The organism is Corynebacterium gottingense, assembly GCF_007559235.1.
Lineage (GTDB): Bacteria > Actinomycetota > Actinomycetes > Mycobacteriales > Mycobacteriaceae > Corynebacterium > Corynebacterium gottingense.
The window spans coordinates 55,948-156,978 of sequence record NZ_VMHH01000006.1; the positions used below are offsets into that span (position 1 = coordinate 55,948).

Genomic DNA, 101,031 nt, shown 5'->3' on the forward strand with positions numbered 1-101,031 from the left:
GGTCGTGACAGAAATCCGCGAGCCATACGAAACGAAGATCTGCGAGCTTCTCAGTGATGCGGCCAAAAAGTACCCGCAGCTGAACCTGGTTGATCTCGACCAGTCATTCCAGGCAATCAGCAAGCTCATCTCCTAAGGGCCCCAGCGTTTCCGGGGTCGACCCACACACCTATACATGTATGTACATACATGCTCTGAACCGAAAGGCCTGATCCATGACCACGAAAATTGATGTTTTTGTCGACTACGTCTGCCCGTTCTGCTTCCTCGTGGAGGGAGCAATCGACGAGCTTAAGCGAGACCGTGACGTCGAGGTAACCATTCGCCCCTTCGAGCTACGCCCTCACCCTGTTCCTACTCTGCGGCCAGAAGATGACTATCTACCGCGGATCTGGAAGGACGCGGTTTACCCGATGGCCGAGCGCCTGAATGTGCCAATCAGCCTCCCAACGATCTCCCCGCAGCCACGCACCGAGAAGGCGTTCATGGTGCTCCAGCTGGCCCAAGAGCGCGGCAAAGCCGACGCGTACTCCGAGGCAATGTTTAAAGCGTTCTTCCAGGAAAACAGGAACATCGGCGATGATGACGTGATCGTTAACGTCGCCACTTCCGTAGGTCTTGATGCGGGCGAGGTTGAAGCCGCTCTGCATAGCGAGGACCGACGGGCCAGGCAGCAAGCCGACCAGGACTATGCAGTCAACACCGTCGGCATCACCTCTGTGCCGGGCTTCGTGGTCGACGGTTACCTTCTGTCCGGAGTCCCCAGCGCTACACGGCTAAAGAAGACCGTCGACGACTTGACCATCAACACTGCCCCCCGCGAGGCTCGCCCATGAACACGACTGCCCCGGAGGCCCTCGTCGAGGTCATGGACCAGGCCGTGGAAAGGTGTGTGGAGCACGTCGAGGCCGGGGGTTTGCCCTTCGTCGGTGTAGTCGTCGACGACTCGGGCGTCATCTCGGATTTCGGAGTCAACCGAGTCCGGGAGACTCGCGATCCAAGTGCTCACGCGGAGATCGTCGCCATGCGTGAAGTCCTCGACGACCGGGAGGATCTATCCGGAACCATACTGCTCGCCACCGGCGAACCTTGCGGGCTGTGTTATCGCTTTGCTCTCGACCACGGCATCGAAGCCGTCTACGTGGCTGTCGACCGTGATGCCGTCGCCAAATGGGGATTCGACTATCGCGCCAGTTATCCCTCGCTGGGCATCACCGATGAGCTCCGGTCTGCCGTCTTCCATAATCTGCCCGCCGAGCGCGGCAATGAGCCGTTCTCCCGATACCTCCAGACACAAAACAAACGTGGACGCTGATCAGCGCTCCTGCACCCCCTTGAAAGGACTCCTACCATGAGTTGGCTCTACCTCGGAATCGCTGTCATCTTCGAAGTCGCGGTCGGTATCTCCGCCGGGAAAGCACAAGGCTTCACCAATTTCTGGTGGAGCGTTGCCACCCTCGTCAGCGGCGGAATCGGCACCTTTTTCCTCAGTCTGGCCCTGCTGACCTTCGACGTCGGTGTCGGCTATGCGCTGTGGACCTCTCTGGCCGGCGTCGGAATTGTCATCCTCGGCGCGATATTCCTCTCCCAGAAGCTGACGTGGAAGAAGCTGCTGGGTATCGGAATCGTCATCACTGGCGTCGTCGGGCTCAACCTCGCCGGCACTGCCTAACACCCCCTCTCGCCCCATCTTCAGAAAGGACTGTATTCATGTCCACCAATGCAACCCGCGGCACTGCCGCCCCAGAAACCACCGAGAAAAACGCCAGACCCTGGCTGGCTCTACTACTCGCCGGAGGATTCGAAGTTGGATACGCTCTAAGCGTCAACGGTAGCGAAGGCTTCACCAACCTCACGTGGTCCCTCGTAGCGATCGTTTTCTTCCTCTTCACTCTGTTCTTCCTGAGCGTCGCTCTGAAGAAGATCGACGTGGGCATCGGCTACGCCGTTTGGGCCGGAATCGGCGCCGTCGGCGCCGCCCTGCTGGGCCCCGTCTTCTTCGATGAGACCCTCACCCTCGTGAAGGGATTCTGGCTGACTGTCATCATCGGCGGTGTCATCTGGCTCAAACTCGCCGACAGCCCGAAACTCGAGGCGAAAAAGAGTGATACCCGGACCGCCATGGCCTCGGAACAGCACCAATAACAACCCGTCGGCCTACCCTCGCCCACTCCGCCGCTGCTGTACTGGATGAAACCAACTTCCAGAACCGGCCCTACGGTTTGGGGAGAACACGAACGCCACAGCCTCAAGCGCTGCCAACGTCTCATCATCGAGTAATTCCCCCGCCGCCAGCACACGCGGCGGCATCGACAAGATCTCCTCGACCTCCTCACGCGACATCTTAGGCTTGATCTTTCGGGCAACCACCGGGGCTTCAACAGCCCCGGGCGACGTCAACGCCGACGGCACCAACTCAGGCAACTGTGAATCGGTCATGAACAAAACCTCCTACGGTTCGTTGTTCACAACCACCCTGGCATTAGGGGGCGCCGTTGGTTCGTACAAAAATGCGACTCGAAGGGGCGCGGACTCATCGGTGCACGGCGCGCCCGGATACCCTGGGGCCATGCCTCACCTCGCAGCCGACCCCATCCTCGTTGTCGCCGACATCCACTTGGGCCGAAAACAGCACGGCGACAAGAAGATCGGCCCGGGCATCGACTGGGCCCTGGGCGCGCTGCGCCGCGGCGCGCAGGAAGGGGCTGGGCACTTTGTGATGCTTGGCGACGTCATCGACCGCTCCCGCTTCACCAGCGCCACCTTCGGCGAGGTCACGCGCTTCTTCGCCCGCGCCCTCGAGCTGTTCGACACCGTCGTGTTTATCGCGGGCAACCACGACGTGCACCACGACCTCACTGGAGTCATTCCGGGTGGGGTGATCGTCGCAAGGCAAGAGCCCCAGACCATCCGAGCGGGCGGGTGGGCGCTGCACACCGCCGCCGTCGAAGTGGACCGCGACCCGCGCCGCTTGGTGCCGTCGTTCCCTTCGCGTATCAGCGGCGCGCCCAACCTCGGACTCCTCCACACCTCCGTCACCGGCGAATACTCCAACAACGCCTGCCTGCCCTGCGACGTCGCGGAGCTCGAGGCGCGCGGCTACGACGCCTGGGCGCTCGGACATGTGCACCAGCGGATCGCGCTGGACGCGGCCGTGCCCGTCGGCTGGGTGGGTATGGGGCGCGGGCTCATCGCCTCGCTTGACGACGCCCACGTGACCCTCCGCGACCTCTGAGCCCGGACCTAGATGTCGTAGTCGCCGCGGGCGGCCGCGATGTCGTGCGCGGACGGGGCCTCGCGGGTCAGCGCGATGAAGTTGCGCAGGACGCGGTCCATCTGGCGCGCCTCGACGAGGAACGCGTCGTGGCCGACGGGCGAGGACAGCTTCGACATCGCGAGCAGGTTGCCTAGGTTGCGGGAGAGGTGTTCCTGCTGGTGGTAGGGGTAGAGAATGTCGGTATCCACGCCCACGATCATGGTGGGCACGGTCGATGAGGCCAGCGCCTTGTTGAGACCGCCGCGCCCGCGGCCCACGTCGTGGCGGTTGAGGGCCTCGGTGAGCGTGACGTAGGACGCAGCGTCGAAACGCTCGGTGAGCTTGCGACCCTGGTGCTCCAGGTACGACTGGACGGCGAAGCGCTCGCCGTCCTCGCGGTAGGCGCCGAGCGGGTTTTCGCCGGGCTGGGCGGAGGTGCCGAAGCGTTCGTCGATCTCCAGCTCGCCCCGGTAGGTGAGGTGGGCCAGACGCCGCGCGGCGGCCAGGCCCGCGTCGGGCGCGCTGCCCGTGCCGTGGTAGTTGCCGCCCTGCCAGTGAGGGTCCTGCGTGATCGAGGTGATCTGTGCCGTCTGGATCCCAATCTGCCACGCGCTCGCGCGCGCGGAGACGGCGATGACCAGCGCGTAGTCCACCTGCTCCGGGTAAAGCAGCGTCCACTCCAGCGCGCGGGCGCCGCCCATCGAGCCGCCCAGGATCGCGTGCACGCGCGAGATACCCAGGGCTTCGAGGAAGCGGTGCTCGGCCAGCACCATGTCGCGGATGGAGACGGCGGGGAAGCGGGAGCCCCACACTCCGGTGCCGCCCGGGTAGGGGGACGCCGGACCCGTCGACCCGTAACAGGAGCCGAGGGCGTTGGTGCAGATCACGCACCACTCGTTGGTGTCCAGCGCCTTGCCGGGGCCGATCGCTTCGCACCACCAGTCGGAGGCGTCCGGGTCTCCGGTCAGCGCGTGCTCGACAAGCAGGATGTTGTTGGTGCCGTTGGGGTCACCGGCCGGCTCGCCCCATCGTCGGTAAGCAATTTGCACCTCGTCGATCTGGGCACCTGCCTCGGTGCGGAGGGTGCCGATGTCGACGGTGGCGAGCTGGCCCTCGGGGGCGAGTGTGAGCATGGGGTCCGCCTAGATCGCCGCGAATCCGCGCTTGAGGTCGTCGATGATGTCGTTGATGTCCTCGATGCCAACCGACAGGCGGACCGTGGCCTGGCTGATGCCGGCGCGCTTGAGCCCCTCCGCATTGGACTGTGAGTGGGTGGTGGAGGCAGGGTGGACCACCAGGGAGCGCACGTCGCCGATGTTGGCCAGATTGGAGTGCAGCTTCAGGGCGTCGATAAACGCCCAGGCCTTGGTGCGATCGTCCGGGTCGCCCGCGACCTCGAAGGAGAGCACGGAGCCGGTGTGGGCAAGGCCGAGCTTGTCCTTGACCGCCTTGTACGGCGAATCCGGCAGGCCCGCGTAGTTGACCTTCGCCACCTTGTCGTGGTTGGCCAGGAACTCGGCGACCGCAGCAGCGTTCTCGTTGTGCTTGTCCACGCGCAGCTGGAGGGTGTCCAGGCCCTGGAGCGCGACCCACGCGTTGAACGGGGAGATCGCCGCCCCGGTGTCGCGCAACAGACCGGCGCGGGCCTTGAGCGCGAAGGCGGGCGCGCCCAGGTCGGCGTACTTCAGGCCGTGGTAGGCCGGGTCCGGGGTGGTGAAGTAGGGGAAGACGTCCTCGCCGTCGCGCTGGACGGTCCAATCGAAGGAGCCGCCGTCGATGATCGCGCCGCCGATGGCCGCGCCGTTGCCCGTGTAGAACTTGGTGGTGGAGACCACGACGACGTCCGCGCCCAGCTCGATCGGGCGCACGAGCGCGGCGGTGGCCATGGTGTTGTCCACGATCAGCGGGACCTGGTTGGTGTGCGCGACCTCGGCGACGGCCGGGATGTCCAGCACGTCCGCGATCGGGTTGCCGAAAGTTTCCGCGTAAAGCGCCTTCGTGTTCGGCTGGATAGCGGATTGCCAGCTGGCCGGGTCGTCCGGGTCATCTACAAAGGTGAACTCGATGCCGAGGCGGGGCAGCGTGACCTCGAAGAGCGTCTCGGTGCCGCCGTAGAGGCGCGGGGAGGTGACGATGTGGTCGCCGGCCGAGGCGAGGTTGAGGATCGCGGCGGTCTCCGCAGCCATGCCGGAGGCGAAGGCGACAGCGGCGACGCCGCCCTCCAGGGAAGCGAGGCGATCCTCCAGCGCCTGCTGCGTTGGGTTGGTCAGGCGAGTGTAAATCGGGCCCGCGTCCGAGAGGTTGAAGCGGTTCTCCGCGTGCTGCGCGTCGTCGAAGACGTAGCTGGTGGTCATGTAAATCGGCTGGTTGCGCGCGCCGGTATCGGAATCGACGGGCTGGCCTGCGTGGATAGAGCGGGTGGCGAAGGCCCACTCGTTGGCGTTGGAGTTGTCGTAGTTGCTCATGGCTCCCGACCGTAACGTGCGGTCGGCCCATTGTGTACCAAGCTGTCTATTTTGCGTGTTAAATGGCTGAATAAAATTGAGGTAGTTTACCCAGCTCGTAGAAGTGTGATGTGCGTTGTAGTGAGCGGGGATGTGATCTGGTTTACATTAGATGGTGTGCCGGACACCGCCTAAGAATTCGATGCTGTAAGGAGACACCACGTGCCAACCCAACCCGCAGACCACGTCCGTGAAGACATCCGACTGCTCGGGCGGGTGCTCGGCCGGGTGATCGCGGAACAGGAGGGACAGGAAGTCTTCGACCTGGTTGAATCCACCCGCCGCACCGCCTTCGACATCGCGCACGGCGACGCCACCCCGGATGACCTGCTCGCCGTGCTCCGCGAGCTGGACATCACGAACGTGAACCTGGTCGCCCGCGCGTTTAGCCACTTCGCGCTGCTGACCAACCTCGTCGAGGACCTGGACGACGAGAAGGTCCCCGCCCCGGTGTCGCTGCGCAACACGTTCGCGCACCTGCACGACAGCGGGGTGGGTGCAGATCGGGTCGCCGAACTGGTCGCCGGCGCGCAGGTCTCGCCGGTGCTCACCGCGCACCCCACCGAGACGCGTCGGCGCACCGTCTTTGACACCCAGACACGCATCAAACGCCTGCTCAGCGAGCTTCACGCCGGTGCGGACCCCGAGGCGATCGAGCGCGAGATGGAGCTGCGCATGACCCTGCTGTGGCAGACCGCCCTCATCCGCATCGCGCGCCCGCGCCTCGAAGACGAGATCGACGTCGGCCTGCGCTACTACAAACTCTCGCTGCTCGAGCAGATCCCGGAGCTCAACCGCGCCATTCAGCAGTTGCTTGCCGACGCCACCGGGACCGTCCCTGCACTCACCCCGGTCCTTCGCCCGGGCTCCTGGATCGGCGGCGACCACGACGGCAACCCGTACGTCAACGCCGAAACGCTCACCTACGCCACCCGCCAGGCCGCCGACACAGCGCTGGCGCACTACCTGGACGAGCTGGCCGACCTGGAGCGCGAGCTTTCCCTGTCGGACCGCTATTCCACCTGCTCCGCAGAGCTTTCCCAGCTCGCCGACGCCGCCAACAACACCGCCGAGTCCCGCGTGGACGAGCCCTACCGCCGCGCCGTGTACGGGATCCGGCACCGCGTTGCGGCAACGCGCGCGGCGTTGGCGGGGGAGCAGGTGGGCGTCGACAAGCATGCGCCCTACGCTGACCCGAGCGAACTGCTCGCCGACCTGGACTGCATCGACGACTCGCTGCGCGCGCACGGCGGCGCGATTATCGCCGATGACCGGCTCGCGCGCCTGCGCTCGGCCGTGACCACCTTCGGCTTCCACCTGTACACGCTCGACTTGCGACAGAATTCCGAGTCCTTCGAGGCGGTCGTGGCGGAGGTGCTCGCGGCAGCCGGTGTCTGCGAAAACTACGTGGAGCTCGTGGAGGAGGACCGAGTGGAGGTGCTCGTCGAAGAGCTGCGCACACCGCGACCATTGCTGCGCGCCGAGGCGCAGCTTAGCGACGCCACGCGCAAGGAAATGGGCATCCTCACCGCAGCAGCACGCGCCGTCCGCGACCTGGGGCAAGGCACGATCGCGCAGTGCATCATCGCCATGACCGGGGCCGTCTCCGACATCCTCGAACCCATGGTGCTGCTCAAAGAGGTCGGGCTCGACGCGGTCAACGTTGTGCCGCTGTTTGAAACGATCGACGACCTCGCGCACGGCGCGCGCATCCTCGAAGACCTCTGGTCACTCCCGTTCTACCGCGACTACCTGCGCGCCCGCGGCGACGTCCAGGAAGTCATGCTCGGCTACTCCGACTCCAACAAGGACGGCGGCTACCTGCAAGCTAACTGGGCGCTGTACGACGCCGAACTCGCCCTCGTCGAACTTTGCAACCGCCACGGCATCCGCCTTCGGCTCGCACACGGCCGCGGCGGGGCAGTCGGCCGCGGCGGCGGGCCCACCTACGACGCCATCCTCGCCCAACCCAAGGGCGCCGTCGACGGCTCCATCCGCATCACCGAGCAGGGCGAGATCATCTCCGCCAAGTACGGCTCGCCCGAGACCGCCCGCCGCCACCTCGAGGCCTTCGTCGCCGGCGCCCTCGAGGCCTCCCTGCTGGACACGGAACTGATCGCCGACCCGACCCGCGCCTACGACATCATGCGCACGCTTGCCGCCTACTCCGGCGAAAAGTACAACGAACTCATCGGCGACCCCGGCTTCATCGACTACTTCACCCAGTCCACCCCGCTCCACGAGATCGGCGAGCTCAACCTCGGCTCCCGCCCCGCCTCGCGCAAACAAACCACTGCGATCTCCGATCTTCGCGCTATCCCGTGGGTCCTGTCCTGGGCGCAGTCGCGTACCAACGTGCCCGGCTGGTTCGGCGTCGGCACCGCGGTCGAACGCTGGGCAGGCGAAAGCGAAGAGCGTTGGGAGGACCTGCGCGAGCTCTACCGCGACTGGCCGTTCTTCCGCTCCGTGCTGGCAAACATGGCGCAGGTGATGGCGAAAGCGGAGATGTCGCTGGCTCGCCTCTACGCCGACCTGGTCGAAGACGCTGATGTCGCCGAGCGGATTTTCGGGCTCATCTCCGACGAATTCGAGCGCACTCGCCAGGTGTACTTCCGCATCACCGGGCACACGGACCTGGTTGCCGAGAACCAGCGGCAGGCCCGCTCGCTCAAGCGCCGCTACCCCTACCTACTGCCGCTCAACGCCGTCCAGCTCGAGCTGCTTCGCCGCTACCGCGCCGGCGACGAAACCTTCCTCGTCTCCAAGACCATCCAGGTCACCATGAACGGGCTCGCCACAGCGCTGCGCAACGCGGGGTAGGTTTCCGCGGAGTGAGGGAACCTGGACCTGGTTTTCTTCGTCAAACTAGGTATGGGGATTGACAGGGAAAACCAGGTCGAACTGCGGCGGTGGGAAGCACGGAAGGGGGAGCTGCGGCGGGGGATCGTCGATAAGCGCGCGCTGTCGCGGGAGGCACTCGTGTATCTCGCTGAGCACTATTTGGCGCTGAGCTCAGTGATCTACTACCCGCGTAGCGCGTGGGAGGAGTTGCGATACCATGAGCGGCAATGGCTGCGCGTCGAAGCCGCTGGCAGGACAAGTAACAGCGCGATCCTAGTTGGACGTTCGGCTGCGCGGATGCACGGTATGTGGGTCATTAGCACGTCAGCGGAACACATTGAGCTCGCCTTGCCATCCGGGGGTGTCTCTACCAACAGAGATCGTAGTCAGGGCCTGGTGTTTCGTCGATCGAAACTGCTCCCGATGGACATTGGCGACGTTGACGGGCACCGACTGACAACCGGTTTCCGCACTTTCGCTGACATCGCCCGCTACCACGGATTCGTCGAGGGACTCGTGGCGGCCGACTACCTACTCCGGAGAGGGTTCGATCTGGAGATGCTGCATACACATGCTGCCTTGCTCGGAAGAGCCAAGGGAATTGGCACGGTGAGAAAATGTTTGGACCACGCGGTAGCCAACTCCGATTCACCGTACGAATCCCTCGCGCGTGGGCTGCTCATCCAAGCAGGAATTGGTCCGGTGACAACGCAGTATGAGGTGGCTGGGCGGTATGCCGATCTGTGCATCGATGGCTGGCTGCTCATCGAGATCGATGGTGAGGTGAAATACCAAGGCCCAGACGCAGAACAGGTGAGGCAGAAGGAATTTCGCCGGCAAAAGCGGATAGCGAACCAGGGGTATGTGTTCCTGCGGTACTCGCCGGGCTTCCTGCGCAGAAATCCGGAGACGTTTGTGCAAGAAGTGCGCGACACTCTGGTGGGGCAGCAGAAAGCGGTGCGGCGGAGGCTACGTTGATGCGGCTGACACGAAAGCTAAAACGTAGCGGGAGAAGCGTAGCCCCTAAAACGTAGCCTTTCGAGTAAACGGAAAAACTTTGGCCAACTCAAACATGATTTACTCGAAAGGCTACGTTCTAGAGGCTACGCATTAGGGGCTACGCTTCTGAGGCTACGTAGTGCGACATCGACAGGCCAGGTCAAGAGCCACAAACCAAAACCCCGGCCGCCACGAAAACGCAGCAACCGGGGCCTAGACAGTGAAGACCTAACGCTTACTTCTTCAGCGCGTCGATGATCTTGTTAAACGTTTCGGACGGACGCATGACCGCAGTGGTCGTTGCCTCGTCCGGCCAGTAGTAGCCGCCGAGGTCAGCGGCGTTGCCCTGTGCGGCGAGCAGCTCGGAGTCGATCTGCTCGGCGTTGTCGCGCAGGTCCTTGGCGATCGGTTCGAACGCGGAGGCCAGCTCGGCGTCATCGGTCTGGGCTGCCAGTGCCTCGGCCCAGAACAGGGACAGCCAGAAGTGGGAACCGCGGTCGTCGATCTCGTTGACCTTGCGGGAGGGGGACTTGCCTTCGTCGAGAAGCTTTTCGGTGGCCTTGTCCAGCGCGGCGGCCAGGACGCCGGCGCGTTCGTTGCCGTTGGTGTTTTTCTCGTGGCGGAAGGACTCGGCCAGTGCGAGGTACTCGCCGAGAGAGTCCCAGCGCAGGTGGTTTTCTTCCTGGACCTGCTGGACGTGCTTCGGGGCGGAGCCGCCGGCACCGGTCTCGAACAGGCCGCCGCCTGCCATCAGCGGGACGACGGAGAGCATTTTCGCGGAGGTGCCCAGCTCCAGGATGGGGAAGAGGTCTGTGTTGTAGTCACGCAGTACGTTGCCGGTGACGGAGATGGTGTCCTCGCCGCGGCGGATGCGCTCGATGGAGGTCTTGGTGGCCTCGACCGGGGACTGGATGGAGATGTCCAGGCCTTCGGTGTCGTGGTCGGCCAGGTATTTGTTCACCAGGTCGATGAGGTTGCGGTCGTGTGCGCGCTCCTCGTCGAGCCAGAAGATGGTCTTCATGCCGGACAGGCGGGCGCGGTTGACGGCGAGCTTGACCCAGTCCTGGATTGGGGCGTCCTTGGTCTGGGTGGCGCGCCAGATGTCGCCGGCCTGGACGTCGTGCTCGATGAGTACGTCGCCTGCGGAGTTGACCACCTGGACGGTGCCGTCGGCCGGGATCTTGAAGGTCTTGTCGTGGGAGCCGTACTCCTCGGCCTTCTGTGCCATGAGTCCGACGTTCGGGACGGTACCCATGGTGGTCGGGTCGTAGGCGCCGTTGGCGCGGCAGTCCTCGATCACGGCCTGGTACACACCGGCATAGGAGGAGTCCGGGATGACGGCCAGGGTGTCCTGCTCCTGGTCGTCGGCGTTCCACATGTGGCCGGAGGTGCGGATCATGGCCGGCATGGAGGCGTCGATGATCACGTCAGACGGCACGTGCAGGTTGGTGATGCCCTTGTGGGAGTTCACCATGGCCAGCGACGGGCCGTCGACAAGCTGCTGCTCGAACGCCTTGCGGATCTCCTCGCCGTTCTCCAGCTCGGACAGGCCGTCGAGAATTGCGCCGAGGCCGTTCTCGCCGTTCAGGCCGGCCTCGAGCAGCTCGGCACCGTACTTGTCAAAGACGGGCTTGAAGTATGCGCGCACGACGTGGCCGAAGATGATCGGGTCGGAGACCTTCATCATGGTGGCCTTGAGGTGTGCGGAGAAGAGCACGCCCTCTTCCTTGGCGCGCTTGACGGCCTCGAGCAGGAATGCGTCGAGCGCAGCGGCGGACATGTAGGTCGCGTCGATGACCTCGCCTGCCTGGACCTTCAGGCCCTCCTTGAGCACGGTGCCGTCGGCCATCTTGATGGTGAGGGTGTCCTCGGCCGGGATAATGACGGACTTCTCGTTGTGGCGGAAGTCGCCGGCATCCATGGTGGCGACGTTGGTCTTGGAGTCCTTCGACCACTCGCCCATGGAGTGCGGGTGCTTCTTGGTGTAGTTCTTCACAGCTTCCGGCGCGCGGCGATCGGAGTTGCCTTCGCGCAGCACCGGGTTCACAGCGGAGCCCTTGACGGCGTCGTACTTCTCCTGCGCCTCCTCGTACTCCGGCAGGTCAAAGCCGGCGGCCTGCAGCTCGGCGATAGCCTTCTTCAGCTGCACCAGAGATGCGGAGATGTTCGGCAGCTTAATAATGTTCGCCTCGGGCGTCTTGGCCAGCTGGCCGAGCTGCGCCAATGCGTCGTCAAGCTTCTGCTCATCGGTGAGGCGCTCCGGGAACTGCGAGATAATGCGGCCGGCGAGCGAGATGTCGGCGGTATCCACATCGATCCCTGCCTGGGAAGCGAACGCCTCCACGATCGGCTTGAGCGAGTAGGTCGCCAGCAGGGGCGCCTCGTCGGTGCGGGTCCAGATGATCTTAGCCATTGTGCTCCTCATATTTCTGGTTGGCAGTGTTCAACCTCTCAGCGTACAGCGTTTACATACCGCTTGTCCTGTAAAAGGTAGTCTCGGGGGCATGAGTCTCACTATCGCTTCTGTGAATGTCAACGGGATTCGGGCCGCGACGAAGGTCCGCAACGAGGACAACCTGGGCATGCTCGAATGGCTGCAGCACACCAGCGCCGACGTGGTACTGATGCAGGAAGTCCGCGCGACGGAGGAGCAGGCGCACGCGGCGCTTGCCCCCGCCCTCGAAGAGGGTTGGCAGCTGGTAGTTGCGCCCGCTGAGGCGAAGGGGAGGGCCGGGGTTGGCATTTTGTCGAAGCACTCGCTTATCGACGTCCACACGGGCATCCCCGGATTCGAAACCGCCGGCAGGTTCCTGGCGGGGACCCTGCCGTGCGGGACGCGCGTCGCCTCCCTCTACCTGCCGTCGGGCGCGGCGGAGACCGCGAAGCAAGATGAGAAGTACGAGTTCCTCGACCAGTTCGAGCCTCTGCTTGCGCAGTGGGCCGCGCAGTACCCGCAGATGGTGATCGGCGGCGACTGGAACATCTGCCACCGCCGCGAGGACCTGAAAAATTGGAAGACGAACCGCAAGAAGTCCGGCTTCCTGCCGTCGGAGCGCGCGTTTATGGACTCAGTGTTCGGCGCATTCCCCGACGATGAGGCGCAGGATATAGAGGACAAGGCGAACGCGGGCTGGGCCGGCGCGGTCGACTACGGCCCCGAGGGTGCGGCGCCTCGCACGGCCACGGCGGAGCCAGCGTGGTTCGACGTGGCCCGTCGCCTGTCGCCGGAAGCTGCGCCGTATACGTGGTGGACCTACCGCGGCCAGGCGTTTAACAACGACGCCGGGTGGCGCATCGACTACCAAGCCGCTACCGCCGACATGCTCGCGCGGGCGCGGCGCAGTTGGGTGGAAAAGGCCGACGCGGTGGAGCTGCGCTGGTCGGACCACTCTCCGCTTCTGGTGGAGTACGCCGATGCGTCTGAGGTCGCGGAGGGCTGAGCATGATCGCTTCCTATGTTGCCAACTTCAGTACCGCGAACCTGGTCTCCATCCTCTACGTCATCGGCATCGTGGCCGAGGCGATGACGGCGGCGGTGGCGGCGGGCCGGATGCGCATGGACCTGTTCGGCGTGATCACGCTCGGCGCGCTGACCGCGCTGGGCGGCGGCACGGTGCGCGACGTGCTGCTCGGCACGTACCCGCTGACCTGGGTGGAGCAGCCGCTGTACCTGGTCACTGTGATCGTCGCGGCGGCGGTGACGGTGCGGGTGAGCTGGTTGCTCGTGCGGCTGCGGCGCAGCTTCCTCGTCGCCGATGCGATCGGCCTGGCGGCGTTCGCCGTGCTGGGTATCCAAACTGCGGTGGAGAACGGGCACGGCTTCATCATCGCGTGCGTTGCGGCGGTGACCACGGGCGTGTCGGGCGGTGTGCTTCGCGACGTCCTCTCCGACCGCGTCCCGCTCGTCTTCCACAAGGAGATGTACGCCTCGGCTGCCGTCATCGGTGTTGTGGTGTGGTGGGTCCTGTCCTGGCTGGGCGTCCACGAGTGGGCGGTCATCCTCGTGACGCTCGTCGCGGTGCTCGGGGTGCGCCTGTTCTCGCTCAAGCGGGGCTGGAGCCTGCCGGTCTACGAGTACGACGAGGAGGCCGCCGCGGCGTACGACCCGCGATACGCCCTGACCACCTTCATGTATCACCGCGCCCGCCACATTCCGGGTGCACGCACCGCGTACCGGGGGTTGAAGAAGATGAAGCTGCCGCCCAGGAGCGAACGGAAGCGCGCCGACGGCGAGCGATCCTGACATCGCGTACCCCCGCCCCCCGGATTCGGAGACGCGGGGGATTTTTGGGGCAACAACTGAACACTGTTCAGCGGATGCGGTAGCCTTTTGTCAGTCATTACATTGAGAACGGAGTTTAACCAATGTCACACGCACCTATTCTTGATATTGCACGCGAAAAGGCCCTGGAGAAGGGCGAGGGCCTGAACCAGGGGGAGATCCTGCAGGTCCTCCAGGTTCCTGACGAGGACCTCCAGGAGCTGCTGGAGATCGCGCACGAGACCCGCATCAAGCACTGCGGCGTCGACGTGTCGCTCGAGGGCATCATCTCCCTGAAAACCGGTGGCTGCCCCGAGGACTGCCATTTCTGCTCCCAGTCTGGCCTGTTCGAGTCCCCGGTCCGCGCCGTGACCCTGGACATCAACGAGCTCGTCGAGGCTGCCAAGCAGTCCGAGAAGATGGGCGCGGCCGAGTTCTGCATCGTCGCCGCCGTGAAGGGGCCGACCCAGCAGCTGCTTGATCAGGTTGCCGCCGCGGTCAAGGCCATCCAGGACGAGGTGGACATCTCCATCTCCGCATCCCTGGGCATCCTCACCCAGGACCAGGCGCGCCAGCTCAAGGAGATGGGCGTGTCGCGCTACAACCACAACTTTGAGACCGCGAAGTCCTACTTCCCCAACGTGGTGACCACCCACACTTGGGAGGAGCGCAAAAACACGCTCGAGTACGTGCTGGCCGAGGGCATGGAGACCTGCTGCGGCGGCATCATCGGCCTGGGCGAGTCCCTGGAGCAGCGCGCTGAGTTTGCCACCCAGCTCGCCGAGATCCAGCCGCACGAGGTCCCGATGAACTTCCTCGATCCGCGCCCGGGCACCCCGTTTGAGGACCGCCCGCTGGTTCCGCAGGGCGAGGCGCTGCGCGCCGTCGCGGCGTTCCGCCTGGCCATGCCGACTGCCCAGCTGCGCTTCGCCGGCGGCACCGAGCTCGCGCTCGGCGACGACGGCACCGAGGCCGGCCTCCTCGGCGGCGCCAACGCCATCATCGGCGGCAACTACCTGACCACCCTGGGCCGCCCGATCGAGCAGGACCGCGAGGCCGTCGACCGCGTGCTTGACCTGGGTATCACCCCGGTCGGCCAGAAGATGAAGTCCGGCCACGGCGCGGTCTACGACACCATCAAGGCCCTCTAATGCGCGTTCCCGACAGCACTGAGCTCGCCGACGCTGTCCTGTCCGGCGAGATTCAGCTGCCCGTGAACCCGAACCGCCCCTATGACGCGCCGCGCATCTGCCCGGTGTGCGAGCGCCGCATGGTGGTAAAGATCAGCCCGTTCGGCTGGGAGGCGTGCTGTTCCCGCCACGGCATCCTGCGCTCGGAGTGGCTAGAGCGGTAGCGGAGGTGCGAGTGGTTGCTAGGGCACGAAGCGCTTTGTGCTACGAAACGCTATCGCGCTGACGGCGAGTGTGACCAGGCATGCGGCACTCATGCCACTGACTGCGGCGGTGTACCACTCACCTATATGGGATTCAATAGTCCAGCACAGTGTCACCGCGATGAGGAAGGTGGAGAAAGCGGTGATGAGGCCGCGCCCGGTGCCGTAGGAGGCGTAGACCAAACCGAGCGCAACCCCCACGATGGCAGCCACGAAGAAGAACGCGATGTGGAGCAGCATCGTCAGGGTCATAGATGTGGTGTCTTGCCCGGCGTTCGCCAGGATGTAGGGGTCACCGTTAGTGTCCACCCAGGGCACGTCTGCGCCGTTGGTGAAGAGGAACAGGTCATAGGCCTGGTAGTACGGGCTCTTGAACTGGTTGTAGATCGAGGATGCCGCGGTGGACACTCCAAGTATCACCGCCGCAATGACGGCGGTGATTGTTGCAGAGTTCATCCACGCGGAAAAGCTCGCGCCGAGCTGGTTTAACGCGCTCCACTGCGTGCCAGCGTGGATAAATAGGGCGGTCAGGGCGAAGCCTCCGAAGATGGTCCAGAGGGAACCATCTCCCCCGTAGAAACGGCCCAGAGGGGCCAGGATCAGTAATACGGCCAACGCCACCAGGTAGGACAGCGGCTTGAAGGGGCTGAGGAAGAGTTTCATCGTGCGGGCCTTTCTGTCGCAAGGAGGTCGATGAGTTCGGCATCGTCCGGGTATTCGATGGGCAGGTGGACATTGTTCTCACTGATGGGTTCAGTGAAAGTGGCGCGTGTCGTCGGCCCGAGGCTCGCCGTCTCGGCGACGGGGAAGCGAGCGATAAGTTCTTTGATCTCGGCGGTGGGGCCGGTGACCGTCGGAAAACGCAGGCGGGCGTCGTCGAGTGGGACAGGGCGCGAGACCTCGTTTTCGAATGTCTGCATGACATGGGTGGCCAAACCGGCGAAGTCCTCGGCGCGATGCGACGCCATCACCACGCTGCGCTGCGGGTTCTCCGCGATGTAGTCAATCAGCCGCTGGCGGACCTGTTTGCGGGTGGTGGTGTCGATGCCGTCAAACGGCTCGTCGAGGAGTAGCAGGTCCTTGCCGATGGCTAGGGCTACCTCGATGGTGAGGAGGCGGCGCTGCCCAACGGAGAGGTCCCTGATGCGGGTGTTGGGGAAGTCGAGCTCTACATGTGGGTGGATGGCCGCGACCGCGCGCAGGTGGCCGTCCACGGTCGTGCCCGCAAACTTCGCGTCCGCACCAGCCGGGACAAACGCGGCGTGCGGGCCCATGAGCGTGTGTAGGAAGTGGGTTTTGCCGGCGGCGTTTGGGCCGACCAGCGCGTAGAAGCCGGGGTTCATTGGGTGCGCTCCTTTTCAATCATTGCGGCAAGCTCCTCGGTGGTGATGCCGAGCTGGTTGGCCTCATGGACAAGCGGTTGGACAAAGTCGCGGGCAAATGCCTCACGACGCGTACCTAATACCTGGTCACGCGCACTCTCTAGAACAAACATGCCGAGCCCGCGACGCTTTTCCAGCAGGCCCTCGTCGAATAGTTCGGTGAGCGCCTTGGCGGAGGTTGTTGGGTTGACGGAGTGATAGGCGGACAACTCGTTGGTGGACGGCACCCGGTCGCCGGGAGCGAGGGTGCCAGCGCCGATGAGGTCACGTAACTCATCGGCAATCTGTTGGTATATGGGTTTACCACTCATGTGGGTAACCATAGAACCGGCAAGGCTGGCGTGTCAACCCCCAAATTTTCCAACGCGCCGGGTATGGCAGGTTAGATCGCGAAAGCTGCTTGTCAGCGCTGATTTCTAGCAGTGCTGCATCCCTGTACTACTGGTCGGGTCGAGCAAGTGGTAGGCGAAATCTGAAATACCTACCGCAACTACCGCCACACCTGGGGGCATGGAAGGAGCCGGTGGCGAGGGTGTCGCCGGTATGGGTGAGGCGGTCGACGTGACGCGAGAGATCGTGGGCGACGGTGGTGGCGTCGTAACTGCTGCGTGCAGCCCATTGACCTGCGACATCAGGGGCGCATTCGGGGGAGAACTGCACCGAAACGATGGGGTCGAGCCACATTGCCTGGATAGGGCAGTGAGCACTCGAACCGAGTAGTTGCGCGCCGGGCGGGAGTGACACTACTGCGTCGTGGTGGGATTCGACGACAACCGGCTCGAGAATGAGGGGAGAGGAGAGGGTCTGTGCGACCGGCTTCGGTCAGCGACAGCCGTACGGTGCCCTTTTTGTTCTGGTTGGCCAGGCCAACGGAGACATCGCCGCCGAAGCAGTCGGCGATGATCTGGTGGCCGAAGCGCTGGAGCGGGCTGATCGGGACGAGCTGGAGGACAGTGATACGCACGTTGAGGAATCAAACGAGACGATGTGACGCATTTCAGCAGTGACGCGGATCTGCCGTTGCCCTCGCGTTCTCTTGAGGGTCAGCTTCTCGAATGAAGTCTAGCCGCGGTGCGGATGTTCTCCCTTGGTATCCTGAACTGTCTCAGGGCGGTTACTTACAGTCATCGCTGCTCTTTTCGTGGGCTTCATCGTAGCGATAAAGAACCCCGGGTTCCCTCGATTACGTATCGGGTTAATATGTGGTGTATGAAACGCGTCCTTTCCGGAATCCAGCCCACCGCCGACTCCTATCACTTGGGGAATTACCTCGGTGCGCTGAAGCAGTGGATTGATCTGCAGGATGACTATGAGGCCTTCTACTTCATCCCGGACCTGCATGCGATCACGGTGGAGCAGGATCCGGAGGAGCTGCGCCAGCGCACGATCGCCGGCTGTGCACAGCTGATCGCGCTGGGCATCGACCCGGAGAAGTCCACGCTGTTCGTGCAGTCGCACGTGCCGGAGCACGCGGAGCTGACCTGGGTGCTGCAGTGTCTGACCGGCTTTGGCGAGGCCAGCCGCATGACCCAGTTCAAGGACAAGAGCCAGAAGCAGGGGCAGGACCGCACCTCGGTGGGCCTGTTTACTTATCCCGTCTTGATGGCCGCGGACATCCTGCTGTACTCCCCGCAGCTCGTGCCAGTGGGTGAGGACCAGCGCCAGCACTTGGAGCTGACCCGCAACCTGGCGGAGCGCTTTAACGCGAAGCGCGGCGAGACCTTCGTGGTGCCGGAGGGCTTCATCCCGGAGGGTGCCGCGAAGATTTACGACCTGCAGGATCCTACGTCCAAGATGAGCAAGTCGGGCCAGAACCCGAAGGGCCTGATTAACCTGCTGGACGCGCCGAAGACGTCGGCAAAGCGCATCCGCTCGGCCGTGACCGACGCGGACGGCGTCATCGCCTACGACAAGGAGAACAAGCCGGGCGTGTCCAACCTGCTGGTGATCCAGTCGGCGCTGACGGGCAAGTCCATCGATGACCTGGTCGCCGGCTATGAGGGCCAGGGGTACGGCGCGCTGAAGGTGGATACGGCCGATGCGCTCGAGGCGTTCACCACGCCGCTGCGCGCTCGCTACGACGAGCTCATGTCGGATCAGGCGGAGCTCGAGGCCATCCTCGCCCGCGGTGCGGCCCGGGCCCGCGAGGTCGCCGCGCCGCTGCTCGCCGATGTCTACGAGAAGACGGGTTTTCTCAAGCGCGCCTAGCACCACACGGGGCATCAAGTATCGACGCCCCAACGCTTCCTCTACGATTGTGGTGCTGACAACAGTCCACTGAGTGAGGAAGGATTGCCGCATGGCAACATCGACGTCGCCGTCCAAGGCGTACACCGACGAGCACGGCATTGAGCGTGCCACGAAGCAGCAGCAGGACGGCGCCATGGACGAGGTGCAGAAGAAGGCCCCCGCCGTTGGCCACCTGATGCGCATGAACGAACGCTTCGGCGCCCAGGGCGGCAACCACTACGCTGCGGGCATCACGTACTTTTCCGTGCTCTCGCTCTTTCCGCTTTTGATGCTGGTTTTCGCCGGCCTCGGTTTCTTCCTCAACGCCCGCCCGGACCTCATGCAGGACATCCAGAACCAGGTCAGCGAGAGCCTGGAGGGCGACATGGGCAGCATGGTCAATGACCTCATCCAGTCCGCGATTGATCAGCGCGGCGCGGTCGCCGGCATCGGCCTGCTCACCACCCTGTGGTCCGGGCTCGGTTGGATGAACAACCTGCGCGTCGGTGTGTCCGCGATGTGGAACCTGGACGCCAACGAGGGCGGCGGCTTCGTGTCGAAGAAGCTTTGGGACCTCGTTGGCCTGATCGGCCTGATTGTGCTGTTCGTCGTCGCGTTCGCCGTCACCGCGCTCGGTGTCTCGGGCTGGACGGACCAACTGCTCGAGTACGTCGGCCTGGACCAGGTCCCGGGCGCGCGCGTGCTGGTGTGGGTCGTCGGGCTGCTCGTGGGCATCCTGGCGAACTTCCTCGTCATGCTGTGGGTCGTGATGTTCCTGCCGCGCACGAAGGTGCCGGTGAAGTCCGGCGTGCAGGGCGCGCTGCTCGGCGCGATCGTCTTCGAGGTGATCAAGCAGTTCGCCGGCCTCATCATCGGCGCGATGACCGGCAACCCGGCGGGCGCCATCTTCGGCCCGCTGATCTCCCTGATGGTTGTGCTCTACCTGATCTGGCGCGTCGTCCTGTACGTGTCCGCGTGGACCGCGACGACCCAGGAGAGCCTGAAGCGTGCGCCCGCGGAGGTGCCGGAGCCCGCCGTGATCAACGTCCGCTCCGGCGCCGCCCGCCAGAATTCCAACACCGGCAAGGCGCTCGGTGTCGGTGCGGCTATCGGCGCCGTCGGTGTCGGGGTGGTGTCCCTCTTGACCCGAGGCTAAGCACCAGCGCCACCAGCGCCAGCACGGCCACGCCGGCGACGATCCCGATGGACTTCCACGGGGTGGTCGCCGGCGCTTTTTGCGCATCAGTGCTTGTCGACGCCCCCTCGTCCGGACCCGGAGCGAGGGGAGTGGTGGAGGGGGCGGTGGCGTCGTCAAGCGATGCGACGCCCTGGCCCGCGGCGACGGGGTAGGCGGCGGCGAGGAGCTCCTGGGCCTGGCCCCACGCGCGGTGCTCGCCGACGGTGGTGTCCAGGAGCACCGCGACGAGGCGGCGGCCGTCGTGGTGCACGCCGCCGACGAAGGTGTGGTTGGCGTCGTCGGTGTAGCCGGTCTTGCCGCCGATGCCCTCGGGGTCGTTGAGGTAGAGCTGGTTGTCGTTCCAGAGCTGGAAGCCGGGCAGGTCGTCGAAGCCGGGGAACTCGTAGGAATCCGTGTCCACGATGCTGGCAAAGGTCTGGTTCTGGAACGCGGCGCGGTAGGCCAGCGACAGGTCCCAGGCGGAGGTGGACATGCCGGGGGCGTCGAGCCCGGAGTAGGACGCGACGTAGGTATCGCGCATGCCGAGGTCCTGGGCGAGCGCGTTGACCTTGCGCAGCGCCGCGTCGTCGCCGCCGATCGCCTGGGCGAGGGCGTGGGCGGTATCGTTGCCAGACGCCATGAGCAGGCCGTGCAGGAGGTCGTCGACGGTGTAGGTGCCGCCCGCCCCGATGCCGGCGCGCGAGCCCTCCTGGTTCGCGGACGCTTCCGAGACCGGGACCTGTTGGTCCAGCGGGAGCTCGTTGATCACCACGAGCGCGAGCAGGACCTTGATAATCGAGGCCGGCCGGTACCGCCCGTGCGGGTCCTTCATCGCGATGACCTCGCCGGAGTCGGCGTCGAACACGGCCCAGGCGGAGGCGTACACGTCGCGCGGCACCGCATAGCCGGGCGGGACGATCACGCCGCAGGGGCCGTCGTAGACCCGCGGCGGCGGCGTCGGCGTGGGCTGGCCCGGCGCGAGCCGCTCGGAAGTGGACATCGCTGCCGACGGCTGCTGCGCGTTCGGGCAGCTATCGGTGTCCGGGGCGCGGTCGCGCACCGGTGGGACCCAGTTGCCAAACTCGTCAAAGTGGCCGGGGCCTGGGGTGAGCGCAGTCGTGGACGTCTCCTGCGCGACCGCCAGGTTCGGGGCGGCAGGCACCGCGATGGCTATCGACGCCACCGCCACGGCAGCGACACTTCTCCGTTGCACAAACACATCGCATGATCGTACGCGCTGCCGGCTATAGGCCCGCGGAGGAACGCGCGTGGGCGGCGCTACTCGTCGTTCTGGGCGTAGCGGGCGGCGAGGCGCTCGATGAGCTCGTCGGTGAGCTTGTCATCAGCGAGGATCGTATCGAGCATGTCATTGTGCATTGCGATCGTGTCGGCGTCGGCGACGCGGCGGTCCTCGGGGGCTGGGTCGTCGTCGTACGAGTCGCCGGCGAGGTCCACGCCCAGGCCGTCGAGGAGGCTCTCGGGTTCGGCGGGCTCAGTGGCGTCGCGAGGCGATTGCTCGGCCTTGTCCAGCATCGTCGGGTCGATGGCGGAGAATTCGTGGGTGAACTCCTGCAGGAAATCGTCCGCCTCCGTCTGCGCGGTGGCGCGGCGCTTGCCCTTGCGCACCTCGCTTTCGATGCGGCGCTGCAGCGCCTTCTCCATCTGGCGGTGGCGCCACGAGCGCACGCGGGTCGGCTCCAGTTCGCGGGCGACGGCGCGCGAGCGGTGCTCCGCCTTCTTGGCCAGGTGCGCCACCTGTACCGCGGTCTCATTCACCGGGGCGTACTCCGGGTTGGTGGACACGCGCCAGTTCCCCCAGTAGCCGGCGAGGAACAGCGCGAAGCTGACGACCGGCCCCAGCACCATGCCCACGGCGAGGAACCCGGTCGCGTTGCCCAGCAGCATGATCAGCGCGCAGGCGACCGCCGGGATGACCGTCGGCTGGTTGTCGCCGAAAATGGACGGCTCGCGCCCGGTGACCACGTCGCGGATCATGCCGCCGCCCGTCGCCGTGAACACACCCATCATGATCGTGGGCAGGATGGGCAGGCCGTACGTGATCGCCTTGCCCACGCCCGTGGCGGCCCACAGCGCCGAGACGAACGCGTCGCCGTGGCTTTGTAAGAGCTCCCAGGCCTTGCCCTTGAAGTAGGTGAAGCGGGCGATGAGCGCGCCCGTGAACGCCAAGATGAGGTACTCAGGTTGGTTCATGGCGGCGACGGTGCCCTGGTTGATCAGGACGTCGCGAAGCATGCCCCCGCCGAGGGCAGACAGCATGGCGATGAAGAAGAAACCGATGATGTCGTAGCCGCGGTGGCGGGCCAGGGTTCCGCCGATGATGCCCATGAGCAGCACACCGGAGACGTCGAACCAACGGTAGATAGTGGTGATAAGGGGATCGACCTGATCGGGGGTCATGGCGTGGGATGCCTGAAGCTTTCTAGAACTTGGAGAAGCGCTTGATCAGCTGGTTTTCCATCTCGGTCCAGGATTCCGCCTTATCCGTAAACGGCGCGGACGGCACGTAGCCGGCGGCCTCGGTGGAACCGAGCATATAGGCCAGGTAGTCCTGGAAGCGCGGGTTGGCCAGCAGGAAGGAATTGAGGGAGTCGTCCTTGGCCCAGTCGGCGGCGTCGGCAAGCAGCTCGTATGCCTTCGCCATCTGCTGGGTGTCCACGGTGTCGACCCCCTTCGCGATGTCCTGCGCAAGCCCGTTGAACGAGTAGGAGTTGTCCGGGTGGACCTCCACCTTCAGGTCGCCAGCGTTGGCGGCGTTGACCAGGTCCGGCCAGGTGGACAGGGAGGCCAGGTCGTGCTCGTCGTTCTGTAGGATCCAGCGACCGAGGTGCTTCGTGGACGGGAACGTCATGATCTCGCCGTACTTACCCATGAACACCGGGGCCGAGCCGAGGTAGGTGCGCAGGGTGTACACGCTCTTGCCTTGGATGGAGATCTTGACCGGGTCGATGCCGGCGTTGGCCCACACCGTGGCGTCGTACGGGTCCGCCGCGGCCGCCTGCTCCTTCGCCGCCGCCTCCTCGCGCTCCTTGTTCGCGGCGCGCGTCGCCTGGGCGGACTCGATCGCTGCAGTCGCATTATCGACGGCCACAGCATCCAGCTCATCCGCCGACACCAAGCGCACAGCGCCATCGAGCGACTCCACGACCTCCTTCCAGTTCGCCAGGATGACGTGGCCGAGCCCGGTCCACTCGTCCATGCCGTTCTCGCCCGCGTAGTGGTCGGCGCCGCGCGCCACGTTGCCCAGCACCGAGTGCGAGGCGAAGAAGATCTGCGCGTGCTCCGCGCTGGCCACGTCCGCCAGCGAGCGCGCGATCTGCAGCACGCCGCCCAGCGACGAGACGTTGACGTGGCTCGGGCGCCCCGCCAAGTACTCGGGCGCGCCGATGATGTCGAACGTGTGCTTCTCGTCCGGCACGACGCGGTCGTCGCCCTGGCCGCTAAAGTGCGCCCACTTCGGGTGGTCCGTCAGGTCGTGCTGGGCGTGGGTATTGATGTACGCCAGCAGCTCGGCCGGTGAATTAAACACCAGGATGGACTGGTCGTCTCCGAGGAACGCCTGCCACTCGGAGCCGTGCTCCTTCCAGGTCGGGGCCCACAGGGTGTAGAAATCGCCCAGGGTCAGTGAAATCTTGACGGGGAGGATCGCGCGCGTGCTCATGAACGCAAACTTTACTAAAGGTCGCCGCGCGCGACGCACCCAACCCGCTACCCCTCCCGGCTACGCCGTCGGACGCCAGAAGCCGCGGAACGGCATGCCGATGTTCTCGGTGCGCACCGGATTGAGCTGGACGGGGTCGCCCGCCTCGATCATCATCCCGTCGCCGGCGTACATGGCGACGTGGCCGTCCCACACCACCAGGTCGCCCTCCTGCAGGTTCTCGTACGCCACTTGCTGGCCGACGGCCTGCTCCGCTGCGGTGCGCGGGATGTCCACGCCGGCCTGCCCGTATGCCCAGGAGGTGAGACCGGAGCAGTCGAAGCCGCCGGGCTGGCTGCCGCCCCAGGTGTAGGGGGTGCCGATCTGTGACTTCGCCGCCTGCACCGCAGCGGACCCGGCCGTACTCGCAGGGCTTGCAGGGCTCACCGGCTTGCCGAGCTCCGGCGGGGTCGCCTCGCCCGCAGGGCCGGGTTCGCCGCCGCCGACGCTCGCCGCCATCGGCTGCGCCGCCGGGCGGGTTTCCGGCACCGGGGCGGCGGTGGGACGGATCGTGGCCAGGGGAGAGCGATCGACCAGCTCGCCGAGCGTGCGCTGCGCTTCCTGCGCGACCGGCGACGCCACCAGCGCCTCGCGGGCGTGCATCGCCAGCGTCGTCTGGTTCAGCCGGTCGGCGAGGCCGTCGAGGTCGTTGCCCAAGGTTTCCAAAATTGCGCCAGCCTTGAGCAAACCGGTGATCACCACGGGCGCGGCGGCGGTAAGCTGCGCAAGCGGACCGCCGACGGAGGCCGCGGCGGCAGCGGCGGACGCGTTGCGGACCATAGAGACGGCGGTGTCCACGAGCTCGCTCACCGCCGTGGCAACGAGCGTGGTCCCGGTGACGACGATGTCGCTGATCTCGTCGCGCTGCTCGGTCAGCGCGGTGACGGCGTCGCGGTAGCGGCCCGCATCGGCGCCGACGACGCTGGCCAGCGGGTCGAACGCGGCGAACTGCGGGGTGGAAAACGGCGGGAGCGTAGGGAAGATCTCGGGACAGGACGCGAAGATCTTCGTGGCCGCATAAAGCGGGTCGATGCACGACCCCCTGGCGGTGTCCAGCACCGCGTTGAATGTGGGGTTCTGGGCGAACGTGTTCAGCGGCGATGGCATTGCAGCGCTCATAGCGCGCCCTCCAGGGTGAGCCCCGTGGCCTCGTCCACGCAGTGGGCTGCCTGCAGCGTGAGGTCCATGTTGCCCGCGATCCGGCGGGCGGCCTCCTGTAGCTCTTCGGCCTTGCCATTGGAGCAGCGGATGGCGCCAGCGGTGGCGCGGGCGAAGTTGGCGAGCGGGCCGGTGGCTGGGATGGGCAGTTCGGACAGGGGCGCAAGCGATGCTGCGTCATTGCGCAGCGCATCGGTGTGGGTGCGGACATGTGTGGCGTCGAGTTCAAATACGTTCATGCAGTATTAGACGCAGCGAAGGCGCCCCCGGTTCCATCGAGAGCCAAAAAAAGTGACAAATTTTTCGTCGCGCCCGCTGGACCTCGTAGTTTCGCGGTCGTTTCGCGCTGGTGGGTTAGCATGGGGAGTCATGGACATCACCGTTGTGAATCATCCCCTTGCCGCCTCCCGCCTGACCATTATGCGCGACGAGCGCAGCAACAACGCAGCCTTCCGCGCGGCGCTCGCGGACCTGGGCGCCATGCTGATCTACGAGGCCTCCCGCGACCTCGAGGTGGAAACCTTCGACACCGTCACCCCGGTGGATACTGCCCAGGGGTCCCGGCTGAAGACGCCGCCGATCATCGTCCCCATCATCCGCGCCGGCCTTGGCATGATCGATCCCGCGCTGTCCATGATCCCGGACGCGCAGGTCGGCTTCATCGGCATGGCCCGCAATGAGGAGACGCACGAGCCGGTGCCGTACCTGGAGGCGCTGCCGGACGACCTGTCCGGCCAGCCGGTCTTCCTCGTCGACCCGATGCTGGCCACGGGCGGCTCGCTTATCCACGCGATCGACCTGTTGGTTGACCGCGGGGCGGACGATATTACCTGCGTGTGCATGGTGAGTGCGCAGCCGGGCGTCGATAAGCTGCAAGCTCACGGCGGTCCGATCCGGCTCATCACTGCGGCGATCGACCCGGGCTTGAACGAGCAGGCGTACATCGTGCCCGGGCTTGGCGACGCCGGCGATCGCCTCTACGGGCCGCGCAATATTGACTTTTAGCTCTGCGCTGGGCGTGCGCGCGTAGACTGTCAGGCTAAGCACACGCCACATCGAGAGAGCCGGAGGGACAATGGCAGACACGGCATCAATCGCGGCAGCCGTGGACACATGGGTCACGCAGCACCACGACGAGGTCATCGAGTGGCGCCGACATCTGCACTCCCACCCCGAGCTTTCCAACGAAGAGGTCCAGACGACCAGGTTCATCCACGACGTCCTCGTGGCGCACGGGCTGCAGCCCGTCCCGTTCCCGGGCACCGGGCTGTACGTGGACATCGGGCCGGAGGGCGGGGAGCGCCTCGCATTCCGCGCAGACATTGATGCCCTGAAGGTCACCGAGCAGACCGGCCTCTCGTTCGCCTCCACTGAGCCGGGGGTCTCCCACGCGTGCGGCCACGATGTCCACACCACCGTTGCGCTGGCGCTCGCATGTGCGCTTGCCAAAGCCCCCTTGCCCAACGGCGTACGCGTCATCTTCCAACCGGCCGAAGAGGTCATGGGCGGCGGCGCGCTCGACGTGATCAAATGGGGCGCGCTCGAAGGCGTGAGCACGATTTACGCGCTGCACACCGAGCCGAAGCTGCGGGTGGGGCAGGTCGGCGTGCGCGCCGGGGCGATCACGTCTGCCTCAGACGTGCTGAGCGTGCGGGTGGAGGGGCCGGGCGGCCACACCTCGCGCCCGCAGCTGACCACGGACGTGGTCTACGCCCTCGGCGCGCTGGTGACGCAGCTGCCGGCGCTGCTGTCGCGCCGCGTGGACCCGCGCACCGGCACCGTGCTGGTGTTCGGCCACGTGGAGGCCGGCGACGCCCCGAACGCGATCCCAAAGGTCGGCGTGCTGGACGGGACGATCCGCACCGCGGACATCACCACCTGGCGCGGGCTGGAGGACTTGCTCACGGACCTGATCGACCTGGTCGTCGCGCCGACCGGCTGCACCTACCACCTGGACTACGTGCGCGGCGTGCCGCCGGTGCTGAACGACGACGCCGCCACCGCCCTCGCGGCCGCCGCCGGCCGCGCCGTGGACCCGCACGGGATCGTCACTGCCCCGCAGTCCTCGGGCGGGGAGGACTTCTCCTGGTACCTCGAGCACGTCCCCGGCGCGATGGTCCGCCTCGGCGCGTGGAGCGGGAGCGGGGAGCAGTACGACCTGCACCAGGGCAACCTGAACATTGACGAGCGCGCCATCGCTGTCGGCGTGCGCTTCTTCGGCTCCGTGGTGGAGCAGTACTTCAACGCATCGAAGCCTTAGGCGGGCCTGTACACTGGCGCACGAAAAATTCCGCTCGCAAATAAAAGGGGAGAGAAACTCGGTGTCGAAGAAGATCGTCATTGTTGGTGGAGGTCCGGCAGGGTACGAGGCCGCGCTGGTCGCGTCGAACTACGGCGCGGAGATCATCGTGGTGGAGGACCAGGGGGCTGGCGGATCGGCGATCCGGAAGGACGTGGTGCCGTCGAAAAGCTTCATTGCGGGCGCCAACATTAAGACGGACTTGCGTCGCGCCGACGACATGGGGCTCAACCACGGCCTGGGCGAGGCGCACCTGGCGCTGAGCGCGCTGAACAATCGCGTGGTGGCGCTGGCCGCTGAGCAGTCGCGCGACATTCGCGCCCAGCTGGACCGCGTGGGCGTGCGCTTTATCGACGGCCGCGCGCGCTTCACCGACGAACAGCACGGCCACACCACGCACAGCCTCGAAGTCGAGTGCGCCGACGGCACCACCGAGCACATCGACTGCGACATGGTGCTCGTCTGCACCGGCGCGAGCCCGCGCGTGCTCAAGGGCGCCGAGCCGGACGGGGAGCGCATCCTCAACTGGCGCCAGATGTACGACCTGATCGAGATGCCCACCCACCTCATCGTCGTCGGCTCCGGCGTCACCGGCGCGGAGTTCGTCTCCGCCTTCGCCGAGCTGGGCGTGAAGGTGACCATGGTGGCGTCGCGTAACCGCATCCTGCCGCACGACGATGCGGATGCCGCAGACGTGCTCGAGACCGTCCTGGGCAACCTCGGCGTGCAGCTGGAGAAGGACGCGCGCGTCGAGCGCGTGGAAAACACCGGCGACGGCGTGGTCGTCCACACCACCGACGGGCGCGCCATCGAAGGCTCGCACGTGATGATGTCCATCGGCTCCATCCCCAACACCGCGGACCTGAACCTGGAGGCCGCCGGCGTGGAGACCACCCCGTCGGGCCACATCCACGTCGACCGCGTCTCCCGCACCAACGTCTCCGGCATCTACGCTGCAGGCGACTGCTCCGACCTCATGCCGCTGGCATCCGTGGCTGCGCAGCAGGGCCGCATCGCCGTGGACCACGCGCTCGGCGAGGGCGTGACCCCCCTGCGCATCAAGACCGTGGGCAACGCCGTGTTCACCCGCCCCGAGATCGCCGCGGTGGGCGTGACCGAGCAGCAGATCAAGGACGGGGAGGTGGCCGCCGAGGTGTACAAGCTGCCCCTGGCCACCAACGCGCGCGCCAAGATGCGCTCCCTGCAGCACGGCTTTGTCAAGATCTTCGCCCGCAAGGGCTCCGGCCAGGTCATCGGCGGCGTGATCGTCGCCCCGACCGCCTCCGAGCTCATCCACTCGCTGACCATCGCGGTGGCCAACAACCTCACCGTCGCGCAGCTGGCCAACTCCATGGCGGTCTACCCGTCGCTGTCCGGCTCCGTGACGGAGGCGGCGCGCCGCCTGGTGAAGAAGTCCGACCTGGACTAAACGTCACAGCGCCGGGAACGCCCGCTGCGGGCAGGCGCGCCGCGGGCACGTCTCGCACCCCGGCCCGATCGGGGTGGCGGAGTCCGGCGACAGGTCGAGCCCGTCCGCGTAGACCATCCGGTCCGCGTGGGCGGCGTCGCACCCCAGCGCCACGGCGTTTTCCTTGCGCGGTTTCCCAAACTCCACCGCCGGGCCCTGCACCATCCGCGCCACCCACATGTACGTCCGCCCGTCGGGCATGACGGAGACCTGCCGGGTGACGCGGTTGGAGGTCTCAAACGCCCGGTGTACCACCCACAGCGGGCAGGTCCCACCGCGCTGGGAGAAGTGGAACGAGGTGGTGGACTGCCGCTTCGAGATGTTGCCAGCCCGGTCGGTGCGGATGAACACGAAGGGGATGGCGGTCGCGCCGGGCCGCTGCAGGGTGCCCAGCCGCTGGCAGGTGGGCTCAAAACCGGTGCCGAAGCGCGCGGAGATCACGTCCACGTCGTAGCGGGTTTCCTCCGCCGCCTCCAGGATGAGCGAATACGGCATCGTGGCGGCAGCGGCGAAGTACTGCGCCAGGCCGTGGCGCGCGAGTTGGCGGGCGCGGGGATTGGCGATGGGGGAGGCGTGGGCGTCGAGAAGCTGCCCGTGCGCGATGCGCGCGTAGTGGTACGACAGCTCGAAGCACTGCTGGGCCTCGGAAAGGCCGGTGCGCAGGCGGATCTCGCGGGCGTCGGCGCTGGCGGCCGAGCGCTCGCCGCCGGTGTACTGGTTGAAGCGGACGGTGTAGCCGAAGTCGCGGTCCAGCACGGCGGCGATGCGGGTGAGCCGCAGCTGGCGCGCGTGGAGCGGGGTGGCGAAGTCCTCGGCGGCCGTGTCCAGGTCGTGGAAGTAGTTGTTGTGCTGCTGGAAGAAGTCGCGCACGACGATGTGCGGGTTGCTGGCGGCGCCGGCGAGCATCCCGGGAAGGTCTTTGATGCCCTGCGCGACGGCGGGGTAGCGCAGCGCGATCTCCGCGAGCTCCGACTCGGGCGCGCCGGGCAGTAGCTCCGCGAGTTCGCCGGCGACGCGCTGCTCGGCGTCGGGGGAGAAGAACGTCGCGTCCAGCCCAAAGACCTGCGTGAGCTGCAGAAGGACGGTGACGGTGAGGGGCCGCTGGTCGTTTTCCAGCTGGTTGAGGTAGCTGGTGGAGATGCCGAGCTTGCGCGCCATGTCCACCTGCGTGAGCCCCTCGTTGGCGCGCAGCGTGTGGATTCTTGCCCCCGCGTAATGCTTGGTCATTGGGCCTCCCCGCCGCTTCGGTGCGTTGAACTGTGGTTTTACAAAGTTTACAAAAACCGCGCACCCGTGACACTCCTTTTCACACAGCAAAATATGTCGTGCGACACATTCGCCCGCTTACTATGAGGTGCACTAAGTCGCTTATCGACGCCCACTCGCCCCCCACACCAGCCGAGGAGTTGCACACCGAATGATCAACCACGAAGTCCGCACCAGGAAGTCCGCCGAGGATTTCCCCATCGAGGAACACCTTGCCTACAAGGTGGCCAAAGTCGCCGCCGACCCGGTCGAGGTGCCGGCAGACACGCGCGAGATGATTATCAACCGCATCATCGACAACGCGTCCGTCGCCGTCGCATCCTACGGCCGCCGCCCCGTCGCCACGGCGCGCGAGATGGCGCTGGCGCACCCGGTCGCCGAGGGCGGCGCGCAGGTTTTCGGCGCGGACGGCGCCTACTCCGCCGAGTGGGCCGCGTTTGCCAACGGCACGGCCGTGCGCGAGCTGGACTTCCACGACACCTTCCTCGCCGCCGAATACTCGCACCCGGGCGACAACATCCCGCCGATCCTGGCCGTCGCCCAGCACAAGGGGCTCGACGGCAAGGCGCTTATCCGCGGTATCGCCACCGGCTACGAGATCCAGGTCAACCTGGTCAAGGGCATCTGCCTGCACGAGTGGAAGATCGACCACGTCGCGCACCTCGGGCCCTCGGTGGCGGCGGGTATCGGCACCATGCTGGACCTGGACGTGGACACCATCTACCAGGCCGTCGGCCAGGCGCTGCACACCACCACCGCCACCCGCCAGTCCCGCAAGGGCCTGATCTCCTCGTGGAAGGCGTCCGCCCCGGCGTTCGCCGGCAAGATGGGCATCGAGGCCGTCGACCGCACCATGCGCGGCGAGGGCGCCCCGGCCCCGATCTGGGAGGGCGAGGACGGCTTTATCGCCTGGATGCTGCACTCCCCGGAGCGCACCTACACCGTCCCGCTGCCAGCCGACGGCGAGGCCAAGCGCGCCATCCTGGAGACCTACACCAAGGAGCACTCCGCCGAGTACCAGGCGCAGGCGCCGATCGACCTGGCGCGCCGCATGAAGCAGACCATCGCGGACGCCGGCAAGTCCACCGCCGACATCGAATCCATCGTCCTGCACACCTCGCACCACACCCACTACGTCATCGGTACCGGCGCGAACGACCCGCAGAAGATGGACCCCACCGCATCCCGCGAAACCCTCGACCACTCCATCATGTACATGTTCGCCGTCGCCCTCGAGGACGGCACCTGGCACCACGTCAACTCCTACACCCCGGAGCGCGCCGGCCGCCCCGAGACCGTCGCCCTGTGGCACAAGATCTCCACGGTGGAGGACAAGGAGTGGACCCGCCGCTACCACTCGCAGGACCCGAACGAGAAGGCCTTCGGCGCGCGCGCCGTGATCACCTTCGCCGACGGCACCGCCATCGAGGACGAGATGGCTGTCGCCGACGCCCACCCGTTCGGCGCCCGCCCCTTCGAGCGCGACAACTACATTCAGAAATTCCGCACCCTCGCCGAGGGCATCGTCGCCCCGGAGGAGCAGGACCGCTTCCTCGCCGCGGTGCAGGACCTGGAACACCTCACCGACCTGTCCGCGCTCAACATCGCGGTCAACGACGACGCGAAGGCGAGCGCCCCCGAGATCCCAGGAGGCATCTTCTAAATGTTTGCACCAGAGAAAACCCCGCGCGAGCGCAGGCAAGCACTGCGCGACTCGCTCACCGCGGAGACCATCACCAAGCTGCCGGGCGCGTTCAACCCGCTCACGGCGCGGCTCATCGAAGACATCGGCGCCTTCGAAGGCGTCTACGTCTCCGGCGCCGTGGTGGCCAACGACCTGGGCTTGCCCGACATCGGCCTGACCACCCTGTCCGAGGTGGCCAACCGCGGCGGCCAGATTGCCCGCGCCACGAACCTGCCAGTGCTTATCGACGCCGACACCGGCTTCGGTGAGCCCATGTCCGCGGCCCGCACCGTCGCCGAATTCGAGGCGGCCGGGCTGGCGGCGCTCCACCTGGAAGACCAGGTGAACCCGAAGCGCTGCGGCCACCTCGACGGCAAGGAGGTCGTGCCCCGCGACCTCATGGTGCGCCGCATCACCGCGGCGGTGCGCGAGCGGCAGGACGACAATTTTGTCATCTGCGCGCGCACCGACGCCGCCGGCATCGAAGGCATCGACGAGGCCATCGAGCGCGCGAAGGCGTACGCCGACGCGGGCGCGGACCTCATCTTCACCGAGGCGCTGTACTCGGAGGAAGACTTTGCCAAGTTCCGCGAAGCCGTGGATACCCCGCTGTTGGCCAACATGACGGAGTTTGGCAAGACCGAGCTGCTGTCCGCCGGCACGCTGGAAAACCTCGGCTACAACGCGGTGATCTGGCCGGTGACCACGTTCCGCATCGCCATGGGTCAGACCGAGGCGATGCTGCGCGACATCGCCGACACCGGCATCCAAACGCCGTGGCTGGACAAGATGCAGCACCGCTCGCGCCTCTACGAGCTCGTCCGCTACGACGAATACAACCAGTTCGACCAGTCCGTCTTCACCTACTCGAAGGACAGCTACTCGTCCACGTTCGAGTAGACCCCATCCCCATCCCCCCAAAGGAGCACATCATGTCTGATCAGGAAATTCGCAAGGGCCTCGCCGGCGTCGTCGCCGACTACACGGCCATCTCCAAAGTCAACCCGGAGACCAACTCGCTGCTGTACCAGGGCTACCCCGTGCAGGAGCTCGCCGAGAACTGCAGCTTCGAGGAAGTCGCGTACCTGCTGTGGCACGGCGAGCTGCCGGACGAGCAGGGCCGCGAGGAGTTCCGCAACGGCTGCATGGCCAACCGCGACATCGACGAGGACCTCATCCAGGTCATCAACTTCCTGCCCAAGGACTGCCACCCGATGGACGTGCTGCGCACCGCCGTGTCCTTCCTGGGCACCCGCGACGAGCACAAGTTCACGCCGGACGCGGACCACATCCGCAAGATCGGCACCCAGCTGCTGGCCAAGCTGCCGACCGTCGTGGCCACCGACATCCGCCGCCGCCAGGGCAAGGACTACCTCGCGCCGTCGCACGACAAGAGCTTTGCCGAGAACTTCCTCTGGATGGTCTTCGGCGACGAGGAAGGCTCCCCGGCCACCATCAAGTCCGACATCGAGGCCTTTGAGAAGTCGCTCATCCTCTACGCCGAGCACTCCTTCAATGCCTCCACCTTCACCGCCCGCACGGTGACCTCCACGCAGTCCGACGCGTGGTCCGCCATCACCGCGGCGATCGGCGCGCTCAAGGGGCCGCTGCACGGCGGCGCAAACGAGTTTGTCATGCACAACATGGTCGAGGTCGGCTCGCCGGACAACGCGGAGGCTTGGACGCTGAACAAGCTGAAAAACAAGGAGCTCGTCATGGGCTTCGGCCACCGCGTGTACAAGAAGGGCGACTCGCGCGTGCCCACGATGGAGGCCGCGTTTAAGAAGCTCGCCTCCGAGCACCCGGAGAAGGACTCCCAGAAGTGGGTGGACATCTACGACATCATGGAAACAACGATGTACGAGAACACCTCCATCCACATCAAGCCCAACCTGGATTTCCCGTCGGGCCCGGCCTACTACATCCTGGGCTTTGACATCGAGTTTTTCACCCCGCTGTTCGTCATGGCCCGCATCACCGGCTGGATCGCCCACATCATCGAGCAGTACGAGAACAACTCGCTCATTCGCCCGCTGTCCGCCTACAACGGCCCGGAGGAGCGCCACCTCTAGCAATTTGCTTATCGACGCCAGCCCGCCCCGTCGCACACCACGCGCTCGGCGGGCTGTTGCGCGCGCTACCCACCCCAAATGAGTTCATAAAATGTACATCTGGCGTCGTCGGACGCGGTAGAGTCGAGGTGCTCCGTTCGATATGCGAACCGTGCCTTGCACACAGCGAAAGGACAAAGTTCTCGTGGAACAACTCCCACTTAATGACCTCCCCGCCTTCAAGAAGATCCTCGTTGCCAACCGCGGCGAGATCGCGGTGCGCGCGTTCCGCGCAGCGTTTGAGACCGGTGCGAAAACCGTGGCGGTCTACCCGAGGGAGGACCGCAACTCCTTCCACCGCCCCTTTGCAAACGAGGCCGTGCAGATCGGCACCGAGGGCCAGCCCGTCAAGGCGTACCTGGACATTGACGAGATCATCCGCGCCGCCAAGGAAACCGGCGCGGACGCGATCTACCCGGGCTACGGCTTCCTCTCCGAGCGCGCCGACCTGGCCCGTGCCTGCGACGCCAACGGCATTAAGTTCATCGGCCCGTCCGCGGACACCCTGGACCTGACCGGCGACAAGTCCGCCGCCGTCCAGGCCGCCGAGCGCGCCGGGCTGCCCACGCTGAAGGACTCCGAGCCGTCCTCGGACGTCGCGCAGCTTGCCGAGTACGCGAAGGAATTCGAGTTCCCCGTCTTCATCAAGGCCGTCGCGGGCGGCGGCGGGCGCGGCATGCGCTTCGTGGAAAAGCCGGAAGACCTGGAGGCACTCGCCGCCGAGGCGTCGCGCGAGGCGGAGGCCGCCTTCGGCGACCCGAACGTCTACGTCGAGCGCGCCGTGATCAACCCGCAGCACATCGAGGTCCAGGTCATGGCGGACTCCTACGGCAACGTGGTCCACCTCTACGAGCGCGACTGCTCCCTGCAGCGCCGCCACCAGAAGGTCGTAGAGATCGCGCCTGCGCAGCACATCACCGAGGAGCAGCGCCAGCGCATCTGCGAGGACGCGGTGAAGTTCTGCAAGGAGATCAACTACGAGGGCGCCGGCACGGTCGAGTTCCTCGTGGACGAAAAGGGCAACCACGTCTTCATCGAGATGAACCCGCGCGTGCAGGTCGAGCACACCGTGACCGAGGAGGTCACGGGCGTGGACATTGTGAAGAACCAGATGTACATCGCCGCCGGCGCCAAGCTGGAGGACGTCCACCTGGAGCAGGACCTCATCGAGGTCAACGGTGCCGCCCTGCAGTGCCGCATCACCACCGAGGACCCGAACAACGGCTTCCGCCCCGACTCCGGCACCGTCACCGGCTACCGCTCGCCGGGCGGCGCCGGCGTCCGCCTGGACGGCAGCGTGTCCGTCGGTACCGAGATCACCCCGAACTTCGACTCCCTGCTGGTCAAGATGACCTGCCGCGGCCGCAATTTCCAGGTCGCCGTGGACCGCGCCCTGCGCGCGCTCAACGAGTTCACCGTCAACGGCGTCTCCACCAACATCGGCTTCCTGCGCGTGCTGCTCTCCCAGGACGACTTCCAGCACGAGCGCATCAACACCGGCTACATCGCCGCGCACCCGTTCCTGCTCGAGGCCCCGCCGGCAGCTGACGACGCCGGCCGCATCCTCGACTACCTGGCCAACGTCACGGTGAATAAGCCGAACGGTCCGCGACCGACCACGATCCGGCCGTCGAAAAAGCTGCCCACCACCGAGTACTCCGACACGCCGCGCGGCTCCCGCGACGAGCTGCTCGAGCTCGGCCCGAAGAAGTGGGCGGAGAAGCTGCGTAACCAGACCGCGCTCGGCGTCACCGAGACGACGTTCCGCGACGCGCACCAGTCCCTCCTGGCCACCCGCATCCGTACGAACACGCTCGTCGCGGCCGCGAAGCACGTCGGCCACCTCACCCCGGAGCTGACCTCTGTGGAGGCGTGGGGCGGCGCGACCTACGACGTGGGCATGCGCTTCCTGCACGAGTCGCCGTGGATGCGCCTGGATGAGCTGCGTGAGGCGATGCCGAACGTGAACATCCAGATGCTGCTGCGCGGCCGCAATACGGTCGGCTACACCCCGTACCCGGACTCGGTGACCAAGGCGTTCGTGCAGGAGGCGGCCACCTCCGGTATCGACATCTTCCGCATCTTTGACGCGCTCAACGACGTCTCCCAGATGCGCCCGGCGATCGAGGCGGTCCTGGAGACCAACACCACCGTCGCCGAGGTCGCGATGGCGTACTCGGGCAACCTCATGGACCCGAACGAGGACCTCTACACGCTGGACTACTACCTGCGCCTCGCGGAGCAGATTGTCGACGCCGGCGCCCACGTCCTGGCCATCAAGGACATGGCGGGCCTCATGCGCCCGGCCGCCGCCGCGAAGCTGGTCTCCGCGCTGCGCGAGCGCTTCGACCTGCCGGTCCACGTGCACACCCACGACACCGCGGGCGGCCAGCTGGCCACCTACCTCGCAGCCGCCAACGCCGGCGCCGACGTCGTCGACGTGGCGTCCGCGCCGCTGGCCGGCACGACCTCGCAGCCGTCGATGTCCGCGCTCGTCGCCGCGTTTGCCAACACGGAGCGCGACACCGGCATCTCCCTGCAGGCCGTCTCCGACATGGAGCCGTACTGGGAGGCCGTGCGCCAGGTCTACGCCCCGTTCGAGTCCGGCATCCCCGGCCCGACCGGCCGCGTGTACAAGCACGAGATCCCGGGCGGCCAGCTGTCCAACCTGCGCACGCAGGCGAACGCGCTGGGCCTGGGCGACCGCTTCGAGCTCATCGAGGACTACTACGCCGCGGTCAACGAGATCCTGGGCCGCCCGACCAAGGTCACCCCGTCCTCCAAGGTCGTCGGCGACCTCGCGCTGCACCTCGTGGGCGCGGGCGTGGACCCGAAGGACTTCGCGGAGAACCCGCGCAAGTACGACATCCCGGAGTCCGTCATCGGCTTCCTGCAGGGCGAGCTCGGTACGCCCCCGGGCGGCTGGCCGCTGCTTCGCGACGCCGCCCTGGCCGACCGCAGCCCCGTCGACCACACCGTCGAGGTCCCGGCTGAGCTCGAGGGCGACCTGGCGACCGACGACCACGACGCCCGCCGCGCGGCCCTGGACAAACTGCTGTTCCCGAAGCAGTACGCCGAGTTCCAGGAGCACCGCCGCACCTACGGCGTGACCGACCAGTTGTCGGACCGCACCTTCTTCTACGGCCTCGTCGAGGGCGAGGAGACCATGATCTGGTACGGCGAGATCGACGAGCAGCGCCCGCCGCTGTCCGTGCGCCTGGACGCCGTCGGCGAGCCGGACGAGAAGGGTATGCGCCAGGTCATCCTCACCGTCAACGGCCAGGTCCGCCCGATGCTGGTGCGCGACGAGCACGCCGAGTCGACGGTCGCGGAGGCCGAGAAGGCGGACGCCTCGAACCCGGGCCACGTCGCCGCACCGTTCGCGGGCGTGGTGAACATCACCGCCAAGGTCGGCGACGAGGTCAAGGCCGGCGACCAGGTCGCCACCATCGAGGCCATGAAGATGGAGGCCGGCATCTCCGCCACCCAGGACGGCACGATCGAGCGTCTCGCGTTCTCGCAGCCGACCAAGGTTGAGGGCGGCGACCTGGTGGTTGTCATCTCCGAAAAGTAAGTTTTGCCCACCTGAGCAGTTGGGTACAATTGCTCAGGTGAGAATGCTTCCCGTGCCGATGGGCCGCAGCGTCGCGACAGCGGCTGCGGCCCTTTTCCTGGCTGCGCCCGCGGCGGGGGCGGTGACGGTGGGGCAGGGGGACGCTGTCGTCGTGAATGGCTCCGAGTGCACCGTCGGCTTCAACGGCGAGCGCGAAAGCTTCACCGCCGCGCACTGCGGCACCAGCGGCGACAGGGTGCGCAAAGTGCTTGACGACGGCACGTGGTCCCCCGCAATCGGCACCCTCGACACCTCGCCGCGCAGCGAGGAGACGACCAACGACTGGGCCCGCATCCGGTGGGACGCGGGCGTCGAGCTCGGGCCGAACGAGTACACCGGCGACGCGCAGGTCCCGCTGGACGACATTCGGCGCGGCGAAACCGTCTGCTACTACGGCTGGGCCACCGGCGCCGCGACCTGCGGCACCTACTACGCGCGGGTGGGCAACTCGTTCCTCGTGGACGTCGAGCCCGGCGCCCCGGGCGACTCCGGCGGGCCGATGTGGATCCCGGGCCGCGGCTTCGTCGGCGTGCACTCGGCGTCGCTCGACGGGCGCGACAACCTGACGGGGCGCACGAAAACGTTCACGCTCGGCGCAACGACGGCCGACGGCGGGCCGATCCGTGACGCGATCATCGACGCGTTCGTCAGCTACTTCAGCGACGACGCGCAGGCGGGCGCGCCGAAACCGCCGCCGCCCGAGCCGGCGGGCAGCAGTGATTCCTGGCTGCGCGCGGTGTTCAGCGGCGCGTTGCAGCTGCTCCTCGCCGTCCTATCCCTGATCTTCAACGGCTAGTCGGGTGGTCGGCCTTGGGCGGGGCCGCCGACGGGGGCGCGGTGCGGGGTGTAGCTCCGGCCGGTGAACTTGGGTGGGCTGTTGTTCGGCCCGACCCAGGCGATGCGGCCGTCGATGCGGGTCATGCGGCCGCGGCCCGGCTGGCCGTTGACGGCGTTGTGGTGCGGGCAGAGCCAGCACATGTTCGCCGGGGTGGTCTCGCCGCCCTGGATGTATTCGGTGAGGTGGTGGGCCTGGCACCCGCTGATTGGCGTGTTGCAGTCGGGCCAGCAGCAGGTCGGGGAATCCGCCTCGAGCGCGAGCCGCTGTACTGGCGAGGCCAGGCGCATGCGGTGCGTGTTAATGGGGCCGAGGCGCCCGGAGGCGAGGGTGATGTAGCCGTCGGGGAGGATGTGCCGGTCGAGCACCTGGCTGGTAGTCATGCGGATCCCGGTGTTGGTCACCACGACCGGCTCGATGCCCGGCTGGTCGTCGGTGCCGGCGAGGATGTGGTCGATCTGGTCGTCGGTGACAATGAGGTGGACGGCCGCCGGGGCCTGGGACAGCGAGCGGTTGTTCACCAGCCAATCGATCGCGTCGATCGTCGCGCCGTGCTCGTCGCGCGTCTCCAGGGTGGTGATGACGTCCTGCATCGCGTTTGATGACGCCGTGAACGTGACGCTGATTTTGTCGTGCGCCGTGCTGCGCCGGATGGTGGCGCCGTCCTTGGGAACGCGGGGCGCGAGGAACTTCTTGCGCAGCGTGGCGGCGCGCTTGGTCAGCGTCGCGGTGTCGCCGCGGGTGGCGCAGAGCTGCTCGGTGTAGTCCCAACGGTCGGTGGGGTCGGCGATGGCGCGGCCCGTGCGCACGATCATGTCGAGCGTTTCGACGCAGTGGCTGTTGCGCCGCGCGGCGTCGCGGGCGCGCTGTTGATAGCGGGAGTGCGTGGTGGGCGCGAAAAATTTCGACGCCAGCTGGCACAGCGTCTCGGCGTAGTCGTCGGCCGCGCCGAGGCCGGTCAGCGCGTCGGCGGAGTAGCCGGCGTCGTAGACGTGCTCGAGCGCCGCGATACCCCCGGATTTGAAGGCGAAAAAGGCCTTCAGTTGTGCTTCCCCCATGCGCACGACGCTAACCCACGCGCACGGACCCCGCAACCGGAACTCTAGAGGTCGAGGGCCATGACGTTGTCGAGGCCCTTGACGTCGTCAAAGCCGAACTGCTCGTAGCGGTGGCGCGCCCGCGGGTTGTCCGGGTCGACCCAGAGGGCGAGGCGCTCGGCGCCCTGCTCGCGCCCCAGCTGCACGGCCTGCTCGAGGAGGAGCGCGCCGAGGCGCTGCCCGGCGAAGCGGCCCTCGATCGCGATGGCCAGCTCGGGGATGTCGGGGCCGAGGTTGGCGTGGCCCTTGGACGGGTCGTCCCAGTAGCGGAACCAGAGGCCGCCGGCGGGGGTGTGGAATTCGTCGGTGGCGATGATGCCGCCGTCGGAATCCGGGTCCCAGCCGTAGACGTAGTCGTCGACGCCGGAGACGATGCTGTCGCGGTGCTGCTCGTGCATCGGCGCGTCCTCGTCGCCGAACACCTCGGTGAGGTAGTTCAAGCGCTGGAGGTAGGTGCGATCGGCTTCGACGGCGCGTCGGAATTCAAATGTCATGCGCCCCACGATAGCAACTCGGAGCAGGGACGCTGCTGGTTGTAGGATCTGCCGTATGCGTAACCGAGTCGCCGTCGCCCTCACCGCCACGATCGCCGCCACCGCCGCCGTGGCCCCGCCCGCGCACGCGGCGACCGCGGTGGCGCAGGGCGCGCAGATCGTCGTCGCCGACAGTTCCAGCTGCGCCGTCGCGTTCAACGACCACGCCGAGCACATCAGCTACACTTCCGCGCACTGCGGCCTTTCGGGGGACAGGGTGAGGGTCAAGCTTGTCGACGGCACGCTCACCCCAGAAATCGGCACCCTGTACCCCTCCTCGCGCTGGGGCGACAGCGTCACGGGCAACGACTGGGCGGCGATCCGCTGGGACGACGGGGTGCGCCTTGCTGGGAATGGGAGGAGTGGGGACGAGGTGGCGTCGATAAGCGAGATGCGTCCGGGGCAGCAAGTGTGCACCTATGGCGCGGCCTCGCGGCGCGTGATCTGCGGGAAGTACGCGGGGAGCGTGAACAATAACGTGTACTTCGACGGCGAGACGGGGCAGCACGGCGATTCGGGCGGGCCGGTGTGGGCGCCCGGGCGCGGGTTCCTCGGCGTGTACTCGGGGGTGAGCGTGATTGAGTCGAAGAGCGAGGGGGAGCACCAGCTGTCGCGCGCGTCGGCGGCGAAGAACGGCGGGCCGGTCGAGTCGGCCGACGAGATCGCGCTGATCTCGAAGTACTACAGCGTGCAGCAGCCGACGGCGCACAAGGCGGAGCTGCCTGACGACGCGCTCAGCGGCGCCGCCGCGGGCTCCGCCAAGCGCATCGAGGGCAGCACCGGTTTGGAAGAGGGCACGCTGCCGGTGATCGCGATCATCGTCGTCGGCGTGCTCGCGGCATCCGCGCCGGTCATCGGGCAGATCCTGCAGACCGTGGTGGAGTGGAAGGGCGAGGGGATCCTCGGGTAGGCCGCTACTTCAGCTCCATCAGCACGGCGGCCTTGTTCACCTGGGCGCCTTCCTCGGCGGCGAGGCCGGTGACGGTGCCGGCCTTGTGGGCCTTGACCGGGTTCTCCATCTTCATGGCCTCGAGGACCAGGAGGACGTCCCCCTCCTCCACGGCGTCTCCCTCGGCGACGTTGAGCTTGATCACGGTGCCCTGCATCGGGGAGGCCACGGCGTCGCCGGAGACGGCCGCCTTGGACCCGCCGGAGCGGCGCTTCTTCGGCTTCTTGCGCTGGGCGCCGCCGAAAACGAGGGAGGCGGGGAGCGCGACTTCGATGCGGCGGCCGTTGACCTCGACGGCGAACGTGCGCGTCTCGGCGTCGTCTGTAGCGTCGGCGTCGTCGGTGTTGTCGTCGCTGGTGAGCTCGTTGACCCACTCCTCCTCAATCCAGCGCGTGTACACGTCGAAGGAGTCCTCGGTGCCCACGAACGCGGGGTCGTTCACAATCGCTTTGTGGAAGGGGATGACGGTGGGGAAGCCGGTGACCACATACTCGTCGAGGGCGCGGCGGGCGCGCTGCAGCGCCTCGGTGCGGTCCTCGCCGTAGACGATGAGCTTGGCCAGCATGGAGTCGAACTGCCCGCCGATGACGGAACCCGCGCGCACGCCGGAGTCGACGCGCACGCCCGGGCCGGCCGGCTCGACGTACTCGGTGACCGTGCCCGGGGCGGGCATGAAGTTGGCCGTGGCGTCCTCGCCGTTGATGCGGAACTCGAAGGCGTGGCCGCGCGGGGTCGGGTCCTCGGTGAAGCGCAGCTGCTCGCCACGCGCGATGCGGAACTGCTCGCGCACCAGGTCCACGCCGGTGGTGGCCTCGGTGACCGGGTGCTCCACCTGCAGGCGCGTGTTGACCTCCAGGAACGAGATCAGCCCGTCGGAGCCGACGAGGTACTCCACGGTGCCGGCGCCGTAGTAGCCCGCCTCGCGGCAGATGGCCTTGGCAGAGGCGTGGATGCGCTCGCGCTGCTCGTCGGTGAGGAATGGCGCGGGCGCCTCCTCCACGAGCTTCTGAAAGCGGCGCTGCAGTGAGCAGTCGCGCGTGCCCATCACGACGACGTTGCCGTGCATGTCCGCCAGCACCTGGGCCTCCACGTGGCGGGCTTTGTCCAGGTAGCGCTCGACGAAGCACTCGCCGCGGCCGAACGCGGCCGTCGCCTCGCGGGTGGCGGACTCGAACAGTTCCGGGATCTCCTCGCGGGTGTACGCCACCTTCATGCCGCGGCCGCCGCCGCCGAACGCCGCCTTGATGGCCACCGGCAGCCCGTGCTGGTCCGCGAACGCTACGACTTCGTCCGCGTCGGCGACCGGGTCCTTGGTGCCCGGCGCCATGGGGGCGTTGGCCGCCTCGGCGATGTGGCGGGCGGTGACTTTGTCACCCAGCGCGGCGATGGACTCCGGCGACGGGCCGATCCAGGTCAGCCCGGCGTCGATCACGCGGCGGGCAAACTCAGCGTTCTCGGACAGGAAGCCGTAGCCGGGGTGGATGGCGTCCGCGCCGGCCTTCGCGGCGGCGTCGAGGATCTTGTCCATGTCCAGGTAGGACTCTGCGGCGGTGGCGCCGCCGAGGGAGAAGGCTTCGTCGGCAAGCGCTGCGAACGGCGCGTCCCGGTCCGGGTCGGCGTACACGGCGACGGAGGCGATGCCCGCGTCTTTCGCGGCGCGGATCACGCGCACGGCGATTTCGCCGCGGTTGGCCACCAGGACTTTGGTGACTGGGTTCTGGCTGGTGCTCGGTTCAGTACGCACGAAAATCCCGTCTTTCTCGCAATCGATTAGTGTTGCCAAACTATATCGGTTTTCGGTGCCCAATGTTACAACCCGGAGGTCGCGGGGCGGAAGTTCCGCGCCCGAGCGCAAGATTCTAGGAGGCGCCGGAGCCCTGCTCCACCGGCACGCGCACCATGTTGCCCCACTCGGCCCAGGAGCCGTCGTACAGCGAGATGTTTTCAAAGCCGAGGATGTGGTTGAGCACGTACCAGGTGTGCGCGCTGCTCTCGCCGAGCTGGCAGTAGACCACGGTGAGGGCCTTCGGGTCGAAGTCCTCGTAGATCGCGGCGATGTTCGGCAGGTCCTTGAACAGGGCGTTCGGGAACAGGGAGCGGCCCCACGTCACGTTGACCGCGCCCGGGATGTGGCCGTGGCGTAGCGTGCTCGGGGACTTGCCAGGGGCGCGGTCCGCGGTCGGGTCCTCGGCGGTGCCGTCGTATTGGTCGGCCGGGCGGGCGTCGATAAGCTGCGCGGGCGTCTCCGCGAGCAAATCGGCGGCGAAGGTGCGGTACGGCGCGTCGTTGCGCTCGACCACGGGGTAGTCGGAGGCCGGGAACTCCGGCACGGCGAAGGAGGTGTCGCGCTCCTCGCCCATCCAGGCGTCGCGGCCGCCGTCGAGCAGGCGCACGTCCGGGTGGCCGAACAGCTCGAAGACCCAGGCGGTGTAGGCGGCCCACCAGTTGGACTTGTCGCCGTAGACCACGATCGTGTCGTCGCGGGTAATGCCGCGCTCGCTCATCAGCTTGGCAAACGCCTCTCCGTCGATGAAATCGCGCGTGACCGGGTCGTTGAGGTCGCGGTGCCAGTCAATGCGCACCGCGCCCGGGATGTGCCCGATGTCGTAGAGGTAAGCGTCCTCGTCGCTCTCCACGACGCGCAGCCCCGGCTTGCCCAGGCGCGCGGAGAGCCACGCAGCGGAGACGAACTTCTCGGGGTGCGCGAAGTCCTTGAATTTCGGGTTGTCGTCGAGCTCAATGCTCATGGTGGTTCCCCTTCGGTGCATGCTTATCGACGCTTCTTCTCCTCGTTTTCACCGCTCACCCTACCGCGTGCCGCGCACCGCCGGAGCAAAACGGCGGATTGGACGCCCGTTTGAACTGGTCGCTGCGCTGCGCGCATCCCGCCCGTTGTGAGGTTGCACACCTCGAGCGCGCTCGCGCGGTGGAACCGCAGCGCTGGCCTTAAAATTCCGTGTGTAACACCTGCTCGGCAGCGCCTGCCACCGAGACTCTTGCCAACCAGGCCTACAGAAAGGGCATCCCGTGCACAAAGCAATCGTCGTCTTCGAGGTCGAGGGCGGATCTGACAAGCAGTTCAACGGCCACCGGAAAGACACCATGCCCATCGTCGACGCGATCAAGGCGGCCGGCTGGCACGCCGAGGTCGTCTTCTACCGCCCCGAGTGGTCGGAAAAGCTGTTCGAGTACGTCACCGAGCACTTCGACGCCTACATCTCCCGCGTCAACCCCGGCAACATCCCGGGCGGGGAGAAGGGGTACTTCGAGCTGCTGACCAAGCTTGCCGACGCCGGCCTGGTCGGCATGTCCACCCCGGCCGAAATGATGGCGTACGGGGCGAAGGACGCGCTAGTCAAGCTCAACCAGACCGACCTCGTGCCCGCCGACACGGCCGCCTACTACGACGTCGCTTCTTTCCACGACACCTTCCCGACCTCCCTGTCCTACGGCGAGCGCGTGCTCAAGCAGAACCGCGGCTCCACCGGCTCCGGCATCTGGCGCGTCCGCCTGGCTGATAAGGCGCAGGTCGAGGCGCTCGAGCCCGGCACCGCCCTGCCGCTGGACACCAAGCTCAAGTGCACCGAGGCGGTGGACAACCACACCGAGGAGCGCGAGCTGGGCGAGTTCATGGACTTCTGCGACCAGTACATCATCGGCGACAACGGCATGCTCGTGGACATGCGCTTCATGCCGCGCATCACCGAGGGCGAGATCCGCATCCTGCTCGTCGGCCCGCATCCCGTCTTCGTGGTGCACAAGAAGCCGGCGGCGGGCGGCGATGCGTTCTCCGCGACCCTGTTCTCGGGCGCGACGTACACCTACCAGAAGCCGGAGGAGTGGCAGGAGCTGGTGGACATGTTCGCCGCGGCCCGCCCGGTGATAGCGGAGAAGCTCGGCGGCGACAACATTCCGCTGATCTGGACCGCGGACTTCATGCTTGCCGACGACGACGAGACCGGCCAGGACACCTACGTCCTCGGCGAAATCAACTGCTCCTGCGTCGGCTTCACCTCCGAGCTGGACATGGGCATCCAGGAGCTGGTGGCCAAGGAAGCCATTGGCCGCGTGGAGGCGAAGTTCGCCTGACGCGTTTCCGGTACATTGCAGAAAAGGTAATGCTTTAATGCAATTGGCCTTATTAATCAGTGAGGCTCAACCGGAAGGAAGACGTAGCGAATGGCAACTGTGTACGGGAAGACCCGCCCCGGCCAAGGCGGATGGGCCGACTTTGCGTCCGAGGTGGACAAGTACTTGGAAAGCGAGGTCGACGGCTACGCCGTGACCTTCGCGATGCGCGAGCACGCCGAAAAGTACGGGCTGGGCGAAAACGACGACCGTGCAAAGAAGGCGCGGAAGCGCACCCAGAGACGGCTTATCGCCATCGTCCTATTCCCGGTCCTGTTTGTCCTGGGCATCATCGTCTCCCTCTTCAACAAGGGCCTCGGCGGCATCATGATGTTCGCGGGCGTGCTCGCACTGGTCTACCTGGGCCTGAGCGGTTTCCGCTCCATGGACCGCCGCATCAACAAGGATAAGGAAAACAAGGCGTATGTGAACAAGGGCCTGGAGAAGCAGGTCAATGAGAAACGCCGCGCCGAGGTCGAGCGCCTCGTCGGGCTGGCGCGCCAGGGCCGCCCGGAGGAAACCGGGCTGCCGGAGCCGCTGCAGCGCGTCTCCCGCGGTTACCTGGCGGAGGAACGGATCGGTGAGATGCTCGAGCAGCAGCTGCCGGACTCCATCGAGGTTGCCCACGACGTGACGATCCGCACCGACTCCCGCTCCGGGCTGGCCAAGGCCGTCGACGGCTTCGACGACGCAACGTCCGAGATGTTCTACGGCACGACGCCGGAGACCCGTAAGTTCGGCCTCGCGATGGGCGTGATCGGCATGCTCGGCGAGCTGTCCCGCAAGAGCGCGGTGACCGCCAACGCGGACCACGTCCTGTCCACCGCGGCGGGCGTGATCATGGTGGACACGAAGCACTGGACCGGCGAGCTCAGCCTGGATGAGAACGGCCAGTTCACCGCAGGCCCGAACCACGCGGGCAGCCAGTACCGCGAGAAGGCGGCCAGGACGACGCGCTTCGAGGCATCGCGCCTCAACCGCGGCGACGTCGCCATGATCATCCTTGCCGTGGTCGGCGGCACCGTGCGGGGCGGCAGGATTGAGCAGCACGAGGATGGCCAGATCCCCATCATCGCCGTTCCTGCGGAGGACGTGCCGCGCGTCGTCACGGAGCTCCACAACGCCGGCCGCCTGCGCGAGCCGATCCCGATGAGCTCGGTGGCGGCGAACTCCCCGGGCACCGAGTGGTACCCGCAGAGCTAGGCGCCGCTAGGCACAGTTAGGTGCCGTTAGCCGTAGGTGCCGAGCAGATAGTGGACCGGGTAGTTCCACCACCTGTTGAACTCGTCGATGTTGCCAGAGACGGGGACGACCGCGCCGCCGTCGTTGCGCAAATGCACCGTGTAGTGCGCGGTGATGCCCTCGGCGGTGGCGCCGGTGCGCTCGCCCCAGGCCAGGTCCACGCCGCCGTCGGGGGTGAGGGTGACGGACTCGATCTTGTCCACCGCCGCCATGTCCTGGGCGGGCGCGCCGTTGACGTAGAGGGCGAGACCGTCGGCGATGGAGGCGCCGGTGCCGGCGGGGCGGTGCTCGTCGCCAAGCGAGCCGCGGAAGACGATCCAGCTCAGCGGCGCGCACGGGTCGTAGGCGTTGTCGATGTCCTCGATCCAGTAGTTGAAGTCGCTGCCGTCGTCTGCCGGCATGCGGCCAGGGGCGGAGCCGGCGGGGTAGGCCTCGCGGGGGTCGTTGGGAGGGGTGCCGCACGACGGCGCGGGGGCGTCGGATTGCGCGACGGGTTGTTCGGCGGGGCTGTCAGACACGGTCTGCGTTTCGGTGACGGTGCTGGGGGCGGGGGCTGGCTCGTCGCCGTCGCATGCTGCGAGCGCGAGCAGCGCTGCGAGTGCGACGATTGGCGCGGGGCGTGTCATCGTGGCTCCTCGCGCGGATTAGAGCAGGGTATCGACGCTTGCCGGGTCGGCGTCGGAAAGCATCTGGCGGCAGCGGTCGTACTCGGCGTCGTCGCCAATCGCCTTGGAGACGAGCGCGAGCATGGCGATAGCCTTCAGCACCGGCACGTTCGCCTCGTGCGAGGCCGGGACCGGGCCCCAGCCCTTCCACCCGTTGGCGCGCAGGCGGTCGAGCGAGCGGTGGTAGCCGGTGCGCGCGTACGCGTAGGCGACAAGCTCGTCGCCGCCGTCGAGCTCCTCGGCGGCGCGGGCGGCCCACACTGCAGGCGAGTCCGGGTGCGCGAGCGCGGTCTCGCGGGCGAGCGGGTCCTTGCCCTTGGCCGGGTCGTCGGGCAGGTGCAGAGGCGGGGGAGCGAGCATGTCGTTGATTTCCATGCCGGCCAGGCTAGCAGTTCGGGCTTTTCAACGTGCCAGCGCGCACCAGTTGCCTTACAGTAGTACGCAACTGACACGAAGGAGACCCGCATGGCAAGCCCGCTGTATGTTGCAAAGACGGGAACGTACGAAGAGTTCTGCGAGGTCTTCGACGCGGAAGAAAACGACGTGACCGACATGCTATTCGCGGCACTGACCAACGGTGACCCGGAGGCGCGCGCGAAGATCAGCAACGACATGTTGGACCGTGGTGCGGACGCGTCGCGCGAGGAATACGGGCAGAACGCGCTGACGATCCTGCTTGGTCGGCATCGCGACCTCGGGGACGGCGACGCTGCGCTGGTGCAAAGGCTCATCGACGGAGGTGCGGACGTCAACTTCCGCAACCGTAGCGGGGACCTGCCGATACGGTTGGCGATCACGGTGCGTGTAGCTGATGACGAGCAGCGCCGCGAAGTCTACGAGGCGCTGTTTGGGACGGGCGAGCTCGACCTGAGTCTGCCGTCGAGTGTGCGCAATCCGATCAACACCGTCGGCGGCTGGCTGCGTATGAACGTGGATGGGCGTCCCGGCAAGCTGGATGTGCTCGACGAGTTCCTCCAGGCCCGTGGCGAGTGAGTGAAGGAGGCCCCCATGGCAAGCCCGCTCTATGTTGCCGGGAATGGCACCTACGAGGAGTTCTGCGAGGTCTTCGACGCGGAAGAAAACGACGTGACCGACATGCTATTCGCGGCACTGACCAACGGTGACCCGGAGGCGCGCGCGAAGATCAGCAACGACATGTTGGGCCGTGGCGCTGACGCTGCGCGGGTCGACACTGGCCAGAACACACTGGCCCTGGTGTGCTCGCACGAAGAGCTGGGCGCAGGCGACGCTGCGCTGGTGCAAAGGCTTATCGACGGCGGCGCGGACGTGAATTTCCGTAACCGTAGCGGGGACGTGCCCATCAAGCTGGCCATTGACATGGGGATGGATGATGCACAGCGCCGCCCCGTCTACGAGGCGCTGTTCGGCGCCGAGGAGCTCGACCTGAGCCTGCCGTCGAGCGTGCGCAACCCGAAAAACACGATCGGTGGTTGGCTACGCATGTGCGTGGACGCGAACCCCGAAGGCCTCGCCGTGCTCGACGAGTTCCTTTCTGCCCGCGGGTACTAGTCCCAGAAGTCGGAGGCGTTGAGCCCGAAGCGGTAGAGGCAGCGGCGCAAAAGCGGCATGGACAGGCCGATGACGCTGGTGGGGTCGCCGTCGATGGAGTCGATGAACCAGCTGCCAAGCGCCTCGAGCGTGAACGCGCCGGCGCATTTGAGTGGCTGGCCGGAGGCGGCGTAGGCCTCGATGTCTGCGTCGGAGACGTCCCCGAAGCGGATTGCGGTGGCGATCGTGTCCACGACCCATTCGCCCTGGTGCGCGACGGCGTGGCCGGTCAGCAGGTGGGCTTCCTTGCCGCGTTGGGCTTTCCACCGCGCGATGGTGCGCTCTGGGGTGTGGGGTTTGCCCAGCAGTTGGCCGTCTAGCAGCAGCATTGAGTCGCAGCCGACGACTACGTCGTTGGGGAAGTCGCCCGCCACGGTCGCGGCCTTCGCGTGCGCAAGCTTTTCGACGATCACACGCGGCTCCGCCTCACCGAGCTCGGCGATGATCGCGTCCTCGTCGACGTGGGCGGGCCGCAACACGGGGGTGACGCCACCCTGCTCAAGCAGCATGCGGCGCGATGGGGACTGGGAGGCGAGAACGAGGCGCATGGGGTTAAAAGTAGGTGATGTTGGCGAAGGCGTGCGGGTTGAACAGCTGCTCCGCGTGGTTGGCCAGCGCGGGGTTGCCCCAGCGGTTTTGGTCCGCGGGCTGCTGCTTCGCCTTCGCGGCGGCCTGCAGGTCCGTGAGGACGGCGGTGAGCGCGGCGAGCTCGTCCTCGGTGGGGTTGCCCTTGGTCACCGTGAACAGGGGTGTTGCGGTCATGGGGTGCTCCTTTTTCGTGGCGGAGATGGTTACAGCGGGATGTTGCCGTGCTTCTTCTGCGCCGGGTAGGCCACCTTGCGCTCCAGCAGGCGCAGGCCCTCCAGGACGTGGTGGCGGGTTGCCGACGGTGGGATGACCGCGTCGACGAGTCCGCGCTCGGTGGCCACGTACGGGTTGAGGTTCTCCTCGGCGTACTGCTCGGCGCCGACGCCGAGGTGGGAGGCGGCGGTGGGGGCGTCGGCAAGCGCGATCTGCGCGGTGGGCCATGCGAACACGAGGTCCGCGCCCAGACCCTTGGAGCCGAGGACGGCGTACGAGGTGCCCAGCGCCTTGCGGGTGATGACGGTGATGGTGCCCACCTGGGCCTCGGCGAACGCGAACGCGAGGGCGGCCGCGGCCGCGGAGGCGCCGGCGCGCTCCTCCTCGACGGAGGGGACGAAGCCGGGGGAGTCCACGAACTGCACGATCGGCAGGTTGAACGCGTCGCAGGTGCGGATGAAGCGGGCGGCCTTGCGGGCGCCGGCCGCGGTGAGGCAGCCAGCCAGGACGCTCGGCTGCGTGGCCACGACGCCGACGGCGCGGCCGTGGACGTGGGCGAACCCGGTGAGGACGTTGCCGGCGTAGTCGGCGCTGAGCTCGTAGAAGTCGCCGTCGGTGACCGCGGCGACGATCTCGGCGACCTCGTAGGGCTGCGCGTCGTCGTCTGGGATGATGGTGTCCAGGTCGGTCTCTGCGCCACCTGTGGCAGCGCGCTCCGCGTCCGCGCCGAGCGGGGAGGCGGCCTGGTTGTTCAGCGGCAGGTAGCCCACGATGCGCTGCACCGCATCGAGTGCGCCCGCCATGTCCGCGGCGGTGACGTGCGCAAGGCCGGTGGTCGCGGCGTGCACGGCCGCACCGCCGAGCGCGTCGGCGGTCGTCGCGGTGCCGGAGACCTGGCTGACAATGTCGGTGTCGGACAGGTGGAGGCTCGCGCCTTCGACCATCACGGTGACGTCGGCAAGCGGCACTGTGGTCGCCGCGAGGGTGGCGACCTCGCCGGCCACCACCGCGATCTGCGGCACGAGACCAGAGGCGTGGGTGGCGGCGCGCAGCAGTTTGGCCTGCATGTGGGCGGTGACTATGCCTTCTTGCCAGCGCGGACCGACCGAGTCGTAGATGCCGATGACCGGTACGCCGGTCTTGGTTGCCAGATCAAAGAGTTTGAGCATTTTCTCGGCGTAGACCTCGCCGATGGCCCCGTCGAAGATGTCGGGATCCTGGCTGAAGATGCAGACCCGGCGACCGTCGATAAGCCCATAGCCCGTGATGACGCCATCGGTGGCGGGCTTCGTACGATCCATCTTGTACGCCTCGACGCGGTGGCGCGCGAGCGCGTCGGTTTCCACGAACGAACCGTCGTCGAGCAGCGCCTCCACGCGCGCGCGAGCCGTCATCGCGCCCTCGGTCGGCGCCTCCGCGCGATCAGCGGCCGGCGTGCGCGCCTCGTCCAGGCGGTTGCGCAGGTCCTGGATGCGGCCCGCGGTGGTCTTCAAATCGGGTTTTGCAGTCTTGTCGCCCATAAGCCCTCAGTCTATGCCCCTATCTGTTATGCACCAAAGATAAAACCACACGTTGTATCGTCCGGTCGGGCATGAGCGTTTCTCTGCGAATGCTGTGTCAACCTATACATGTTTTGCAAAAGCTTTACCCAGGCGTTGTGAAGCCGAAATCTGGGGGTGTTCCTATCTATGGCACGGGGGTCAACCCCACCTGGGACGAGACCCTGCTGATCGTCACCGCTGACCACGAGACCGGCTACCTCACCGGCGCCAATGACGTCCCGGGCTTCTCTCCGCTGGCCGGCGAAAGTCAGGCTGCACCGGAGCACAAGTACAACTCCGGCGACCACACCAACCAGCTCGTGCCGTTCTTCTTCAAGGGCGCTGGTTCCGAGGACATCCTCGCAGCTGCCGAGGGCGAGGATCCGGTGCGTGGCAAGTACATCGACAACACCACCATCGCCAAGCTGACCAAGGAAAACTGGTGGGCTGAGGACAAGGCGGGCGACCAGGGCGATGCAGCCGAGGGCTCCTCCAAGGAGCAGAAGATCGCTGCCGGTGTCGCCGGTGGCCTGGCGCTGGTCCTCGCGCTGATTGCTGGCGCGTACCAGGCTGGCCTGCTGCCGAACATCCCGGGCCTGCCGAAATTCTAATCACTTCTGGCTCACCCAAACACTGAGCGGGTGCCTCGAGTTATTCGAGGCACCCGCTTTGTCGCGTTAGGGCTTATCGCTTATCGACGCCACGCTCATGCACCACCACCTGCGGTTCTTTAACTCCGGCGAAGATCAGTTCAAGGCGAGTGACCGGTTCGCCAAGCGCTTCCTCGAGGAGGGTGGCGTAGATGTCGAGCTGCAGGAAGTAGCTGGTCACCGTCTCTGCGCGTGCGGTGACGTCGGTCTTCCAGTCGGCGATGATCCACCCGGCGGTATCGCTGCTGGTGTCACGGTAGAGCAGGTCGATGTAGCCGTTGACCGCGGTGCCGTCGACTGTGCCGATAACCGGCAGCTCCCGCTGCGCCTTGGCGTCAGCCTCGAGGCTGCGCGTGTACGGGGTGGATTCGGCGAAGCAGGCAGCGACGCGCACCACATCCTCCACGGCCGATGCTGGCAGCTCGTAGAGCGAGGCGACGGTCGCAGCGACCTGCTCGAGCTCACCACCTTGGGGCAGGTGCTCCATCACATCGTGGACTGCGGTGCCGAAGTCGGTCCCGGCGTTGTCCCGGTAGAGACCGCTGTTGATCTGGCGGGCCGGGAAGCTGGCTGCCGCCACTCGCTCGTCCAGGGAGTGGCGCAGGCGGGCGCCGGTGATCTGCGTGTGGCGAGGCAGGGCGTCGTCGGCCGGGCGGGACTGCGCTGGCTGCGCGCCGGCAGGGTCGGCGGTGGGCTCGGGGATGGCCTGGTCCTCGGCGTGGGCGATGGCGGTGACGCCCATTCGTTGGGTGATGCCGGTCGCCTTGGCGAGTGCCTCGGCCCTCGTAGCGAAGCGCTCTGCGTTCGGCGCACTGCGGTCGGCGTCCTGTGCCTTGGGTGCCGCGATGGCATCGAAACCTGGCAGTTCCTCACGGGCGATGGGGGCGTATTGGGTGGAGTCGTCGATGATCTCGGCGAGCTTCGCGCCGCGCTGCGCTTTGGTGTACTCGCGTGGTCCCCCCCTTCTTCTTGGGTCTGTTTTTCTTGAGTTGCAGCGGGATAGCCAGGACGGACTTGGCGCGCGTCATGGCGACGTAGAGCAGGCGGATCAGCTCGTTGGCGTCGGCTTCGTCGTCGAAGGCCTTGGCAACGAGGTAATTGGGGGTTGGCGCGTCCTTGAGCTTGAACTGCGCGGTGCTATCTGCCCGGGAGAAGGTGCGTACCGCGCGACTGCTCGAGGTGTGGCCGGACATGCCAGCGGCGATGACCATGGGGAACTCGCGACCCTTGGACTTGTGGATCGTCATGAAGCGAACTGCGTCGGTGCCGGTATCAAGCAGAGGCTCGGAGACGCCCTGGTTGGTTTCAGCTTGGGTGTCAGACCAGCGAACAAATTCGCGGAGGCCGAGCCCGGTTGTGGCAGAGAAGCGGTCAGCGAGCGTGAGCAACGTCTCCACGCGCGGGAGGTGGTCGGGGTGGCCACTTGCGGCGTAGGCCTCCGCGAGTCCGAATTCCGCGACGATGCGGCGCACCATGGTCGCCGCATCGGTGCGCTGTGCTTCCGCGGAAAGTCGGCGAAGCTGCTCGACGCAAGTGTCGACGCTCGCAGCAACCTCATCCTGCGTAATCGCGGCGTCGAGCGACTCCGGGGCTTCATGGAGGTGCTCGCGGCGTACCTGCGCCCACCGAGCGATGTCCGCATCCGAGCAGCCGAGAAGTGCGGTGCGCAGGGCAGCGATGCGGGTGAAGTCGTCAGCGGGGTCGGCCACCGCGCGCAGTACAGTGACCAGGTCGTTCAGCTCCGGGGTGGCAAAAAGCGCGCCGGAGCCCTCGGAAACCCAGGGGATGTCTGCGTCGCCGAGGACCTGCATCAGGCGCAGCGCATCGTTGTGGGTGGGCACGACGATGGCGATGTCGGAGTAGCGCAGGGGCGCTCCGGCTTGCGCACCGCTGTGGTGGACGAAGCGAGGGTCCGCACCGGCAACCGCCGCACGAATGAGCGCGACAACGTCGGCGGCTTCGCGTTCGCGCAGTTCGGCGGGCGGCAGGTCTTCCGCGTCTGCGTCCTGCAGCACGATGAACGCGCCCTCGCGGCCTTCCGCGGCGTCCTGGGGGAGCATGGGCACGTAGTTGGCTTGGGCGGGGCCGTCGTTGGAGCTCGCGTGGGCGTCGAAAAGCTGCCCGTAGAGCTCGTTGACAGCGGCGACGACCGCTTCCGAGGACCGGAAGTTTCGCGAGAGCTGCTTCACACCATGGTCGGCATCGCGGGCGGCGGCGCTGGTGCGTGCGGCGACGTAGGTGTCGATGTCGGCGTTGCGGAACTTGTAGATCGACTGCTTCGGGTCGCCGACCATGAACAGGCGGCCGGGCTGCGGGGTGTCGTGCGGCCCGCGGGCGATCGCGGTGACGATGTCGAGCTGCGCGGGGTCGGTGTCCTGGAATTCATCGACGAAGATGACGCGGTATTGCTCATGCAGCTTTGCGCGCACCTCGTCGTCGACCACGAGCTGTTGCGTCAGGTAGATCATGTCGTGGAACTCGAGGATGCCGGTGCGGTGGCGCGCGTCGGCGGCTCTGAGCACGAGGGCCGCGAGCACGGGAGCGATTGTCGACGTCGCCGCGTACCCCGCGTAGCACCCAAGCTCATCGAGTCGCTCGAGGAAGTCCTTGTACTCCTCCTTGACCTGCTTAGCTTCCGGCTTGCTGCCGCCGGTATTGCCAGGTTTAGGCAAGCTGAGCTCGGCGAGGGAGTCCGCCGCGTCGAGCTCGGCCAGGCGGTCATCGAAGAAGGTGAGGAGTTTGTCGGAGACGCCCGAGGCGTAGGCACGATCGCGGATCAGGCGCAGCTGCTTGCGCAGGCTGGCTCGTAGCTCGTCTTCGGGTGGGGCCTCGAAGGCGGACGCTTTGATCGTGGCGCCGAGCTCGCCCCAGTGCGCGTCCATCCACTCGACCAGCTCTTGCAGGTGCTTGAAGGTCACGCCTTCGCCCAGGAGGTACTGCAGTTGGGTGATGAATTCGGCTGCGGAGATGTTCGTCGGCAGCGCGTCGATAGTTGCTGTGGCTTCTTCACTGCCCTCGAAGAGCGCGGTAATGGTCTCGATAATTGCCTCGCTGTGCTGGGCAGAGGAGAAATAAGCGGCGAGGTCATCGACAGCGTCGACCTTCGGTGGCAGGCCGGCCTCCAGCGGGTACTGCTTGAGCACGCGCAGGCAGAAGGAATGAAGCGTGCCGAGCGCGGCGCCGGGCAGTCCTTCGAGCGCTTCTTGGGCGCGCTGCTTGGCCCGCTCCGGGTCGTGGAATGCGCGAGGCTGCCCATTGCCGAGCGTGTAGGCGCCGGTGTCGCGGACCTGGATGAGCGCGCGGCGCAGACGGGCGGTGAGCTCCGCGGCTGCGGCTTCGTTGAAGGTGATGGCGGCGATCTGATCGATGCGGGTGCCGTGCTCGATAATCAGCGTGAGCAGGCGCTGGATGAGCATGACGGTCTTGCCGGAGCCGGCACCCGCCTCGACGAAGCAGGAGAGCTCGACTTGGTTTTGGATGAATTCACGGTTGGCTTCGTCCTCGACGAGGCGGTCGGCAAAATGTGTTTGAGTCATTGATTTTCCTCTCGCGGGGCTAAGCGTCGGCGGGCGCAGTGTACTCGGTGGTCAGGGGCTGCTCGAAGTCCAAAGGCGGCATAATCGCTGTCAACGCGTTGTAGTTGGACACACCCAGGCGCAGGCGCTCGTCGCTGTCCCAGCGCTCCGGGATAGCGTGTGGCGGGAACGCACCGCGCTGGATGTGGCGGTAGACATTGCCTAGGTTGGTCTGCAGCGTTGCAACTGCGTCGTCGTCGACAGTGATTTTCACGTGCGAGTCGTCCGGGTCACGGAAGAACCAGTAGCGCGCCTGCACCTCGGTGACCTCGCCGGGCCACTCTGCGGGCCCGCCGGGGAAAAGCACGGCCGGATTACCCGTGGCGGCAAGCGCGCGCACGATGTAGCCGTACAGAGCCAGCTGGAAGTAGTAGTGCGGCGCGCCGTCTTTGACCTGCCCGGTCGGCGTCTTCTGCTCCACGTACGTGCTTGTCGTCTTGCCCTTGCCGGACTTGTAATCGGTCACGCGCAAGATGACGGCGCCGTTTTCCACCTTGAAATCAACGCGGTCGGCGTAGCCCTTCACCGGCAGGTCCACGCCGAGCTCGGGAAGCGGAAGCGACGCGGCGGGCTCTTCCGCGGTGTTGCCGAAGGCGAACTCGGTGGCAAGTGGCGTCCAGCCTTCTTCTGCCTCGTTGCGCTCCTGGGCGAGCCAGCCGTGCACGTCCTTGCGCGCCTGCTCGGCAAACGTGTCCCACACCAGCGCGTTGACCTTGTCACTGCGATGCCGCGCCAGTTCCCGCTCTAGGATGTGATCCATCACCTCGACGGCCTCGCCCTCCCAATCCAGGTCGGCGTAGTGCTCGGGACGGGCGTCGTTGTCCAGCCACATTTCGTTGGTCCAGCGCTCCAGCACTGCGTGCAGGATCGTGCCGGTGTCGGCGGAGGCGACGTGCATATCCTCCGCGTCGTCCTCAAGCACCCAGTTGCCGGTCACGCGCTGGATAAAGTACTCCAGCGGCGACTTGGTAAAGCTCTCCAGCGCGGAGCTGGAAATCGGTTTCTGCAGCGTGTGCAGGCCAAAGTCGGTGCCGGTGTAGCCGGTAAATTCGCCGGCGACGCCCGCATGCCGCGCACGCATGATCTCCGCGTAGCGCGCCGCCCGCTCGCTGGGTGCGCCGGCCAGCGCGTTCGCGAGCGCAATCTCGGCCTGGCTCGTGGGCGTGCGTTCGCCGCTTACTAGCCCCGGGTAGAGGGCACCCACGCGGGTTTCGTCCTGGTCAAGCCAGGTGGAGGGCTCGGTCAGCCCGCCGCCGGCAATCCCAGATCGGGCGCGTGTGAGCACAATGCTTCTCGACGCCCGCAGCGCCCCCGCAAGCGTCCGCTCCCTCCGCGCCAGGAACTGCTCCGGAGTGGTGTGCTGCTGCGCCTGCGTCATCGTCGCGCTGGGGGTGAGCGAGCCGGGCAGGGCAGCGTCGGTGGTGCCGGTGATGAACGCGAGCTGGAGGTTTCGCCCGTCCAGGCTCTCAAGCGGTCCGACCGAGAGCACACCGGTGTTGGTGGCGCGCGCCGGGCGGGCGGCGAGTTCGCGAGCGATCTCGAGAGCGCGCTCACGTTGGGGCGCGCCCTGCTGGGCGGCGAGCTGGTCTACCAGCGGGTCCAGGTAGATCGCTTGTTGCGGCTTCCCGATGCTCAGGACATCCAACGCGATCTTCCGGAACGCGGAGGCGAAGCCTTCCCAGCTCTCCGCCTCGGTCAGCGGTGCGAGCGTGGCGCGTAGGTCCACGACCCAGCGGGCGGCGGTCACGCTGCGTTCGGGTACGCGCTCGCGCGCTGGGGTGCCATCTTCGGCCTGGCGCGCGGCGGTGTCTATGACCGCGTCCCAGTCGCTACCGGTGAGCGCTGTGCCGAGGCGGTCGCGTGAGCCGGCGTCGAAGGCGCGCAGGCCGGGGCTGTCCTTCACCTTGCCGGTGGAGAGCAGCTCCACGAGCTGGTGGCGGTGCATCTCGGCAGGGCGCAGCGTGAGCAGGGCGGTGAGGGCACGGAACACGTTGTGCTGAGCCCACACGCCGCGCGCGGGTGCGTGGTAGGGGATGCCCGCCTCGTCGAGGGCGTGGGTGAGGAAAGGAAGCTCTGCGTCATCGCAGTAGGCCACGGCGATTGCGTGCAGCGGGGTGCCGGCGGCGACGGCGTCGAGGATGCGGCCGGTGACGTAGGTGGCCTCGTCCGGCTCGGCGATCAGCGAGACGCGTTCGGTGTGCTCACGCAGGTCTGGCAGATCGACGGGCGTGGCCTGCTGGAACTGGGCCAGCGCCCATTCGGTGCGCGCGTCGTGGGCCAGTGCGCCGACGGTGATGAGCGCCCCGCGGTGGCCTTCGGCGGCGGCGCGGACCGCATCCGGGAAGGTGAAGCGAGTGTCGCGGAACTCTTCGGCGGCGCGCTGGGCGATCTCGGCCACGATGCTGGGCAGCTGCGCGCCGCCGTGGTCCGCACGCCATTCGGCGGGGGAGTTGAGGAGGGTATACAGGGCGTCGATAAGCGCTGCATGCGTGGCCGCGGAAGTATGCAGCTTGGTCTCATGGAAGGGGGTCGGCTCGGCGCCGTCGGCGAGGGTGCGGGCGACGAAGGCAGCGACATCGGCGCGCTGCAGCAGCGTGCGGGACTCCTGATCACGCGCGGCGCGCTGCAGCAGCATGTCGAGCGTGACCACGTCCACCCCGAGGCGCGGGCCGCCGGTGGCAATGGCGGCGACCACATCGTCGAAGGCGGGCGTGGGGCACAGCACCGTGACCGGGGCGAGGGGATCGCCGGCTTGCGCAGTATCGACGGCCGCGAGCAGCGCGGTGGCGTAGGGGGACGAGGGCGGGTGGGGCGTAGCTGTCATGGGGCCCACAGTAATTGGGCAGCCGAACATCGGCAGGGGATGTATCGAACGTGTGGTCGAAAGTGGCTGCGGGGCGCTATCCTATGAGGCATGTTGCGTACGGACAAGCTTGTCGCAGTCATTTACTCTGCTGGCAAGGTATTTGAAAATTTGCGGTCAGGGCGGCTCGCGACCGCGGCTTTTTTGGAAAACGGCACAACCGACGGGATTACCTCGCGTGCCGACCTGCAGCTGTTACAAGATTTGCAGGCTGCTGCGCGAGTGACGTTGCGGATAAAACGTGGCCGCGAGACAATCGCAGCGACGCATGTCTGTGAGATTAATGCCGCAATGACGCGCTCGGCGGCCTTACATCCGGGTGAGCTGCGCCGCGAGGAGCAGCGCATTGGTGTGCGCACGGTCCACGGCGACCATATGCCCCCGGCTTTGGATATGGACGCGCTGCAATTGCTTATCGACGACACCGTGACCGGACCAAGCCCGACGCCTGCTGAGGCAGCACGGCTTTTCGTCGTATTGGCCAGGGCTCAGCCGTTCGAGGACGGTAACAAGCGGACCGCGATTTTGGCTGCGAACGCGCTCCTGCCTGACGGCATCGTGTTGGTGGTCCCGCACGATCGGGAGGGGAGCGGGGCCGTAGAGGCGCAATTCCACGACCTCCTGGCTCGTGCCTACGTCTGTGGTGACGAGGACGGCCACGCGATCGATGCCGTCGTCGAATTTATGCTGGCCCACCAAGCGGCCGAGGGGAAATAGCAGCGAACTGGCACGTGTTATTTCGCGCCCTGCTTATAGAGGTCCCACCCAGCACGGATCATCGGGATCTGCAGCGGGAGACGTGCGATGGCGCCGGCCTGCAGGTACCAGGGCTTGTTGCGCCACTGCCACGCCATGTTGAAGTTGGCCGGCCACACGGCGAGCAGGAGCGCTGCGGCGACGGCGCCGCCGGTCGCGCGCGTCTTCGCGTTGGCAAGCAGGGCTGCGGTAGCGAGTTCGGCCACGCCGGAGACGTAGGTGTAGGTCCGCGCGCTGCCCGGCAGCTGCTCGGGGACGATGCCGTCGAAGGACTCAGGCTTGACAAAGTGGAGCACGCCCGCGCCGCCGAGGACAGGGATGAGTGCTTTCTGCATCGTATTCATGTCTGCCACGCTACGCCGGTCACGCCCGCCGAGGGAAAGCCCTAGCTAGGGGAGGGGGTCGGATCTGGGCGTGGTTGTCGCCGTGGGTTCCTTCTTCCCCTTCTAGTGCGTATCGGCTATCGTTGGCAGCATTCAACCCCCGCGTGTAGTGCTCCCCGGCGGGGCGTTCCGGTCCCGGGAGACTGTAAGGAGGCAGCACCGTGAGGAATCTCCAACGCGGTGCAGCAGCACCGCCTATCGAAGCCACCGTGGAGATTGTGAATGGTCGCGGCACCTGTCCGGTATGTCGGAGGCGGGTCCAGGTGAACAAGGCAACCGGGCTTTTCCGACGCCACTGGCGCGAGGGCGGGGAGTGCCCGGGTGGGGCAAACATACGCATAGGGTTCGTCCCTGGTCGCAAAGGCGAAGTTATCCCGAGGCGAGCAGCAATGTCCCGCGAAGAACGCCGCACGGTTCGCGATGAATGGAACGCACGCCCCGTGACGCCAACCCGCGGAAAATCGGTCCTGGTGGAGTACACACCGCCGCCCGGCAGCGGCAAACGGCGGTAGCGGCGACGATACGTTATACATCGTCGAACTGTGCCTGTAATCTGCGGTGATAACTGAGACCATTACGCGCCAGGGGGGCAGTCGTCGAAGATCATCACTAAGCTAACAGCTCACCCTGACCCAGGAAGTCCACCACGTGGTCCCACTCTCACGCGGAGGAAGCCACGATTTCACCAACCTCATGGCCTTGTGCAAGCCCTGCCACTCACGAATATCTGCTCTCGACGGGGGATCGGGGAACATATCGTTACAGGTAGCCCTTAATCCACTCGGGCATGCTCGGATCGTCAACGTCCCATGACTCGATAAGTTTTTCGTCGCGTTCCCAGCTGTTCTCATGACCGTCGAAGAACTTGAATCGGTTGCACTTGTACTTGTGGACAGTGTCGCCCTCGAGCCGATACTCGTTCCAGTAGTAGTTCTGCTTGCCGTAGCCCTTCCACTCATTGGTGGTGTAGATCGTTGACATGGATACTCTTTCGTTTCCTGCCGCGACAACAGCGTAACGCGACGCTTAATAGTATCTAGCACTATACCGAAACCTCATCCTAACACCCCGGCTCCACCTTTTTCGTTTTCTGCCTGCCCAACACCCGGGCGGGCTTTCTTGTTGTTCGCTTTTGTGAAAGGAGCCCTCGCGTGTCTGTAGTGCGAAGTGCTGAGTCTGTGTGTATCGGCCATCTCGACAAGCGGTGCGATCTGATCGCAGACCACTTCCTCTCCCCTCGAATCGGTGGCACGCGTGGCCGTTGAGGTCATGGCTACGGGCAGGCGCACCACCACCATCCGGCCCCATTGCGCGCCTGCGCATGGGAAGCACTGCGTCGGGCCGGGTACAACCCGAACCGGTTCCTCATCTACGTGTGGGTGCGCCACCAATCCGCCGACACCGGCGCAGGCGTCACCAGCTCTCTCGAGGCGCGTGAGGGTGATGAGTCGGTGTATGCGAGCCTCGGGGCTGGCGACCAGGGCACCGTCTACGGGTACGCCACGAACAAGACCAGTCAGCGCCTGCCGCTGACGCTCGTACTCGCCCACGAGATCTGCCGCCGACTCGATGCGGCCCGCACCGACGGCACGATCCGTGGGATCGGCCCCGACGGCAAATCCCAGGTCAGCGTGGTCTACGACGAGCTGGGCACCCCCTCGGCATCGACACCGTGATTGTCTCGATCCAGCACGATGCGCACAAAGACACAGGCGTTCTTGAACGCGAGGTGCGCACACCGGTCTTCGCCCCGCGATCGAGGCTCACCTGCCCGAGGTCGCGGCTGAGCGCGTGCTGCTCAACTCGTCCGGTCGGTTCGTCACCGGTGGGCCCACCGCTGACATCGGGCTGACCGGACGCAAGCTCATGGTCGACACCTACGGTGGGCTCGGCCCGCACGGCGGTGGCGTGTTTTCGGGGGCTAGTTCATCATCGATCGGGGGCCTTTTGACCAGGCGGTCGAATGCGACTGACAGCGCACAGCATGCCACCTGCGCCGATGTGTGTGGCAGGGTTTTCTTCCAGCTCTGTCGCGCAGGACACTCCAGTAGGTTCGCCGGGCACTAGTCGAAGCTCACAACCTGACATGCACCTTCCTTCCAGAGCTCACACAGACCCCCAACTCGTCCAAGCCGGTTTGGTTAGTGCGCGTGATTTGCTCTATTTGTCAGTGCCGGACACGTTGTCTCAGCCGCTCCGAACCTGCCTCGTCCGACTGAACGCGCCAAGATCGCTGCGGCGAAGAAACACTTCAAAGCAATTAGTATTGATTACGCGAAGTCCTCGCCGAAGAATTGGAACGTGTAGGTACGCCGCACCCAACACACACCAACGGGGTGGGCCGGGGAAGTGGCCCACCCCGTTCGTGCATGCAGTGGATCTATCCCTGCAAGTCTGGGTGGTGTTACCGGCGGCACACACCGCCGGTGGTGCTACGCGACCGGGTACACCCCGTCCTCGCCCAAGCGGGCGTCCGCGTCCAACAGGAGCGCGATCTCACTGTCGTGGGTGTGGCCGTCGGCGAAACGGCGGTTGTGCACCTGCTCGAACAGGGCGGCGCGTCCGACCATGCCGGCCTCCAGGTGGCCGGCACCGGCGCGCAGTCGCTCGGTGGCGCGGGCCCGCCAGGCCTCGACGTCGCGGCCTTCGGCGGCGAGCGCTGCCTCGAACACGCCCGGGTGAGCGAGCACGACGAGCGCGCCGACGTGGCCGAAGCCCAGCGAGGTCAGCGCCGCTGCCTTCACCGCGCCCTCGCCAAGGTCGAGGGTGTCACGTAGCCAGACCAGGTTGGTGGCCTTCGGCGCAATGAGCGGGTCGACGCAGTCCAGCGACGCGTTCTGCGGCAGGCGGCCGGTGCGCAGCACCTCGAGCAGTCCGCCGATCTGGAACAGGGCAGCGCCTGCTTTGGCGTGACCGGTGAGCGACTTCTGAGAGATGACGTACATCGGCGCGTGTGGGTCGCGGCCGGCCGCGGGCCAGAGCAGGGAGTGCAGCTCGGATTCGTTCGGGTCGTTGGCGTTGGTGGAGGTGTCGTGCTTGGAGATGACGTTGACGTCGTCAAGCGAAAGCCCGAGCGAGGTGATGCTGCGGGTCAGGCGCGAGTGCTCGCCACCGCAGGCTGCGGCGAGCACGCCCAGGCCCGGTGCCGGGATGGAGGTGTGCGCGCCATCGCCGAAGGAATCGGCGTAGGCCACCACCGCATGTACCGGCAGCCCCAGCTCCGCGGCGAGCGAGCCGCGTACCACCAGCAGTGTGCCGCCGCCCTCGCCCTCTAGGAAGCCGCCGCGACGGCGGTCGTTCGCGCGAGAGATGAAGCGGTCGTCGATGCCCTGCGCGGTCATCTTCGCGGTCTCGGCGGTAGCGTTCATGTCGCCGAAGCCCTGGAGCGACTCGACCTGGACATCGTCGATGCCGCCGGCGACGACGAAGTCAGCCTTGCCCAGAGTGATCTTGTCCACGGCCTCCTCCACGGACACCGCCGCGGTGGCGCAGGCGGCGACCGGGTGGATCATGGAGCCGTAGCCGCCCACCAGCGACTGCATCACGTGCGCGGCCACCACGTTCGGCAGAGCCTCCTGCAGGATGTCGGACTGGCGCTCCTCGCCGATAAAGCGGGAGACAAAGACCTGGTGCAGGGACTCCATGCCGCCGATGCCGGTGCCCTGAGTGGATGCCACATCCGCCGGGTGGATCGCGCGCAGCAGCTCAACAGGGGTGAAGCCCGCGGAGATGAACGCGTCGACTGCGGTGACCAGATTCCACACCGCGATGCGGTCCATGTTGTCCACCATCTGGGCGGGGATGCCCCACCTGGCGGGGTCGAAGCCCTCCGGCATCTGGCCGGCCACAGAGCGGCTCAGCGTCGCCTTGCGCGGCAGCTGCGCGGTGGCACCTGCCAGGCGGGTGACCTGCCACTCGCCGTCGGTGCAGGTGATGTGGGTCTTATCCGGGTCAGCCTCGGCGAACTCACGCGCCTCTGCTTCGTTCGCCACGGTGAAGGTGACGTCGCGGTCTAAGAAGACCTCGGTGAGATCGATGGAGCCGCCGTCGGTGAGGAAGTACTTATCGCTCAGGCGGCGCACGCCGGCGCGCGCGATGACCTCGTCGCGGAAGCGGTCCGCGATATCCTCCTCGGCCACCTCCTGGCCGTCGGCGTCGTACCAGCCCGGGGTGGGGTCTTCCGCCCAGCGGACAAGGCCCGTCATCCAGGCGAGCTCGAGCACGCCAGCGGCGGTGAGCTCGACCGCGCCGTCGCGCTGGATGCCGTACTCGGCCTCCGTGCGCGTGCGGCCAGAGCCCCAGGAGGAAACCTCGCCGATACCCGCGATGACGATCATGTCGTCCAGCGGGCAGGTGACCTCGCCGAGCTGGCCGATCGCCGAGCCGTCCGGCTGGGCGGGGTTGGCCACGTTCGGCAGCGCCTTGATGCGCGGGGCGTCGGATGCAGTGCTGGTCTCCTGCGCCGCGGCAGTCTCGATGTTCGCCTCGCGAGCGAGCTCCGCGATGGACACGCCAGAGTCTGCGAGCCCACCGGTGAGATCCAGGTTCAGCGGGTGCTCCTGCGCCTTCGCGCGCGAGGTGGCGCTTGCCAGGCCCATGAGTTTTGAGGAGATCTCCTCCGGATCCCAGACATGGATGCCGGCTTCGCGGGCGGCGGGGATGAGGACGTCGTTGCCGCCCATGAGGTGCGTGCCCGCAACCCAACCGATGCGCGCCTGGGCGAGGGTAACCCCCTCGGGCCAACCGGTCTCGGCGTGCCACTTGTTCACGATCGCGTCGAGCGCGGCCTTGACCTCGCCGTACGCGCCGTCGCCGCCGAAGGTGCCGCGGTTCGGCGAGCCCGGCAGCACGATGTGCGCGCGGGTGGGCACGTCCGCATCCTGCGCGAGGCGTGCAAGTCCGGCGATGGTGCGCTCCAGCGACCAGAGTAAAAGCCTTGCCTGCGTTTCGGTGTTGCCGCCGACCTCTGCCAGCGACCCGGAGACACCAGGCGCGGCAAACGGGAAGGCGAGCGTGGGGACCAGGGCGGGCTTGACCAGCTTGACCTCGTTGCCCACGGTCTCGCGCTGGGCAGAGCCGATCCAGTCGATGAGCGTATCGACGTCGCGGTAGGACGACAGGTTCGCCGGCACCAGCCAGAGGGCCGCGCCGGGCGTGCCGTGGTCGCGGAAGAGCGTGCGCGCGAACTCCTTGCGCGCCTGGGTGATCCGAGATGCCGTCATGATCACGGTCGCACCACCTTCGAGCAGGCGCTCGACCAGGGCGGTGGCGATGGAGCCAGGCGCGGCGCCGGTGACAAGCGCGACGTCGTCTGCGTACTCGAGCTGTGGGGTGGCAAGCGCGTTGGCCGCGATTTCCTCCAGGACTTTGCGTGGTGCGCCTGCGGTGTGCGCGGCGTACCAGCGGGCCTGGTCGGCGATGGTTTGCCCGGTGCCGGTGAAGCGCTCGGGCGCGAAGCGGGAGGTGTTTTCGCCGGTGTCGCCGGTGACGATGCGCGCGAGGTCCTCGCGGGCCTGGGCCCAGCGGTCGTCGAAGAGGATGGCGCGACGCGCGTCGAAGACGGGGGAGACCTGCGAGACCCAGTTCGTGCCGAGCTCGGCCTCAATGGTGTCGAGCACGGTGCGGGCCTCGGCGGCTGCCTCGGCGTCGGCGGAGGTGTCCGCGGGGGCCGTGTCCACGCCGAGCTTGTCCAGCAGGGTTCGCGCGGTGGCCACCAGCGTGTCGGCAACCTCCTCGCGATAGGCGTCCAGCGCGGCGGAGTCGACGACCCCGCCACCGGAGGACGCCGCGGCAGAGGCCTTGGCGACTTCCTGGTTGTGGTTGGCGGCGACGAGTTCGACGGCGGCGTCGAGAAGCGTGGCGACCTCCGCCTTCGAGCTGGCCTGCGGCAAGGTGGCAAGGGTGCCGCCGCGGACCGAATCTTCCTCGCGGGTGCCCAGCAGGACGGCGGCCTCGACGTGCGGGACCCAGCTCGCGGGCAGCGCCCAGGTGCCGGTCACGTAGTCGGCGACGTGGGAAGGCGCCAGGCTCGCGGCGCCGAGGACCTGTCGCAGGCGCGCGCCGATCGCCTCGGTGAGCACGGAGCCGAAGGGGGCGTAGCTGGGTGCTGCGGTGTTCACGCGCTCGCGCAGGGTGACCACGTCGGCTTCGGCGGCACCGTCGATGGCGGGCACACCGAGCTCCGCGGACATATCCATGAGCAGCTGGTTACGGCGCGAGGAGACGCCACCGGTGAGCTCCTCGATGGTGTCTGCGTCCGTGATCTGCTCGGGGCGGATCTTGTTCTGGAATGCAAACAGCACGCCAATCGCGTCGGCGGCGCTAAACGGCAGGTCGGAAGCGGGTTGGGCAGTAGCGGCTGCCGGTGCCGCAGGCGCAGCCGGTGCGGGCTCGGCAGGCGCGGTGTCGGCCGGTGCTTCCGCCTCCGCTTCTGCTGCTTCCTCCGCTGCCTCCGGCTCAGGCGCTGCGACGGTGTCGCTGAGCGTGACCTGCTCCCAGTTCGCCTCCGCGTTGACCACCGGGATGTGGTGGCCGGTCACTGCCATCTCGCGCTTGGCCAGGTTGGTCAAAGTCGGTGCGGACGCCAGGCCGACCTCGATGGCCTGCTCGACGCGGGCGAAGATGAGGTCCTGAGTCTCAATCCAGCGCACTGGCGAGGCGAACTGCCAGGCCAACAGTTGGATCAGCAGGACGCGGGCGACGTCGGAACGGTCCATCGTGTCCGGATCGAGCGCAGCGAGTGCGTCCTGGGAGGCGCGGTCGTCGGCAGGCACTTCGGCGCGCACGGCGTCGATGAAGTCCTGCGTGAGCTCGAAGGGGCGCGCGACCAGGTTGGGTACGTAGCGGTGCTCGAGGGCGTCGACGTCGATACGCGCGGGCAGAAGCTCGTCGAGCTTGGCGGCGAAGTCGGCCACGCCGGAGCGCAGCACGCGCGAGTGGAAGGGCACGTCGATGCCCGGCACGGGCACGTAGGCGCGCTCGCGCACAGCGTTTGCGCGCTCGGCCAGGGCGGCAAGGCCGCGCTTCGTGCCGGCAACCGAGTACTGCTGGCCCTTGATGTTGTAGTTGACAATCTCGAGGAATTCGCCGGTATCTGCCGCCACCTGTGCGACGTAGTCGGCGACTTCCTCATCGGACACCCCGATCATGTTGGGGCGCAGCGCTCCTATGCCGTAGTCGGAGTTGCCGTCTGCATCGCGCGGGACCAGCGAGCCCATGGAGGAGCCGCGGGAGTAGACCACGTCAATGACGGATTCCAGGTCGAAGATGTTGCCCAGCGAGGCGAGCGCGGTGTACTCGCCCAGCGAGTGACCCGCGTACATGGCACCGGTGGCCAGCGCGCCCGCATCCCGCAGGCGGGTGGTCTGCGCGTACGCGACCACGGCGAGCGCTACCTGCGTGAACTGCGTCAGGTGCAGCACGCCGTCGGGGTGCTTGAACACTTCGCCGCGCACGGTGATTTCGGTCGGGTTGGCGTCCACGATGCGCTGGATAGAAAAGCCCAGGTTTTCGCGGGTGTGCGCATCGGCGCGTCGCCAGATCTCGCGGGCGGCGGGGCTGGCCGCGCGGTCGCCGGCGCCCATGCCCTCGGACTGGATGCCCTGGCCCGGGTAGAGGTAGGCGGTGGCCGGCTGCGCGAGCAGTGCCTGGCCTCGCGAGACGACCTCGCCGCCGATACGGCAGGTCACCTCAAGCGCGGGCTGGATGCCGGCGCGGCCGACGCGCTCGACGGTCAGCTCCACCTCATCGTTCAGTTGCACCATGCCGTACATGGAGTAGGTCCAGCCGGTCACGCGCCCGTGGCGCCCCGCGAGGTGCTGTGCGGTGGCAGACAGCCACATGCCGTGCACCAGGGGTGCGCTCAGGCCGACGAGCCCTGAGGCGTTGTAGGAGGAGTGGATCGGGTTGTAGTCGCCCGAGACCAGGGCGAAAGGCGTCATGTCGGAAGGTGCGGTGACGGTCGCGCGGTCGACGAAGGAGCGCGGGGTCGCCTCGATTACGGCCTCGACGCCGCCGTACTCCGGTGCGGCACTCGGCGGGGTGGTCGTCGCCGCCCGGCCGCGGATGGCAAAGCGGTGCATCTGCTTCACGACGGCGCGCTCACCGTCCTCAATACGCAGCTCAACCGTGACGATGCGCCCGGAGACCGACTCCTCGATGCCGCTGCACCAGGAGGTAACGGCGAGTTCGCGCCCGTCGGCAAGCGCCTGCAGGTCCGTGCCAGGTGCAAGCGCGATAAGGTGGTCGAGGTGGACGGCGTTGAGCAGGCCCTCGATAACCGGGAAGCCGTCGGGCAGGGTGGCGGAGCCGAGCGCGGTGTAGATCGCCGGCCAGCACGGGCCGACCAGCGCGTCGGGCGTGCCGTCGGGGACATTGGTGCCTAAAGCGGCGCCGGTGACCGCGGTGTGCGCCTGGAGTAGGGAAGCGGGCAGGTGGAAGCTGGTGCGCGCAAGACCGAAGGGGTGCGCCTCGTTTGCGGAGCCCGCGATGATCGACGGCAGCTCGGTGATCTCATCGCCGGCCTCGGAGACCGAGCCCACGCCGGCCAGGCCCGCGAGCAGGTCGAAGACGGCCTTGGGCAGGCGCGCGTCGTCGACCACGGGGGAGGCGCCGGTGTGCACGCCCTCGGGCAGGTTGATCGGGATGGTCACGTCGCGCACGTAGAAGGGACGCTGGTTCTCCGGCAGATCGTCCCAGTAGGAGTCGGTGTGGATGCGTATGGCCAGCCCGCTGTCGCAGGTGTCGTCGCCGGAGAAATCGTGGATGATCTCGAAGCTGGCGTCGTCCATGGTGTAGGCCGGGTTGTCCATCAGGTGCCCGTGCCAGAACAGGGTTGGGGCCGCGCGCAGGTAGTCCTCGACGCTGGTGGCGTCGGCGAGGCGGGCGAAGCGGTCGGTGGGGGTGACGTCGGCGTCGAGAAGCGCCTGCGTCGTGGCGGCCTCGAAGCGGCCGAGCAGCTCTGCGACCGGCTCGTTCTTGCGGGTAATGCCAGCTACCGCGACCGGGCCGGGGATAATGCGGACCTCGTCGGCGTCATAGCGCGGATCCTGCGCCTGCCAGAGCGTGTCCTTGCCAAACCACATCTTCAGGTCACCGTCGATCGCCGGGACCCACGGCATGGGCTTGGGATACGCGTAGTGCAGGGAGATCCACCATGCGGCATCGCGCGGGGAGACATGAATCTCGCGGGCCTGCGGGTAGGCCTCGATGAGGCGGGCAGATGCCTCGTGCGGATCCTGCGGGCCGTCGGCGAACTGGCTTTCAATTTCGCCGCTATCCTGCGGCGCAAGGCGCGCCTCGATGCGGCGCAGCGTGGAGACAAAGCGGGCGTCCCACGAGGTGTCGATGAAGGGGTGGGCCAGCTCGATGAAGCGCTCAACCCACTCGGCATAGGTCATCTCCTCGATGTCGCCGAAGAACGGCTTGGAGGTCTTGGCCAGCGCGGCGATGATCTCCTCGCGGCGCTCCTGGTACTCCTCGGCCGGCATGTTGGTGATCAGACGGGCAGCCTTGGCAAAGGAGTTGTCCAGGTCGTGGATGTCGGCGAGCAAGTGGCTTTGCGACGACGCCACGCCGTTGCGCCCCGTCCCCCTGGATACCCAACCGTGGTTGTCCTCGGGGCTCAAACCCTTCGTGTTGACCAGCAGGTCCTTGACCGAATCGGTAGCTTTTGCTTCCTTGGTAGCCATCGCCACGGTGCCGAGGAAAACCGCGTCGACCGGCATATGCGGCATGTCGAAGCGCTGCGACCAGGCACCGGTGAGCAGCTCCGCGGCGCGCTCGGGCGAGTACACGCCGCCGCCGACGGTGAGGATTGCGTTGTCGTGCTCGCGGACCTGCGCGTAGGTTGCCACCAGCATGTCGTCCAGATCCACCCAGGAGTGGTGGCCGCCGGCATGGCCGTCTTCCACCATGAGGATCACCGGGACGTCGGGGTTGGCAGCGGCGATGGCGACCGCGTCGCGGACCTGGGTGGGCGTGCCCGGCTTGAACGCGATGTAGGGGAAGCCGTCGCTGCGCAGGCCATCGATGATCTCGGTGGCCTCGTCAACCTCCGGAATGCCCGCAGAGATGCACACGCCGTTAAAGGGTGCGCCGGCGGCGCGCGCCTTGGGCACCATGCGGGTCTGGCCGAAGTGCATGTTCCACAAGAAGCGGTCGAAGAACATGGTGTTGAACTGGGCACTACGACCCGGCGCGAGGTGCTCGGCGAGCGTGTCGCGGTGCTCGTTGAACACCTCTTCGGAGTACATGCCGCCGCCGGCCAGCTCGGTCCAGTAGCCGGCGTTGGCGGCCGCGGCGACGATCTCGCCGTCGGCCGAGGTGGGTGTCATGCCACCCAAGATGATGGGGGATAGGCCGGTGACCTGGGAGAAACGGGTCTGGGTGTAGACCTTGCCGTCCGGCAGGCGCACCAGGCGCGGGGCGAATTTCTCGTAGGAGACCGCCTCGGGGATCTCGGTGCCCGGGGTGGCAAGTGCGTCTCGGGCACGCGCGGAATCGGCGGTGATGACGGGTACACCAGAGCCTGCGACGAGCTTCGAAGTAATGCCGCTGAGCGCCGAGTCGAGCGAGACGACGTGCGTCGCCCCGCCTTCGAGCAGGCCGCGTACGGAGGCGGGCCAGTCGTGGCGGTCGACCAGGATGGCCTGCGCGAGCGCGCGCGGGGAGTGATCGCCTAAGTCCAGGCCGCACTGTTCGGCCCACTCGGCGGCCAGGTCGACGGCGCGGGTGTTGGCGTCGCTTACGTGGTGGAAGGGGTAGGCCACTGGCAGCTCATCGAAGATGGGGGTGAGCTCGGAGCCGCCGAACTCGGCTGCTTCCAGCTTGGCGTTGAAGGCTTCGGCGTGGCGCTCGATGGCCTCGCGGGCCCGTGCCAGCTCGGCGGGTTCGCCGGCGAGCACCGCGTGGCGCGGGCCGTTGACCACGGACAGGAGTGATTCCGCGCCGTGCTCGGCGAGCAGGTCGGTGAGCAGGGGCACCGGGATGCCGCGCACGCTGAGCATCCGCGGGGCCGTGTCGCGCGCGCCGTAGGCGGTCGAGGCGGCAGCGCCAAGGATGAGTGCGAAGGCGAGCGCGTGCTCCGGGTGCTTGACCGCGGCCACGCCGAGCGCGCCCTGGGAGTGCCCGGCGAGGTGGACGTTGTCGTTGTCTACCTCCAAGCCGAGGTCGCGCAGGTGCTGGACCGCAGCGAGCTGGGCGAGCACGATGCCGGGTACCGAGACCGCCGGGTGCGCGTCCACGGGCAGTGTCGCGACGTTGTCGTCGGCGTTTAGGAGTGCGCCGAGTCGGTCGACCGCACCCGGCACGGCAGAGGCGAGGGGGCGGGCGACGGGGCCGATGAGGGTAAGCGCGGCGTCGAGAAGCGAGCGCAGCGTCACGCGCGCGGTGGGCGAGGCGGCATCGGCAAGGGTGCGCTGCCAGTCGCTGCCCTGGCCCTGGAAAACGAGTGCGGGGTGGGCGGAATTAAGCGCGACAATCGGATTGAGAGTCATGAATTCTCCTTGCGTGCTGGGCGGCGGGTTACAGCGGCATGTTGCCGTGCTTGCGGGCGGGGCGGGCGACAATCTTGTCGCGATAGAGGCGCAGGTTGGCGGCGATCGCGTCGCGGGTCTCCGAGGGCAGGATCACCGCGTCGATGAGCCCGCGCTCGGCGGCGTTGTAGGGGTTCAAGATGGTGTCCTCGTACTCGCGCTCGAAGCTGGCGATCAGCTCGGCGAGCTCCTGCTCTTCCATCCCGGATTCGCGCGCGGCCTTGATCTCCTTGCGGTTGATAAACCCGACGGCACCGGCCGCGCCCATCACCGCGATCTGCGCGGTGGGCCAGGCGAGGTTCACGTCCGCGCCCAGGCCCTTCGAGCCCATGACGCAGTACGCGCCGCCGTAGGCCTTGCGCATGGTGACGGTGATCTTTGGCACGGTCGCCTCGCCGTAGGCGTAGAGCAGCTTCGCGCCGCGGCGCAGGATGCCGCCGTACTCCTGGCCCGCGCCGGGCAAAAACCCAGGCACGTCCACCAGCATGACGATGGGGATGTTGAAGGCGTCGCAGGTGCGCACGAAGCGGGCGGCCTTCTCGGAGGAATCGATGTCCAGGCAGCCGGCGTAGACCTGCGGCTGGTTCGCCACAACGCCGACCACCTCGCCGTCGATGTGCGCGAACGCGGTGACCACGTTTTCGGCGCGCTGCTCCATAAGCTCGAGGTATTCGCCGTCGTCGGCAAGCTCGGCGATCACCTCGCGCACGTCGTAGGGGGTGTTGGGGGAGTCGGGTATGAGCCCGTCGAGTGTGTCGCATGGCGGCGCGTCTTCGTCCCCGGCCACGCGTGCCACCCGCTGTCGGCTATTGGCGGGCAGGTAGCCCACCAGGTCGACGACCCAGTCCAGCGCCTCCTGGTCCGTCTCGGCGACGTAGTGGCAGTTTCCAGCGGTGGCCATGTGCGTCCACGCCCCGCCGAGCTCCTCCTGGCTGATCTCCTCACCGGTCACGGTTTTGATCACGTCCGGGCCGGTGACAAACATCTTGGAGGACTTATCCACCATCACCACGAAATCGGTGAGCGCGGGTGAGTACGCGTTGCCACCGGCGCAGGCGCCAAGGATGACCGAGATTTGTGGGACAACGCCGCTGGCCTGCACGTTCTGATAGAAGGTCTGCGCGATCCAGTCGAGCGAGACGGCACCGTCCTGGATGCGCGCGCCTGCGCCCTCGTACAGACCGATGAGCGGGCGGCCGGTGGTGACGGCCAGCTTCTGGATCTTGATCATCTTTTCGCCGTAGACCTCGCCGAGCGCGCCACCGAAGACGGTGCCGTCCTGGGAGAAGATGCAGACCTCGCGGCCGTCGATGGTGCCCCAACCGGTGACGATGCCGTCAGTGACCGGGCGCTTGGCGTGCATCCCGAAGTCGTGGGTGCGGTGGCGGGCAAGCATGTCGGTTTCCACGAACGATCCCTCGTCCAGGATGTAGTCGAGCCGCTCGCGAGCGGTGAGCCGGCCGGCGTCGCGCACTTTCGCGTGCGCTTGTGCGCCCATGGGGGCATGGGCCTCGGCGCGGCGTGCGCGCAGGTCGTCGAGTTTCTCAGCCGTAGTCTGCGGGCTGGTGCGCGTGGAGGGTGGGATCTTCGCTGAAACTGTCATGCGAAGAAGCATATGCGTTTGTGTGGATAATTAGCTAGACAAAATGAGTGGAGTCTACGCTTTGGTAAGTTTTGTGAGGCAAACTTTCGGGCTTACGGTGGGAGAACGCCTCACTGTGAGTTTCGTCACGATCGTCGCCGGAAGGAGTCCGCACATGCACATCGGCACCGACCTCGTCCACATCCCCACGTTCCGCGCGCAGCTCGCCACACCCGGGACCACCTTCGCCCGCGCATTTACCGACCGCGAACTGCGCGACTGCGCCACCAAACCCGACCGCGACGCCTCACTCGCCGCCCGCTGGGCCGCCAAAGAGGCCTACATCAAAGCGTGGGGTTCCAGCCGCTTCGGCCAGCCACCCGCGCTCGAGGCCTTCGACTTTCGCCAGCTCGAAGTGCTTCTCGACGCCCACTCGCGCCCCACCCTCGCGCCCTCCCCACAGCTTGCTGCCGCCGGTGCCCCGAAGGTCGCGTCGCTTTCACTGAGCCACGACGGCGACTACGCCACTGCCACGTGCTTGGTAGTCACCGCTTAAACTCGGTGGCATGACTGTAAAGGACCTCGCCCGCATCCAAGACGCCGTCGCCGACTATTGGCCGAAGGTGCGCTACGTCGAGACCACCGGCTCCACCAACGCCGACATGGTGAAAGACGGCGAGGCCGGGATGGTGCTCATCGCCGATGAGCAGACCGCGTCCAAGGGGCGCCTGAATCGCACGTGGGTCACGCCGAAGGGCGCGCAGCTGGCCATGAGTATGGTCATCGACGCAGGCCAAGACCCCAACCACTTCGGACTGCTTTCCATCGCCCCGGGCGTGGCGGTGACCGACGTCGTGCCGCAGGCGCGCCTGAAGTGGCCGAACGACGTGCAGATCGGTGGCAAGAAGATCGCGGGCATCCTGTCCAACTTGGCGCTGCCGAACGTGGTTGTGGGCATCGGTATCAACGTCAACTTCCGTGAAGAGCAGTTGCCCGTCGACACCGCGACCGCGCTCAACCTCGAGGGCATCGACGTGGATTTCGACGACTTCACCATCGAGATCCTCCGCGCCATGGGCCACCGCCTCGGCCAGTGGCAGGACCGCGACCCGCAGCTGCTCGCCGATTATCGTAAGGTCTGCTCCACGATCGGCCAGACGGTGCGCATGGAGTTGCACGACCGCGATGTGCACGGCCGCGTCGACGGCGTCAATGACAATGGCGAGGTCATCATCGACGGCACCGCGTACTCCGTCGGCGATGTGCATCACCTGCGCCCGAAACAGTAGCCTGGTCGCATGTCAAGAAAGGTGCGGTTTCAGACGAGCAAAGACGAGCAGGTGCTTGTCGACGTCTGCGCCCCCCTTTCCTCCCTCACCTTCCCCCTGATGGAACTCATCGTGATTACAGGCGTGGCCTGGATCGCGATCGGTTGGATGGACGTAACACCCAACGTTGACCCGGCGCTGCGCAACCTGGTCGTCCTCGCGTGGGCGTTGTTGGCGCTGTGGCGTTTTGTTGCGCCGCTGGTGAGTTCCCGTCGGCGCCGCTTCATCCTCACGGACCGCCGTATCCTCGCGCGCGGGCGCCGCGGCGCGGTCGACTCCATCCCCCTGGAACAGGTCCACTCCGCCCGCCGCGTCAAGGGCGGGATTTCGGTAGCGGTCTACGGCTACGACCGCCCGCTTCTCTTCGAGCAGGTGGGCAAGGCGCGCGCCGTCGACAAGGCGCTGCAGAAAGCGCTCGCGGGCCAGCTGCGCTAACGCTTCCGGTACACGAAATACATGATTGGTCCCAACAGCGGGACCAGCAGCACAACGAGAAGCGACACCACGCCCGATTTCGTCGTGTGCTCGTCGCGCGCAATGCACACGAGCGCCGCGACTGCCAGCACAAACGCCAGCGCTGTCAGCCCCCACAACGCGTAGTCGATCGGTTCCGGCACCAGCGGTGAAGAAGCGCTACCCATTAATCTGCGCGCCCTTGATCTCCGTGTCGTGCAGCTGGCTGTCCAGGTCCTCCGGCGTGAGGTCGCTCTGCTGGAACTCGGCGGTGACCGGTAGGTGGAGGTCCATGTCGGTGCCGGGGCACAGCTCGATGCGGGCCTCGCGCACGGTGTAGTCGAGGACGTGTCCGCCGGAGGTGCGCTCGTCGTCGATGAAGTGGACGTGGCAGCCCGGCACGCTGATGCCCTTGGCGTAGGCGGGGGTGCGGAAGCCGCCGATGATGCCGGTGACGTTTTCGAAGTGGTGCTCGGCGTCGTCGTTAATTGCTTCGGTCATGGGGCGGTAGGGCTTTTCCTGCTTGCTCACGGTGCGGGTGACCACCTTGTCGAAGGTGCCGGTGATGCGCACGGCGTAGAAGAAGTTGCGGCTGGGCTCGAGCGAGTCGACGAACGCGGACAGTTCGCCGCGGCGCATGCCCTGTGGCGCGTCGACGGTGATGCGCGGCACGAAGTTCGTCACCACCGTAAACGGGGTGCGCTGGTCGAGGTCGGCGATGCGCGCCTTGCCGTCGCTGGTGAGCTGGTAGCAGACCCCGTCGAGGATAATCATCTCGCCGTCGAGCGCATCGAAGGTGCCGAGGCCGAAGTTGCCTTTGGACAGGATGTCGCTGATGGTCAGCTCGCCGTCGTAAATGCCGTCGAGGAGTGCGGTCATAAGCGAGTTCTGGAAGATGGTGTGGCGGGAAAGCGCCTGATAATTCGAAGCCATAGCACCAGGGTAAGGTGAAGTGCGTGAAGGACGCACAACAAATGCCAACTGTCGTGGTCGTCGGTGACGGCCAACTCGCCCGCATGATGCACACCGAGGCCATCGAGCTCGGCCTGCGCACGCGCCTCCTCGCGGGAAGTGAGGATTCGTCGGCGGCGCAGGTCTTCGGTGATGTGCGCATCGGCGATTACACCAACCTGGAGGACCTCAAGGAGGTCGCGCACGGTGCGGCCGCGGTCACCTTCGACCATGAGCATGTGCCCAACGAGCATTTGGAGCAGCTTATCGACGCCAACGTGGCCGTCGAACCACGCCCCGAAGCCCTCATCTACGCCCAGGACAAGCTGGAGCAGCGCCGCAAGCTGGAATCGCTCGGTGTGCCGGTGCCTGACTACGCGCCGATCGACTCGGTGGATGCGGCGAAGTCATTCTGGGAGCGCCACGAGCACCGCGTGTGCCTGAAGACCACCCGCGGCGGCTACGACGGCAAGGGCGTGTGGTTCCCTGACTCGCTCGATGAATTCGTGGAGCTGGTGGGCGACATGCTCGACCAAGACATCGTGCTCTACGCCGAGGAGAAGGTCGACTTTGTCCGCGAGCTGTCCGCCATGGTAGCGCGCACCCGCTCCGGCGAGATGCGCGTGTGGCCGGTCGTGGAGTCGCGCCAGACCGACGGCATCTGCCACGTCGCGATCGCCCCGGCCCCGGACCTGTCGACGCAGCTGGCGCGCGAGTGCCAGAACCTGGCCAAACTCATCGCCCGCAAGCTCGACGTCACCGGTGTGATGGCGGTGGAACTGTTCGAGTACGAGACGAAGACCGGCACCGCCGTGTCCGTCAACGAGCTGGCCATGCGCCCCCACAACACGGGCCACTGGACGCAGGATGGCTGCCTGACCTCCCAGTTTGAGCAACACATGCGCGCCGTGCTCGACTGGCCGCTCGGCGAGACCGAAATGGTCGCCCCCGTCACCGTCATGGTCAACGTGCTCGGCGGCAAGGAAGATCCGGAGATGCCGATGGAGCGTCGCGTCAAGGAGGTCATGCTGCGCTACCCGGAGGCGAAGGTCCACCTCTACGGCAAGGACTGGCGCCCGGGCCGCAAGATCGGGCACGTCAACGTCACCGGCTACGACGTGGTGTCCACGCGCAAGCTCGCCGAGCACGCCGCACAGTTCCTGGTGACGGCGAGCTGGACGTAGGCTGGCGTCGAAAAGCGCTGCAACAAGAAAGGTTGAACCGATGACCGCACAGCAACCCCTCGTTGGCCTGATCATGGGCTCCGATTCCGACTGGGACACCGTCCAACCCGCCGCCGAGGTGCTCGCCGAGTTCGGCGTGCCCTTCGAAGTTGGCGTGGTGTCCGCGCACCGAACGCCCGACAAGATGCTCGCGTACGCGAAGTCGGCGCACGAGCGGGGCCTGCGCGCGATTATCGCCTGCGCTGGCGGCGCCGCCCACCTGCCCGGCATGGTTGCGGCCGCAACGCCGCTGCCGGTCATTGGCATCCCGCGCGCGCTGGACACGCTCGACGGCATGGATTCGCTGCTGTCCATCGTGCAGATGCCGGCGGGCGTGCCCGTGGCCACCGTCTCCATCGGCGGGGCGAAGAACGCCGGCCTGCTCGCCGCTCGCATCCTCGGCGCGGCCGATGCCGAGCTGCAGGCGAAGATGGTGCGCTACCAGGAGGACATGGCCGCCGCCGTGGAGAAGAAGGACGAGGCGCTGCGCAGCCGGTTGCTGGGTGAATAGCAGTCCCATCGTGGTGCTCGGGGCGCGCATTGTCGACGGTCGCCCCTCCCGCATGCTGACCCGCCGGCTCGTGGCCGCACTCGTGCGCTGGCGCACCGACGCGCGCGCCGGGGTAGAGCGCACCATCGTCGTCACCGGCCGCGGCGAGTCGGGCGTGATGGCGCGCTGGCTCGCCGAGCGAGGCGTACCCCGCGAACTGATCGTCGAGGAGCCTCACGCGACGTCGACGAACGAGAACCTGGAGAACTCCCGCGCGCTCTTCCCGCGCGCGTCGCGCCTGATCGTGGTGACCAGCAACTTCCACGTCCGCCGCACGCGCGTGTGGGCCTGGCACCTGGGCATTCCGGTGGAGATGGTGCCGGCGCGCACCCCGCGGCGCTCGCGGGCGAAGAACTATGCCCGCGAGGTCGTCGCGCTGCCGCACTCCGCCGCGCGCGTTGCTTGGCGACGCCTCGCGCACACCCTGGGCATCCCACCTAGATAGGGCGAGCGCTGGCCCCTTCGTTGTGGTGTGAGCGCTCTGCGATACCCTTAGGGGGTATACCCATCCTGGGTATGGCGCAGATACTTCGGTCTGAGGAGGGCCCTTTCATGACACGCACACCACTACGACGACGCATCATCGGCTTGGCTGCCATTGCACTGCTGGGGGCCGGTGCCGTCTCATGCGCAAGTCAAGGCGAGGAGGCCACCACCCCGCAGACCGACAAGGACGGTATCGAGGTGACAGCCGGGGCCGATCAGCCCGCAGAAGTCAACGGGGTGGACCTGCATTTTCTCGGGATGATGACACCGCACCACCAACAAGCCGTGGATATGAGCGACATCATCCTGGCCGCCGACGGCACCAGCGAAGCCACAGCGGACTTAGCTGAACGGATTAAAGTCGGGCAAGAGGAAGAGATCGACACCATGGTCGACTGGGCTGAGCAATGGGGCCAAGACGACCTGATGGCACAGCATGCACCGCATATTGCCAACGGCATGATTACGCCGGAACAGATGGAGCAGCTGAAAACACTTGAGGGCGAGGATGCAGACACCCTGTTCCTCCAGCTGATGCACTCCCACCACGAGGGGGCCGTTGCCATGACCCAAGACCAGATCGACAACGGCGGCTACCAGCCCCTCGTGGACCTGGCCCAGCAAATGCTCGACGTCCAAACCGCCGAGATGGACGAGATGGAACAGCTCCTCGAAGCCAGGGGCGAAAGCACCCTGACTGAGTAACCAGCACGGCGAAGCGGCTAGAGCCCGCCCGGCAGGCTGCGCAGCGTGACTCCGCGCTCCGCGGCGGCCTCGCCGAAGCGCTCCACAAAGTCCGCGGACCGCTTCCCGGAGGCGCAGTACACCACGACGTCTCCCGCACCGCGCAGCTCGTCGAGCAGCGCGATCGCCGCGTCCGGGTCCTCGCGCCACGCGGACGTGGGCAGGTGCGCGGATTCCTGCGGCAGGTCCTTGATCGCCTTCTCGCCGAGTTCGCGCACGTCGAGCGCGGTCGCTTCGCCGTCCGCGATCTGCGCGAGTAGCCGCGCCTTCTCGCCGTCGCCGTGCTGTGGCACCGCGCACGAGGCGGCCGGCGCGGCGTGGGCGTCCAGGCTCGTCACCAGCTCGCGCTCCGGGTCGGCCGCGACCTGGAAGCGCTTGAGGATGCCGGCGAGCGCTTCGTAGACGGTGAGCACGCCGATCTCCGCCTCGTCCATCCCGGCGAGGAGCTTGACGGCCTCGGTGGCCATGAGCCCGCCGACGACGGAGGTGGTCACACCGAGCACGCCCGCGGTGGCGCAGTCCGGGGTGTCCTCGGGCGCCGGGTGGGTGGGGTAGAGGTCGCGCAGGCCCACGCCGCGCATGTCCGGGCCGGAGTGCCAGACCGCGACCTCGCCGTGGAAGCGCAGCACCGAGCCCCACACCAGCGGGGTGCCGGTGAGTTCGGCGGCGTCGGCTGCGAGGAACTTCGTGGTGAACGTGTCGGAGCCGTCGATGACCAGGTCCACGTCGCGGAAATACTCGGCGGCGTTGGACGCGTCGAGTCGTTCGTTCAGGGCGTTGATGCGCACGTCGTCGCGGTGCCTGCGCAGCTGCTCGGCCGCTACCTCGACTTTGGGCCGGCCGACATCGGCGGCGCTGAACAGGATTTGGCGGTGGATGTTGGTGTCGTCCACGACGTCGTCGTCGATGACCGTGATCGTGCCGACGCCCGTCGCCACCAGCGACTGCATCACCGGACACCCGAGCCCGCCCGCGCCGATGACCAGCACGTGCGCGCGGTTGAGCGCCTCTTGGCCCGCCAGGCCGAAGCCCGGAAGCAGCGTCTGGCGCGCGGTGCGGCGCAGCTCAGCGTGGGGGAGGCTCATAGCACCTGGTCCTCCCAGCTCGCCAGGCCCGCAAAGCTTGACGACGCCACCGCGCCCTCCGCATGCGTCCGCCGCGGAATCCGGCCCGCGCCCCGCGCCAGGCGCCCCGCCTCCACCGCGTGGCGCATTGCCTGCGCCATGGCGACCGGGTCCTGGCAGCGGTTCACGGCACTGGCCAGCAGCACCCCGTCGCAGCCGAGTTCCATGGCGAGTGCGGCGTCGGAGGCGGTGCCCACGCCGGCGTCGAGAAGCACTGGCACTTGCGCGCGCGAGCAGATCAGCTCGATGTTATGCGGGTTGAGGATGCCGAGCCCGGTGCCGATCGGGGAGCCCAGCGGCATGACCGCGTGGACGCCGACCTGCTCGAGGCGCGCCGCCACCACGGGGTCGTCGGAGGTATACGCGAGGACGGTGAAGCCGTCGGCGACGAGGAGTTCGCAGGCGTCGACGAGCTCGACCACATCGGGCAGGAGCGTGTGATCGTCGGCGATGACCTCCACCTTCACCCAGTTCGTGCCGAGCGCCTCGCGCGCCAGCTGCGCGGTGAGCACCGCGTCGCGCGCCGTGCGGCAGCCCGCAGTATTCGGCAGCGGGTCGATCCCCAGGCGGGTGAGCATGTCGAAGACGCTCTCGCCGCCGCCGTCCGCGCGCGCCGTGTGCCGACGCATCGCCACCGTAGTCAACTGCGTCCCACTGGCCACGAGCGCGTCTTCCAGCAGCTGCTGGCTCGTCGCGCCGCCCGTGCCCATGATTAGGTGCGAGTCGAATGCCTTCTCCGCGATCTGCAGCACGGTTAGCCTCCTTGGACGGCGGTGAGGATGTCGGCCACGTCGGCGTCGTTAAGCATGAGGCCCCACTGGCTCGCGGGCACCACCTTGCCGTTGACGGCCACGGCGACCCCCTCGGAACGGCCCACCACCTCCTCGACGAGCTGCGCGACGGTGGGCGCGGCGTCGAAGGTGCGGGGTTGATCGTTGACAGTAATGCGCATGATGCTCCTTTACTCGTGGCGGGCGGGGTCGCACGCGGCGATGTCCACCGCCGTGGTGCGCCGAAGCCCAAGGTCAGCGCCGACGCGCGCGCCGAGCGCCGCCAGCAGAATGCCGTGCCGGAAGTAGCCGGTGGACACGACGAGGTTCTCGCCGCCGAGCCCCAGGTACGGCAGGTCGTCGGGCGTGCCGGGGCGGTTGCCCACGAGCGCCTCGATGAGTTCGCAGTCCTCGAGCCCGGGCACGATGCGGATCGCGTCGCGCAGCAGCGTGTACACCCCGTCGACGGCGGGCCGCTCGCGCGCGTCTTCGCGGCTGGTCGCGCCCACGGCGATCGTGCCGTCGGTGCGCGGAATGATGTAGACCGGCCGATCCTCCACAAACGCGCGGATCACGCGGCCCACCGGCGCGTTGGCGGCCCCGAGCCGCAGCATGTCGCCGCGCACCGGCCGCAGGTTCAGCGGCAAGCCGAGTGCGCGCGCCCCAAGCCCGTTGCACACGTAGGTCGTCGCGCCGAGCACTTTTCGCTTCTCGACGCCCACCTCAACCCCCACACACGCCGACCCCTCCCACAACAGCGCGGTCGCCTCCTCGCGAATCAGCGTGACGCCCCTGTACTCCAGCACGCGCAGCAGGGCAGCGGCGAACATCCGCGGGTTGACCTGGTGGTCGCCGGGGATCTCCACCACGCCCGCGAGCTGCGGACTAAGGCCCGGCTCCTGCGAGCGGGCCTGGCGCAGCGTCAGCCTGTCGACGTCCATCCCGTGCGTGTGCTGGTGCTCGGTCAGCTCGCGCAGGTGCGTGGCGTCGGCGCGGTCGGCGGCAACGACGAACGTCGACTCGGTGCGGTACCCCACGTCGGTGCCGGGGATGGCCGCCACGAGGTCCTTTACCAGCGACGGATACAGCTCCGCCGACTGCAGCATGAGCGGGTACAGCGGCTCCTGGCGGTACTGCACCTCGGCGGCCGGGGCGAGCATGCCGCCGGCCACGTTGGTCGCCCCGCTGGCGGGCGCCGGGTCCACGAGCGCGATGCGCTGCGGGTCCACGTCGCGCCGCACCAGCTCGAAGGCGGTGGTCAGGCCGATGATGCCGGCGCCGACGATGACGTGCTCGTAGGTGGTCACAGCGCACCGCCCGCAGCCACGCGGTCGAAGTCGGCCGCGATGCCCGCCGCCATCGCCCGCGGGTCGTCGGCGCGCATGAAGCCGCGCACGATCGCCACGCCGGCCACACCGGTGGCGGCGAGGTCGGCGGCGTCGGAGGCATGCACATCGCCGATTGCCACCACCGGCAGCCGCGACGCCTCCACGAGCGCCGGGTACCCGTCAAGCCCGATCGGGGCGCGGCCCGAGTCCTTCGTGGGCGTGGGGCGGAACGGGCCCGCGCCGATGTAGTCGATCACGCCTGCGTACTCGTTGGCCTCCTGCACCAGGTCGAGGGTCCCAGTGGTCAGGCCGATGATGGCGTCGGGGCCCAGCAGCGCGCGGGCGTCGCGCGGGTCCATGTCGTCCTGGCCGATGTGTGCGCCGTGGATGTGGTGGGTGGGCATGAGGCGGGCGGCGAGGTGGACGTTGTCGTCGATAAGCACGCGCGTGGCGGGGTTGGCTTGAGCGACGGCGTCGGCGACCGCGCAGGCCAGCGACTCGAGCGTGGACTCTTCGATGGGCTTGCTGCGCACCTGGATCACGCCCGCGCCACCCGCGGCCGCTAGCGCGGCGATGCGCGGGACCTCCTCGGCCGGCTGCCCGGTGACGAAGTAGCAGCGCAGGTCGAGCGGTCTAGACATCGCGGATCACCCACGCGCGGTCGGCCTGGTCGAAGAAGTCGAGCTCGTAGCGCGAGGCGACGGCGCAGGCGCGCACCGCGGCGTCGAGCGCGTCCGGGGCGTCCGCAAGTGTGCGCTCGCAGCGGTCGATTGCGCCGCGCACCGACGCGAGGAACTCGTCGCCGGCGTAGGTGGCCAGCCAGTCGCGGTACGGGTGCGCGTCGTGGTTGCGCTCGGCAAGGCGCGCGCCGACCTCGTAGTACAGCCAGTAGCAGGGCAGCACCGCGGCCTGTCCAATCGCCGCGGGCTCGCCGAGCGTGGAGGCCAGCAGGAAGTCGGTGTACGCACGCGTGACCGGCGACGGCAGCGTCTCGCGGTCCAGGTCGGCGAGCCACGTGCGCTGCATCTCTTGCTCGTCGGCGATCGCCTCGTCGGCATCCGAAGCCCACGCCCCGCCGAGCGCGTGCAGGGAGCGCGCGTACCTCACCAGGTAGTACGCGTCCTGCTCGAGGTAGAAGAGGAAGCCGGCGCGGTCCAGGGTGCCGTCGCCGAGCGCGCGGATGAACGGCAGCTCCATGATGGCGGTGAGGTACGGCGCCGAGGCGTCCCACAGCGCCTGGGTGTAGGGGCCTGCCGGTGCGGCGAGGGGAGGGGTTGGTGGGGCGTCGATAAGCAAAAAGTGCTCGGGGCGCGTATCAGCCGCGCGCTGCATGCGACGGTTCATGTGCCCATGGTCGACGGGGCCGTGCCCGCGGCCGACGGCGAGCGCATCGGCGTGCGCGATCGCCTCGTGCAGCCAGCGCGACGCCCACTCGGTCGCCGCCGGGGTGTCAAAGCCGGCTCCCAGTCGCGTGGCCAGCGCCGAGGAGAACGAACAGCCGGTGCCGTGCGTATTCTTCGTGTCCACGCGCTGCACGGGCACGCGGTGCACGCCATCGGCGGTGACCACGGCGTTATCCGCGTGCGCGCCGCCTAGGTGGCCGCCCTTGACAATGACGGTCGTGCCCAGCTCGCGCGCCAGCCCCTGCGCCTGCGCGATCGCCGCGTCGAAGTCGGCGGCGGGCTCCGCGCCGGCAAGCACGGCCAGCTCAGGCAGGTTCGGGGTGATCACGTCGGCGAGCCGCGCCAGCTCGCGCAGCGCCGCTTCAGCATCGCGCGTAAGCAGCCTATCGCTTGACGACGCCACCATCACCGGATCCAGCACCACCCTGCACGTTTGCGCGTGCGCGGTGAGAAAGTCGCGCACCACATCAATGATCTCGGTGGTGCCCAGCATGCCGATCTTGATCGCGTCGATGTCCACGTCGTCCGCGACGGAGCGCAGCTGCGTGCGCAGGAACTCGACCGGCGGGGCGAAAATCTCCTGCACGCCGGTGGTGTTCTGCGCGACCAGCGAGGTCACGACGCTATATGAGTACCCGCCGGCGGCCTGGATCGACTTGATGTCGGCCTGGACTCCGGCGCCGCCGGTCGGATCGGTGCCGGCAATAGTGAGGATGCGGGGCAGTGCGGGCGCAGCGTGCATGGGGACAATCCCTTCGCTAGTTCGAGCTAGTGCAGGTTCGACGGGTCTGATCTCAGCCCCTCGCTCGGGGCACCCCGTGTCACACTGGCGACGCTAGCACAGCCCCCGCGCCGCTAGAACGGCAGGTTGAACGTGGGCAGCTCGATGCCCAGGACCGGCGCGGCGAAGTACAGCCAGCCGACGGCCAGCGCAGCGACGAGCGCGACGAGACCGAGCAGCATCGCGGCGACGTCGAGCTCCTTGCCCACGGTGACGTCGGTGTCCTGGGTTTCCTCCGCGGCCGGCTGCTCTTGCTGCGCTTGCTCGCCGGAATCGGCGGTGCCGTCGGCGGCGACGTCGACGTTGACGACGACCTCGTCGCCCTCGCCCTGCTCCACGCTCACCGGCTCGCCGTTGACGGTCACGCCCATCTCGCCGGCGCCCTCCTGTGCGAGGGCCGGCTGCGCGGCGGCGATCATGGCGGTGGAAGTTGCTGCGGCGATAAACGCCCTGGTTGCTCGTTTCATAGCATCAGTTGTAGCACTTTCCTGTGCGCGCGCTGCCTTGAAACCCCGAAACCTTATTAGACGTTGAAAACACCCCGCCGGTTCCCTGGTTGGCCGAAAGTGGAATCCTTCTCACAAACCATTGAAACCGCAGGTCAGAAAAGTTTATGCTGTGTGGCATGACGCTTCTCGACGACCTGATCACCCTCGACAGCCGCGGCATCGACCTTGTTGCCGCGGCCGCGTCGTCAAGCGCCGAGACGCTGATCTCCCGCGGCATGGACCCCGACCGCGCCGCCCAACTCACCACCGCCGCCGAGGTCTTCTTCGCCCCGGTACGCAACCGCCGGGCGCAGACCGCCTGCGTCGACGCCGCACGCAGCCGCGGCCACCGGATCGACACCCTCGCTTTTATCGCCCGCTCGTCGCGCAGCCTGACCAAGGATGCGGATCGCTGGAAGTACCGCCGCGCCCTGTGCGAGGCCGACGGTGATTTACGCACCATCATGCGCGCGGCGAAGAAACTGAAAAAGCAACTCGCCCCACCTCCACCGCGGGCACCGAAAGCACACATCACCTACCACGACAAGGGCCTCTCCACCCTGCACGTAACGGGGCGTACCAGCGACGTGCTCGCCGCCTACCACGCAGCACACCCCGACCCGGCAGCCTGGCTGACCGGTGATGCCACCACCCGTGTGGCCGCACCTGCGATCACCACGGTGCTCAACATGGACATCGGCGAGTTCGCCACCTGGCGCACCCACCCCAACGACACCGCCGAGATCCAGGTGCAGCTGACCAACGGCGAGTGGCTTGACGGTGCCGAGTTGGTCAACCGGAAGCTCAACAAGGCGGGCTATATCGCGCTGATCTCGCCGACTGACGGGCCGGTCAACCTGTATGCGACTACCCTTGCTGGGGATGACCCGGCCAACCCGAGGCGGGCGACTCGGGAGCTGCGGCTGTTGATGAGTGCGGACGGGCCGACGTGCGCCTGGGCGGATTGCCACCAGCCGGCGGATGTCTCCGAGGCGCACCATCTCACCGAGTGGGCCAGCGGGGGTGGGACGGAGATTGGGAACCTGTGCTGGTTGTGCACCTACCATAATCGGCAAAACGGCAGGCCAGGACGCGGCCGGATGGGCAGGCACCGCGGGCGCGTCACCTGGCAGAGCCCGACCGGGTATCGAATACCCGGCGGGGTCGATCACGCCGACCCCGACAGACGCGAACAACGCCTCGCCCACACCCCAGCAACCAGGTAGCGCCAGTCACCCCTGGCGCCTATTGGGGTGTCTGGGTGTCGTCGTCAAGCGCTGAGCTGCGCCACGCCAGCCAGCGGCGAACGAGCCACCACTCGGCGAGCGCGAGCGCGCCGGCGAGCAGGCCGGGCCAGATCGCGGGTTGGTCGCGGAACACGTTGACCAGCCCTTGCACGAGGGCGAGGAGGACGAAGAAGCCGACGAACCCGACGATCGCCTGCCACATCAGGTCTGTGCGCTGGTCCATGCTAGCCCTTCACGCCGCCGGCGGTGAGGCCTGCGACGATGCGCCGCTGGAAGATCAGCACCATGATGATCAGCGGCACGGTCACCAGCGACCCCGCCGCCATGATCGCCGCGTACGGGTACTCAAACGCGCTCGGCCCGGAGAAGCGCGCGATCGCCACCGTCACCGGCTCCGTCGAGGTGTTGGACAGCTGCCTGGCCAGCATGAATTCGTTCCACGTGGTGATGAACGCGATGATGGCGGTGGTGAAGATCGCGGGCGCGGCCAGCGGCAGCAGCACGAGGCGGAACGCCTGGCCGCGGGTTGCGCCGTCGACGCGCGCCGCCTCCTCGAGCTCCCAAGGCAGCTGCTGGAAGAACGAGATGAGCGTGTACACGGTCAGCGGCAGCGCGAACGAGATGTTCGGGATGATCATCGCGCGGTAGGTGCCGATCCACCCGAGGTCGCCAAACAGCTGGAACAGCGGCGTGACCAGCGCGATCCCCGGGAACATCGACGCGGCGAGGATGATGCCGGTGACGATCCCTTTGCCGGGGAAGTCGAGTCGCGCGAGCGCGTACGCGGTGAACACGCCGACGAGCACGGCGAGCGCTGTGGTGGTTAGCGAGATGAGCAGCGAGTTGCCGATCGCCCCGAGAAAGTCGTTGCCCTTGTCGGTGGCGAGCGCGTCGCGGAAGTTGTCCAGCGTCACGTGCGTCGGCCACGGGGTGGTGTCGAAGGTGTGCGCTTGGTCGCGCAGCGCGGTCACGAGCATCCAGTAGAAGGGAGCGAGCCCCCAGAACATGATGAAGATGACGCCTGCGTAGTGCCAGAACTTTTTCATCGCGTGCCTTTCATGCTTTTCGACGCCTGCCTGCCACCCACATCAGCGCCCAGGAACCGGATCATGACGAATGCGACGGCGAAGATGAGCAGGAAGATGAGCGTGGACAGGGCGGAGGCGCTGTTGAAGTTGCCTTGGCGCATGTCCTCGACCACGAGCTGGGAGATCGTCGCGGTGGGGGAGTTGGAGGACCCGGAGATCATGATGACGGGCAGGTCGTACATGCGCAGCGCGTCGAGCGTGCGGAACAGGATGGCGACCATGAGCGCGGGGCGCACCAGCGGCAGGGTGATGCGGGTGAATGTTTGAAGGGACGACGCGCCGTCGACACGCGCTGCCTCGTAGACGTCTCGCGGGATCATCTGGAGGCCGGCGAGGATGAGCAGCGCCATGAACGGGGTGGTCTTCCACACGTCGGCGATGATGACGGCGAAGCGCGCGGTCCATGGGTCGGTGGTCCAGGCGATGTTGTGGCCGAGCAGCGAGTTGACGATGCCGCTGGGCGCGAACATGAACTGCCACAGCTTCGCCGTCACGGCGGTGGGGATGGCCCACGGGATGAGCACGGCGGCGCGGATGAGGGAGCGGACGCGCGACGGGTGGTTCATCACGAGCGCCATGCCGATGCCCAGCACCGTCTCAAGCGCGACCGTCACGACGGTGAAGAAGAGGGTCACGCTTACCGACGGCCAGAAGTCGGTCGCCAGCACACCCGCCGGACACGCGCCGACCTCGCCGGATGCGGTCATGCACCGGTTGGTCAGCCAGTACAGGTAGTGCTCGACGCCCGCGAAGCCGCCCTCGGTGAACAAGCCGGTGGCGGGGTCGAGGTGTTTGTCGGACTGGAACGAGAGCCAGATGGCGCGCACGATCGGGTAGCCGATCACGACGGCCAGCACGGCGAGCGCCGGGGCGACGAGCGCGGCGGCCTTGCCGGCGTCGCTGCGGTGCCTTCGCCGTTTGGGGGAAGCGGTTGTCATACACCACACTCCATTTCTTTTGGTGCGTAAGCGGGCAAAACGCCCGCGACCGCAGTGTAAACGGTGGCGGGCGTGATGCGTGGGCTACTAGGAGGCCTGCTGGATGGCGCTGGCCATGTCCTTCGTCGCGTCGTCAACGCTCTTTCCGGAGGTCAGCGCGGCGTACGCGTTGTCCTGGATGGCCTTGGAGATCGCCGGGTAGAACGGGGAGACCGGGCGCGGCTTCGCGTTCTCCAGGGACTCCTTCAGCGCCGGCAGGTACGGGTGCTCCTTGACCAGCTCGGCGTCGTCGTAGATGGAGGCCAGCACCGGCGGGAAGGAGTTCTCGGCGAGCGAGAGCTGGTTTTCCTCGCTGATGATGAACTGGATGAAGTCCAGCGCAGTTGCCTTGTGCTTGGAGTTCACGTTGATGCCGTTGTTGTAGCCGCCGAGTGTGGACACGCCGACGCCGTCCTTGCCCACCAGCGGCTGGACCTCGAAGTTCAGACCAGCTTCCTCGGCGTTGGCGTACATGTACGGCCAGTTGATGGCAAAGGCGGTCTTGCCCTCGGTGAACGCCAGGTTGGTTTCCTCCTCCGTTGCGGCGGTGGAGGACTGAGAGATGGTGCCGTCCGCGTAGGCGTCGACAAGCGCCTGGAGCCCCGCCTTGGCCTCGTCGGACTCAACGGTGGGCTGGCCGGAATCGTCGAGGACCTCGCCGCCCCAGCCGTTGATGAAGCCGAGGGAGTTGACGGTCAGGCCCTCGTACTGCTTGAGCTGGGTGGTCAGGCAGTCGGTGTCGCCCTCGAGGGCGGCGCAGGCGCTGCGGATGTCCTCGAAAGTGTCCGGCGCTTTCTCGATCACGTCGGCGTTGCGGAACAGGAGCTGGCCGTTGGTGTTCTGTGGCAGGGCGACGAGCTTGTCGCCGTAGGTCGCGGATTCGACGGTGGCCGGCAGCAGCCCGGAGGTGTCGACGGCGAAGTCGCCTTCGAGCGGCTGGAGCCACTGGTTGGCGGCGAAGTCGGCGGTCCACACGACGTCGAGCGCCATGACGTCGTAGTCATCGCCGCCCGCCTGGAGGGACTGCACGAGGGTGTCGCGCTGGTCGTCGGCCTCGCCGGCGAGCTCGGAGAGCGTGACCTGCTCGTCGGGGTGTTCGGCGTTCCACTTGTCGATGATCGGAATCAGCTTGTCCGTGTCATTGCGCCCCATGGCGAAGGTGATGGGGCCGCGCTCGTTGCCCTCGGCTGCGGCGCCGCTCGCGCCCCCGGAGGCCTCGGAGTCGGATTCGCTGTTGGAACATGCGGTGAGCCCGGTGGCGGCGAGCGCGATCGCGCAGAGCGCTGCGCCGGTCTTGCGGGTGGCGGTGAGCTTCATACCAATACCTTTCGTATTCGCTGGTCCCTCACAATGTATTCCGCCGGTGCCCGTTCCCGCGCAAAATTTCTGGTTTTTGCCCACCAACGGGGGTGCGCGCGGGCTATCGCTTATCGACGTCCAACCGCCGCCCCACCTTCTCAATCTCCATAATTTCCTGCTGCCTGTCTGCGGAGATGAGCCCAGTCGCGGCGACGACGGACCCGCCCGCGGCGAGCGGCGCGAGCACGTACTGCTCGAACTCCGCTGCGGTGGTCCACGCCGGGACCCAATACCGTTCCGGCCCCAATTCGGGGGTGGCCCACGCGGCGAGGTCGGCCGACGCGCCGAAGTACTGGTCGCCATAGAAGCGCACGGTGGGGCCGAAGTCGATGGTGCCCGTGGGGAGCTCGCCGCCCGCTTCGACGACGCCGCGCCCGAAGGGGTCGTCCGACACCACGACGCAGTCCGGAACGTGCGCCCACCGTGCCGCATCATCGACGCCCACGAACACCACCTCTGGCGCCTCGCCGTCCCACGGTCCGATGTGCGGGACGCGCGACGAGTTGTAGGCGCCCAGCGCGATCACTGCGGACTGCCACGACGCGGGGAGGTCGATGCAGATGGCGTCGGCGGCGGGGCCATCTGCGGCCGGCGGGAGCTCGAACTCCTCGTCGAGCATGTTGGCGACCTTGTTCGCCCAGTTGTCCAGCGTTTGGGCGGAGAACTCCATGCGGGTGCCGCGCGCTTCGTCGTAGACGGTCAGCCGCGGGCTCGCAGGGTCAGTACGCAAGAGGGGGGTGAGCATGCTCATGCCCGCCCATCATAGGTTGCTAGTTCACGCAGCGGGGGCCGTTGCCGCCCGCGGTGATCTCCGGGCCGGTCTCGGCGGCGCCGAAGTCCTCGCCAGGGGTGCCGACGGGCGCTTCGGACGGGACCTCCTCGCGCTCCTCGGGGCTGAGCATCGCCGGTCCCGCGTAGTCGGCAGCGATGACCACGATGAGGCTGCCCGGTTCGACGTTTGCGTTGGCGGTCACGGGCACGTTGCCAAGGCGTTCGGCGAGCTGCTGGGCGGCCGGGTCCGCCGGATCCGCGGTGACGATCTGGCTTTCCCAGTACACGCCGTCCATGGCGTTGGAGACGTCGGCGACGTTCATCCCCTCGTCGGTGAGGTAGTCGCCCACCGCGCCCGCCTGCCCGGTGCCGGCGCCAGCGTTGAGCACGTAGAGACTGTAGTTCTCAAAGCCCTCGGCGGTGCCCGCGCTTTCCGACGCCGCCGAGCCATCATCCGCCTGATCAGGGTTTGCTTCGTCCTGCGGCTCCACGACCGTCTCCATGAACTTGTGCACCTGCGGCGGGTCGACCGTGATGATGGATTCGCCGTAGTCGCCGGTGCCGTTCACCGAGGTCACCGGGATGGTGGTGAAGGTGACGTTGCCGCCGCCCAGGCCGGACATCTGCTGCGCGAAGCGGACTACGTCCCAGCCGCGGTCCAGCGTGACGGAGCGCTCCGCTGCGTTGGATAGGTCGCGCAGCTTCGACGGGTTGGTCAGCGTGCCGGCGGACAGGATGCGCTGGACCAGCGACGCCATGTACGCCTGTTGGCGCACGATGCGGTCCAGGTCGCCGCGCGGCAGGTCGTGGCGCTGGCGGACGAACGAGAGCGCCTGCGTCCCGTCGAGCGTTTGCTCGCCGGCGGGGAAGTTCGCGCCGGACAGTGGCTCGTTCACCGGGGCGTTGAGGCAGACGTCGACGCCCCCCACGGCGTCGGTGAGCAGGACGAAGCCGAGCAGGCCGACCTGCGCGAAGTGGTCGACCTCGACGCCGGTGAGGTCGGCGACGGCGTCGATAAGCCCCTCCTGGCCCGCGCGGGCGACTTGCTGCTCGAGCTCGGGGCCTTCCGCCTCGCCGTCGTCAAGCAGCTCCTCTCGCTTCGCACCCGCGTGCGCGCCGTAGACGCCGTTAATCTTCATGTTGCCGTAGTCGTCGGTGTGTACGTAGGTGTCGCGCGGGATGGAGACGGCGGTGGCGCGGGAGCCGTCCTCGGGGACGCGGATGACCATCATCGTGTCCGTATTAATCTCGCCGTCCGCCTCGCCCGCGTTGAGGCGCGCGAGTTCGTCGGGGGACAGCGGATTGCCCTGGGCGTCAGTGCGCGAGTCGGAGCCGACGAGCAGGATGTCGACGGCGCCGTCAAGCGCCTCGTTGTCGTCGTTACGCTGCTTTTTCCCGATGTTCAGTTCAGAGGCGCTGAGCTGGCTGTCCAGCTTGCCCACGGTGAAGTAGCCGACCCCGGAGACGACGAGCGCGGCCGCGGAGCACGCGGCGAGGATCCCCTTCACCACCGGGTGGCCCGATTGCTTCAGGTCCCTCGTGCGGGAAGGGGCCGGCTGGATGTCGCGGGCGCGCCTAGGGTTGTCGTTCACGGCCATGCATTATACGACATGCCTCGACGCGATCCGCGTTTTCGGTGCGCCTCGCCGTGCGCCGTGCGCGGAATCCGGCGCTCCAGTGGGTATGCTGAGCGCATTGTGAGAAACGACGATCGACTCAACGGCGGCCCCGACGCGCAGCCCGCGCTGGCGGTCATCACCGTGACCTATTCGCCGGGCGAGCACCTGGCCGCGCTGGTCGCCTCCCTCGAGCGCGCCACCGCCCGCAGGGTGCGCTTGGTGTGCGCCGACAACGGGTCGACGGACGGCGCGCCGCAGGCGGCGGCCCGCGCGCACGAGCACGTGGAATTCTTCCCTACCGGCGGCAACATTGGCTACGGCGCCGCGATCAACGCGGCGGTGCGCCACCTGGAGCCGCTGCGCGCTTCCGGCGAGATCGACCCCGATGCCTTTCTTATTGTGAACCCCGACGTGGAGTTCCGCCCTGGCAGCCTCGACGAGCTGCTGCGCTGCCTCGATGGGGCGCCGCGCGCCGGTGCGGTCGGTCCGCGCATCGAGGAGGCCGACGGCTCCGCGTACCCCAGCGCCAGGCGCGTGCCCGGCCTCACCGTGGGCATCGGGCACGCCTTGCTTTACGACGTCTGGCCAACGAACCCCTTCACTACCGTCTATAAGGCGGGCTCCACGATGGACGTGCAGCGCGAAGCGGGCTGGCTTTCGGGCGCGTGCCTGCTCGTGCGCTGGGAGGCGTTCGCGGCGATCGGCGGCTTTGACGAGCGCTACTTCATGTACCTCGAGGACATTGACCTGGGCGATCGGTTGACGCGCGCTGGGTGGCTGAATGTGTACTGCCCGTCGTCGATAATCCTGCACGATCAAGGCCACGTCGCGGACAAGTTCTCACTGGTGACGGTGCCGGCGCACCACGCGTCGGCGTACCGGTTCCAGCGCGACAGGCACCCGGCCTGGTGGCAGGCGCCGGTGCGATGGGCGCTGTGGGCGGGGCTGAAGCTGCGCAGCGTGATGCAGACCCGGGCGAAGGCGAACGCCACACGACATACGGAAGCGAAGTGAGAAGAGATGGTTGAAAACGTTGTTGCGCATCCGGAGCAGACGGATGCGGTGATCCTCGTTGGCGGTCGTGGCACGCGACTGCGCCCGCTGACCGTTGGGACGCCGAAGCCGATGCTGCCCACGGCGGGGCACCCGTTCCTGAGCCACCTGCTCGCCCGTATTAAGGAAGCCGGGATGCACCACGTGGTGCTGGGCACCTCCTACAAGGCCGAGGTGTTTGAGGAGTACTTCGGCGACGGCTCGGAATTCGGCCTGGAGATCGAGTACGTCGTGGAGGAAGAGGCGCTTGGCACCGGCGGCGCGATCCGCAACGTCGCCGACAAGCTGCGCTACGACAACGCGATGGTGTTCAACGGCGACGTCCTCTCCGGCGCGGACTTGAGCGCGATCCTGGGTACGCACGTCGAGCACGACGCGGACGTGACACTGCACCTGGTGCGCGTGCCTGACCCGCGCGCGTTCGGCTCGGTGCCCACGGACAAGGACGGCAACGTGCAGGCCTTCCTGGAGAAGACGGAGGATCCGCCGACGGACCAGATCAATGCCGGCTGCTACGTGTTCAAGCGCAGCGTGATCGAGCAGATCCCGGCGGGCCGCGTGGTCTCCGTGGAGCGCGAGACCTTCCCGGGGCTGCTGGAGTCGGGGGCGAAGGTGGTCGGCCACGTCGATTCCTCGTACTGGCGCGACATGGGCCGCCCGCACGACTTTGTCGAGGGGTCCTCCGACGTGGTGCGCGGCATCGCGTACTCGCCGCTGCTGGCGGGCAAGACGGGTGAGTCGTTTGTAGACGAGTCCGCGGGCGTGTCCGGCGGCGTGATTCTTATCGGCGGCACCGCGGTCGGCCGGGGCAGCGTGATCGGCGCGGGGTCGCGTGTCGACGCCTCCGTGATCTTCGACGGCGTCACCATCGAGCCGGGCGCGGTCGTGCGCAACTCCATCATCGCGTCGGGCGCGCGGATCGGCGCGAACGCGCGGATCTCCGACTGCGTGATCGGCGAGGGCGTGGAGATCGGCGCGCGCTGCGAGCTCCAGGCCGGGATGCGCATTTGGCCGGGCGTGAGCATCCCGGACTCGGGTGTGCGCTTCTCGCCGGACGCGTAACGACACGCCAAAACCGCGAACTAGTTCCCAGATTTCAGCACCCCCACTACATCTAGTACCCCCGCCTTTTACCCCCTCCGGGCGAGGCGTGTGACGTATGTGATTTGTGTGGCGAATGACGTGGGAAACGCGCCGGACGCGCGAAGTAATCAGTGATTTATGTTGCGGCTATTTAGGGCTTCGGTGTGTAATCGTTTGCGTAATCACATCGACGTGAGTCGTTAGTGGAGACCCGTCCGCAGGCACTGGCCGTAGTGCCCGAAGCGGCGGGGGATTCACGTGGCAAGCGAGTAGAACAAAAACAACAACGGAAGGAGGGGGAAGCGTGGAAGACTCGGCGAATAAGGCGAATAGCGCACACCTCCGCGGCGCGGTCGCGGGTGGCATGACCCTCGAGGAGTTGTTTGGCGCTGTCGAGAAGGAATGGCAGGACCAAGCGCTGTGCGCGCAAACCGATCCGGACGCCTTCTTCCCGGACAAGGGTGGCTCGACCCGTGAGGCGAAGCGGATCTGCAAGGCGTGCGCCGTGCGCGACGAGTGCCTCGAGTACGCGCTGGAGCACGACGAGCGCTTCGGCATTTGGGGTGGTCTTTCGGACCGCGAGCGTCGCCGTCTGAAGAAGCAGATCGGCTAAGGGGCGCAAGCAAGCGCCCGCCCCTGGCTACCAGGGGAATGTGTTGTCGATGTCGCGCGGATCCAGGTTGAGGTACTGCGCGACCAGGGCGGTCAGGATCCAGGTGAGGAGCTCCGACTGCTCTTCAGCTGTGCGCGCACGCTTTTCGACGGGACGCCGAAACACCACCAGGCGCGCCCGGGTCGGACGCCCGTTGCGGTCCACGCCCGCGGGGAGGACGCGGCCGAGGGGGACGGGGCCGTCGGCGATGATCTCTTCGGGCAACACAGTCATGTCCGCGCGCAGGCGCATCCGGGGGATCGTGTCAACGGCGAGGTCCACGCCGGACAGCTGGACCGCGTACGCGTTGTGTAGCGGCGCATAAGACTCGAGCACCAGCTGGTCAAACGCCGTCGAGCGGGTGCGGTAGCGCGGGACGCCGACCGGCAGCAGCGGCCCCCGAGCACCCCGGCCGTGCCGGTCGCGCGCACTGCGCAGCTGGAGCGGCGAATCCTCCGGCGTGCCGCCAATCCGAGTGGAACCTCTCATACGGCCACATCCTAGGCGGAGGGGCACGCGATTCCGGCGGGGCGCGCCGCGTCGCACTTCACAAACCTCAAGCCGGGGTTTAGACTTGTGCGCCGTGAGTGTATTCCGTCGTTGCTGTCGCCCGGGCTGTGGCCGCCCCGCCGTGGCCACCTTGATCTACGCCTACGCGGATTCCACGGCAGTGGTCGGCCCGCTCGCCCCAGAGCAGGACCCGCACTCCTGGGACCTCTGCGAGCGGCATTCCGCGCACATCACCGCGCCCGTCGGCTGGGACATGGTGCGCGTCGAACAGGTGGACATCACCGAAGACCCCAAGGAGTCCGAACAGCCCGAAGCGGCTGAAGACGCCGCCCACGCCGCGTTCTTTGCCCGCACCCTGAACACCAGCCTGGACGACCTCGACGAGTCCGAGCTGACGGCGCTCGCGGAGGCAGTGCGCGAGGCGGGGGAGGCCGGCCGCGTGACCACCGGCCTTGTGGACACCTCCGCCGACCCCATCGAGTACTCGGCCTCCCACGACTTCAACGACCCCGCCACCTCCAACCACCCGGTGCACCGCACGAAGCGGATCGAGGCGCACCTGGCGGCGCATAAGGCGCAGCGGCGCGCGCACCTGCGCGTGGTCCCCGACCCGTCCGAAAACGCGGACAAGGACTCCGGTACTGAGTAGCACGGTGTAGCGCGGCGCTAGACTGGCGCCATGGCAATTGCACACACTGAAGCAACGTTAAAGAACGTCATCAAGGCGTACGACGTGCGCGGCGTGGTCGGCGAGACCATCGACGCCGACTTTGTCCGCACCGTCGGCGCGGCGTTCGCCCACATCCTGCGCGGCGAGGGCGAGACCCGCATCGCCGTGGGATACGACATGCGCCCCTCCTCGCCGGAACTCGCCGGCGCCTTCGCGGAGGGCGCGACCTCCCAGGGGCTCGACGTGGTTGCGCTGGGCCTGACCAGCACCGACGAGCTCTACTTCGCCGCCGGCACGCTCAAGTGCGCCGGCGCGATGTTCACCGCCTCGCACAACCCGGCCAAGTACAACGGCATCAAGCTGTGCCGCGCCGGCGCCACCCCGGTGTCCACCGATACCGGACTGGGCGAGATCGGGCGGATGGTGCTCGAGGGCGTGCCCGCCACGGACGTGGCCACGGGCACCGTGACCGAGAAGGACATCCTGGCCGACTACGCGACGTTCCTGCGCGACCTGGTGCCGGTGCCCACAGACCGGAAGCTCGTCGTGGCCGTCGACGCCGCCAACGGCATGGCGGGCCTGACCGTGCCCGCTGTGCTGGATGACATGGACGTCCGCCCCCTCTACTTCGAGCTCGACGGCACGTTCCCCAACCACGAGGCGAACCCGCTGGACCCGAAGAACCTGGTGGACCTGCAGAAGTTCACGGTAGAGCAGGGCGCGGACATCGGCCTGGCCTTCGACGGCGACGCGGACCGTTGCTTTGTGGTGGACGAGCGTGGGGAGCCGGTGAGCGCGTCGTCGATTAGCGCTTTGATCGCGCACCGCACGCTGGCGCAGCACCCGGGTGCGACGATCATCCACAACCTGATCACCTCGCAGGCGGTGCCGGAAATCATCGCTGAGCAGGGCGGCGAGGCCGTGCGCACGCGCGTCGGGCACTCCTACATCAAGGCGGAGATGGCGCGCACCGGCGCCCGCTTCGGCGGCGAGCACTCCGCGCACTACTACTTTGCCGACTTCTTCAACGCCGACTCCGGCCTGGTCGCCGCGCTGCACGTGCTCGCCGCGCTCGCCGAGCAGGATGCGCCGCTGAGCGAGCTCATGGCCGAGTACAACCGCTACGCCGCCTCCGGCGAGATCAACTCCGAGGTGGCCGACCAGGACGCGACCACCCAGCGCGTCCTCGATGCGTTTGCGGAGCGCACCGACAAGCTCGACCGCCTCGACGGCGTCACCGTGTGGCTCAAGGACACGAAGGCGTGGTTCAACGTGCGCGCGTCCAACACCGAGCCACTGCTGCGCCTGAACGTTGAGGCGGAGACGGAGCAGGAAGTCCAGGAATTGGTCGAGGAGATCCTGGGAATCATCCGCGCCTAGACCCGTGCGCGCCGGCGCTGCGTAAGATCGCGGTCATGAGCGACTACTACGAGGGCGTCGGCGATTACGACCGCGAGACCGTCCGCTTTTTCGACATCGCCCACGAGGGGGCGCAGGTCAGGGCTATTATCGACGCTTTGCCGTCCCTCGCCAACCTCCGCGGGATGCAACCCCGCAGCGTGATCGTGGTGGCGACCGACCAGGTCGCGCGCGCCGCAGCACGCGCCGTGGCGCAGGTGCGCGCACCGCTCCCGCTGCCGGTGGTGGTGACGGATACGCTGCCCGGCTACGTCGGCGCGCTCGACGTCGTGGTCATGGTGGGGGACGCCGCGGCGCGCGAGCGCGACGTGCGCGCCCTGCTCACAGCGGCGCAGCGCGGCGCGGAAACGGTGCTGGCGGGGCCCGCCCGCGGCCCGATCGTTGACGAGGCGCCCGCATCAACCGTCGTCGTCCCGGCCCTGCCCACCACGATGGGCCCGTCGCCGGCGCGCACGATCGCGGTGCTGTCGGCGGTGCTCGACGCGCTCGACCCCCGCGCGGCGGCGGAGGCGCTGGTAGAGCGGTTCCGCATGCTCGCGGACGAGCTGGACGCCGAGCTGACCGCCGTGTCCCCGGAACGCGCCGAGGACGTCAACGCCGCCCGCCAGCTGCGCGCCTTTGCCCGCGACGCGCGCGTCGTGCACTCCGGCACCACCCGCCACGGCCTCGCGCTTGCGGAGCTCGTGGCCGCCCTGTGGTCCTGCCGCGGCCTGGCGAGTGGCTTCGTCGACGCCGACGAGCTCCCGCAGGCCCTCGAGCTCGCCCGCGGCGGCGCACCCGCCCCGGCCGACGACATCTTCCACGATCCATTCCTTGACGGCCCGGTGGAGCTGGTACCCTTAAAGGTCGTTCTTTGGGCGCAACCGGACGCGCACGCCCCGGTCGCGCCCAACACCCGCGCTGAGACGGTCGCGTCGCAGCACCTGGGCGAGTCCGTCACGGTGCTGCGGCTACTGGCGCGCGCGTACGCCGTGACTGCGCTCGACGACCCCAGCGACGGGTAGCCCACACTCATCACCGAAGGAAACGAGGCACAGACACCGATGGAGCTCCTCGAACCTGCCCTGCGCACCTACCCGTGGGGCTCGCGCACCATGCTCGCTGACCTGCGCGGCACCGCGTCGCCCGCCCCCAGCCCGGAGGCGGAGCTGTGGTTCGGTGCGCACCCGGCTGCGCCGTCGACAATCGGCTCCCGCGGCCTGGACGCGATCATCGCGGACGATCCCCGCGCGGCGCTTGGGCAGCGCGTGGCCGACAAGTTCGACGAACACCTGCCGTTCCTGCTCAAGCTGCTGGCGGCGGGCGCGCCGCTGTCGCTGCAAGCGCACCCGTCGAAAGCGCAGGCCGTCGAGGGGTTCCGCAGCGAGGAGGCGGCGGGCATTGACCTGCACGACCCGCGCCGCAACTACAAGGACCCGAACCACAAGCCCGAGCTGATCGTCGCGCTGACGCAGTTCAAGGCGCTCGCCGGGTTCCGCCCGTACGCGCGCACCGCCCGCCTGCTCGACGTTCTGGGCTCGCCGCTGCTCAACCGCTACACCAGCATGGTCGACCCCAGCGAGGAAGAGGCGAGCCTGCGCGCGCTGTTCACCACCCTCATCTCGCTGCCGCGCAAGGCGAGCAATTTGCTTATCGACGAAACCGTCAACCGCGCCCGCACCCTCCTGGAAAATCCCGACGAGGCCGGGGGCGCCGGCGTGGAGCCGTGGATGGTCGAGGTGCTCACCATGTTCCTCGAGCTTGCGGCGGCCTACCCGGGCGACATCGGCGCCCTCGCGGCGCTGTTGCTGAACTACTTCACCCTCGAGCCGGGCGAGGCGCTGTACCTGGACGCCGGCCAGCTGCACGCCTACCAGTCGGGTCTGGGCGTGGAGATTATGGCGAACTCGGACAACGTGCTCCGCGGCGGGCTCACGTCGAAGCACGTGGACGTGCCGGAGCTGGTGCGCGTGCTCAAGTTCGAGGCGCTGGAGTCCCCGCGGGCGAAGACCCGCGCGGCGGATGGCGGCGCGGTGGGGGAGGAGTTTGTCCTGCCAATGGAAGACTTCCGGCTGAGCCGTTACGCCCTGGGTGAGGGCGCGGAGCTGGCGGTGGAGTCGGATGGGCCGGCGATCGTGCTGTGCACGAGCGGCGAGGCCGTGGGACGCGGCGCGACTGGGGAGGAGCTCACCCTGCGCCCGGGCCAAGCGGCGTGGGTCCCGGCGAGCGACGCGCGCGTAGTGTTCACGGCGGAGGGCGCTGACGGCGCAGAGCTGTTCCTCGCCAGCGTGTAGCGTCTGCTGCAGTAACGAAGCACGCCGGCCCCGCATCCTCTGGAGTGAGGAGCGGGGCCGGCGTTGTCGTTGGGTGGCTAGTTGGAGCTGGTCGGGCCGCCCGGCTTGCAGCTATCAACGATCAGGGCGGTGACGCCGATGCCTGCGGCGAAGAGCAGCAGGCCGCCGCCGATCGTGGCCACGTTCGTGCCGTACTGGCGGAGCTGGCCGTTAATGTCAGAGACCTGCTTGGCGATCTGCGGGTTCATGATGCCCAGGCCGTTTTGGATCTGGGAGTTCACCTGCTCGATCTGCACGGCAACCTGCTCGCGGAAGCCAGCCAGGCCCGGGATGGCTGCCTGGGTGGCGATGGCGAGCGGGACGATCGCCAGCATCGGGAGTCCGAAGCCGATCGCAGCTGCGGAGCACTTGCCCTGGTCAATGTTGGAGCTCAGGGACGTGTCCTTGCCGGGCTCGCCGACCTCGGTGTGGGTGTTGCTGTTCACCTTCGCGTTGACGATGATGACGATCCTCTGGATCTCAGCGCCCTGCTCGTCCTTCACGGTCGCGATGATCTCGTCGCCCGGGATGGCCTGCTCCTCGACTGCGACAACCAGGTTGCCGCGGTCGTCGATGACGGCGTCGCCGGGGCCGGCGACGTCGACAATCGCGCCCTTCGGAATCTTGCCGCCCTTGTTCGGGATGGTGAGCTTGCCGCCCGGCTCGGCGCTGCCTTCGCCCTCGGTGGCATCCCAGTGGGGCTCGAAGTAGTTGCGCTCGAACGGGTTGGTGCCGGTGTCGACTTCCTGCTTGTTGGTGCGGCCGTCGTCGTCGAAGTCAGCGTCCGGGTCGAGGATGGACTTGTCGTTGGCGTCGGTGAGCTCGAAGCGGGCGTTGGCGAAGTCGTTGGAGCCGTCGGTGAACGTGAAGTTCACGCCCACGGTCGGTGCGACGACCGGCGCGAGGGCCTCGGCGAGCTTGTCCCAGTCCTTCTGGGTTGCCTTGTCCAGCGCGGAGAACTGTGCCGCCAGCTGCGCCGCGGATGGTGCCTGGGCGGTGACGGTGCCGTCCTCGTTGCCCTCGAACTTCCAGTCGGTGGCGTCGGCGGGCACCTGGACGGTGATCTCGGTGTCATCCGGGATACCGAACGGGCCGAATGGGCGGTTCGTGTCCTTGGTCTCGCCCGGGATGAGCACGTACGGGTCGCTGCCGAAGGAGGCGTTGGTCTTGTCGCCCTGCAGGCGCTCGTCCTCCTTGACGGAGACCTGGACGATGTCGATCTGGTTGCCGTCCGAGTCCGTCATCGTGGCCACGATCTTGTCGCCAGGCTTGGCGTCCTCGTTGGCGGTGATGACCAGGTCGCCGTCCTTGTTGATCTCGGCGGTGCCCGGGCCGTCGACCTTCACGGTGGTGCCCACCTGTACGCGGCCGCCGTTGTTGGGAACGGTGACGTCCTCGCCGGGGTAGACGGTGTTGGCGTTGGCGGTGTTCCAGTCTGCCGGCGGTACGGGAACGCTTTCCTCGTCGAACGGGTTGGAGCGCTTCTCTACCTCGTCGCGGTTGGTGTGACCGTCGCCGTCGGCGTCAGCCTCGGGGTCGAGGAGGGAGTGGCCGTCGGCGTCGACAAGCTCGAATGCTGCGGTCGCAGCGTCGAAGGAGCCGTCGGCATAGTCGATGTCTACCTCGACGGAGGTAGTGACCATCGGCTTGAGCACCGCTGCGAGGGTGTCCCAGTCGAGGTGCGTGTACTTGGTCACGCGGGCGAACTCCTGCGCCAGATCCCTGGCGGATGGTGCCTGAGCGGTGACGACGCCCGTCTCGTTGGCTTTGTCCTCGTCGAAGGTCCAGTCGGTGGCGTCCGAGCGGAACTTGGCCTCGTACTTCGTGCCCTCCGGCGCCGCCTCGTCGCCGAATGGGTTCTCGGCGCTCTTGGACTCACCCGCGGTGAGCTGCACGGTGTCGCCGTAGCTGGGGTCGAATTGCTTGTTGGTCAGCGGCTTCGGATTGACGATGATGGTCGAGCCGACGCGGTCCTGGGAACCGTCCGGGTAGGTGACCACGACCTGCGGGTTGTACGCGCCCGGGGTGGAGGTGTCCACGTCGCCGTCGAGCTCGACCTCAATGTCCTGCGGCAGCTCGTGAAGGTTCTCGATGACGTCGCGAGCTTCGAGCTTATCGCCGGCGGTGATGACCTTTTCGCGGACCTGCGGCTGGAAGTCCCAGTTGTCCGGGCGCGGCTTGATGGTGATCTTGGTGTCGATCTCCTCGGTAGAGCCGTCCGGGTAGGTGACCACGATGGTGACATCCTTGTCGATGTCATTCGGAGTCGGGTTCTCTGTGCTCAGCGAGCCCTCGCCCTTGTCCTTGAAGTCCGCGGTGGTGCCGCTGGGCAGGGAGCCGATGTTTTCAATGATCTTCTCGGCATGTTCCTGGCGCAGCTTGGAGCCAGCGATGATTTCGAAGTTCTCGTCGACCGTCGGTTCGTTCTTTTCTGCGTCCGTGCGGCGCTCGACGGTGAGGTCGGTCTGGATCTCTTCGCTGGTGCCGTCGGGGTAGGTGACTTCGACGGTCACCTTCTTGGTGCCGACGGAGCCGGTGTCGACATTGTCCTTGAAGTTCGCAGTGATGCCCTTCGGTAGT

Annotated in this window: 94 protein-coding genes and 1 riboswitch (1 of these 95 only partly in view); of the genes, 48 read left to right on the forward strand and 46 right to left on the reverse strand. The window is 67.2% G+C overall.

The genetic code is table 11. The features are described 5' to 3' along the window. The 5 genes from FPH17_RS07985 to FPH17_RS08005 form a co-directional block, all read left to right on the forward strand. A protein-coding gene (locus FPH17_RS07985) for a MarR family winged helix-turn-helix transcriptional regulator (protein ID WP_154879670.1) crosses the window boundary here: on the forward strand, positions 1 to 136 show its end. Its footprint begins 338 nt before the window's first position; only the last 136 of its 474 coding nucleotides appear in the window; its start codon lies beyond the left edge, outside the window; the stop codon is at positions 134 to 136. A 79-nt stretch (positions 137 to 215) separates the two neighbouring features. Further along, the gene (locus FPH17_RS07990) at positions 216 to 836 is read left to right on the forward strand and encodes a DsbA family oxidoreductase (RefSeq protein WP_154879672.1); all 621 of its coding nucleotides are present in this window, start codon (positions 216 to 218) and stop codon (positions 834 to 836) included. Beyond that, positions 833 to 1,315 carry a tRNA-specific adenosine deaminase gene (locus FPH17_RS07995; protein ID WP_154879674.1) on the forward strand — a complete coding sequence of 161 codons (483 nt, stop codon included), beginning with the start codon at positions 833 to 835 and terminating at the stop codon, positions 1,313 to 1,315. Before FPH17_RS07990 ends, FPH17_RS07995 begins: the two co-directional genes overlap by 4 nt. A 36-nt stretch (positions 1,316 to 1,351) precedes the next feature. After that, positions 1,352 to 1,672 (forward strand): DMT family transporter, encoded by a 321-nt coding sequence (locus FPH17_RS08000; RefSeq protein WP_095547594.1) that lies wholly within the window; start codon positions 1,352 to 1,354, stop codon positions 1,670 to 1,672. 38 nt (positions 1,673 to 1,710) lie between these two features. Further along, the gene (locus tag FPH17_RS08005; RefSeq protein WP_095547739.1) at positions 1,711 to 2,145 is read left to right on the forward strand and encodes a DMT family transporter; all 435 of its coding nucleotides are present in this window, start codon (positions 1,711 to 1,713) and stop codon (positions 2,143 to 2,145) included. 12 nt (positions 2,146 to 2,157) lie between these two features. Here FPH17_RS08005 and FPH17_RS08010 read toward each other — a convergent pair whose 3' ends face one another. Next, positions 2,158 to 2,439, reverse strand: coding sequence for a hypothetical protein (locus FPH17_RS08010; RefSeq protein WP_154879676.1), 282 nt, complete (start codon positions 2,437 to 2,439; stop codon positions 2,158 to 2,160). 130 nt (positions 2,440 to 2,569) lie between these two features. Here FPH17_RS08010 and FPH17_RS08015 point away from each other — a divergent pair, with 130 nt between their 5' ends. Then, on the forward strand, positions 2,570 to 3,235 hold the full coding sequence (locus tag FPH17_RS08015; RefSeq protein WP_167496797.1) for a metallophosphoesterase family protein: 666 nt from the start codon (positions 2,570 to 2,572) through the stop codon (positions 3,233 to 3,235). Positions 3,236 to 3,243: 8 nt separating this feature from the next. On the opposite strand, the gene metX is transcribed toward FPH17_RS08015, so the two are convergent. Both metX and FPH17_RS08025 read right to left on the reverse strand, forming a co-directional pair. Then, positions 3,244 to 4,389, reverse strand: a complete 1,146-nt coding sequence (metX, locus tag FPH17_RS08020) for a homoserine O-acetyltransferase MetX (RefSeq protein ID WP_154879680.1) — start codon at positions 4,387 to 4,389, stop codon at positions 3,244 to 3,246. A 9-nt stretch (positions 4,390 to 4,398) separates the two neighbouring features. After that, the gene (locus FPH17_RS08025; protein WP_154879682.1) at positions 4,399 to 5,721 is read right to left on the reverse strand and encodes an O-acetylhomoserine/O-acetylserine sulfhydrylase; all 1,323 of its coding nucleotides are present in this window, start codon (positions 5,719 to 5,721) and stop codon (positions 4,399 to 4,401) included. 201 nt (positions 5,722 to 5,922) lie between these two features. Between FPH17_RS08025 and ppc the strand changes: the two genes are divergently transcribed. Both ppc and FPH17_RS08035 read left to right on the forward strand, forming a co-directional pair. After that, positions 5,923 to 8,580 carry a phosphoenolpyruvate carboxylase gene (ppc, locus tag FPH17_RS08030; RefSeq protein ID WP_154879684.1) on the forward strand — a complete coding sequence of 886 codons (2,658 nt, stop codon included), beginning with the start codon at positions 5,923 to 5,925 and terminating at the stop codon, positions 8,578 to 8,580. Positions 8,581 to 8,631: 51 nt separating this feature from the next. Continuing rightward, positions 8,632 to 9,579, forward strand: coding sequence for a putative endonuclease domain-containing protein (locus FPH17_RS08035; protein ID WP_095277699.1), 948 nt, complete (start codon positions 8,632 to 8,634; stop codon positions 9,577 to 9,579). A 256-nt stretch (positions 9,580 to 9,835) separates the two neighbouring features. On the opposite strand, the gene FPH17_RS08040 is transcribed toward FPH17_RS08035, so the two are convergent. Further along, the gene (locus tag FPH17_RS08040) at positions 9,836 to 12,013 is read right to left on the reverse strand and encodes an NADP-dependent isocitrate dehydrogenase (RefSeq protein ID WP_154879686.1); all 2,178 of its coding nucleotides are present in this window, start codon (positions 12,011 to 12,013) and stop codon (positions 9,836 to 9,838) included. 91 nt (positions 12,014 to 12,104) lie between these two features. Between FPH17_RS08040 and FPH17_RS08045 the strand changes: the two genes are divergently transcribed. The 4 genes from FPH17_RS08045 (at position 12,105) to bsaP (ending at position 15,215) form a co-directional block, all read left to right on the forward strand. Continuing rightward, positions 12,105 to 13,040: an exodeoxyribonuclease III gene (locus FPH17_RS08045; protein ID WP_154879688.1), complete on the forward strand. Its 936-nt coding sequence runs from the start codon at positions 12,105 to 12,107 to the stop codon at positions 13,038 to 13,040. A 2-nt stretch (positions 13,041 to 13,042) separates the two neighbouring features. Then, a complete protein-coding gene (locus FPH17_RS08050; protein WP_095546123.1) occupies positions 13,043 to 13,843 on the forward strand; it encodes a trimeric intracellular cation channel family protein in 801 nt (266 codons plus the stop codon). Positions 13,844 to 13,965: 122 nt separating this feature from the next. Beyond that, the gene (gene bioB / locus FPH17_RS08055; RefSeq protein WP_154879690.1) at positions 13,966 to 15,012 is read left to right on the forward strand and encodes a biotin synthase BioB; all 1,047 of its coding nucleotides are present in this window, start codon (positions 13,966 to 13,968) and stop codon (positions 15,010 to 15,012) included. Continuing rightward, on the forward strand, positions 15,012 to 15,215 hold the full coding sequence (gene bsaP, locus FPH17_RS08060; protein ID WP_095553415.1) for a biotin synthase auxiliary protein BsaP: 204 nt from the start codon (positions 15,012 to 15,014) through the stop codon (positions 15,213 to 15,215). Before bioB ends, bsaP begins: the two co-directional genes overlap by 1 nt. An 18-nt stretch (positions 15,216 to 15,233) precedes the next feature. Here the strand turns inward: bsaP and FPH17_RS08065 are convergent, their stop codons facing one another. From FPH17_RS08065 to FPH17_RS08075, 3 genes are read right to left on the reverse strand one after another with little or no spacing between them, the layout of a single operon-like run. After that, positions 15,234 to 15,917: a hypothetical protein gene (locus FPH17_RS08065; protein WP_154879692.1), complete on the reverse strand. Its 684-nt coding sequence runs from the start codon at positions 15,915 to 15,917 to the stop codon at positions 15,234 to 15,236. Further along, complete coding sequence (locus FPH17_RS08070) at positions 15,914 to 16,597, reverse strand: ATP-binding cassette domain-containing protein (protein ID WP_154879694.1); 684 nt, start codon at positions 16,595 to 16,597, stop codon at positions 15,914 to 15,916. The genes FPH17_RS08065 and FPH17_RS08070 overlap by 4 nt, the downstream gene beginning before the upstream one ends. Continuing rightward, positions 16,594 to 16,947, reverse strand: a complete 354-nt coding sequence (locus FPH17_RS08075; RefSeq protein WP_095277683.1) for a GntR family transcriptional regulator — start codon at positions 16,945 to 16,947, stop codon at positions 16,594 to 16,596. The genes FPH17_RS08070 and FPH17_RS08075 overlap by 4 nt, the downstream gene beginning before the upstream one ends. Positions 16,948 to 17,420: 473 nt before the next feature. On the opposite strand from FPH17_RS08075, the gene FPH17_RS08080 reads away from it, so the two are divergent. The 3 genes from FPH17_RS08080 (at position 17,421) to FPH17_RS08090 (ending at position 20,021) form a co-directional block, all read left to right on the forward strand. Further along, positions 17,421 to 17,627, forward strand: a complete 207-nt coding sequence (locus FPH17_RS08080; RefSeq protein WP_154879696.1) for a hypothetical protein — start codon at positions 17,421 to 17,423, stop codon at positions 17,625 to 17,627. Positions 17,628 to 17,836: 209 nt separating this feature from the next. Beyond that, complete coding sequence (gene trpS / locus FPH17_RS08085; RefSeq protein ID WP_154879698.1) at positions 17,837 to 18,844, forward strand: tryptophan--tRNA ligase; 1,008 nt, start codon at positions 17,837 to 17,839, stop codon at positions 18,842 to 18,844. A gap of 91 nt (positions 18,845 to 18,935) precedes the next feature. Continuing rightward, positions 18,936 to 20,021, forward strand: coding sequence for a YhjD/YihY/BrkB family envelope integrity protein (locus tag FPH17_RS08090; RefSeq protein WP_154879700.1), 1,086 nt, complete (start codon positions 18,936 to 18,938; stop codon positions 20,019 to 20,021). Here FPH17_RS08090 and FPH17_RS08095 read toward each other — a convergent pair. From FPH17_RS08095 to FPH17_RS08115, 5 genes are read right to left on the reverse strand one after another with little or no spacing between them, the layout of a single operon-like run. Further along, the gene (locus FPH17_RS08095; protein ID WP_414437220.1) at positions 19,972 to 21,261 is read right to left on the reverse strand and encodes a D-alanyl-D-alanine carboxypeptidase family protein; all 1,290 of its coding nucleotides are present in this window, start codon (positions 21,259 to 21,261) and stop codon (positions 19,972 to 19,974) included. The two genes, FPH17_RS08090 and FPH17_RS08095, sit on opposite strands and share 50 nt — an antisense overlap. A 59-nt stretch (positions 21,262 to 21,320) precedes the next feature. After that, positions 21,321 to 22,460 (reverse strand): trimeric intracellular cation channel family protein, encoded by a 1,140-nt coding sequence (locus tag FPH17_RS08100; protein WP_154879702.1) that lies wholly within the window; start codon positions 22,458 to 22,460, stop codon positions 21,321 to 21,323. Positions 22,461 to 22,482: 22 nt separating this feature from the next. Further along, complete coding sequence (locus FPH17_RS08105) at positions 22,483 to 23,721, reverse strand: SatS C-terminal domain-containing protein (protein ID WP_154879704.1); 1,239 nt, start codon at positions 23,719 to 23,721, stop codon at positions 22,483 to 22,485. Between the two features lie 60 nt (positions 23,722 to 23,781). After that, the gene (locus FPH17_RS08110; RefSeq protein WP_238397053.1) at positions 23,782 to 24,867 is read right to left on the reverse strand and encodes a C40 family peptidase; all 1,086 of its coding nucleotides are present in this window, start codon (positions 24,865 to 24,867) and stop codon (positions 23,782 to 23,784) included. Between the two features lie 8 nt (positions 24,868 to 24,875). Next, the gene (locus tag FPH17_RS08115) at positions 24,876 to 25,157 is read right to left on the reverse strand and encodes a hypothetical protein (RefSeq protein ID WP_154879706.1); all 282 of its coding nucleotides are present in this window, start codon (positions 25,155 to 25,157) and stop codon (positions 24,876 to 24,878) included. Between the two features lie 130 nt (positions 25,158 to 25,287). Here FPH17_RS08115 and upp point away from each other — a divergent pair, with 130 nt between their 5' ends. The 3 genes from upp to FPH17_RS08130 all read left to right on the forward strand — a co-directional run bounded on the left by upp (position 25,288) and on the right by FPH17_RS08130 (position 28,646). Next, positions 25,288 to 25,923: a uracil phosphoribosyltransferase gene (gene upp, locus FPH17_RS08120; RefSeq protein ID WP_154879708.1), complete on the forward strand. Its 636-nt coding sequence runs from the start codon at positions 25,288 to 25,290 to the stop codon at positions 25,921 to 25,923. A gap of 70 nt (positions 25,924 to 25,993) precedes the next feature. Beyond that, entirely contained in the window at positions 25,994 to 27,178 is a 1,185-nt protein-coding gene (locus FPH17_RS08125) for an amidohydrolase (protein WP_154879710.1), read from the forward strand. Between the two features lie 61 nt (positions 27,179 to 27,239). Continuing rightward, positions 27,240 to 28,646: an NAD(P)H-quinone dehydrogenase gene (locus FPH17_RS08130; protein ID WP_095536459.1), complete on the forward strand. Its 1,407-nt coding sequence runs from the start codon at positions 27,240 to 27,242 to the stop codon at positions 28,644 to 28,646. 3 nt (positions 28,647 to 28,649) lie between these two features. On the opposite strand, the gene FPH17_RS08135 is transcribed toward FPH17_RS08130, so the two are convergent. Continuing rightward, positions 28,650 to 29,912, reverse strand: a complete 1,263-nt coding sequence (locus tag FPH17_RS08135) for a short-chain fatty acyl-CoA regulator family protein (protein ID WP_154879712.1) — start codon at positions 29,910 to 29,912, stop codon at positions 28,650 to 28,652. A gap of 190 nt (positions 29,913 to 30,102) precedes the next feature. On the opposite strand from FPH17_RS08135, the gene prpD reads away from it, so the two are divergent. The 5 genes from prpD to FPH17_RS08160 all read left to right on the forward strand — a co-directional run bounded on the left by prpD (position 30,103) and on the right by FPH17_RS08160 (position 38,155). Next, a complete protein-coding gene (gene prpD / locus FPH17_RS08140; protein ID WP_154879714.1) occupies positions 30,103 to 31,614 on the forward strand; it encodes a 2-methylcitrate dehydratase PrpD in 1,512 nt (503 codons plus the stop codon). Next, on the forward strand, positions 31,615 to 32,535 hold the full coding sequence (prpB, locus tag FPH17_RS08145; protein ID WP_154879716.1) for a methylisocitrate lyase: 921 nt from the start codon (positions 31,615 to 31,617) through the stop codon (positions 32,533 to 32,535). It begins immediately after the preceding gene. Positions 32,536 to 32,567: 32 nt separating this feature from the next. After that, positions 32,568 to 33,707, forward strand: coding sequence for a bifunctional 2-methylcitrate synthase/citrate synthase (locus FPH17_RS08150; RefSeq protein WP_154879718.1), 1,140 nt, complete (start codon positions 32,568 to 32,570; stop codon positions 33,705 to 33,707). Between the two features lie 184 nt (positions 33,708 to 33,891). Then, positions 33,892 to 37,320: a pyruvate carboxylase gene (locus FPH17_RS08155; RefSeq protein ID WP_244288087.1), complete on the forward strand. Its 3,429-nt coding sequence runs from the start codon at positions 33,892 to 33,894 to the stop codon at positions 37,318 to 37,320. A gap of 37 nt (positions 37,321 to 37,357) precedes the next feature. Then, positions 37,358 to 38,155, forward strand: coding sequence for a chymotrypsin family serine protease (locus tag FPH17_RS08160; protein WP_154879722.1), 798 nt, complete (start codon positions 37,358 to 37,360; stop codon positions 38,153 to 38,155). Here FPH17_RS08160 and FPH17_RS08165 read toward each other — a convergent pair. Both FPH17_RS08165 and FPH17_RS08170 read right to left on the reverse strand, forming a co-directional pair. Next, positions 38,152 to 39,252 carry an HNH endonuclease signature motif containing protein gene (locus tag FPH17_RS08165; RefSeq protein WP_154879724.1) on the reverse strand — a complete coding sequence of 367 codons (1,101 nt, stop codon included), beginning with the start codon at positions 39,250 to 39,252 and terminating at the stop codon, positions 38,152 to 38,154. The two genes, FPH17_RS08160 and FPH17_RS08165, sit on opposite strands and share 4 nt — an antisense overlap. A 44-nt stretch (positions 39,253 to 39,296) precedes the next feature. Next, positions 39,297 to 39,785 carry a GNAT family N-acetyltransferase gene (locus tag FPH17_RS08170; protein WP_154879726.1) on the reverse strand — a complete coding sequence of 163 codons (489 nt, stop codon included), beginning with the start codon at positions 39,783 to 39,785 and terminating at the stop codon, positions 39,297 to 39,299. A 55-nt stretch (positions 39,786 to 39,840) separates the two neighbouring features. On the opposite strand from FPH17_RS08170, the gene FPH17_RS08175 reads away from it, so the two are divergent. Further along, positions 39,841 to 40,734, forward strand: coding sequence for a chymotrypsin family serine protease (locus tag FPH17_RS08175; protein ID WP_154879727.1), 894 nt, complete (start codon positions 39,841 to 39,843; stop codon positions 40,732 to 40,734). Between the two features lie 4 nt (positions 40,735 to 40,738). Here the strand turns inward: FPH17_RS08175 and FPH17_RS08180 are convergent, their stop codons facing one another. After that, positions 40,739 to 42,517, reverse strand: a complete 1,779-nt coding sequence (locus FPH17_RS08180; RefSeq protein ID WP_154879729.1) for an acetyl/propionyl/methylcrotonyl-CoA carboxylase subunit alpha — start codon at positions 42,515 to 42,517, stop codon at positions 40,739 to 40,741. Positions 42,518 to 42,632: 115 nt separating this feature from the next. Further along, positions 42,633 to 43,520: a sulfurtransferase gene (locus FPH17_RS08185; RefSeq protein ID WP_154879731.1), complete on the reverse strand. Its 888-nt coding sequence runs from the start codon at positions 43,518 to 43,520 to the stop codon at positions 42,633 to 42,635. 280 nt (positions 43,521 to 43,800) lie between these two features. Between FPH17_RS08185 and FPH17_RS08190 the strand changes: the two genes are divergently transcribed. Further along, positions 43,801 to 44,862, forward strand: a complete 1,062-nt coding sequence (locus tag FPH17_RS08190; protein WP_154879733.1) for a Cj0069 family protein — start codon at positions 43,801 to 43,803, stop codon at positions 44,860 to 44,862. 90 nt (positions 44,863 to 44,952) lie between these two features. After that, positions 44,953 to 46,104 carry a nuclease-related domain-containing protein gene (locus FPH17_RS08195; protein WP_095277627.1) on the forward strand — a complete coding sequence of 384 codons (1,152 nt, stop codon included), beginning with the start codon at positions 44,953 to 44,955 and terminating at the stop codon, positions 46,102 to 46,104. A gap of 26 nt (positions 46,105 to 46,130) precedes the next feature. Here the strand turns inward: FPH17_RS08195 and FPH17_RS08200 are convergent, their stop codons facing one another. Both FPH17_RS08200 and FPH17_RS08205 read right to left on the reverse strand, forming a co-directional pair. Continuing rightward, complete coding sequence (locus tag FPH17_RS08200; protein ID WP_154879735.1) at positions 46,131 to 46,769, reverse strand: hypothetical protein; 639 nt, start codon at positions 46,767 to 46,769, stop codon at positions 46,131 to 46,133. A gap of 18 nt (positions 46,770 to 46,787) precedes the next feature. Then, positions 46,788 to 47,183, reverse strand: coding sequence for a DUF3151 domain-containing protein (locus FPH17_RS08205; protein WP_154879737.1), 396 nt, complete (start codon positions 47,181 to 47,183; stop codon positions 46,788 to 46,790). A gap of 90 nt (positions 47,184 to 47,273) precedes the next feature. Here FPH17_RS08205 and FPH17_RS08210 point away from each other — a divergent pair, with 90 nt between their 5' ends. Both FPH17_RS08210 and FPH17_RS08215 read left to right on the forward strand, forming a co-directional pair. Further along, positions 47,274 to 47,801, forward strand: coding sequence for an ankyrin repeat domain-containing protein (locus FPH17_RS08210; protein WP_154879739.1), 528 nt, complete (start codon positions 47,274 to 47,276; stop codon positions 47,799 to 47,801). A 15-nt stretch (positions 47,802 to 47,816) separates the two neighbouring features. After that, on the forward strand, positions 47,817 to 48,338 hold the full coding sequence (locus FPH17_RS08215) for an ankyrin repeat domain-containing protein (protein WP_154879741.1): 522 nt from the start codon (positions 47,817 to 47,819) through the stop codon (positions 48,336 to 48,338). Here the strand turns inward: FPH17_RS08215 and FPH17_RS08220 are convergent. The 3 genes from FPH17_RS08220 to FPH17_RS08230 are packed head-to-tail and all read right to left on the reverse strand — an operon-like array spanning position 48,335 to position 50,698. Next, the gene (locus FPH17_RS08220; protein ID WP_154879743.1) at positions 48,335 to 48,925 is read right to left on the reverse strand and encodes a Maf family protein; all 591 of its coding nucleotides are present in this window, start codon (positions 48,923 to 48,925) and stop codon (positions 48,335 to 48,337) included. The two genes, FPH17_RS08215 and FPH17_RS08220, sit on opposite strands and share 4 nt — an antisense overlap. Before the next feature lie 4 nt (positions 48,926 to 48,929). After that, positions 48,930 to 49,139, reverse strand: a complete 210-nt coding sequence (locus FPH17_RS08225) for an acyl-CoA carboxylase subunit epsilon (protein WP_154879744.1) — start codon at positions 49,137 to 49,139, stop codon at positions 48,930 to 48,932. 29 nt (positions 49,140 to 49,168) lie between these two features. Continuing rightward, positions 49,169 to 50,698 carry an acyl-CoA carboxylase subunit beta gene (locus FPH17_RS08230; RefSeq protein WP_154879746.1) on the reverse strand — a complete coding sequence of 510 codons (1,530 nt, stop codon included), beginning with the start codon at positions 50,696 to 50,698 and terminating at the stop codon, positions 49,169 to 49,171. A gap of 137 nt (positions 50,699 to 50,835) precedes the next feature. Between FPH17_RS08230 and FPH17_RS08235 the strand changes: the two genes are divergently transcribed. Then, positions 50,836 to 51,330: a hypothetical protein gene (locus FPH17_RS08235; RefSeq protein WP_154879748.1), complete on the forward strand. Its 495-nt coding sequence runs from the start codon at positions 50,836 to 50,838 to the stop codon at positions 51,328 to 51,330. Between the two features lie 73 nt (positions 51,331 to 51,403). On the opposite strand, the gene FPH17_RS08240 is transcribed toward FPH17_RS08235, so the two are convergent. The 3 genes from FPH17_RS08240 to FPH17_RS08250 form a co-directional block, all read right to left on the reverse strand. Continuing rightward, positions 51,404 to 52,111, reverse strand: coding sequence for a PD-(D/E)XK nuclease family protein (locus tag FPH17_RS08240; RefSeq protein ID WP_154879750.1), 708 nt, complete (start codon positions 52,109 to 52,111; stop codon positions 51,404 to 51,406). A 127-nt stretch (positions 52,112 to 52,238) separates the two neighbouring features. Further along, positions 52,239 to 54,905 (reverse strand): UvrD-helicase domain-containing protein, encoded by a 2,667-nt coding sequence (locus FPH17_RS08245; protein WP_154879752.1) that lies wholly within the window; start codon positions 54,903 to 54,905, stop codon positions 52,239 to 52,241. A gap of 19 nt (positions 54,906 to 54,924) precedes the next feature. Then, the gene (locus tag FPH17_RS08250) at positions 54,925 to 57,768 is read right to left on the reverse strand and encodes a PD-(D/E)XK nuclease family protein (RefSeq protein ID WP_154879754.1); all 2,844 of its coding nucleotides are present in this window, start codon (positions 57,766 to 57,768) and stop codon (positions 54,925 to 54,927) included. 90 nt (positions 57,769 to 57,858) lie between these two features. On the opposite strand from FPH17_RS08250, the gene FPH17_RS08255 reads away from it, so the two are divergent. Beyond that, positions 57,859 to 58,524: a Fic family protein gene (locus tag FPH17_RS08255; protein ID WP_154879756.1), complete on the forward strand. Its 666-nt coding sequence runs from the start codon at positions 57,859 to 57,861 to the stop codon at positions 58,522 to 58,524. Between the two features lie 17 nt (positions 58,525 to 58,541). Here FPH17_RS08255 and FPH17_RS08260 read toward each other — a convergent pair whose 3' ends face one another. Beyond that, positions 58,542 to 58,907 carry a DoxX family protein gene (locus FPH17_RS08260; RefSeq protein WP_154879758.1) on the reverse strand — a complete coding sequence of 122 codons (366 nt, stop codon included), beginning with the start codon at positions 58,905 to 58,907 and terminating at the stop codon, positions 58,542 to 58,544. A gap of 666 nt (positions 58,908 to 59,573) precedes the next feature. Here FPH17_RS08260 and FPH17_RS08265 point away from each other — a divergent pair. Next, on the forward strand, positions 59,574 to 59,759 hold the full coding sequence (locus FPH17_RS08265) for an HNH endonuclease (protein ID WP_238397188.1): 186 nt from the start codon (positions 59,574 to 59,576) through the stop codon (positions 59,757 to 59,759). Here the strand turns inward: FPH17_RS08265 and FPH17_RS08270 are convergent. Then, positions 59,706 to 59,927, reverse strand: a complete 222-nt coding sequence (locus FPH17_RS08270; RefSeq protein WP_154879760.1) for a hypothetical protein — start codon at positions 59,925 to 59,927, stop codon at positions 59,706 to 59,708. The genes FPH17_RS08265 and FPH17_RS08270 overlap by 54 nt on opposite strands. 326 nt (positions 59,928 to 60,253) lie before the next feature. On the opposite strand from FPH17_RS08270, the gene FPH17_RS12105 reads away from it, so the two are divergent. Both FPH17_RS12105 and FPH17_RS12235 read left to right on the forward strand, forming a co-directional pair. After that, on the forward strand, positions 60,254 to 60,622 hold the full coding sequence (locus FPH17_RS12105) for a hypothetical protein (protein WP_238397054.1): 369 nt from the start codon (positions 60,254 to 60,256) through the stop codon (positions 60,620 to 60,622). A gap of 190 nt (positions 60,623 to 60,812) precedes the next feature. Beyond that, entirely contained in the window at positions 60,813 to 61,013 is a 201-nt protein-coding gene (locus FPH17_RS12235; RefSeq protein WP_414437247.1) for a hypothetical protein, read from the forward strand. 365 nt (positions 61,014 to 61,378) lie between these two features. Here FPH17_RS12235 and FPH17_RS08280 read toward each other — a convergent pair whose 3' ends face one another. Beyond that, entirely contained in the window at positions 61,379 to 70,441 is a 9,063-nt protein-coding gene (locus tag FPH17_RS08280) for a type I polyketide synthase (RefSeq protein WP_154879762.1), read from the reverse strand. A 28-nt stretch (positions 70,442 to 70,469) separates the two neighbouring features. Continuing rightward, entirely contained in the window at positions 70,470 to 72,083 is a 1,614-nt protein-coding gene (locus FPH17_RS08285) for an acyl-CoA carboxylase subunit beta (protein ID WP_154879764.1), read from the reverse strand. A 154-nt stretch (positions 72,084 to 72,237) separates the two neighbouring features. Here FPH17_RS08285 and acpS point away from each other — a divergent pair, with 154 nt between their 5' ends. The 3 genes from acpS to FPH17_RS08300 are packed head-to-tail and all read left to right on the forward strand — an operon-like array spanning position 72,238 to position 73,825. Further along, positions 72,238 to 72,618, forward strand: a complete 381-nt coding sequence (acpS, locus tag FPH17_RS08290) for a holo-ACP synthase AcpS (RefSeq protein WP_154879767.1) — start codon at positions 72,238 to 72,240, stop codon at positions 72,616 to 72,618. Between the two features lie 10 nt (positions 72,619 to 72,628). Continuing rightward, positions 72,629 to 73,351, forward strand: a complete 723-nt coding sequence (locus tag FPH17_RS08295; protein ID WP_154879769.1) for a biotin--[acetyl-CoA-carboxylase] ligase — start codon at positions 72,629 to 72,631, stop codon at positions 73,349 to 73,351. Positions 73,352 to 73,360: 9 nt separating this feature from the next. After that, positions 73,361 to 73,825 carry a hypothetical protein gene (locus FPH17_RS08300; protein ID WP_154879771.1) on the forward strand — a complete coding sequence of 155 codons (465 nt, stop codon included), beginning with the start codon at positions 73,361 to 73,363 and terminating at the stop codon, positions 73,823 to 73,825. On the opposite strand, the gene FPH17_RS08305 is transcribed toward FPH17_RS08300, so the two are convergent. Further along, on the reverse strand, positions 73,822 to 74,031 hold the full coding sequence (locus tag FPH17_RS08305; RefSeq protein WP_154879774.1) for a PLDc N-terminal domain-containing protein: 210 nt from the start codon (positions 74,029 to 74,031) through the stop codon (positions 73,822 to 73,824). The two genes, FPH17_RS08300 and FPH17_RS08305, sit on opposite strands and share 4 nt — an antisense overlap. Then, complete coding sequence (gene budA / locus FPH17_RS08310) at positions 74,024 to 74,776, reverse strand: acetolactate decarboxylase (protein WP_095537149.1); 753 nt, start codon at positions 74,774 to 74,776, stop codon at positions 74,024 to 74,026. The genes FPH17_RS08305 and budA overlap by 8 nt, the downstream gene beginning before the upstream one ends. A gap of 41 nt (positions 74,777 to 74,817) precedes the next feature. Here budA and FPH17_RS08315 point away from each other — a divergent pair, with 41 nt between their 5' ends. From FPH17_RS08315 to FPH17_RS08330, 4 genes are all read left to right on the forward strand, one after another. Beyond that, positions 74,818 to 75,978 carry a 5-(carboxyamino)imidazole ribonucleotide synthase gene (locus FPH17_RS08315; RefSeq protein WP_154879831.1) on the forward strand — a complete coding sequence of 387 codons (1,161 nt, stop codon included), beginning with the start codon at positions 74,818 to 74,820 and terminating at the stop codon, positions 75,976 to 75,978. A gap of 40 nt (positions 75,979 to 76,018) precedes the next feature. After that, complete coding sequence (gene purE, locus FPH17_RS08320) at positions 76,019 to 76,528, forward strand: 5-(carboxyamino)imidazole ribonucleotide mutase (protein WP_095537147.1); 510 nt, start codon at positions 76,019 to 76,021, stop codon at positions 76,526 to 76,528. Beyond that, on the forward strand, positions 76,521 to 77,012 hold the full coding sequence (locus tag FPH17_RS08325; protein WP_244288089.1) for a YdcF family protein: 492 nt from the start codon (positions 76,521 to 76,523) through the stop codon (positions 77,010 to 77,012). The genes purE and FPH17_RS08325 overlap by 8 nt, the downstream gene beginning before the upstream one ends. 107 nt (positions 77,013 to 77,119) lie before the next feature. Further along, a complete protein-coding gene (locus FPH17_RS08330) occupies positions 77,120 to 77,758 on the forward strand; it encodes a DUF305 domain-containing protein (RefSeq protein ID WP_167496798.1) in 639 nt (212 codons plus the stop codon). 17 nt (positions 77,759 to 77,775) lie between these two features. Here FPH17_RS08330 and FPH17_RS08335 read toward each other — a convergent pair whose 3' ends face one another. The 7 genes from FPH17_RS08335 to FPH17_RS08365 all read right to left on the reverse strand — a co-directional run bounded on the left by FPH17_RS08335 (position 77,776) and on the right by FPH17_RS08365 (position 83,670). After that, the gene (locus tag FPH17_RS08335; protein ID WP_154879781.1) at positions 77,776 to 78,882 is read right to left on the reverse strand and encodes a ThiF family adenylyltransferase; all 1,107 of its coding nucleotides are present in this window, start codon (positions 78,880 to 78,882) and stop codon (positions 77,776 to 77,778) included. Beyond that, a complete protein-coding gene (locus FPH17_RS08340; protein ID WP_154879784.1) occupies positions 78,879 to 79,673 on the reverse strand; it encodes a thiazole synthase in 795 nt (264 codons plus the stop codon). Before FPH17_RS08340 ends, FPH17_RS08335 begins: the two co-directional genes overlap by 4 nt. A gap of 2 nt (positions 79,674 to 79,675) precedes the next feature. Beyond that, on the reverse strand, positions 79,676 to 79,873 hold the full coding sequence (gene thiS, locus FPH17_RS08345; protein WP_154879786.1) for a sulfur carrier protein ThiS: 198 nt from the start codon (positions 79,871 to 79,873) through the stop codon (positions 79,676 to 79,678). Positions 79,874 to 79,882: 9 nt separating this feature from the next. Next, positions 79,883 to 80,998 (reverse strand): glycine oxidase ThiO, encoded by a 1,116-nt coding sequence (thiO, locus tag FPH17_RS08350; protein ID WP_154879789.1) that lies wholly within the window; start codon positions 80,996 to 80,998, stop codon positions 79,883 to 79,885. Continuing rightward, positions 80,995 to 81,660 (reverse strand): thiamine phosphate synthase, encoded by a 666-nt coding sequence (locus FPH17_RS08355; RefSeq protein ID WP_154879792.1) that lies wholly within the window; start codon positions 81,658 to 81,660, stop codon positions 80,995 to 80,997. Before FPH17_RS08355 ends, thiO begins: the two co-directional genes overlap by 4 nt. Further along, a complete protein-coding gene (locus FPH17_RS08360) occupies positions 81,653 to 83,164 on the reverse strand; it encodes a bifunctional hydroxymethylpyrimidine kinase/phosphomethylpyrimidine kinase (RefSeq protein WP_154879794.1) in 1,512 nt (503 codons plus the stop codon). The genes FPH17_RS08355 and FPH17_RS08360 overlap by 8 nt, the downstream gene beginning before the upstream one ends. Continuing rightward, a riboswitch (TPP riboswitch) is annotated at positions 83,155 to 83,251 on the reverse strand. (Overlaps the previous gene by 10 nt.) 26 nt (positions 83,252 to 83,277) lie before the next feature. After that, complete coding sequence (locus FPH17_RS08365) at positions 83,278 to 83,670, reverse strand: hypothetical protein (RefSeq protein WP_154879796.1); 393 nt, start codon at positions 83,668 to 83,670, stop codon at positions 83,278 to 83,280. Between the two features lie 158 nt (positions 83,671 to 83,828). Here FPH17_RS08365 and FPH17_RS08370 point away from each other — a divergent pair, with 158 nt between their 5' ends. Then, positions 83,829 to 84,917, forward strand: a complete 1,089-nt coding sequence (locus FPH17_RS08370; protein WP_154879798.1) for an HNH endonuclease — start codon at positions 83,829 to 83,831, stop codon at positions 84,915 to 84,917. Positions 84,918 to 84,936: 19 nt separating this feature from the next. On the opposite strand, the gene FPH17_RS08375 is transcribed toward FPH17_RS08370, so the two are convergent. The 6 genes from FPH17_RS08375 to FPH17_RS08400 all read right to left on the reverse strand — a co-directional run bounded on the left by FPH17_RS08375 (position 84,937) and on the right by FPH17_RS08400 (position 90,731). Continuing rightward, a complete protein-coding gene (locus tag FPH17_RS08375; RefSeq protein WP_154879800.1) occupies positions 84,937 to 85,161 on the reverse strand; it encodes a hypothetical protein in 225 nt (74 codons plus the stop codon). A gap of 1 nt (position 85,162) precedes the next feature. After that, complete coding sequence (locus tag FPH17_RS08380) at positions 85,163 to 85,984, reverse strand: carbohydrate ABC transporter permease (RefSeq protein WP_095279030.1); 822 nt, start codon at positions 85,982 to 85,984, stop codon at positions 85,163 to 85,165. Beyond that, on the reverse strand, positions 85,981 to 86,964 hold the full coding sequence (locus tag FPH17_RS08385) for a carbohydrate ABC transporter permease (RefSeq protein WP_154879802.1): 984 nt from the start codon (positions 86,962 to 86,964) through the stop codon (positions 85,981 to 85,983). The genes FPH17_RS08380 and FPH17_RS08385 overlap by 4 nt, the downstream gene beginning before the upstream one ends. Positions 86,965 to 87,051: 87 nt before the next feature. After that, positions 87,052 to 88,320 (reverse strand): ABC transporter substrate-binding protein, encoded by a 1,269-nt coding sequence (locus tag FPH17_RS08390; RefSeq protein ID WP_154879804.1) that lies wholly within the window; start codon positions 88,318 to 88,320, stop codon positions 87,052 to 87,054. Positions 88,321 to 88,423: 103 nt separating this feature from the next. After that, positions 88,424 to 89,113 carry a TIGR03089 family protein gene (locus FPH17_RS08395; protein ID WP_154879806.1) on the reverse strand — a complete coding sequence of 230 codons (690 nt, stop codon included), beginning with the start codon at positions 89,111 to 89,113 and terminating at the stop codon, positions 88,424 to 88,426. A 19-nt stretch (positions 89,114 to 89,132) separates the two neighbouring features. Next, entirely contained in the window at positions 89,133 to 90,731 is a 1,599-nt protein-coding gene (locus FPH17_RS08400) for an LCP family protein (protein ID WP_095279034.1), read from the reverse strand. A gap of 99 nt (positions 90,732 to 90,830) precedes the next feature. On the opposite strand from FPH17_RS08400, the gene FPH17_RS08405 reads away from it, so the two are divergent. The 3 genes from FPH17_RS08405 (at position 90,831) to FPH17_RS08415 (ending at position 93,501) form a co-directional block, all read left to right on the forward strand. Continuing rightward, positions 90,831 to 91,766 carry a glycosyltransferase family 2 protein gene (locus tag FPH17_RS08405; protein ID WP_244288091.1) on the forward strand — a complete coding sequence of 312 codons (936 nt, stop codon included), beginning with the start codon at positions 90,831 to 90,833 and terminating at the stop codon, positions 91,764 to 91,766. Positions 91,767 to 91,772: 6 nt separating this feature from the next. Next, complete coding sequence (manB, locus tag FPH17_RS08410) at positions 91,773 to 92,867, forward strand: mannose-1-phosphate guanylyltransferase (RefSeq protein ID WP_095279036.1); 1,095 nt, start codon at positions 91,773 to 91,775, stop codon at positions 92,865 to 92,867. 385 nt (positions 92,868 to 93,252) lie between these two features. Then, a complete protein-coding gene (locus FPH17_RS08415) occupies positions 93,253 to 93,501 on the forward strand; it encodes a WhiB family transcriptional regulator (RefSeq protein ID WP_095279042.1) in 249 nt (82 codons plus the stop codon). 27 nt (positions 93,502 to 93,528) lie between these two features. On the opposite strand, the gene FPH17_RS08420 is transcribed toward FPH17_RS08415, so the two are convergent. Beyond that, entirely contained in the window at positions 93,529 to 94,029 is a 501-nt protein-coding gene (locus tag FPH17_RS08420; protein ID WP_095279037.1) for a metallopeptidase family protein, read from the reverse strand. Positions 94,030 to 94,123: 94 nt separating this feature from the next. Between FPH17_RS08420 and FPH17_RS08425 the strand changes: the two genes are divergently transcribed. The 4 genes from FPH17_RS08425 to manA are packed head-to-tail and all read left to right on the forward strand — an operon-like array spanning position 94,124 to position 98,412. Further along, positions 94,124 to 94,699, forward strand: coding sequence for a DUF3499 domain-containing protein (locus FPH17_RS08425; protein ID WP_154879810.1), 576 nt, complete (start codon positions 94,124 to 94,126; stop codon positions 94,697 to 94,699). A 30-nt stretch (positions 94,700 to 94,729) separates the two neighbouring features. Beyond that, positions 94,730 to 96,100, forward strand: coding sequence for a phosphomannomutase/phosphoglucomutase (locus FPH17_RS08430; RefSeq protein ID WP_154879812.1), 1,371 nt, complete (start codon positions 94,730 to 94,732; stop codon positions 96,098 to 96,100). A 35-nt stretch (positions 96,101 to 96,135) separates the two neighbouring features. Beyond that, on the forward strand, positions 96,136 to 97,143 hold the full coding sequence (locus FPH17_RS08435; protein WP_154879814.1) for a hypothetical protein: 1,008 nt from the start codon (positions 96,136 to 96,138) through the stop codon (positions 97,141 to 97,143). A 39-nt stretch (positions 97,144 to 97,182) separates the two neighbouring features. Continuing rightward, complete coding sequence (gene manA / locus FPH17_RS08440; RefSeq protein ID WP_154879817.1) at positions 97,183 to 98,412, forward strand: mannose-6-phosphate isomerase, class I; 1,230 nt, start codon at positions 97,183 to 97,185, stop codon at positions 98,410 to 98,412. 77 nt (positions 98,413 to 98,489) lie between these two features. Here the strand turns inward: manA and FPH17_RS08445 are convergent. Then, a partial coding sequence (locus tag FPH17_RS08445) for a Rib/alpha-like domain-containing protein (RefSeq protein ID WP_244288092.1) occupies positions 98,490 to 101,031 on the reverse strand: 2,542 nt, incomplete at its 5' end.

Excerpts from the sequence above, each read along its gene's own strand:
- FPH17_RS08375 (WP_154879800.1), bottom strand. The coding sequence starts at position 85,161 with ATGGACCAGCGCACAGACCTGATGTGGCAGGCGATCGTCGGGTTCGTC.
- FPH17_RS08240 (WP_154879750.1), bottom strand. The coding sequence starts at position 52,111 with ATGGGCGTCACCGCCATCGCCCACGCCGAGGACCAGGCCATCCCCGAG.
- FPH17_RS08080 (WP_154879696.1), top strand. The coding sequence starts at position 17,421 with ATGAGGGGAGAGGAGAGGGTCTGTGCGACCGGCTTCGGTCAGCGACAG.
- FPH17_RS08115 (WP_154879706.1), bottom strand. The coding sequence starts at position 25,157 with ATGAACGTATTTGAACTCGACGCCACACATGTCCGCACCCACACCGAT.
- FPH17_RS08415 (WP_095279042.1), top strand. The coding sequence starts at position 93,253 with ATGACCCTCGAGGAGTTGTTTGGCGCTGTCGAGAAGGAATGGCAGGAC.
- FPH17_RS08075 (WP_095277683.1), bottom strand. The coding sequence starts at position 16,947 with ATGAGTGGTAAACCCATATACCAACAGATTGCCGATGAGTTACGTGAC.
- FPH17_RS08150 (WP_154879718.1), top strand. The coding sequence starts at position 32,568 with ATGTCTGATCAGGAAATTCGCAAGGGCCTCGCCGGCGTCGTCGCCGAC.
- FPH17_RS08215 (WP_154879741.1), top strand. The coding sequence starts at position 47,817 with ATGGCAAGCCCGCTCTATGTTGCCGGGAATGGCACCTACGAGGAGTTC.
- FPH17_RS08335 (WP_154879781.1), bottom strand. The coding sequence starts at position 78,882 with ATGAGCCTCCCCCACGCTGAGCTGCGCCGCACCGCGCGCCAGACGCTG.
- FPH17_RS08285 (WP_154879764.1), bottom strand. The coding sequence starts at position 72,083 with ATGACAGTTTCAGCGAAGATCCCACCCTCCACGCGCACCAGCCCGCAG.
- trpS (WP_154879698.1), top strand. The coding sequence starts at position 17,837 with ATGTGGTGTATGAAACGCGTCCTTTCCGGAATCCAGCCCACCGCCGAC.
- FPH17_RS08365 (WP_154879796.1), bottom strand. The coding sequence starts at position 83,670 with ATGAAACGAGCAACCAGGGCGTTTATCGCCGCAGCAACTTCCACCGCC.
- FPH17_RS08400 (WP_095279034.1), bottom strand. The coding sequence starts at position 90,731 with ATGGCCGTGAACGACAACCCTAGGCGCGCCCGCGACATCCAGCCGGCC.
- FPH17_RS07995 (WP_154879674.1), top strand. The coding sequence starts at position 833 with ATGAACACGACTGCCCCGGAGGCCCTCGTCGAGGTCATGGACCAGGCC.
- FPH17_RS08015 (WP_167496797.1), top strand. The coding sequence starts at position 2,570 with ATGCCTCACCTCGCAGCCGACCCCATCCTCGTTGTCGCCGACATCCAC.
- FPH17_RS08260 (WP_154879758.1), bottom strand. The coding sequence starts at position 58,907 with ATGAATACGATGCAGAAAGCACTCATCCCTGTCCTCGGCGGCGCGGGC.
- FPH17_RS08050 (WP_095546123.1), top strand. The coding sequence starts at position 13,043 with ATGATCGCTTCCTATGTTGCCAACTTCAGTACCGCGAACCTGGTCTCC.
- purE (WP_095537147.1), top strand. The coding sequence starts at position 76,019 with ATGACCGCACAGCAACCCCTCGTTGGCCTGATCATGGGCTCCGATTCC.
- FPH17_RS08170 (WP_154879726.1), bottom strand. The coding sequence starts at position 39,785 with ATGACATTTGAATTCCGACGCGCCGTCGAAGCCGATCGCACCTACCTC.
- FPH17_RS08125 (WP_154879710.1), top strand. The coding sequence starts at position 25,994 with ATGGCAGACACGGCATCAATCGCGGCAGCCGTGGACACATGGGTCACG.
- FPH17_RS08435 (WP_154879814.1), top strand. The coding sequence starts at position 96,136 with ATGAGCGACTACTACGAGGGCGTCGGCGATTACGACCGCGAGACCGTC.
- bioB (WP_154879690.1), top strand. The coding sequence starts at position 13,966 with ATGTCACACGCACCTATTCTTGATATTGCACGCGAAAAGGCCCTGGAG.
- FPH17_RS08430 (WP_154879812.1), top strand. The coding sequence starts at position 94,730 with ATGGCAATTGCACACACTGAAGCAACGTTAAAGAACGTCATCAAGGCG.
- FPH17_RS08005 (WP_095547739.1), top strand. The coding sequence starts at position 1,711 with ATGTCCACCAATGCAACCCGCGGCACTGCCGCCCCAGAAACCACCGAG.
- FPH17_RS08175 (WP_154879727.1), top strand. The coding sequence starts at position 39,841 with ATGCGTAACCGAGTCGCCGTCGCCCTCACCGCCACGATCGCCGCCACC.
- FPH17_RS08315 (WP_154879831.1), top strand. The coding sequence starts at position 74,818 with ATGCCAACTGTCGTGGTCGTCGGTGACGGCCAACTCGCCCGCATGATG.
- FPH17_RS08195 (WP_095277627.1), top strand. The coding sequence starts at position 44,953 with ATGGCAACTGTGTACGGGAAGACCCGCCCCGGCCAAGGCGGATGGGCC.
- bsaP (WP_095553415.1), top strand. The coding sequence starts at position 15,012 with ATGCGCGTTCCCGACAGCACTGAGCTCGCCGACGCTGTCCTGTCCGGC.
- FPH17_RS08280 (WP_154879762.1), bottom strand. The coding sequence starts at position 70,441 with ATGACTCTCAATCCGATTGTCGCGCTTAATTCCGCCCACCCCGCACTC.
- FPH17_RS08090 (WP_154879700.1), top strand. The coding sequence starts at position 18,936 with ATGGCAACATCGACGTCGCCGTCCAAGGCGTACACCGACGAGCACGGC.
- FPH17_RS08420 (WP_095279037.1), bottom strand. The coding sequence starts at position 94,029 with ATGAGAGGTTCCACTCGGATTGGCGGCACGCCGGAGGATTCGCCGCTC.
- FPH17_RS08385 (WP_154879802.1), bottom strand. The coding sequence starts at position 86,964 with ATGACAACCGCTTCCCCCAAACGGCGAAGGCACCGCAGCGACGCCGGC.
- FPH17_RS08185 (WP_154879731.1), bottom strand. The coding sequence starts at position 43,520 with ATGAGCATTGAGCTCGACGACAACCCGAAATTCAAGGACTTCGCGCAC.
- FPH17_RS08245 (WP_154879752.1), bottom strand. The coding sequence starts at position 54,905 with ATGACTCAAACACATTTTGCCGACCGCCTCGTCGAGGACGAAGCCAAC.
- thiS (WP_154879786.1), bottom strand. The coding sequence starts at position 79,873 with ATGCGCATTACTGTCAACGATCAACCCCGCACCTTCGACGCCGCGCCC.
- FPH17_RS08360 (WP_154879794.1), bottom strand. The coding sequence starts at position 83,164 with ATGCACGCTGCGCCCGCACTGCCCCGCATCCTCACTATTGCCGGCACC.
- FPH17_RS07990 (WP_154879672.1), top strand. The coding sequence starts at position 216 with ATGACCACGAAAATTGATGTTTTTGTCGACTACGTCTGCCCGTTCTGC.
- budA (WP_095537149.1), bottom strand. The coding sequence starts at position 74,776 with ATGGCTTCGAATTATCAGGCGCTTTCCCGCCACACCATCTTCCAGAAC.
- manA (WP_154879817.1), top strand. The coding sequence starts at position 97,183 with ATGGAGCTCCTCGAACCTGCCCTGCGCACCTACCCGTGGGGCTCGCGC.
- FPH17_RS08165 (WP_154879724.1), bottom strand. The coding sequence starts at position 39,252 with ATGGGGGAAGCACAACTGAAGGCCTTTTTCGCCTTCAAATCCGGGGGT.
- FPH17_RS08295 (WP_154879769.1), top strand. The coding sequence starts at position 72,629 with ATGACTGTAAAGGACCTCGCCCGCATCCAAGACGCCGTCGCCGACTAT.
- FPH17_RS08370 (WP_154879798.1), top strand. The coding sequence starts at position 83,829 with ATGACGCTTCTCGACGACCTGATCACCCTCGACAGCCGCGGCATCGAC.
- FPH17_RS08105 (WP_154879704.1), bottom strand. The coding sequence starts at position 23,721 with ATGAGCACGCGCGCGATCCTCCCCGTCAAGATTTCACTGACCCTGGGC.
- FPH17_RS08000 (WP_095547594.1), top strand. The coding sequence starts at position 1,352 with ATGAGTTGGCTCTACCTCGGAATCGCTGTCATCTTCGAAGTCGCGGTC.
- FPH17_RS08380 (WP_095279030.1), bottom strand. The coding sequence starts at position 85,984 with ATGAAAAAGTTCTGGCACTACGCAGGCGTCATCTTCATCATGTTCTGG.
- FPH17_RS08300 (WP_154879771.1), top strand. The coding sequence starts at position 73,361 with ATGTCAAGAAAGGTGCGGTTTCAGACGAGCAAAGACGAGCAGGTGCTT.
- upp (WP_154879708.1), top strand. The coding sequence starts at position 25,288 with ATGGACATCACCGTTGTGAATCATCCCCTTGCCGCCTCCCGCCTGACC.
- FPH17_RS08110 (WP_238397053.1), bottom strand. The coding sequence starts at position 24,867 with ATGCCATCGCCGCTGAACACGTTCGCCCAGAACCCCACATTCAACGCG.
- FPH17_RS08230 (WP_154879746.1), bottom strand. The coding sequence starts at position 50,698 with ATGGGCGACAAGACTGCAAAACCCGATTTGAAGACCACCGCGGGCCGC.
- metX (WP_154879680.1), bottom strand. The coding sequence starts at position 4,389 with ATGCTCACACTCGCCCCCGAGGGCCAGCTCGCCACCGTCGACATCGGC.
- FPH17_RS08100 (WP_154879702.1), bottom strand. The coding sequence starts at position 22,460 with ATGACCCCCGATCAGGTCGATCCCCTTATCACCACTATCTACCGTTGG.
- FPH17_RS08305 (WP_154879774.1), bottom strand. The coding sequence starts at position 74,031 with ATGGGTAGCGCTTCTTCACCGCTGGTGCCGGAACCGATCGACTACGCG.
- acpS (WP_154879767.1), top strand. The coding sequence starts at position 72,238 with ATGCACATCGGCACCGACCTCGTCCACATCCCCACGTTCCGCGCGCAG.
- FPH17_RS08205 (WP_154879737.1), bottom strand. The coding sequence starts at position 47,183 with ATGGAAATCAACGACATGCTCGCTCCCCCGCCTCTGCACCTGCCCGAC.
- FPH17_RS08225 (WP_154879744.1), bottom strand. The coding sequence starts at position 49,139 with ATGACCGCAACACCCCTGTTCACGGTGACCAAGGGCAACCCCACCGAG.
- FPH17_RS12235 (WP_414437247.1), top strand. The coding sequence starts at position 60,813 with ATGGTCGACACCTACGGTGGGCTCGGCCCGCACGGCGGTGGCGTGTTT.
- FPH17_RS08250 (WP_154879754.1), bottom strand. The coding sequence starts at position 57,768 with ATGACAGCTACGCCCCACCCGCCCTCGTCCCCCTACGCCACCGCGCTG.
- FPH17_RS08200 (WP_154879735.1), bottom strand. The coding sequence starts at position 46,769 with ATGACACGCCCCGCGCCAATCGTCGCACTCGCAGCGCTGCTCGCGCTC.
- FPH17_RS08040 (WP_154879686.1), bottom strand. The coding sequence starts at position 12,013 with ATGGCTAAGATCATCTGGACCCGCACCGACGAGGCGCCCCTGCTGGCG.
- FPH17_RS08355 (WP_154879792.1), bottom strand. The coding sequence starts at position 81,660 with ATGTCTAGACCGCTCGACCTGCGCTGCTACTTCGTCACCGGGCAGCCG.
- FPH17_RS08045 (WP_154879688.1), top strand. The coding sequence starts at position 12,105 with ATGAGTCTCACTATCGCTTCTGTGAATGTCAACGGGATTCGGGCCGCG.
- FPH17_RS08270 (WP_154879760.1), bottom strand. The coding sequence starts at position 59,927 with ATGTCAACGATCTACACCACCAATGAGTGGAAGGGCTACGGCAAGCAG.
- FPH17_RS08395 (WP_154879806.1), bottom strand. The coding sequence starts at position 89,113 with ATGAGCATGCTCACCCCCCTCTTGCGTACTGACCCTGCGAGCCCGCGG.
- FPH17_RS08390 (WP_154879804.1), bottom strand. The coding sequence starts at position 88,320 with ATGAAGCTCACCGCCACCCGCAAGACCGGCGCAGCGCTCTGCGCGATC.
- prpB (WP_154879716.1), top strand. The coding sequence starts at position 31,615 with ATGTTTGCACCAGAGAAAACCCCGCGCGAGCGCAGGCAAGCACTGCGC.
- FPH17_RS08330 (WP_167496798.1), top strand. The coding sequence starts at position 77,120 with ATGACACGCACACCACTACGACGACGCATCATCGGCTTGGCTGCCATT.
- FPH17_RS08065 (WP_154879692.1), bottom strand. The coding sequence starts at position 15,917 with ATGAAACTCTTCCTCAGCCCCTTCAAGCCGCTGTCCTACCTGGTGGCG.
- FPH17_RS08025 (WP_154879682.1), bottom strand. The coding sequence starts at position 5,721 with ATGAGCAACTACGACAACTCCAACGCCAACGAGTGGGCCTTCGCCACC.
- FPH17_RS08070 (WP_154879694.1), bottom strand. The coding sequence starts at position 16,597 with ATGAACCCCGGCTTCTACGCGCTGGTCGGCCCAAACGCCGCCGGCAAA.
- FPH17_RS08220 (WP_154879743.1), bottom strand. The coding sequence starts at position 48,925 with ATGCGCCTCGTTCTCGCCTCCCAGTCCCCATCGCGCCGCATGCTGCTT.
- FPH17_RS08135 (WP_154879712.1), bottom strand. The coding sequence starts at position 29,912 with ATGACCAAGCATTACGCGGGGGCAAGAATCCACACGCTGCGCGCCAAC.
- FPH17_RS08255 (WP_154879756.1), top strand. The coding sequence starts at position 57,859 with ATGTTGCGTACGGACAAGCTTGTCGCAGTCATTTACTCTGCTGGCAAG.
- manB (WP_095279036.1), top strand. The coding sequence starts at position 91,773 with ATGGTTGAAAACGTTGTTGCGCATCCGGAGCAGACGGATGCGGTGATC.
- FPH17_RS08210 (WP_154879739.1), top strand. The coding sequence starts at position 47,274 with ATGGCAAGCCCGCTGTATGTTGCAAAGACGGGAACGTACGAAGAGTTC.
- FPH17_RS08010 (WP_154879676.1), bottom strand. The coding sequence starts at position 2,439 with ATGACCGATTCACAGTTGCCTGAGTTGGTGCCGTCGGCGTTGACGTCG.
- prpD (WP_154879714.1), top strand. The coding sequence starts at position 30,103 with ATGATCAACCACGAAGTCCGCACCAGGAAGTCCGCCGAGGATTTCCCC.
- FPH17_RS08035 (WP_095277699.1), top strand. The coding sequence starts at position 8,632 with ATGGGGATTGACAGGGAAAACCAGGTCGAACTGCGGCGGTGGGAAGCA.